The following is a 115,343-nucleotide window of genomic DNA, read 5'->3' as shown; positions in this document are numbered from 1 at the left end:
GAACTGTTGCCGTTGATTGATATCGGGCAGGCAGACATTGACAGACTGATCAGCCAGATACCGGATGGTGTCACCAATATTCAGGACATCTACGCATTATCGCCGTTGCAGGACGGCATTTTATTCCATCATTTGTTGGAAGACGAAGGTGACCCGTATTTGTTGACTCGTCAGATAGTCTTTGCTAATCGTTTTTTGCTGGATCGTTATTTGACGGCACTTCAACAAGTGGTTGATCGGCACGATATCCTGCGCACAGTCTTTATCTGGCAGGGGTTATCAGTTCCAGCTCAGGTAGTTTTACGTCAGGTGACGTTGTCGGTGATTGAGTTGACTTTGGATCCGGTTGATGGTCCGGTCCATGACCAGCTAGCTCAACATTTCAATCCGAGTCACTATCGCTTGGATTTGGGGCAGGCACCGTTACTGCACTTGGCGATAGCGCAGGAAACGGATGGTCGCTGGATAGCACTACAATTGCAGCACCACCTGATTGGCGATCATGTAACGATGGAGATGATGAACAGTGAAGTTCGGGCCTATCTCGCTGGACAGGGAGACAAACTGCCTGCTTCAGCACCTTTTCGTAATCTGGTAGCTCAAGCTCGGCTGGGCGCTAGTCAAACGGAGCATACCCATTTCTTTACCGGCATGTTGGCGGAAGTGGTCGAGCCAACACTGTCATTCGGTGTGGCGGAAGTACATCACGATGGCTCGCAGACCACAGAATCGCACCGACGGCTGGCTCCTGAGCTGAATGAACGCCTGCGCTGTCAGGCAAAACGTCTGGGGGTTAGTTTAGCGGCGTTGTGTCATTTAGCTTGGGCGCAAGTAGTATCTCGTACCAGTGGTCAGAGGCAAGTCGTGTTCGGTACCTTGCTGTTTGGGCGTATGCAGGTGGAGGAAGGTTCTGGCAGTGGGATGGGATTATTCATTAATACCTTGCCATTACGGTTAGATGTTGGTGAAACCTCAGTACGTGATAGCGTACAAGAGACGCATAAGCGATTAGCGGAATTGTTAGCGCATGAGCACGCGTCACTGGCGTTAGCTCAGCGTTGCAGTGGGGTTGCCAGTGGTACGCCACTGTTCAATACACTGTTGAACTATCGGTATAGCTTACTACCGGAGATTGCAGGTGACGTATTAAATGGCATCGAATTTTTTGATGAACAGGAGCGCACTAATTATCCATTCGCACTGTCGGTGGATGATTTTGGCAACGCATTAGGTCTGACGGCGCAGGTAGTACATCCATTTGACCCGGTACGGATATGCGGTTATATGCAGCAGGCTCTGGAAAGTCTGGTGGAAGCACTTGAACAGTCTCCGGAGACACCGATACAGGCATTGGAAATTTTACCGGAAACAGAACGCACTCTGTTGTTAACAACATGGAACGTGACGGAAACCGCCTATTATGAACAGTTATGCGTTCATCAGTTATTTGAACAACAAGTGGAGAAAACCCCAGATGCAACCGCATTAGTGTATGAAGCGCAGACCTTAAGCTATGCCGAATTAAATGCCCGTGCTAATCGGCTGGCGCATCAACTGATTGTGCTGGGTGTAGAACCGGATCAACGGGTGGCAATTTGTGTCACCCGTTCACTGGCGATGGTAGTAGGGTTATTGGCGGTGCTGAAAGCAGGGGGAGCTTATGTGCCGCTGGACCCAACTTATCCGGGAGAACGCCTGACACATATTTTGGCAGATGCCGCACCGGCTATTTTGTTGGCAGATAATGCCGGATGTATCGCATTGGGGGATGAAGCCCTTGCTGACCTGATTGTGCTTGACCCGAATTCACTACCGGTCCTGCCAGACAGTAATCCACAAATACCTGCACTGACTTCCCGGCATCTGGCGTATGTGATTTACACCTCCGGTTCGACTGGCAGGCCGAAAGGGGTGATGGTTGAGCATAGCTCTTTATTAAATTTGCATGGAACTTTGACACAGCGTGTTTTTGCAAATTCACCTGTGCCTTACCGGGTTAGCCTGAATGCCAGTATTTCATTTGATGCGGCATTGCAAAATTTACTTGGCCTCTTGAATGGCTATACGCTGGTCATTGTTCCACAAGCAGTGCGAGCCGACAGTGTGGCCTTCTTGCAATTTTTAACCACCGCTGATCTTGACGTGTTGGATTGTACGCCAATGCAATTGGAGATGTTGCTAACGGCAGGGTTGTATCAGCATAAAAAGGCTTTAATACTGCTGGTTGGAGGTGAAGCAATATCTCCCCAAACATGGCAGGCTGTAGCCAGTATACCGCAACTGACGGCCTATAATGTTTACGGCCCAACCGAATGTACTGTTGATGCAACACTGGCACGTATAGAGCCGGATCAGCTTTATCCGACAATGGGCCGCCCGCTGGACAATACACGCCTTTACTTACTGGATAATGCCGGTTATCCGGTACCGTTGGGGGCAGTGGGAGAGTTATATATTAGTGGTGCGGGTGTAGCACGGGGTTATCTAAACCAGCCAGAATTAACGGCTGAACGTTTTCTCTCTGATCCATTTAGCGATAAACCGGATGCACGCATGTACCGAACCGGGGATTTGGCCCGTTACCTGCCGGATGGCAACCTGGAATTCTTGGGACGTAACGACCAGCAGGTGAAAATCCGCGGTTTCCGGATAGAGCCGGGAGAAATTGAGGCCCGGCTGACAGAATATCCGACGGTAAGTGAGGCCGTTGTCATGACACAGGGGGAAGGGCAAGGCAGACGGCTGGTTGCCTATGTGGTGGCCCCTGTAGATGACAGACTGATTAATCATCTGCGTGTTCACCTAAGTAAGATGTTACCGGACTATATGGTGCCGGCAGCATTTGTCCGCTTGGATGCCCTGCCGTTGACACCGAATGGTAAACTGGATCGTCGGGCATTACCGGCTCCGGACGAAAAAGCGTTTGCCCGTCAGACATATGAAGCACCGCAAGGCGAGATGGAAATAACGCTGGCAGTAATCTGGCGGGAATTGTTGGGAATAGAACAGATAGGTCGGTATGACAACTTCTTTGCCTTGGGCGGTCATTCTCTGTTGGCAGTAAGGATGATGAACCGTATTGCAGCCTTAGATATTGAACTGCCGTTGTCTACATTATTTAAATCCCCGACTTTGGCAGGTTTTGCTGAGGTCATCGAAACCCGATTTGGTGAACAGGACAATAGGCGTCCTGCCATCCTGCCGATACCCCGTAATGGTCAGTTACCGTTGTCATTTTCGCAACAGCGTCTGTGGTTTCTGGCACAGTTTGAAGGGATCAGTCAGACTTACCATATTCCGATGGCCCTGCGTTTGCGAGGTCAGCTTAATATTGATATCTGGCAGCAAGCGCTTGATGCGCTATTTACCCGCCATGAAGCGCTGCGTTCTGTTTTCGTTTCCATTGACGGTCAGCCTCAGGTTGAACTGTTATCGACTGACTTGGGCCTGCCGATAAGAAAATACGATTTACGGAAAGCGCCTGATGTGGATGAACAGCTTGAGCGTTTATGTGCGCAGGAAACGGAAGCGCCGTTTAATCTCGTTTGTGGTCCATTAATCCGGGCCAGTCTGATACAACTGGCTGACGATGATTACATCTTTTTACTAACCCAGCATCATATTGTGTCAGACGGCTGGTCTGTTGATGTGTTGATGCGGGAGCTAAATACATGCTATGTGGCCTTTCTGGCAGGGCAACCGAACCCATTGCCGCCGCTGACAGTGCAATACCCCGATTATGCTGCCTGGCAACGCCAGTGGTTTTCAGTTGAACGCTTACAATCCCAGTCTGACTATTGGCGTACAGCGTTAGCCGGTGTGCCGGTTTTATTGGATTTGCCCACTGACCGGCCACGGCCGCCTGAACAGTCCTTTGCCGGGGATCTTGTGCCTGTCGTGCTGGAACCGGCATTAACCGCCTCTCTCAAGCGACTGAGCGAACAACAGGGAACCACCCTGTTTATGACGCTGTTGTCTGCCTGGGCCATCGTCCTGGCGCGTTTGTCCGGCCAAGCGGAGGTGGTGATTGGCACCCCGAGTGCAGGCCGGAATCATCAGACGGTGGAGTCTTTGATTGGCTTTTTTGTCAACACACTGGCGTTACGTGTCGATTTATCCGGCGAACCCAATACGGCTGAGCTGCTCGCCCGGGTGAAACAAACCGCGCTGGCGGCACAGGAGCATCAGGACCTGCCATTTGAACAGGTAGTAGAAATCGTACAGCCATCACGCCAATTGGCCCATACCCCGCTGTTTCAGGTGATGTTTGCCTGGCAGAACAATGGGCACACCGGGTGGGAATTGCCGGGGCTGGCGGTTTCACCGGCGGATGTCCTGTTGAACACCGTCAAATTTGATCTCGAACTGAACTTGTTTGAGGAAGAGGGCCGAATTGTGGGGGCGCTGCATTATGCCACGGCGCTGTTTGATAAACCGACCCTCGAACGGCATGTGGGGTATTTGCACGCAGTCTTGCAGGCGATGGTCGCTGACCTGCAACAGCCGGTGGGGAAAATAGCTATTCTGGCCCCGGCAGAGCGCAGATTATTGCTGGAAAAATGGAACTCGACTGAAATCCCGTATCTTGACTTGTGTATTCATCAGATGTTTGAACAACAGGCAGGGAAAACGCCGGAGGCAACCGCCCTGGTGTATGAAGAACAGACTTTCAGCTACGCAGCGTTGAATGCCCGTGCCAATCGGTTGGCCCATCAGTTGATTGCGGCAGGCGTCACGCCGGATCAGCGGGTAGCCATTTGTGTGACGCGCTCCCCGGCCATGATCATCGGGATGCTGGCGGTACTGAAAGCCGGCGGGGCCTATGTGCCGCTGGATCCGGATTACCCGGAGGAGCGTCTGGCGCATATTCTGGCCGATGCCGCCCCGGTTATCTTGCTGGCGGACCCGGTTGGGCGTGCCGCATTGGGAGCAAATGCCATTGCAGCCAGGATGGTACTCGACCCCAATATATTGCCAGACCAGCCGGATACCAACCCACAGGTACCGGCGTTGACTTCCTGGCATCTGGCGTATGTGATTTACACCTCCGGCTCGACCGGCACACCGAAAGGGGTAATGGTTGAGCACAGACAACTGGTGCACCAAATCACTGCACTGAGTGAAAAATGGACATTTACCACTTCGGACCGGGTATTACAGTTCTGCAACCCCTGTTTTGATGTCAGTGTATCAGAAATATTCAGCGCCCTCGCCAATGGTTCAGCCCTGGTCCTGCGGACAGATCAATGGACAAGCAGTGCGCAGGAGTTCTGGCGTCTGAGTGAGTCTTATAAAATTACCTATATGACCACGCCGGTTCAATTCTGGCGGGTTATTGCAGATATCGGTGAAAGCAGCGTTTATAAGGAGTTAAAGGTTATTTGTATCGGTGGGGAAACGATACCTCATCATGAACTGGAACGCTGGTTATCTGTCCGCCGTCAGCATCCCGTACTGGCAAACTGCTATGGACCCACTGAAACCACCATTATTACGACGATATTTTGTATAAATGATACGGGCGGACAGGGCAATACCATTGGCCGCCCGCTGCCGAATATGCGTGCTTACCTGCTGGATGCTTATGGTCAGCCTGTGCCGTTGGGCGCTGTAGGTGAGCTATACATTGGCGGTGCAGGCGTGGCACGGGGTTACCTGAACCGCCCTGAATTGACGGCTGCACGTTTCCTGACGGATCCGTTCAGCGATGATCCGGATGCACGGATGTACCGGTCTGGGGATTTGGCCCGTTACCTGCCGGACGGTAATCTGGTGTTTGTCGGCCGTAATGACCAGCAGGTGAAAATCCGCGGGTTCCGGGTTGAACCGGGGGAAATTGAAGCCCGGTTAGAAGAGCACCCTCTTGTAAGCGAAGCGCTGGTCGTGGCTTTCGATGATGGTCAGGACAAACGTCTGGTGTCTTATGTCGTGGCGCAGGCGGATGAAGAATTATCTTATCGCCTGTATACCTACTTAAGTGCCATTTTGCCGGATTATATGGTGCCGACTGCGTTTGTGTGTCTGCCCGCATTTCCTCTGACACCAAACGGTAAGCTAGATCGTCAGGCATTACCTATGCCCGATGAAAAGGCGTTCGTCCGTCAGATTTATGAAGCACCACAAGGGGAAATGGAAATAGCACTGGCCTCTATCTGGCGTAATTTGTTGGGAATTGAACAGGTAAGTCGGCACGATAATTTCTTTGCCCTGGGGGGACATTCGTTACTGGCCATCCGAATGATTGAACGGCTGCATAACCTTGGCCTCACGTTGGCCGTGCGCGATCTGTTCCAGTCGCCGGTATTGTCCGGGCTGGCACAAACTCTGAAACCGCATCAAACCGTGGAAGTTCCCCCCAATGTCATAACAGCAGCCACTACGGCGCTGACCCCCGCAATGTTGCCCTTAATTGACCTCACCCAGACAGAGATTGACCATATCATCCGGCAAGTACCGGGCGGGCTTGCCAATATTCAGGATATTTATGCACTATCGCCGTTGCAGGACGGGATTTTATTCCATCATTTGTTGGAAGACGAAGGTGATCCCTACTTGTTGGTCAATCAGATGATCTTTTCTGACCGAATCTTGTTGAACCGTTATCTGGAGGCTGTTCAATGGGTAGTTAACCGGCATGATATCCTGCGCACCGCTTTTCTCTGGCAAGGTTTATCCGTACCGGTTCAGGTGGTTTGGCGTCAGGCTTCTTTGTCTGTCACAGAACTGACTCTGGATCCGGCCGATGGCCCGGTCAGTGAGCAACTGGCTCAACGTTTTGATTCATATCATTACCGTCTTGATCTGAATCAAGCACCATTATTGCGTTTTGTGGTGACCCAAGAAACGGACGGTCGCTGGCGTGTATTAGAATTATTACATCACCTGATTGGCGACCATACGACACTGGAGGTAATGAACCGGGAAGTTCAGGACTATCTGGCCGGACAAGGGGACAGTCTGCCTGCCCCGGCACCTTTCCGTAATCTGGTAGCACAAGCCCGGTTGGGTATCAGCCAGATGGAACATACTCGCTTTTTTACCGATATGTTGGTTGGGGTGAGTGAACCCACGCTTTTGTTTGGGATAAAAAAGTTTGGGGTAAAACATCAGGATGCTTCTCAGATAACACAATCACACCGGATGTTGCCTTCCACGCTGAATGATCGCCTGCGCAATCAGGCCAGACTCTTGGGAGGCAGCCTGGCGACGCTATGTCATGTCGCTTTGGGGCAAATATTGTCTCGTATCAGTGGTCAGTCGAAAGTGGTATTCGGTACGGTGCTGTTTGGGCGTATGCAGGCAGGGGAAGGTGTTGATAGTGGAATGGGATTATTTATCAATACATTACCGCTGAAATTGGATATAGACGAAACCTCAGTACGTAGCAGTGTACAGGCAGCGCATAGCCGGTTGGCCGAATTGTTGGAGCATGAACATGCTTCACTGGCACTGGCTCAACGTTGCAGTGAAGTTGCCAGTGGTACACCGTTGTTCAATATGCTGCTGAACTACCGACATAATACGCCGGTAGCGTCTACCGATAACATAATGAAAGGTGTTGAATTCCTTGATGGACAGGAGCGCACTAATTATCCGTTTGTCCTGTCGATAGAAGATTTTGGGGATGCTCTGGGGCTGACGGCGCAGGCAATACAACCGTTTAATCCCGGATGGATATGCGGTTATATGCAGCAGGCTCTGGAAAGTCTGGTGGAGGCGCTGGAACAGGCACCGGACAGGCCAATAAGGGCATTGGAAATTCTGCCGGAAACTGAGCGGACACTGCTGTTAAAAACGTGGAATGCGACAGAAATCGCCTATTCTGAGCAGTTATGTATCCATCAGTTGTTTGAACAACAAGTAGAGAAAACCCCGGATGCTCCGGCTTTAATATACGAAGAGCAAACTTTCAGCTATGCGGAATTGAATGCGAATGCTAATCGACTGGCTCATGAACTCATTGCATTGGGTGTCGGGCCAGACCAACAGGTAGTAATTTGTATGACCCGCTCTCCGGCAATGATAATGAGTGTATTGGCCGTATTGAAAGCTGGTGGGGCTTACGTACCACTGGATCTGGCCTATCCCGGAGCACGATTGAGGCATATTCTGCATGAGGTGGCACCATCAGTAGTTCTGGCTGATAAGGCCGGGCATACCGCTTTGGGTGAAACCGCATTAGGCGGAATGGTTGTCCTCGATCCAAATACGTTAGTGGATCGGCCGGACAACAACCCAACAGTGCCAACATTAACATCCCGACATCTGGCATATGTGATTTACACCTCCGGTTCGACGGGGATGCCGAAGGGTGTGATGGTAGAACACCGCGGGCTGGTTAACCTGATTCAGGAGAAGATCATCCAGTTCGGTATCAGCATTGAAAGTCGGGTATTACAGTTTGCCGCCTTGGGTTTTGATGCAAGTATCTGGGAAATGATGATGGCATTGGGAAGTGGAGCCAGTCTGGTTATCGCGACTGATACCATCCGTCAAGATCCGCGTCGTCTCTGGCATTATCTAGAGCAACAGGCAATAACACATACCTATCTGCCGCCGGCATTACTTCAGGATGGGGCCGATTTACCGGAATTAACGATAAAACCGACAGTGATACTGGGCGGTGAAGCACCGAGTGCGTTATTGCTTCAGGCTCTGTGTGATCGGGTAACGCTATTTAATGTTTATGGCCCGACAGAAATCACGGTGTGTGCCACAACTTGGCATTGTCCGTCAGATTATACGGGAACAGAAGTGCCTATCGGGCGCCCGATAGCCAACACTCAGATTTATTTATTGGATGTTCACGGTCAGCCCGTACCGTTGGGAGCCGTGGGAGAGTTATACATTGGTGGAGCGGGTGTGGCACGGGGTTACCTGAATCGCCCTGAATTGACGGCTGAACGTTTCCTCTCTGACCCATTTAGCGATAAACCGGATGCGCGCATGTACCGGACTGGGGATTTGGCCCGTTACCTGCCGGACGGTAATCTGGTGTTTGTTGGTCGTAATGACCAGCAGGTAAAAATTCGCAGTTTCCGGATTGAACCGGGAGAAATTGCAGCCCGGTTGCTTGAGTACCCGGCGGTACGTGACGCCGTGGTATTGGCGCAGGGAGACGGGTATGACAAGCGGCTGGTTGCCTATGTGGTGGCGGAGCCGGATGATGGATTAGTGAATAACCTGCGAGCTCATCTGAGTGCCATTTTGCCGGATTACATGGTGCCGGCGGCGTTTGTCCGTTTAGATGCCTTTCCGTTAACACCGAACGGTAAACTGGATCGTCAGGCACTGTCGGTTCCGGACGAAAAAGCGTTTGCCCGTCAGGTGTATGAAGCACCGCAGGGAGAGATGGAAATTGCTCTGGCGGCTGTCTGGCGCGAGTTATTGGGAATTGAACAGGTTAGCCGACATGACAATTTCTTTGCACTCGGTGGTCATTCGTTGTTAGCGGTGCGGATGATGAATCGTATAACAGCTTTAAGTGTTGAATTGCCGCTGAGTATGTTATTTGAATCACCTTCCTTGATTGCTTTTGCTGAAGCGATAAATACCCGGCTTGATAAAAAAGAAAGTATACAACCTGTTATCGTGCCGATATCCCGTGAGAATGAGTTGCCACTGTCATTTGCTCAACAACGTTTATGGTTTCTGGCTCAGATTGAGAATATCGGTGATACCTATCATATTCCGATGGCTCTGCGTTTGCGGGGGCAGATTAATATCGCAGCCTGGCAACAAGCACTTAATAGCCTGTTTGCCCGCCATGAAGCGTTACGTTCTATATTCGTCTCTGTTAAGGGCCAACCACAGGTGAAACTATTGGCATCTGATAGTGGAATGCCTTTGGTTCAACATGATCTGCGAGCGATACCTGATGTTGGTACGATACTTGAACGTTTGAGTACAGAGGAGATCTACACACCATTTGATCTTAGCAGAGGGCCACTTATCCGCGCTTGCCTTATCCGGCTTGCAGATAATGAATATCAGTTTCTGCTTACTCAACATCATATTGTTTCAGATGGCTGGTCCGTCAGTGTGTTAATGCGCGAACTGAGTACTCTGTATGCTGCTTTTCTGGCAGGGCAACCGAACCCATTGCCGCCGCTGACAGTGCAATACCCCGATTACGCTGCCTGGCAACGCCGGTGGTTTTCGGTTGAACGTTTACAATCCCAATCTGACTATTGGCGTACAGCGTTGGCTGGCGTACCGGTTTTATTGAATTTGCCCACTGACCGGCCACGGCCGCCTGAACAGTCCTTTGCCGGGGATCTTGTGCCTGTCGTGCTGGAACCGGCACTAACCACCGCCCTCAAACAACTGAGCGAACAACAGGGAACCACCCTGTTTATGACGCTGTTGTCTGCCTGGGCCATCGTCCTGGCGCGTTTGTCCGGCCAAGCGGAGGTGGTGATTGGCACCCCGAGTGCAGGCCGGAATCATCAGGCGGTGGAGTCTTTGATTGGCTTTTTTGTCAACACACTGGCGTTACGTGTCGATTTATCCGGCGAACCCAATACGGCTGAGCTGCTCGCCCGGGTGAAGCAAACCGCACTGGCAGCACAGGAGCATCAGGACTTGCCGTTTGAACAGGTGGTAGAAATCGTACAGCCATCACGCCAATTGGCCCATACCCCGCTGTTTCAGGTGATGTTTGCCTGGCAGAACAATGAGCGCACCGGATGGGAATTACCGGGGCTGGCCGTCTCACCGGCGGATGTCCTGTTAAACACCGCCAAATTTGATCTCGAACTGAACCTGTTTGAGGAAGAGGGCCAAATTGTGGGGGCGCTGCATTATGCCACGGCGCTGTTTGATAAACCGACCCTTGAACGGCATGTGGGGTATCTGCACACAGCCTTGCAGGCGATGGTCGCTGACCTGCAACAGCCGGTGGGGAAAATGGCTATTCTGGCCCCCGCAGAGCGCAGATTATTGCTGGATACGTGGAATGGGACAGAAACATCGTATCCTGACCCACTGTGTATTCATCAGGTGTTTGAACAACAGGCAGGGAAAACGCCGGAGGCAACCGCCCTGGTGTATGAAGAACAGACTTTCAGCTATGCAGTGTTGAATGCCCGTGCCAACCGGTTAGCCCATCAGTTGATTGCGGCAGGCGTCACGCCGGATCAGCGGGTAGCCATTTGTGTGACGCGCTCCCCGGCCATGATCATCGGGCTGCTGGCGGTACTGAAAGCCGGCGGGGCCTATGTGCCGCTGGATCCGGATTACCCGGAGGAGCGTCTGGCGCATATTCTGGCCGATGCCGCCCCGGTTATCTTGCTGGCGGACCAAGCTGGACGTGCCGCATTGGGAGAGAATGCCATTGCAGCCAGGATGGTACTCGACCCCAATATATTGCCAGACCGGCCGGATACCAACCCACAGGTACCGGCGTTGACTTCCCGGCATCTGGCGTATGTGATTTACACCTCCGGTTCGACCGGCACACCGAAAGGGGTGATGGTTGAGCACAGACAACTGGTGCACCAAATTACTGCATTGAATATGAAATGGGTGTTTACTGCTTTGGACCGGGTATTGCAGTTCTGCAACCCTTGTTTTGATGTCAGTGTATCAGAAATATTCAGCGCCCTCGCCAATGGTTCAGCCCTGGTCCTGCGGACAGATCAATGGACATTCAGTGCGCAGGAGTTCTGGCGCCTGTGTGAATCTTATAAAATTACCTATATGGCCATACCGGTTCAATTCTGGCGGGTTATTGCAGATATCGGTGAAAGCCACATCTACCAAGGGCTAAGGGTTATTTGTATCGGTGGGGAAATGATGCCCCATCATGAACTGGAGCGCTGGTTATCTGTCCGCCGTCAGCATCCTGTGCTGGCAAACTGTTATGGACCCACTGAAACCACCATTATTACGACGATATTTTGTATGAATGATATAGGCGGGCAGGCCAATACCATTGGCCGCCCGCTGCCGAATATGCGTGTTTACCTGCTGGATGCTTATGGTCAGCCTGTGCCGTTGGGCGCTGTAGGTGAGCTATACATTGGTGGTACAGGCGTGGCGCGGGGTTACCTGAACCGCCCTGAATTGACGGCTGCACGTTTCCTGACGGATCCATTCAGCGATGAACCGGATGCACGGATGTACCGGTCCGGCGATTTGGCCCGTTACCTGCCGGACGGTAATCTGGTGTTTGTCGGCCGTAATGACCAGCAGGTGAAAATCCGCGGGTTCCGGGTTGAACCGGAAGAGATTGAGGCCCGGTTAGAAGAGCACCCTCTTGTACGTGAAGCGCTGGTCGTGGCTTTCGATAGCGGTCAGGATAAACGTCTGGTGGCTTATGTCGTGGCACCAGCGGATGAAGAATTATCTCATCGTCTGTATACCTACTTAAGTGCCATTTTGCCGGATTATATGGTGCCGACCGCGTTTGTCCGTTTAGATGCCTTTCCGTTAACGCCAAACGGTAAGCGGGATCGCCAGGTATTACCTGTACCGGACAATAAAGCCCTTGTTCATCAGGTTTACGAAGCGCCGAAAGGGGAACGGGAAACAGCTTTAGCCGTGATCTGGAGAGAATTGCTAGGAATTGAACAGATAAGTCGGCACGATAATTTCTTTGCCCTGGGGGGACATTCGTTACTGGCTATCCGAATGATTGAACGGCTGCATAACCTTGGCCTCACGTTAGCCGTGCGCGATCTGTTCCAGTCGCCGGTATTGTCCGGGTTGGCACAAACTCTGAAGCTGTACCAATCCGTGGTGGTTCCTCCCAATGTCATAACAGCAGCCACTACGACGCTGACCCCCGCAATGTTGCCCTTAATTGATCTTACCCAGCCAGAGATTGACCATATCATCCGGCAAGTGCCGGGCGGGCTTGCCAATATTCAGGATATCTATGCGCTATCGCCGTTGCAGGACGGCATTTTATTCCATCATTTGTTGGCAGATGAGGGGGATGCTTATCTTTTGATGACCCAACAGGCTTTTGCTAACCGGACTTTGTTAGACCGCTATCTGGCAGCCGTTCAATGGGTGGTCGATAGGCACGATATCCTGCGCACCGCTTTTCTCTGGCAAGGTTTATCCGTGCCGGTTCAGGTGGTTTGGCGTCAGGCTTCTTTGTCTGTCACAGAATTGACTCTGGATCCGGCCGATGGCCCGGTTAGTGAGCAACTGGCTCAACGTTTTAACCCGCGTCACTATCGCCTTGATTTGAGGCAGGCACCGTTGTTGAGCTTTATAATAGCGCGGGAAAATATAGTAACGCAGGAAGAAACAGATGGTCGTTGGATCTTATTAGGGCTTCAGCACCATCTGATTGGCGACCATACAACACTGGACGTGATGAACCGGGAAGTTCAGGCCTATCTGGCTGGTCAGAAGGATGGCTTACCTGCTCCAGTTCCTTTTCGGCGCTTAATTGCTCAGGCACGGATGGGAGTGAATCAGGAAGAACATACGCGTTTCTTTACCAATATGCTGGCTGAGGTAAAAGAGCCGACATTACCGTTTGGGCTGATGGAAGTCTATCGCAATGATTTTCAGGTTAAAGAATGCCATCAAATGCTGGTATCGACGCTGAATGAACGCCTGCGCAATCAGGCCAAAGATTTGAATGTCAGTTTGGCGGCGTTGTGTCATGTAGCTTGGGCTCAGGTATTATCGCGTACCAGCGGACAGCAGAACGTGGTGTTCGGCACGGTGTTGTTCGGACGTATGGCGGTAGGTGAAGGCACTGACAGTGGTATGGGAATGTTTATCAACACCTTACCATTGCGGTTGGATATGGATGCAACCTCAGTACAGGAAAGTGTACAGGCAGCGCATAGACGACTGGCTGAATTGTTAGAGCATGAACATGCGTCATTGGCATTGGCTCAGCGTTGCAGTGGTGTGCAAGGTGAAACTCCACTCTTTAGTGCATTACTGAACTACCGACATAATGTATTACCAACCATGCCAGATGGTATTGTAAACGATATTGAGTTTCTTGGTGCTCAGGAAAGTACTAACTATCCATTAGTGCTGTCGGTAGAGGATTTTGGTCATGCTTTAGGTTTGACGGTTGAAGTGGTGCAGCCTTATTCGCCAGAACAAATAGGCGATTATATGCAGCAGGCTCTGGAAAGTCTGGTAGAGGCACTTGAGCAGCATCCAGAAACCTCCGTACAAACACTGGAAATCCTGCCGGAAGTAGAGCGAAAACAACTACTGGAAACGTGGAATCCGACAGCAATAGAATATCCGGATGCGTTGTGTATCCATCAGTTATTCGAACAGCAAGTGGAGAAAACTCCGGATGCAACCGCATTAGTGTATGAAGCCCAGGCCCTAAGCTATGCCGAATTAAATGCCCGCGCTAATCGGCTGGCGCATCAACTGATTGCGTTGGGTGTAGAACCGGATCAACGGGTGACAATTTGTGTCACCCGTTCACCGGCGATGGTGATAGGGATATTGGCGGTGCTGAAAGCGGGGGGAGCTTATGTGCCGCTGGACCCAACTTATCCGGGGGAACGTTTGGCTCATATGCTGAAGGATGCCGCTCCATCAGTAGTACTGGTTGATAAGATTGGACGGACCGTGTTGGGTGATAACGCGCTTACGGGGTTAATTACCCTTGACCCGAATGTCTTGCCAGACCAGCCAGACACCAATCCCTTGATTCCGGCATTGACCCCACATCATCTGGCTTATGTGATTTATACTTCGGGTTCTACCGGCATACCGAAAGGAGTGATGGTAGAACATCAAGCTGTATATCAACGCATTCTGGGCTTCAATGAGACTTATGCGGTTACGGCACAAGACCGGGTGCTGCAATTTTCATCATTTGCGTTTGATGCGTCAATCGAAGAGTTTTTCTTGTCATTATGCAATGGCGCAATACTGGTGATGCGTGATGATAGTTGGTTGGCTTCTATTCAGGCGTTTATTTCTCTGGCCCGACAATACCATATTACAGTGATGTCTTTGCCAACCTTGTTTTGGTCTGAACTGGCAACCAGAGACAAGACATTACCGTTGCCGGATTGTCTCAGACTGATCATCATTGGTGGTGAGGCGGTGAAAAAGCGGGCTATTCAGGATTGGTTTGTGCATAAAACGCATCGGCCCCAGTTATTGAACACGTATGGCCCGACTGAAAATACTGTGATTGCAACTTATCACGAAATAATATCCCCTGAGAATGATTGCTTAATTGGCCGACCGATAAGCAATACTTGTATCTATTTGCTGGACAAATTTAGGCAACCCGTGCCATTAGGTTGTACTGGAGAAATTTATATTGGTGGGGTGGGGGTAGCCCGGGGTTATCTGAACCAGCCAGAATTAACGGCTGAACGTTTCTTGTCTGACCCATTTAGCCATAAACCGGATGCACGAATGTACCGCCCCGGGGATTTGGCTCGTTATCTGCCGGATGGCAATCTGGAATTCCTGGGGCGTAATGACCATCAGGTGAAAATCCGGGGCTTCCGGATAGAGCCGGGAGAAATTGAAGCCCGGCTGACAGAGTATCCAGCAGTGAGTGAAGCCGTTGTGTTGGCATTGGGAGAAGGGCAGGAGCAGCGTCTGGTGGCTTATGTGGTGACAGAGCCAGATGATGGATTGATTAATCGTCTGCGTACTCACGTGAGTGCCATCTTGCCGGACTATATGATGCCGGCAGCGTTTGTCCGTTTGGAAGCCCTGCCATTGACGCCGACGGGTAAACTGGATCGTCGGGCATTGCCAGTACCGGGTGAAGAGGCTTTTGTCCGTCAGGTTTATGAAACACCGCAAGGGGAGATAGAAATTGCATTAGCGGCCATCTGGTGTGAATTACTGGGAATTGAGAAAGTGGGACAGCACGACAATTTCTTCGCGTTGGGGGGGCATTCACTACTTGCCATGCGAATGATGAATCTGACAGCAAAACGTGGCTTGTTTTGTACCCTGAATGCGCTGTTCCAATTTCCCGTGCTATCCGAATTGGCGGCAAAAATTATGTCAGATTGGTTATCTCAACCACAACGCAATGCGATTTCTGTGCGATCTGACGGAACGCAGTTGCCTTTGTTCTTTGTTCCCAGTGGGATAGGTGATTATTCCTATGCTTTTGGGTTGGCTGAACTTATGCAGTCAGGTTATCCGATTTATGCGCTGCCCTGGCCATCCGTCAATGAAGGATGGGTATCGACTATGGAAATGCTGGCAACCAGACTCATTGCCTTTATAAAAGCAGTTCAACCAGAAGGCCCATACCGGATATGTGGTTACTCTTCTGGTGGAGTACTGGCCTATGCCATCGCTCAGCAATTGCTGAATAGCGGCGATAAGGTTGATTTCCTTGGGCTGATTGATACATTTTCCCCTCATTGTTTCAGGAAGTTAACGACTCAACTCAAACATGAGTTTCTGACTGAATTAGCAGGGCAATCAGGGAACGAACACTCTACTGCAATTTCAGCATTATATCCGCGAACTGATGAGCTGAATTGGGTGCAATTGATTGAGTTTGCACAGCAATTAGGGTTATATCCCGCAAATCTGTGTTCTGACTTAGTCGCAAGGCATATGGAGCAGAGAGAAAACTATGCGCGAATAGTCAAGGATTATGTGCCGGAAACACTGACGGTCACATTGCATCAATTCTATGCGACAGAACCTTATCCACTTATGCCTATTGTTACCGACTCCGAACAGGAATCTTTAACCATAGACCGTTCATTAGGGTGGAGTGAGGTAATGCCAGCTTCTTTACTGCGGTTGATTGCTGTTCCTGGTGATCATTCCAGTTTGTTTGAAGATAAAGAGAATAGAATTGTTTTAGCTCAAGTGCTCAATATGGCATTAGCAAGCAATGATTACACTTAGTCATTTAGTATGGCAGTGATAATCATCCAGTCCGGCATACATTAATGTATGCCGGATTTTTTTAAACGTAACAACGTATCTAGCAGACTCCTTATTTTTCCTTTATTGATTCAAGCAATTGAGAGATTGGGACAGAAACTCTTCTGTCTTCTTTTGTTTTCAGCCAAGTATCTATATCCAGTAGCCACCAGTCGTTGATAAGAAGTGCGTAAAAACGGCGTGAACCTTCCCCATAAAATTCATGTAGTGGCAACTCCCAGCGTGCACGTTCCAGTTCATCGGGAAAATTGAGATGGTAATAGCTCTGATGAATATGTTCACATTCGTATTCTGGTATTTCCCTGACAATGCCAGTAAATTGCGCACCATCCAGGCCTATGGGGGAAGTTTTCTGCATGTCATAGCGAAACAGTGAACCACTAACTGCTGCACAATGGTGAATATTTCTGGAATGTTTGGCAGTTCTCATTGAGTACCACACCAATCTTAAGGGATTGAACAGTGGAACATAATTGACGGTGGAAGCCCAAGGAAGGTTGTCAGCACCCTGAGTGGCAAGAGTGAAAAAGCGAGCGCTGTTGACCAATTCCAGACTACGTTGTTCCAGTGTCATGTTATTTCCTTACATTATGGATAAAAGGTGCATCACTCAATAATCTTGAATTCAAAATTTCCCACCACAGATCTTGTTCGATGCGGATCTTTTCCCATTCGGGATCTTTACAAAGTTTTGACACGGCCTGGCGATACTGCCCCCAAGCGGCTTCGTCGGCGAATGTGACATAATGCTCAAGGCAATGGACATTATTGCCAATCGTACGAATATACCAACGCCGTTCTTCCGCCATCGTCAACGAACGGTAGAACCATTCATCACGTTGTTCTACCCATCGCCAAAATGCGTCCATATCCTGATGAGCCTTGTGTGTTGGTTTCAGTAAATACATCAGATGCAACATAGGGTTCTCCTTTAAGCAAGTAGCGTCCAATCGGGGGTCAGGTAGGTACTGTATTGCTTTTGATAATATTGATAAAAACGATGGTTGTAATCTTCACATTCGTCTATAGACAAAGGTGCGTTCTCGAACAGTAACAGTGCTGCTAGCGGCTCTATTTTCGCTCCACGTCGTGTCTTGGCTCTAAGGGCAGAAATTGATAACCGACATTCGCGCAGACCATTTTTTGCGGCATAATCGAGAGAATGGTAGTAAGTCAGAACAAAATAACGAAAGTCGTTATCATTGATCTGATAGTTCGAACCGTAATAGCGAGCATGAAGGGTTGAACCAAAACGATAGAAAATAGTGATCCCGACTATTTGCTGGCCACGCCAGGCAACAGCAGCGATGGCAGTGTCTATGATTGAAGATTTTTTTTGGCCGTCAAATATGCGAAGCATCCAGTCAATTCCCTGATAGCTACCATATTTTTCCCTGTTGCTAGCAATAAGCTCCGCTGCTGATTCCAGTAGGTGGTCATCCAGTTGACGCCATTCCACCCGATTCCCTAAGCGTGAAAAAGCAGCCAGTTCTGCGTTGGTTCTTATCCGGTGGTGGGAGCGCAGTAGTTGTAATTGTGAATCCAGGCCACCGGTCGGTACAGGTATAGTCGCTTCCGCCGAGTGCATCAGTACCCGGGCATAAGGACAATAGCGAGCCATCTCCAGCGCCAGATGTAATGGCATAAAAGGTACAATGCTTGCGTAATACCTTTGGCTTGCGGAGTACTGAATCAGCATTTCGGCTATGGTTGACAATGCTTCACCACGCCGATCTCCCCGCACACAGGGGAGCTCATTATGCGTTGAGCGACGAGCGCCTCCCCACAAGAATGGTCGTTGCCAGGGGCCTTTCAGCCCGGGGAAATAGTCCGGCAGATAGAACAGCCCTGGATGATCTTCACCTTTCCATAAAGCGCAACCGCCCAACACCCCGGTATTTCCGTTCAGGGCCAAAACATCCGTCTGACCCAAAGCGTAATCTAACCCGGCTAACCAGCCGTGACTGTGGAAAAAATCACTGTCGGTGACCAGCGCATCCCACTCATGCCTGTCAATATGTTCAATGCTGGAGACAGAATATTGACCAAAATAACTTAGCATGCTTCCCCCTTGATACCTTCAATGATGGCTGCATGAGGGCATTTAACATAGGGAAAAAGGTCCTGTAAGTCCGGATTGGCGGGTATATTCAACGGCTTCCAGTTTATCTCATGGAAACCAGACTGTTGCAGTGTATTTTCTAATGTTGAATGCGACCAATAGTAGGCTTGAATATTGATATCGTACGGTGTCTGACAGATATGAAGGCGAATAGGGCTCCCATCCGCACGAGGTTGCTCTTCAATCAAGCGAAAACCAAAGGGGCGATAATATTCCGGATCTGCACTAAACTGTGGATGGATAGGTAGTGTAATTAATCGGCCACCTGGCTTTAATACCCTGGCCATGGTTTGGCTCATTTTTAGTAATTCTTCGTGGTTAGCTGCATAGGGCATTACATAAACAGCAAGAACGACATCGAAATATTCGTTATAATCTTCACTAACTTTTGAAATATATTTAATATCATCCTTTTCTTTTTCTTCGCGGCGACGTGCGTAATTAAGCATGCCTTCGGAAATATCCTGACCAACAATACATTTGGCTTTTCGACCTTTCAACCAGCGTGTAATTGCACCCGGGCCACATCCGAAATCCAGCACACTCAGGCCGGATAAGTCTCCCAACAAATTTCCTAGCGTTGGAAGCTCTAATTCTTTACGGTAGGGCCAGGAGCTCATCTTTTCATAGAGTCCTGCATACTCATCAAATGTTGAGGGGTTAAATTTTGGTGTGTGTGTGTTTTCTTTAGTCGATGAAAATTCATAATATTCTTTAAAAAACATATGTATATCCTACCCATTAATTAATTAAAGTAAGTGTAAGAATTAAATCTTCCTGAAAATGAACACTCCGTATTCTAAGTTGTTACATTTAAAGTTGGTTAGTATATAGAGTTTGGATGAGGTTTCGACTATCATTAAATGTTATTTAATTAACATGTTGTGCTTTAATAACTTCGGACACTTCGGGGCTTTAACATCCGATGAGTGACGCACATTAACTGGCACATTTTGACAGATGTCGTTGATTTTAATATGAAAAAGACTTTTCTGTATAAATTAAAGAAACAAAAAATTAGCATGTAAATTTAAGAATAAATTAGTTGCCTTTTCGTTCCCCCAAGATAGGAAAATATTTTTGTTGTACTTTTATGACGTTATTATATTTATATCAATATATAAAAGTGTTTCATTTCTGTATTTTTATATGATTTTTATCGTTTAAATACACTTAAGACCAATAAAATGCAGACAATTAAAAAACCTATAACAATAGAATCATTAAATAATGAGTTTTATATCTGCTGGATGTCAGAGACATTAACTCTAATTCAAATACTTTACATACAGCAACGTGTTTGTTTTGTAATTAATTGCCGATATTGAAAATATTACTCGTGATCAAATCGTTTAATAATGAACGATGCAAAAATTATAATGATACCTATGGTCAATACCCACCTTTTTGCATGGTTTTTTCACGAGGCAACTTAAAATCTCGCTAATAACAATTAACAGTGCTCAAGTTGGCTGAGGGCCTGTGCCGCCTGCAGCATAGGAGTAGCAAACTGCAATAAAGATCCTAATGAAATACGGATAGAAGGGGCATGAACATAATCACAAGCGATCAACCGATTTTTTTGATCTTTAACGGGAACAGAACACGCGATCATGCCATCGATAACCTCTTCATTATCAATACTGAGCTGCGTTTGTGCTATTTTGTCCAATTCATCATTTAAATCGAAAAGATCAGTGATCGTGTTGCGGGTCATTTTATGGATGGGCAGCGTTTTCAGCAGGTTTTCACGTTTCGCCATAGGCATACTCCACGTTTTCGATACCACGTTGAAGTTCACCTGCTGCATCGTGCATGATTTTGCCATGTTCCTGACCAATCAAACAGCAAATTTCATCAGCGTGCCCTTCAAGCAACTGCTTATAACGGAACATAATACGTGCCCGCTTTACTGGCGGGGTATCACGCCATTCAGGAAAAGCCGCTTGTGCTGCCGCAATCGATGCTTCAGTAATGGACTTGGGGGCAATGGCTACCTGACGAATGACGCCGCCAGTTGCAGGATTATAAATATCCTGTAAACGTGAATGGATATCAACCACTTTGTCGTTAATAAAATGTCCTACGATACTCATAGCCTTTTCTCCAGTAACTCAGTCATTAATTCCACAATTGTTTATATATGGTTACCATTTCCGCAATAGTTGGAATTCGTGGGTTATTACCCGGTGATCCAGAGGCTTCCGCTTGTTTCGCCATTGTTTCCACCACCTCAAAAAAGTGCGTTTTGTCAATACCAAATTGCTCTGGTGTCGGCACGGAAAGCTCTTCATTTAAATCAATTAACGTCGTTAGTAGTTTTTCACAGGCGACCTTGTCACTGTCTGTTGGTTTTGCAAAGGTGAGTGTACGTGCACATTCGGCATAACGTTCTTTGGCTGTATTTAAAGAAAAATGGGTGACGGCAGGAAGCAGCATGGCGTTGGATAACCCATGTGGAACACGGAAGAAAGCACCGATAGGACGGCTCATCCCATGCACCAGTGCAACAGATGAGTTAGAGAATGCAATACCGGCAAGGGTTGAACCCAACATCATAGATTCACGGGCAACTTTATCATTGCCATCCCAAAAAACCTTGCGTAAGTTGGGGCCGATAAGCTTCATGGCCGCAAGAGCCTGACTGTCTGAATAGGCGTTCGCTTTACGACTAACAAACGCTTCAATAGGAAGTAAAGAACCCATCGTACCGTTGTTCAGATCAGCGGTTTTTGATGAACAGAAGATAACTACATCAATAGGTTGTACATAAGCTGATTCCTTGTAGGCAAACTTTGTTGTTACTAAACAACAAGTTAATCAAAGAACAGAAATCGATATTTATTCTACTTATTAAAACATATATTTGAAAAAGTAAGGTTTTTTAAATAAAATGGTGTGAGTAATCAGCCGTAATTTTTACGTAGCATAACCGCTAAGATGCACTTAAATTGAGTGAAAAATAAACTATCAGGGATAGGGAAATTGGAAATGTCTGTTCCGTTCAAACTCTCTCAATAGATTATGTTTTGGCGAACTGTAGACATTGAAGTCAGGAGATAGCTTTGAACAGTCATAATCAAAACAATCAAAATAAAGATAACCACGAAAATAGTGGTGATAAAAAATCACTTATCGTGCTAACCGACTCTCAACAAAATCAGGGTAAGTTGAAGTCGTTATCAGCATCGGGAAAGCAGATATATGAAAACCCCGCAATTGCATATCTTGTCAGTCTTGGATCAAAACGCAGTCGCCAAACGATGAAATCATTTTTGGATATCGTGGCAAAAATGTTGGGATACCAAAATGTGCGGGACTGTGCTTGGCACGCACTCCGTCGTCACCATGTTCAAGCAATTATGGAAATGCTTTCAGATTCAGGTAAAGCGCCGGCAACAATTAATACTTATCTTTCTGCTTTGAAAGGGGTTGCATTGGAAGCCTGGACCATGAAACAACTCGACACCGATAATTTTCAACATATAAGACAAGTACGGTCTGTCAGGGGAAATCGGTTGCCAAAAGGCAGGGCGCTTGAGCGTTATGAAATAAAAGATCTATTTTTTACCTGTGAAAACGATATCAGCACAAAAGGATTACGTGACGCGGCGATTATTGGAGTGCTTTTAGGCTGTGGTCTGAGACGATCAGAAATTGTTTCGTTAGATATGAAACACATTATTCGTCGCGAACAAGCATTAAGGGTGATGGGAAAAGGGAATAAAGAACGCTTATCTTATATGCCGGAAGGAACATGGGAACGTTTAAATCGTTGGATAGATGAAGTACGCGGGGATCATGCCGGCCCGCTTTTTACCCGAATTCGTCGCCATGATGATGTAACTGATAACCGTTTATCAGATCAAGCTATTTATCACATCCTTGAGATACGCAGAGTAGAAAGTGGACTGGAAAAATTTGCTCCGCATGATCTGCGCAGAACATTTGCATCAGCCATGTTGGATAATGGCGAAGATATCGTAACTGTCAAAGATGCTATGGGACATTCAAGTATTACCACAACCCAGAAATATGATCGACGTGGAGATGAACGCTTAAAGAATGCCGCCAGAAACTTAAATTTCTGACAGGAAGAATAGCTACTAAACAGTTTGTCAATTGTTTTATTCAGTATTAATTTCCGGTTATTAATAAATATTATGATAGGTGTACTTGTATGACCTCAAAAACACTATGGTTTAGTCATCTCTGTCGTTGCTCAATTATTACTTTATCGACTTATCAGAGCGGGTAATTTAGTCAATGTCACTAGCTTGTTTTATCTTGTGCCAGGGGTAACAGCAATAATGGATTATTTATTTTTAGGCAATACGTTATCTGCTCTAAGTATTCTTGGAATGATCTCTATAATAATTGGTTTAGCTCTGGTTTTTCGTAAAAAAGAAACAAAAGAGATTAAAAGCATTAAATGAATTCAAATGTGAAATTGCCCGAAATAAAGTTCGGGCAATCTATCTATCTATCTATCTATGAGTTTCTATCATTTATTGAACTCGTTATTCTTCATCTACCTTGATAGGGCAAACAAACCCATCAGGCTTTATAGCTAACAAGTCACATTTAAGCCGATCGATAACATGTTCGGCGGTATTGCCAAGAAATGCGGCTGATAATCCAGTCCGGCCAAGGATGCCCAAAACAACCACACCTGCATTTAATTCATCGCATATTTCAGGAATCACTTTTTCCGGCACACCTTCATGAACGTGAGTTTGTTGTTCGCTGATATAGAATTTCTGTCGCAACTCTTTCATTGCAATCAAATGTTGACCACGCAACGCCTGATTGTACACATTAGGGTCAAAATCAGGCAATTCAGTTGCAATATTTAAAGGGGCGGTTGGATAAGCATTAACGAGATGAATCAAGGGATCTTTTACAATGCGATTGGCGAGATCTTGTGTTTCACGCACTAATTTTAGATTCAATTCATTATGATAAGGTTCTTCATTGGATAAATTGACTGCAACCACAGCAGAACCATTTTCTGGCCATACTTGATCTTTTACCATCCAGACAGGGCAAGGACTTTTACGTAGCAGATGCCAGTCCAGTGGAGTAAAAATCATCGACTCCAACCGGGAATGTTGGTGAGCCATTTTCAATAGTAAATCATGATTTCCAGTGATAACTTCTTGAATAATGGCTTCATAAGAACGATTATGCCAAACCACTTTAATCTCAATATCAATTCCCGATTCAAGATAATAATGGGCTTGTTGCTTTATCCAAGCGACTCGTTGACCAATCACACCTTTCCGCATTGCGTTTCTTTCTTCAGGAGAAAGCAGGGTAGTCATTTCATATGAAAGGTCATAAATAGGTAAAAATGCTTTAATGCGGCCGCCATTGCGTTGCACGATATAAACTGCACGCCTTAATGCGGGTTGATCATCCTGATTGGGATCAATTGCGACCAAGAGGTTTTGGTAGTTTGCCATACTGAATTCCTCGCAGAGTCTGGATGCCTCTTTAATACAGAAGATAAACCAATATGGACAACTATAACAGGGTAAAAGAATGCCAGATCAGCAAAATATAGTGATCTGGCTTAAAATTTAGATAATGTCAGGAAACATTGGCGGGAGCTTTACCAGCCAATTCGGTCAATTTATCCATATCTTCGACAGCGATATACTTACCTTTGACAGCCAGGATACCACTCTTCTGGAAACGACCAAGCAGGCGACTAATGGTTTCAACGGTCAGGCCTAAGTAATTACCGATGTCGCCACGAGTCATTGTCAGGCGGAATTCACGAGGTGAGAAACCACGTTGCGCAAAACGACGTGACAAGTTATAGATAAATGCGGCCAGCCTTTCTTCTGCGTTCTTTTTGGATAGCAACAGGATCATTTCTTGATCACCTTTAATTTCTCCACTCATCAAACGCATCATCTGCTGGCGGAGATTAGGCATTTTTCCTGAAAGGTCATCCAGCGTTTCAAATGGGATCTCACATACCATTGATGTTTCAAGCGCTTGAGCGAAACTGGGGTGTTCAGTGTTAATGATGGCATCAAATCCAACTAGATCACCAGCAAGATGAAAACCCGTAATTTGTTCGTCGCCTTCTTCAGTAATTGTATAGCTTTTGATGGTTCCTGAACGGATGGCATAGAGTGATTTCAATGAATCACCAGCTTTGAACAAGGTTTGCCCTTTCTGGATGGGTTTCTTGCGCTCGATGATATTATCAAGCTGATCAAGCTCATGTTCATTTAAGGTGAAAGGAATACAAAGCTGGCTAATGCTACAATCCTGACAGTGGATTGCGCAACCACCAGATTGAATCCGACGAATAATACGTTTTTCCGGGATCATGGGGGAGTGCTCATTAGAAGTGATTGATATGCGTAAATTTAACATATTTAGGTAGCTCTGGTAAGAGCCAGATACTCGCATTAATCACGGCATATATCATCACTAGCGAAAAAAGATGAAATTTTTTTGGATTAACGTCGAACTTGCGTAAAACTTTAGCCATTCAATATAATATCTTGATTAAACTGAAATTTAATTAATAATATATGGATGCAATACGCGTCGATGATGTTGTTTGGTTACAGATAAATGGAATAGGATTGACATGAGTGAGTGGTTGTTAATTGCATTTACAATGATAGTGCAAGGTTCTGTGGGGCTTGTACTGATGAGTGTACTTTATGTTTACTGGATTAAGCACGAACTAAACATATGGCAACATTCAGTAACTACTCTTGTGCAAAAAACATTATTAAAAACATACTTAATAAGTAGTGTACTGGCAGGTATCGGGTTTATCTCCTCTTTGAACATTTGGGAATATCCACTTAGTGTTTACCAATCTCTACACAATGTTAAGCAGGAGTGGATAAACATAGAAACGATTTTTGCCGCCGTCTATTTTAGCTTACTCGTACTACATACACTTTTTGTTGCGCTTAGAAAGCAGATTTATGTTTATATCATGTTGGCAATTGGCATCATTGGAGTTATTGACGTCCACTATATGGCGATTATTTACGTCAACAGTGACATGGTGACATGGACGAACATCAATACCTATTTTCTGTTCTATGGTGCAGTATTTACTTTAGGCCCTGCATTGGCTTTATCATTTATCGCCTGTCCGTTAAGAAAATCCATTCGAGGAAAATTACCTATTAAGTTAGTGATGGCAGCGCTCTTTGTTGTTTTTATCAGCGTTACTGTACGGTTAATTGAGCATCCGGCCTATATGGAATGGTTAGCAGAAGTCACAATGGTTAATGATAATATGATCTTCCCACACCAAGCTGAACTTAATATCAAAAGTGCCTTTGGACTAAAAATTCTTTCATGGTGCTTATATATTATTGCAATGACAACCTGGACTTATGCCTTATGGAAGGGAAGGGATAACCTATTAATTAATAATACTTATTCTATTCTTGTCGGTTCGATGCTCATATTTATCGCTGAATTGATTAATCAATATACATTTTTTATTATGTGCAACTTATGATAGATAATTCATACTACTTCCACTGATTATCCTGCGCCTTACGTTCCACATAACAGGATCGGTGACAATGTCACGGATTCTGTTATGTGTGAACAGTGTCATATGTTTATGGTTTCTATACGCGATATTTTCATCTTGATGATATGAGATATTCTTCTCGTTTCTTTGTGGTAGCGCACAAATTTAAAGATAATTATTAACTTATTATTAATATTCTAAGAACTATGTTTTATATCTATAAAAATAGATTGATTTGGCCTATGTTGCAGAAAATTTTTGCGCATTGATTGAAAAACAAACAATTTATTTCAATGAGTTATTGTAGGTGTTTTATAACCGCCACATGAGTTTGCCATTAACCATAGAAAACAAAAACAAATTATTAATAAGTTTATAAATCAACTTTACTACAAAACACAAAGAATCAGTTAAAAGGCTGCGTAATTATGACTAAACCACTTCATCCTAATTTAAATGTAGATGCGTTATTTTTAGGACCAAAATCAGAGAATGCGGTTTTTTTTAGAGAGATGATGGACTATACGGTTAACGAACATATGTACTGGCGTTCAGGTTTTCATCCTGGGGATTCTGAGTTAACCACATCAGTTGATCGCTATGAACATAATTATAGAGAGACACTTTATCGGACAGAAGGAATTTTAAATCAACTGTCAGCAAAACTAAAAAACACTTCAATTCCTTTCTTTTCTCCCCGTTATCTTGGCCACATTAACAGCGACACATTAATGGTTTCTAATCTTGCTTACGTCATGGCCATGATGTACAACCCGAATAACTGTAGTTATGAAGCATCCCCGACAACAACAGAACTAGAACTTGAATCGGGATTAGATCTTTGCCGTATGTTTGGTTATGACCCGCATCAATCTTGGGGGCATATTACTTCTGGCGGTACGGTCGCGAATTATGAAGGCTTGTGGGTAGCCAGGAATTTAAAAACATTACCTTTTGCAATATCTCAACATCCCAAGGCAAAAGATCTGGTCAGCCATAAGTCACCAAAGCAATTGAAAAATATGCCAACGGCTGAAATTCTGGATTTAATCAGTACCCTACAAGAACGCGAAATTTTTGAAGAAGTACGTGATATGACATGTCGTGGTACAGGAACTAAACCAGAAATATTAGGCAAGCTGTTAGTTCCACAATCTAGACATTACTCTTGGATGAAAGCGGCAGATATCTTTGGTATTGGTCAGGAAAATATTATTTCATTACCTGTTAATGAAAATTATCAAACTGACGTTGCTCAAATGCGGAAAATCACCTTAGAGTTAATCGAGCAAGGCGAGTCAATTTTGGCGATGATTGCTGTGGTTGGCACGACAGAAGTTGGTGCAATTGATCGGATTGATGAAGTCATTGCTTTGAGGCAAGAGTGTGAAGAGCGTTATGGTGGATCTTTCTATATTCATGTTGATGCGGCTTACGCGGGATACGCTTGCGCCATGTTGCTGAATGAGCAGGGCGAATTTATTGAATATGACGAGCTTGCTAATTGTCATCGTTCGATAGGCATTATGCCGGAAAACATCAATTGGCCGAAGCCAGAAGTTTATAAGAGCTTTAAGGCATTAAAAGAAGTGGATTCGATTACAGTTGATCCTCATAAAGTTGGTTTCATTCAATATGCTGCGGGTGCAATTTGTATGAAAGACAAACGCATTCTTGATTTGATCGCTTCTCGTGCAGCTTATGTTTTTGAAGAAAACAATGACAAAACAAATCCTGTTGTCAACAATAGAGGTATTCTTGGTTCATCTATTATGGAAGGTTCAAAAGCGGGAGCAACCGCAGCAGCGCTTTGGGCCGCTCATCGCTTATTACCTTTGAATATCAACGGATATGGGAAAGTCATTGCTGCTGGCATCGTGACAGCACAAAGATTAATAGATAAATTGGCAAATATGTTACCCATAGAAGCAGGTAAGCATCGGTTTGAAGTACATGTTATGCCATCCCCAGATTTTCATATGATCAATTTTACATTCAAAGAAATGGGGAACGAAAGTCTGGAAAGTCACAATGCCCTCAACAAGCGGCTTTATGAGCTGTGCTCCTATTCTACAGGACGAGCTTATACCAACGACTTCCTCACATCATCAACCATACTGGATTATAAAGAGTATGGTGATACACCAAGACACTACGCAGAGCGGTGTGGTTTTAGCCGCAGTGAATGGGATAAAATTCGCCGTATCTTTGTATTGCGTGCAGCAGTAATGACTTATTGCTTACGTGATGAAGAGCACTTTGAAGAGTTCTGGAATCAGCTTCAAGCTATCTTTGTTAAGAAACTGAATCAGTTGGTTGATGAAGAAGAGAAAAAAGCACGATTGAAATCAAGTTTAGATGCGCCATTACTTGGTCAATAGATAAACGTCCAAACGTTACTCAATTAAGATTTGAATATTAAAAAGGGTTGAATGTAAAAGAGTCTATTTTTATAGACTCTTTTTTAAGAAATTAATGATTCCTGTTTTGCTTACCCCTTGGCAAAAGGGCGGGGTGTAGCTTTCACAGAATTCTCTCCAAATAAATAAGGTCAATTCTGCTCCCTCCGCACTCTTGTTGCCAAATAACCGGGCAAATTAGCATTAATGCGATGGTTTATCATCCAGTGATTTGTCGTTTTTATCACCATAGACTCTGGTATATTCATTTGATATTTCTTATTTTATGCTTACCCAAACTGTCCAAAAGTCTTTCTCAACAATATCAGTCTTGTTACCCAACGATTTTTCCATGTGGTTGATAAGGTGAGTGATTTCTTCATCGCTCAATTCATGCAAAATAGAGCGGCCTTTGCGTAGTTGAAAATCTGCTGCCAATTGTGAAAAATTTTTATAAGTGTTACGTTTTTCTAAAAAAGGTACCGCCTTAACTTGTTTAAATCCTACTGTTTTTAGACCATTAATGACTTCAATATTGTCTGGCCTACGTTGGGTTTCAAAATGATATAGGTGAGGGTAAACATCAAAAATATAGCCCCGAATATGTTCAGATGAACCCGGAAGTTGGATATCCTGAAAAGTTCTGTCCTGTAAAATGTACATTCCACCAGCATGTAATAAACGATGAGCTTCAGCAAAACATGTTGTTCTGTTTTCATGGGTTATATGGTGGATAAGCGCTCTTTCAAAAACAATATCCTGACTGTTATCAGGCAAACCAGTGCAAAGAGCATCACCTTGTTTGATCATGACATTCGAAAGACCGTGAGTATTTTCTGCCGTATCAGCTAGCATCTGCTGTGAAAAATCAACACAAGTGACTTTCTTCGCCCCCATTTTTACCCATGCCAGTGAATAAATACCACCACCGCAGCCAATATCTGCAATTTCTTTATCGCGCGGTTCCACCAGTTTTTGGATTAAATCGTACCATTCCTGTTGAGCATCACGGCCAACATAAGTATGTCTGTTTTCTTTAGCATTAAAGTTAATTGGCATAATAGAGATCCCTTATAGCAGCGATTAGTTCATTGCTAAGTTTTATCAGCTAACAATAGGAATTGCACTTAAAGAAACACCTAATCCGATCAAAATAACGCCAATAATTCGATTAAGCACTGTTTGTTTTTCTAACATTGCAGACCTAATTTTTTGGTGGGAAAAGAGAATAGCAACACCAACAAACCAGAAAAGGTGCATTAGAGAAATAAAAATTCCATAGCCCATTTGCAAGCCAATACCGGTCGATGGGGAAACAATTTGAGTAAATATGCTGACAACAAAAAGTGTTGTTTTAGGATTTAATACATTTGTCAAAAACCCTGTTCTAAACGCGGCAATTGAGACAATCTTTGTTGAGTTAATATCAATATCAACTTTCGTTTTTGATGTGAGTGTCTTATAACCAATATAGATAAGGTAAATAGCCCCTATAACCTTTATAGCAAGTAACATATTAGGAGAGTGAGCAATCAAAATACCAATCCCAAGTATGGTATAAGTAACATGCACCAAGATACCTACCGCAATCCCAAATGCCGCCAATATGCCTGCTTGCCGACCATAAAGGTAGCTGTTACGGGTGATCATCGCAAAGTCAGCTCCCGGGCTGATAACAGCAAGAATGGTAATAATGGCTACAGCAATTAACTCTGTCATTATGTCTCCTGATGATTGGTTTTCATATTTTGGTAACTTATTCTCTTGATTTTTTTGACTAAAAAATAACGATTAATTTGCGCTAGAATGATTGAGAAAAAATCAACGATAAAGGAGTGCAATGAAAAACCTTCCTCCACTGAACTCATTACGGGCGTTCGAAACAGCAGCTCGTTACCAAAATTTAACCAAAGCGGCTGAAGAGTTGTTTGTGACACAGGGTGCGGTAAGTCGCCAGATCCGGCAATTAGAAGCGGCTTTGGGGGTTGTATTATTCGAGCGTAGGAATAGGGGGCTTTTTTTAACACCAGCAGGTGAAAAACTTAAGCAAGCCTGCCAACAAGCTTTCGGGCTTTTAACATTAACAATTAATGAACTTCAACAAACATTGCAAACAACGCGGCTGGTTGTTTCTTGTGAGCCCACTATTATGATGAAGTGGCTTATTCCCAACCTGATGAAATTTAAGAAAAATTATCCTGACATTGAAATTCATTTAGTCGCTGGTGGGGGTAATATCGATTTTTCACGAAACTCAGTTAACTTAGCTATTCGTCGAAATGATTTTATTTGGGATAAGCGTTATTTTGCTGAAATCTTGGGAAAAGAATGGATAGCCCCGATTTGTTTACCTGATGCAGAAAACGGTGTTATTGCAAATCAGCCAATGACTTTACTGCATACACATACCCGTCCTGACGCGTGGAATGATTGGATATCAGGCACCCGGTACGTTATCCAAAAATGTCACGAACACTGGTTTGAACACTTTTATATTCTATTGGAAGCGGTGATGGCCGGACATGGCGTTGGAATAAGCTCGATATACATGATTGAACAAGAGTTGAGTGATAAACGGGTAAGCGCTCCTTACGGTTTCATTCCAGATGGTTCTGCTTATTACCTGATATCACCCGATATTTTTGCTGCCAATACACCGCAGACTATCTTTCTTGAATGGTTAAAAAAAGAGTTTAGTGCAACTTATTCACGATCCTCTACGTTTTGCCACTCTCATCGTGATAGGTAAGTGACAGTGTCACTATAAGATCCCGTAGTGACAGCCCAATTCCCACTATAAAGCAGCTTCCTAGCACTATCATGGTTATCGTAACACCATGCTGTATCAGTAAGTTGGTGGCAATAGGGAGTAAAAATAAGATTGTCAGATTATTCATACTTTCTGAAGCTGCCAATATCTGGCCTTTATTCTGTGCTGCCCGATTTGCCAAAATAGAAGTGCTTATCGGAGCTGCAAGGCCAAGCGAACATCCCCATAACATCAAACAACCAAGGCTGAAAAACAGGGATAGAGGCATTAGCATAAATGCAGAAATAGTGATGAACAGTAATACTGTTGCCAGTAAAAGAATCCATTCGTCCCTGACATGCAGTTTCTTCACAATACTTACGGACAGATTCCCTAAACCAAGTCCAATACCGAATGCAGAAACGGATAGGCCAATTGCTCCTGTTCCCAATCCATAATGCTGCCTTAGAACCTCTCCAGCCAGAATAAAAGTAGATACTGCCGTTCCATTCCAAAGCCCTTTTGCAATGAGAGGGAGTATTAAATTGCCTTGATGTACCCATTGAAATGCGACTTTCTGAAGCTCCGCTTTTCGAATATTAATCAGGTCTGGAATATATTTTTTGCTTAAAATGCAGAGTAAAAGACATCCGCTTGCACTTATCAGAAATGGTATCCGCCAGCCAGATAACTCCGTTAAAATACCGGCAAAAATAGGGCCGCCTGCTATACCACCAGTCATACCGAGCATGACGATCCCCATAACTGACGCTTGTTTGTGGAGCGGAAAAATTTCCGCAATTAACGCAAAGATAGTTGGAATCAAAGCGGCTGAAGCAATGCCACCAAAGATACGCAATCCAATTGCGATCTCCAGATTGGGGGCCACTGTTAATGCCAAACCATCAAGGGCAAGAAATAACAGGGATGCTAATAATAATTTGCGTCGATTTATTCGATCAGATAACCAACCAAAAATCGGTGCAGCAAGCGCATAAGCAAAAACATACCCAGATACCAACCAAACCGATTTATCTGTTGTCGTTTTAAATGCTTCAGCCAAAGGCTTGAGCATAGGAGATAACATAAATTCTGTCGCACCAATGAAAAATACAGTAAATGAAAATATAGGCAAAATAACCGGAGAAATGGCAGGTGGAATAGTACGCGATGGCATATTCAAGCCTCCTTTAATAGACCGAATGGGAGTAAAGCTACAATATGACGACATTTACGGCAGATGACAGTAAAATAACCTGTATCTTCTGATGGTTACAGATACCGATATAGACATGACTGGCAGGATAAAACTGAATGGAAAGACCTATAGTTATTGACACCAGAGCAAATCGGTTCCCGATAGGCAGACCTTGAATTGATCGACATACTAAAAGGAAGTTGACCTACGGGAAAAGTTTTCATCATTATTCAGGACGTCTAGTGGTCTGTGGCAGAGTTTGAGCGTTGAGTCCGGGAAACGCCTTGGGCGTCCGCCAGTGCTGAAAGAAGGAACCAATATCAGTGTCGTAGCACGTGAATTTAACACCACACGCCAAACAAATCCACAAATCAGGAGACAACATTATGAAAATATACACTTACCCTAAAAGTAGATCGTTGAGAGTTCTCTGGACTCTGGAAGAGATCGGGGCAACTTATGAATCGGTCAAGGTTGATCTGTTTAATCCGGCTCCTTGCATAAAATCCCCCCATTCACGAGGAAAAGTCCCTTTTCTGAGTGATGGAGATGTGTCCATTGAAGAGACACTGGCAATATGTATCTATATTTGTGAAAAATATCCTTCTACAACATTCTATCCTGCTGAGCCGAAACAGAGGTCCACTATCAACTCATGGTTGAGCTATGCTCTTACTGACCTCGAGTCTCCAGTGTGGAATTTATTGAAGCAGCAAGTTTTCATTCCCGAAAATCAGCGAAACCTAGGGCTCATAGATTACTCCAAAAACGAAGCAAACAGAGCAGTTAACCAAATCAGGCTAAATAAAGGTTACGAATGGATAACAGGCCCTAACTTTACGTTAGCTGATATCTTCGTGACACACACTCTGCTGTGGGCAAAGCTATGTGGTATAGCTATAAATTCAGACATAAAGGATTACATGGACAGGGCTATGAGTCGACCTACATATCTGAAGGCCCAGGAAAGAAATAATCGTTAAAAATGATAAACTGGGCCTAATAGACATAGGATTCAAGTTGTTGATTGATGAAAATTTGGCTGAAAGAGATTTCAGCAGGGATATTCAGGATTGATATCGTCAGGAAAAATAAGTGATAGGCTAAAGAAAAATGGGACAATGGTGTTTTATTGTCCCACATCTCCAATTTGCTAGATAGCTATCTACTCAACAATAGTAGAATCAAAATCAAGTACGTTAATTGGGCCGGCATTTTTTGCTGTATCTTCACCATATGCACAGACGCGCCATGGAGCTTTAGATTTATCCAGATTTACTGGTCTCCAGAAGAAACTGTAATCTGCTTTATCGTCACAATGGGTTGTCGCTTTAGGGCCATATTTGACAAATATACTTCCGAGTTCATATGGACGAGGTTCGGCTGTTACAGTCCAAGCACCATTACCATAATCATTTACATGCAAAGTGGGTTTAATTGATGGTGGAGTATTATCAATTTCCCGCAACATGATTGATGCATCTTTAGTTTTTTGCCATTGACCATCGTTATTCTGGTTAATCACACAAAGCTTGTAGATCCCATCTTTTTCTGGAAGTAACAAGTTTTGCAGCGGATTCTGGCTAGCAAGAGCGGGGGCACCATATCCGGCTTCATCTGCACAATTTACTTCACTGATTAAGCCTGTTTTGTATCGAATATTCTTGACGTTGGCATTTTCCTTGATAACAACATCCCATTTTGCTTTCTCTCCGCTAGTCGGATCAACACTCTGAGATATCCACGGTGACCAGAAATTCGTTTTTTCCAGAATATTGCCACTGCCATTTTGGAGCTTAGACAGGTCAAGTTTACTATCTTTTGTGAGTGCATTCGCAATGTTATCTACAGGAATGAAATAGCTAATACCTTCCTGTGGAACCCCCTTATTGTTCTCAATAATACAAGGTCTGTTACCCCCACAACCCGTTATCCCAGGTTCTGTCGTTGTATTAAGCACCCCAATTACATTTGTTTGACCTTTCTCAAAAACAGGAGAACCGGAGCTTCCACCGGCTATACCAGCGCAGTTAACTGAGAAAACCGGAGACCAAAACCATGGTGAGCCACCTTCATACAATTCTGGAGACTTTCCAGTAATATCACACTCAGATTTTCTGAGATAGGCGTAATTGTAATCAACGTCATTGACAGGAATATGAGTTGACACAATAGGTTGCTGTTTCATCTCAAGATTTTTCTTCAATTTCATCGGATGATAGCCTTTTTGGGCTAATTCACCATAAGTTGTTTTCAGCTCTAATACCGCGATATCTTCGTTCTTCATCGTTGAATACAAGATACGGTTGACTTTAACCGGAGAAAGGTTGTTCTTTTTATCAATGAAGTAATCCGGAGTATATTTCCAATAATCAGGAGCCGGTTGATCAACGGTCACGTCATTTGTGCCTACATTACTGTCTACACAATGACCAGCAGTCAATATCAATGCGGGGGTATTTTTATCAGGTGCATTTTCACCAGCAATTAAAGTTGCAGTACAGTGTGAGTAGCCATTGAATTTACCAACGGTTCTGTATTTTTCAGCGCCGGGATCAGTTGATTTCATTAATGGAGCACCATTATTATTTGGTGCCTCAAAAGGTACAGAGCCATTCAAAGCCAAAGCATTTGAAATTGCTGACAGAGAAAACAAACCGATTAATAGAGTCTTACGATAAGCCATATTTTTCCTCCTTTAGATGTTCTAATGACTTGAATCCATTATCAGATTTAATCATTATCCGATGCTACCGAAGTGATTTGTGCTAAAGCAGATACAAATGGCCTAAAAAGTAAAACTCACTGCCAATCTTTGTCAGCAGTGAGTTTTTGCTATTAAAAAGACATCTATTTTTACCGATCAGAAGCGCCATTTGGTATTCAGGAATACGCCGTTATCCTTATGATTGCCTGACAGAACGCCGTTATATCCCAGTGACAATTTAGTGTTTTCATTAATGCCTAATTCCGTACCTGCTTTGATTACAGCGGAATCACGTGCTGCTGACACACTGTTGACAGTAAACGTTGAGTTACTATTGCTAAAACTTAATTTAGTGTCACGATCTACGTTGCCAAACTGATGTTGCCAACCCAGTTCACCGTATACGCCCACAGTCAGTTCATTCTCAGTCTGCCATTTTTGATCTACACGTAAACCTAATGTAGAGAAGGTCGCGTTTTTCGATTGCTTATGACCATTCAGTGCAGCGGCACCGCCACGTTCATTAATGCTGTCGTTACGGAAGTTAACGTAAGACAGGTTAACGAATGGCTCCAGATTCAACCAAGATGTATTCATCCCATAAGCTGCTTCAGTAAACAATTGACTAGTTTGACCGTTATACTTGGCTTTCAGATTATCGGATTGTTGACCAAAGGCAATTGAACGTTCTGTATCAAAGCGATGCCAACTGTAAGCAGCACCGGCACGCAACGCTAAAGCCTCAATCTGCTTGCTACCGTATAGAGCTAGATGGAAATTGTCACTGCGCGCTGAGGTACTGTAGCCACCTTTCAGTGAAGAACGGGTATAACCAGTAGCTACTCCGAGACGCCAATCATTACCCAGTTCTCTATCTGCACCCAGTAACACACCATAGTTGGATACACGATATCCATTGACTTCACTGTTACCATTCGCGCGTTGCCAGTTGCCCATGATTTGCACCCAAGCGCCGTTTTTATCCGCTTTGATATCCTGTCCAATAGTTCCACCATCAGCCTGACGCAAACGGATATTCAGGGTATCACGCAGATAGCGGCTACTATTGATTTGTGCTGCTGCGATATCAGCATGAATCTGTCCGGTAGCAAATTGTTGGAATGCCTGGCGAGCTTGAGCTGCCGTATCGGACATCAATATGCTCTCATAAACCGGATGACCGAGTTCCAGTTTATCAGCCGCTTCAGCCACGGCGCGTTCGTTCGCGGTCATTCCAAAACTGGCAAATTTGGTGGCATTACGTTTTATATCCAACATCACCCGGGCAGTTTGGTAATTCTGATCAGTCTGGTAACTCAGTTCAGTACCAACAAACAAATAGTTTGGTAGTACGGAAGCAAATTTCCCGTTGATGCCACTGTTTGCTTGCAAGATATTGTATTGCTGACCAAGAAGGCTACGAACTTCTTGTTTTGATAATAAGTTACTGCTGTTTTCCAGTGTAACTTGTACTTCACCACCTTTCAGCGTTGCCAAGCCATTGCTGATAATGCGATCGCCATTACTCTGGTTATTTGGTGCCACTTTTACCAGATAACGTGAACCATTTTGGAAGGTAATATTGCGATCAACGTTCAGCGTACCACTTGATCCTAACCCGCCAGGTGCAATATTGGCTCCGGTATTAGCCATAAGAGAACCGACAGTACCCGTTCCTCCAAGCGTTGCGCCATCATGCACGGTTACATCAGAAGTTATGGCGCCACTGACTTGCAAATGGCCTTGTTCTACCAAAGTCGGCCCTTTGTAAGTACTATTTTTACCCGCAAGTTCGAGTGTTCCTTTGCCAATTTTCGTCAATCCACCGTGACCGGAGATATCATTGCTCCAATTGTCATAGATACATTCAATACTGTTACATGTTCTTTCTACAGTCGTACCTTTTTCAACCAATTCACCGATACCCGGAATATTGGCAATAAACTGGGTTTCAGTATAAGAGCCCGGAATATAGTATTTTTTAGGAATATCATTTTCAGTAATGAACATTTTAGGGCCATCAATGGCATCTTTCAGGTTCAACATTCCCCAGCCATACATGTCATCCAAACCGGGGGCACCCAAGTCGGTAGCCGTGGTTTTGAGGACATCAGAAATTTGCCCGGCGGTCATATAAGGGAAACGTTGCATTAAGACGGCTGCGGCCCCTGCTACATGAGGTGATGCCATTGATGTACCGGTATAAGCATCATAAGTAGGATCGATCGTCAACTCACCATTTTTGAGAGCATCTTCATCGAGTTCCCCATCAACTTTAGAAATAAAATCGCCTGTACTGCTGTAAATTTTTGTCCCTGGTGCGGACAAACAATAGCTGGCAGTATATCCGCAACTCGTTGATGAGACATTAATCTCATTTTCTCTGGTCAGGTTGGCAACGCTGAGGTAGTTTTTCAACGCGTCAGGGAAGAAATACGGCATACCTGCATGAAACCAGGTGACGTTATAGTTATTTGCATTTCCTGCCGCAAAAACAACCAATTTCCCATGGCGCGCCGCACGCAACAAACCCGCGCTTCTGGTTGTATAATCATCGAGTTCTGGAATTGGAGAACGACTTAACCGATCCAGATCATCTTTAATGGGTGTTATATAATTAATGACATCTTGCAGAGTGACTTTATAGTAATCGATCGTACCATCTGGTCTCCGTTTAGGCCGACCGTTCTCATCAGTATAATAGCGAGGGCGAACACCCCAACTGTTATTAATTACACGTACATCGCTTTGGATCATGGCTTCTGTGCGGTTATAATCATTTTGCAAATATTTCCCTGTAATTAAACCCGCATCAAATGCCACACCGTGCATTTCCTTACCATCCCGGTTTGCTGCAATGATCCCTGAAACATGGTTACCATGGGCCCCGAACTCGATATTCCCAAAGATATCTTTGTCATAGCTCCATGGATCTTCCGGGCTCAGAATCTTCAACTTACCTGCAAACTCAGGGTGATTAGTAACAGCTTCATCGAGTACACCAACATTAATGCCTTTACCCGTGTAACCACGAGCATAAGCATAATGAGCACCAATAGCAGCCAATCCCCATTGATGATGAAACTCTTCAGATAGCCAACTGCTTGGTGAGTCCTTTTTACCCTGTTCCTGATATTCAGCCGCAGCCATTGAAGCACTAACAGGTAATGTCCCAAATAATAACGTCATCCACAAAAAGATCGGTCGTGCCGGATTATTTTTTTTCATAAGAGATGATCCATTTTTCAAAAAGTGGCAACTTTCAATTCGCTGTTTGGCACATCGCTCCTTGAAAAGTCCTTATTAATAAAACCGATGATTAAATTACAATAAGCAGGCAGTAGTAGTCCGACCCTATATTTTTCGACTGTCTATAGGGCAATGCTGACCATAATGTTCTTTACCTGCAAGTTGCTATAGCATAATAATTAAAGCTAAATTGCAATAAAAACATTAACTTATTTATAACTAATTCATAACAAAAAACAAAAGTCATCAAATAGAGAGTAGATTTATTGTGCTGAAAAATAATGAATTATTTTTTGATATAGTGAAAAATGTTTAATTTGTTTCCATAATGTAATTTTTATGTGATTTTTTTTGTGTCTTTTTTGAGGCTGTGAGAGCAGTGTTTTATTCTATTGAGTCACTTAATAACCCCGTTTGAAATCAGTAGATGATTTATGGATATTAAGGAGAATGGGGAATCCTCTTTTTAAAATGATTACTCTACATACTAGAGTGTTATACTTTCTGTATAAAACACTATTTTTACAAAGAGGTTATTTCAAAATTTAATATTATTTTGTATGCGCACTAATAAATAATTTAATACCTTATTCAAATATTGATTGTATATTCATATCCACACTTGTTTTATTCGGGCAGATCCGAACAATCTTTAGCATAAACAATCAAGCGCAAACTCATTTTTACATTTTGATAAGGGGCTGATTTTCGCGCCTGCCAGCATAGGCTTTGTTTTATCTTCACTCAATGCACCCTACTATTTGTGATTGTGCCGATTTTGATGCTGCTTGGTTATGGTCAAGGTTTTGTTATGACACCATTGCTCAATGTTGTTCTGGCTTTTGTCAATGTACGATTTGCTGGTATGGCATTAGGAATAATTGCTACTACCAAAATGCCTTTGTTCATAGTATGTTTTACAATATTGTCGCCGCTTTTATTACATTTTACTTGTTGAAAATATTACATCGAAAATAGATGTGCATTATGGAGATATTGAAACGTGATCAGATCATTTACGGAAGCAGATATGGATGCAGTTTTGTCCATTTGGTTAGAAGCTTCAATGAAAGCTCACGATTTTGTAGCGGCTGATTTTTGGCAATCTCAAGTAAAAAACATGAGAAATATTTATATTCCAGCATCAGAAGTACACGTCTATGTACAGGATTCTAACGTCATTGCTTTTTATGCACTTCACGGTAATGAATTGGCGGCTATTTTTGTATCGCCAGATAAGCAAGGGCAAGGAATTGGCAAAACGTTAATTGATGATGCTAAAAAACGAAGAAACGAACTTACGTTATCGGTCTATCAGCAGAACCAAGCCAGCTATAATTTCTATTTGTCGCAAGGATTTTATGTTGTCAGCGAAGAAATAGATGCAAATACAGGGTGTCAAGAATATTTTATGTGTTTAAAGAGGTAAATAAAAAACACATACCATTAACAAATTACGCGTTAAATTTTGTAATTTGAAAGACAACGAATATAGAGGGAATAACAATCAATGAACAAAATTGTTACTGATATCGCCACACTAGAACAAATTTACAGAAAACCTGCGGCTGCTTCTGTTTTTAAAGAAGTGAACTATATTCACCCTGTATATCGTCCTTTTATTGAAGCCTCGCCTTTTGTCACATTAGCAACTGTTGGCCCAGAGGGAATGGATGTATCTCCCCGTGGCGATCAGGCCGGATTTATTCACATTGAAGATGAAAAAACGTTGCTATTACCCGATAGAAGAGGCAATAACCGTATTGATAGTTTACGTAATATTTTGCACGATAATCATGTCGCATTATTGTTCCTTATTCCGGGAATCGGTGAAACATTACGAGTCAATGGCAGGGCGGAAATTGTTATTAATCCGGAGATGTTAGAACGTTTTTCCTATCGTAACATGCTGCCTTGTTCTGTATTACGTATTACTGTAGATGCCGTCTTTTTCCAGTGTGCCAGAGCAATTTTACGCTCTGGTTTATGGGATGTTTCTACCCAACTTGAACGTAGCACTTTACCCAGTGCCGGTAATATTCTCAAAGAAATCAGCAAAGGTGACTTTGTGGCGCTGATTATGATGAGAAATTACCACAGAGGCTTAAAGATACTTTGTACTAACTAGAATGCCCAACTTGCTTATCGCGCATTTCTGAAATGCTGGCACTTTAATCTAATTGAATTTTATTTAACCAACTTATGCTTTGTTATTAAACAAAAATGCCAAAAATACGGTATACTGTATTTTTATACAGGAATTATTATGAATAGAAGGGGGATTGCTGGTGGGGTTGTTTGAGATCAATATAAAATTGTTGCTTAATGCCTCTATTCCCGGCTCAAAAATCTGAGCCGAGGTTTATCTACCTATCAAGAAAGGATATCGTTTATCTACATACCATACTGATAATTTTTACTTTCTTTGCCTATATCTTCACGCACTTGCTTAAGCGCCTTAGCATAAGATTTAAGCAACTTCAGAGTATAGTTAGCACGACTTTCAAAGGCTACATCGCTGCAAGTCAGATCGTTTGAAATCAAATTTTCACCCTGACGGAAAATCAAATGATCAGGCAGGAAACACACATGGTTATTTTTAAAACCGGTCATACGTAATTCACAGAGGGGATAAACGCCATTAACTCCACCTGATACACTGGCCAATAATGCTGGCTTATGACCCAATTCGGCCAGCGAACAATGTAATAAAAAGTTTTTCAATGCCGGAGTGGCCATTCCATGCCATTCTGGAGTAACAAAGATGAATACCTCGCTATCTCTTAAATGCCGTGCAATTGCTTGCCAGGGGTGAGATTCAGCCGATATATCCGTCGTAAAACCATCGTGTAATGGTAATTCTACATTGGAGAGATCAAGGTTCTGTATCTCAGTAAAACCATGTTCACTACTTAATTTCTGCAAATAACGAGCCACACGTTGGCTACGGGAATCTGGGCGTTGACTGCCTGAAATGATAGTCAGTTTCATTTATTTTCCTGTTATTTTTTGTTTATTTCTTAAGTAATAGGGTATTGGTTTTTTCTATCTGACTCCGGGGGATCGAAAGCCAGACAGAAATAATGATGGTGTATGCTCCAAGCATTTGTGGCAAGGAAAATGTTTGTTTTAGAAACAAATAGCCCAAAGAACAGGCGGACAATGCACTGAGGAACCCTAGGAAAGAGATGGTTACGACAGGTAATTTTTCAATTCCTCGAAACCAAACGATATAAGAGAAAACAGCACCAATCAGGCACAAATAACTGTAGCCGAGCAGGTTTGTTATAGTGAGATTGTGTGGCAAGCCTTCTATAAAGACAGCGATGGGTAATAATATTACCCCCCCAAACGTTAATTGCCAGCCAGTGAAACTGAGTAACGATAAGTTGGTGGGGCGATTCCAATATTTAGTCAATACAACTCCTAACGCCATGCAGCTACATCCTGCAAAGCCCGCAGTCACTCCTTGCCAATTTAGGCTAATGGTGGAGTTCAATACTAATAAGCTGATCCCAATCACGCCTAATATTGCAGAAATAATGTGTTTTATTGTCAGAGAAGTTTTTAACAAATAAGCACTTAATAGGATCACAATAACGGGTTGGCAAGCCATGATTAGTGCCGCCGTTCCGCCGGGGAGATATTCAGCCGCAACAAAGAGAAAATAGAAAAAAGCACCGATATTGAGTAACCCCAGTACTGCGATACGTAACCACCAGATTCCTTTAGGGAAGGTACGGCAAATCAGCAGCAATAAGATACCAGCCGGTAACGCCCTGACGGTAGAAGCCAACAAAGGCATATTGGGTGGTAGTACTTCCGTTGTGATGATGTAGGTACTTCCCCAAACAATTGGCGCCAATGCAGTCAGCAAAATGTTCCGAACGACTCTAATGTCTAACATAGGAATTTCCTTCTGATTTATTCATATTTTCATCCTGTGTAACACTCTTTCTCTGTTTACCAACACGAATTTATCATCAATAAAAGTATCTTTAAATAAAGATAAATTAAAATAATAGCCTAAACGATTTTTATCAAGTATCTTTTTGTTGAAAAAAATAAACAGGATAAAAAGCATGAAATATGATCACGTTGACCGATTACTGATACAGTGGGAGCAGCAGCGTCCAGACCTTGATTCATCATCAATGGGCGTCATTGGAAGATTATGTCGCGTAAACAAAATCATTGAGCAACGCTTGCAACATGCTTTCAAAGAACACGGCCTTAGTGCTATTGAGTTTGATATCCTTGCGACTCTCCGTCGTAATAACATGCCAATGACACCGACAGAAATGTATCAATCCGTTATGCTCACTTCTGGAGCAATGAGTACCCGCATTGAACATATGGTGCAAAGAGGGTTGATTGTGCGTATTGCCAATGAAGAAGATCGGCGTAGTTGCAAGATTTCCCTGACACCGGAAGGAAAGGCATTGATAGATAAAGCGGTAGAAAGTCATTTAGAGAATCAAAAAAACATTCTTGAATCATTGACAGAAACTCAACAAGAGCAGCTTGCGACGTTATTACGCGATTGGTTGCTGGCTAATGAATCTGCTAATTGATGCTTTCTGACAGGCTGAAAAAGTAGCTTTATTGAAAGATATAATTTTTTTCACAAAAAGAAATATCTTTCGTTAAAGCCATTCTGGAAGGAGTTCGCCCTGACTGATTTCAGGGCGGAATAAGGTTAATTAAGAGAAGATATTAGAATTTAACGTTAACTCTTGCCCAATAAGTCCGTCCCGGATCGTTGACTTGCGTATTACTTGAATAACCAAAACCGCTATTTCCCGCTAAGTTAAGATGTTCGCTATAAGTTTTATTGAAAATGTTGTCAACGCCAGCGCTGACCTGAATATTTTTAGTCACTTTATAGGCAGCATTGGCAGACAAAATAGCAAACCCTTTACTGCTATTAAAATCTTTGCCTACAACGTTACCTTCATTGATGGCGACCCTGTGCTGGCTGTTAACCAAACGCAGCAAACTACTGCTAGTCCAATCCCCATGTTCCCAAGTCAGACCGAATCGCGCTTCCAAAGGTGGAGTTTGTGGCAGAGGACGATTATTTGTCGTATTTTGTGCCCAGGAATACGCTAAGCTTGCATCCGTTTTCCAATGGTCGTTCAACTGATAAGCAACTCCCATTTCTCCACCCATAATAGTGGCATCGATATTATGGGCTTGGTTATTACGATTCTTCTCGCCATAACGGAACAAGATAAAGTCATTCACTTTACCCACATAAGCCGATACCCAACCTTTCAGGTATTGATCATTATATTGCGCACCGATATCCAATTGGGTTGTTTTTTCGGCCTTGATATTAGTGAAAGCATCTTCTCCGGCTTTGCCAGAAAACAACTCCCAGTAATCAGGGAAACGTTCGGTATAACCAACGCCAGCATAAAACATGACGGGAACATCTTTCAGGTTATGCTCAAACCGAATAAATCCAGCGGGAAGGGTATCTTTGCGTTCTTGTTGAGCCTTATAATTATATGCCGCAACACGATCTAAACGTGCTCCGCCAATAACCTTACTTTGCTCAGTCGCATCCCACGTTAATTCACTGAAAATGCCATAATCGCTGAAACGCGCGTTTTTACGCCAGCCGATTCTTTCCTCTTCTTTCATAGCGCGATCGGTATTAGTCCGATGCGTGTTCGTTTGCATATCTACGCCGCTTTGCAATTTGAAATCTTCCCAAATCCAGGTTCCTATCATGCGGCCGCCCATCGTAAGGCGATCTGGCTCTGAAGCCATTTTATGTTCTGAATGGCGTAGGGAATAAGTATCCATCACATGGTCGGTGTAGTTGTAATAAAAATTAGTTTCGAATTTGTCAAATACTTCACCAATATTGGATTTCTCAAAACGTACCCCAAAACTTTTACGCTTAAATTGGGAGCCATCCATCATACGAGTGGCATAGCGCGCTTCGCCATCACCTTGTCCAGCATTTAATTCCAGCAAGGTATTTTCATCTGGCGTCCAACCTAATGCGACATCGGCATTCCATTTATCCCAACGTGAAGGTACGCGATGACCATCACCGTCTTTGTAGTCATTAGAGCGGGATTTATTACCAATCATACGGATATAACCCCGTTCATTCCCTAAACTGAGGTCGGCATTACCATCCCAACGCCCATTGGAACCGACAACGGTACTGATATTACCTTGGGTACCAAATTGTTCAAATTGAGGGCGGGTACGTTCAAAACGAATAGTGCCCGCAGAGTTACCCGGTCCCCAAAGTACAGTTTGTGGACCTTTCACTAAACTGAGAACATCATAGTTTTCCGGTGAAATATAAGAACTGGGTGCATCCATACGTCCGCCACAGGAGCCGAGAATTTCGCCGTCATCAATCAGCATTCGCAAACGAGAACCAAACATGCCACGGAATACAGGATCGCCGTTAGTGCCGCCATTACGGATCTGAGAAAAACCGGGAATGGTTTTCAGATAATCAGAACCATCACTGGCAGGGACTGGCTGACGCGGTGTTTTGAGTGAAGTCGCCACTTCAAGCGGGGAAATAGCCGGAGCCGTTACGATGATGACAGACTCTCTATCATTAACATCATGCGTTTCTTTTATCTCTTTGGCGTAATTTTCGCTGGCAGCCATGCCACTGATTGGTAGGGCGAGGGCAATAGCCAAAGCGGTTGTCAGAGGTGATATACGGAACAATTGTGTAGTAGACATAAAAAAATATTCCTTAATTAGTCACAAATTCTGTTTTTGGAATTTGTTTAAAACAATACCGAATTGCCTTACAAACAAAACAAAGCAAGAAAAATAAAATTTTTTATTTCAATTAAGTGGACTAATTAAGGGGTGGAGCGCGGGGTTGTGATTCTCCGTAGAATAACCGGATGATTGGTCCAGTGAAGCGTGGTGCTGGTGGCGCACGGGATACGGTTAGCATCAGCAGGATGAAAGGAATAAAACCCCCTGCCAATAATGGCAGGTTAATCAGAAGCTGACAGTAACCACAAGCGATATCATCCATCAATCCCATATGGATATGATCAGCACCATGATGATTCATGGAGTGTGATGTTTGATGATAACTGCTGTTGTGGCTGTTTTGCATGTCAGGCATAGACATGCTGTGGTTCATTTCGCTTTTTATATCATCACGATGGTGCTCCAGCGTTTTTGATACCACTGGCGCGATGAACAGCATCAAAATCGCCAATAAGGCGATAAAGGCAGGTGTTCGGCGTTGTGATAGATGAAAAAGCGATAACAAGCTAATGATCCAGAGCAATATCCATGATTGGGCGCCAATATTACTGCATTTTTGATTGAGTTGTTAAAATATTTTTTGGATTAGTATGTTAGTGTGAGTTGGTTGTATTAAATAATTAATTATAACCCCAGAGTAATAATTACTTAATCTGGGGTTATAGGATCAATGTCTTATAGAATCAACATCATGGTAAACCATACGGCAGAGTTCCACCGGCACCTTCCCCAAGCCATATTCCATTAATCCAAGTTCCATTGCACCACATGTCTAATTTTTGTCCTGTTAGCATAGCTGTTTGTGCTATAGAGAAGAAAGCAGGGCCGGCAGGTTCAGAATACCTTACATCGGTCAGTACAATTCTTCCTGGCTTTTCTTGTTCTTTTTCAGATCGAAATACCAATGCAATGTGGTCATCTTTGTCACTATCATGATAATAGCCTATGGCTACTCCAGTGATATATCCTGTATAAGTGCCTACGGTTTTGCACTTAAGATCATCCCAAGACCACGCATGTACTGTTGGTGAAACAAATAAAAACAATAATGAAATTAAGTAACCTATTTTTATTATGCGTGAATTTATTTTCATTTCATAACTCCTTTGAATTTATTATCTTTCATTATTAGATGGAAGCTAATTAACAGGTTTTATAAAATTCATGTTTTAATACTTTATTTTTTTAATTATTCCATTGGTTTTTTAGTTAAAAATAGCCATTATTCTTGCAACTAATGGATAAGTTATTTTTGGTGAATTACACATCTGATATAGTTCTTTAATTACTTCAGGTTGCTCTGCAATTTCTTCACTACTCAGGCACATTCTGGCTACTATTTCTTCTTGAGGTGAAATTTGTATGTCATGTATACTAAAAGCATCTTCTTCATCATTAAATTGCACTAAATCTTCAATATAGTCAAATGTATTGTTTCTATACATAAGTCTGGGGGTTAAGCTATCATTCAATGATATGTAATAAATCTCTGGAGAATACCAAGGTATATTATTACCAAATAACCTAATCTCTGAGTTATCAGGAACAAAGCCAAGGGCATATCCAAAATGTCTAATTAGTAATATATACATATATCTTCTTACCGCTTCTCCACGGTTATGAGTATCTCTAAATGTTCTCATTATAAGTTCCATCCTGTCTTCATTCATTTCAACGAGGTAATTATCAATATATATACCGTATTGGTTAACAAGACCATAATTATCGAAAACAATGGAATTTATATTTTCAGTCTGTGGAATATAGGATATTGCAGGTTCAGTACCGGCTCTTCCGGCTATCATATTTAGTGATGAAGAATGCCCGATAAAAAAGTTTGCTTGTTCTCCTGGACGGACACGCCTAATATCTAACTGAGGATACACGTTACGGATAAATGTTCTCCAAAAATCCACAGCTAAATCAATTTGATCTGAATAATCAATCAGATGAGTGGCTTCATCAAATTCAACACGAACCACAGCACTTCCAGAGGGTACACTATAAATAATCCTCCCATTATAGGCTTCTACAGGATTATACATACGCTCACCACCAAATTGGGTTGTAATAGCTCTGTACTTAACTATTTCATTAGCATAGACATAAGAACCTTTGGAGATAAAAAACAAGCCAACTAATAATATGAAAAACAAATATCTTAAGTGAATTTTCTTATTCATAACATTCACCCTGTTTAATTTTGACTATTTAATTCCTATGAATTTTATGTAAAGAATTATCCTATCATACTTGCAAGTAACATTGATATATATATTTGGATTAATCTGGTTCATTTAATGATGTTCTTGATTTAATTACCAGGTTAAATAAAATAATTATTTTTGATTACTGTGTAACTTTGTGAAATTAAATTCATTCAACTATAAATAGAGGATGATAATATTTAATACCTGAAAAATATTATTAACTTAACTAAATTATTAATTCTTTAATTCATTCAAAAACAAACCAAGAATTGCATTATTTCGTTTGCCCTTACGTGTCACTATTGAAATTTTAGAGTCATAATAAATTTGCTCTGGCGCTAATGCTTTCATTAAATTTTTTTCCACCCAAAAATGGGCGTAATGATCTGGAAGAAAACCAACAAACTTACCAGTTAAGATTAAAAACGCGATACCTTCACGATCAGACGCCGTCGCCGCGCTGTTCAGCAACTTATGATGACTCATCGCTTCTGTACTTATTCGATAGCTGGGAATAACTGCATCCAGTTGATTTAACTTGCTATAATCAAAACTATCTATGTTTGAAAACATAATATTTTCCCGCGTAACTGTTTATGCATTTGATTCACATGCTGGCGGAATTCTTCAATGGATGCCATCATCGTTTCACTGGCCCGCAGAGTTTCTTGGCCCTCATCCGTTAAAGAGAATCCGGCACGACCTCGCTAACATAATCGCATGCCTAAACGTTTTTCCAAGTCCCCTATATGTAAGCTAATTGCTGATCGTGTAATTCCGAGCAAACTTTCGGCTGCGGAAAAACTGCCACATTCTGCGGCAATCTTAAAAACACGCAATAATTTCAAATCAAAATCAGATACTTGCCTAAGCGTTATTAGTTTCATTTACGTAAGTAAACTCATAACGAATGATTCGATAAATGAGATTTAACTTGAATGTAGTTTCATTGCAAACTCTTTGTTACAACTTTGCGCGAGGAGTTAAAAAATGTCAGATAGCAATTATTTTCAAACACTGAACTTTAAAGCTCATTGGATGCCATTCAGTGCTAATCGTCATTTTCAACAAGATCCACGTTTAATTGTCTCAGCAGAGGGAAACTGGTTGGTCGATGATCAAGGCAGACGTATCTATGACAGCTTATCAGGATTATGGACATGTGGGGCAGGTCATTCACGCACTGAAATCCGTCAGGCTGTTTCTGAACAATTAGGTACGTTGGATTACTCTCCCGGATTCCAATATGGTCACCCTTTGTCATTTAAGCTGGCAGATAAAATTGCCGGTCTTATGCCCGGTGATTTAAATCATGTCTTTTTTACCAGTTCAGGCTCAGAAGCTGCCGATACCGCAGTAAAAATAGCGCGTGCTTACTGGCGCATCAAAGGGCAATCTTCCAAAACTAAACTGATTGGAAGGGCACGAGGCTATCATGGTGTAAATATCGCGGGTACCAGCCTTGGTGGTATTGGTGGCAACCGCAAGATGTTTGGTCAGTTTATGGATGTAGACCATCTACCACATACATTACAGCCCAATATGGCCTTTACCAAAGGAATGCCATCGACTGGTGGCCCTGAACTGGCCGATGAATTGCTAAAACTGATTGAATTACATGATGCCAGTAATATTGCCGCCGTTATCGTCGAACCGATTGCCGGATCTGCCGGAGCGATTATTCCGCCACAAGGTTATTTACAACGTCTGCGGGAAATCTGTACTCAACACGATATCCTGTTAATTTTTGATGAAGTGATTACCGGCTTCGGGCGTTTGGGAAGTTGGAGTGGCTCCGAATATTTCGGTGTAACGCCGGATATTCTCAATTTCGCGAAACAAGTTTCCAACGGCGCCATTCCCTTGGGTGGTGTTGTGGCATCCAGCGAGATCTACGATACCTTTATGTCACAGTCTCTACCCAGTTATATGATTGAGTTCAGCCACGGTTATACCTATTCGGCCCATCCCGTTGCTTGTGCAGCAAGTTTGGCATCATTAGAACTGTTGGAAAAAGAGAACTTATTGCAACAAGCTGCCGAATTGGCCCCACATTTCGGACAAGCATTACATGAGCTTAAACACTGCCCAAATATCGTAGACATTCGTAACTGTGGGCTGGTGGGCGCAATTCAAATTGCTCCACGGGAGGGTGATGCGGTTATCCGGCCTTTTGAGGCAGGTATTGCATTATGGAAAGCAGGCTTTTATGTTCGCTTTGGTGGTGACACATTACAGTTTGGCCCAATGTTCAATGCCAAAATGGACGATATTCATCGTTTATTCGATGTTGTGGGTGATGTTTTGCACCAAATTAAATAAAGGAAGTACCCAAAAGCCGGGCGTTGGGTATTTGGTGATTCTTCCGCTATGCACGATGAACTGGTTGAATTAGTTGCCAAAGGTATAAAAACAGCAACAACTTGTTATATTTTCGATAGAGCAGAAATCAAAGCCGCATTATCGCGGCTTTAATTCCATTGAGAAAAAATCATTGAAGAAGTTATGTCTACAGACAATAGACGAAAGTATCCTTCTGTTTTTATAGAGGATTTGCCATCATTTTGCCTACCTGTTAAAAACAAATTCTCAATATATTCTCATTATGGAAAATAAAAACTCTCTGCTATTGTTGACATTATCCATCGCGGTCTTTGGTGTTATTACGACAGAAGTAGCTGTTATTGGATTATTACCACAACTGGAAGCACAATTACATGTGACACCGACTCAAGTCGGTTTTCTTGTATACCGTTTTTGTATACCGTTTACGGGCCGTAAGTAATCAATAGAATGCAAATGTCATATTCATATTGCGATGCGCCTGTTAGGGCGCGGCTGGCAAGAGAGCCTTATAGGCGCATATGAAAAACCTCCCGGCTATGCCGGGGGATACTTACTATGGCTTTAGCCAGTTTAAGATGCGTTAGCGTCTTAAACATAAAACCACCCGCATAGCGGGTGGTTGAAAATAAAATTTCATTGACGCAATATAACATAATAGAAACACGATCACGTTTTTTCAAAAAATGATCAATATCATTGACAAATAAAATGCTTTTTTGTATTTTTGCATCAAATAAAAAAATATAGTTAAGGGAAATACAATGGCTAACATTATTTATTTAACAATAAAAGGTAATAAACAAGGGTTAATATCATCTGGGTGTTCATCAGAGGATTCCATAGGAAATATTTATCAGATCGGTCATGAAAACGAAATTTATATTTACGAATTAAATTCATCTTTATCTAGAGAGCAGAATGTAAACCATTTCCCTATTAACATAAAAAAACCAATAGATAAATCAACCCCATTACTAGGAGTGGCAATATCAAACAATGAAGAATTGGAATGTATATTTAACATGTACAGGACAGATAACAGTGGCGGGTTATCTCTTTATTTTTCAATCAAGGTTATAGGTGCGACAATTTGCAATATTGACATTCTTTGTCCGAACTCATCAACTCACAACGATGCACAACCATTAGAGAGTGTATCATTTAAATATAAAAGTATAACATGGCAACATCACTTGGCTGGCACTAGTGGTTATAGCTTCTGGGAAGATAGGGTTTATTAATCATGTTCATAAATAGAAATAATGACTATTTCTCTTCAATGGGAGCATTAACTGCTCGAAGTGTAACTGAAACTGCCTTATCAGTATCAACATTTCTAGAAAATTTTTCAGTTAAAAGAAAATTTCAAAATGAAATTAAAAAACTCACTGATTACAATTTAGGTATAATATTAAGCCAGTCATCCCCTGAATCCGATAAATCACAAGCGATACAAAATTTAAAGCAAGAACGGTTATATTTATCTCAACAAGAGAATATTATAAGAAATAATATAGTCCAAAAATATGCAGCCATTGAAATAAAAAAAGAAAATGACGCGTACACTTATGTTCTAAGAGGCATTGGTTTAGTCGCCGGAGCAGTACAGTTTATCACAGGTCTTGGTATTGTAACCACAACAAGTCAAACGGTGGTTGGCTATGTAGCAGGTTCGGCGCTCATTATTCATGGTGCAGGGAATTTTGAAGAAAACTTAACATCATTGCTTAATAATGATGCCGATTATAAAGGTTATTTGAAATTAGGCTATGAACATGCTTTTAATTTTATCGGGTTAGATAAAAGAACGGCAAATTTAGTTTATGGTGGTGTAGACATAGCTCTTTCTGGATACGGCGTATTTAGAAATGTATTAAAGCCTGAGGCATGGAGATTATTTCGTTATATAAATGACGATTATGTAACCAGCTATAAAGCTATGGGGGGTTATGCTTTATCATTTGAAATATCAGCAGATGGAGTAACATTAAAATCACTCTATGACGCATATAACACCCCGATTGAATAATGAGAGTAATATTTACAGTCGTTTGTATTTTCGCATAAATATAAACGACTTATAAGCTAATCTGAAAGAAGTTATAAATATAGCAAGAGGCATTAAAATAACAATAGCTATAAAGAATCCTTTAAAATTAGCTTCCCCTGCCATTAAAAAAAAGAACGCCAACACCATAAACGCCAAAGGAAGAATAAACATGAGTCTATAAAATCTATTTTCCAGATTCATTATTTCATCTAATAGTGTAGTGCCACTTCTCTTGTTTATGGTTTTTAATAACTTTATGTCATTTAAAGTAAAGCCACTTTTTTTCATTAATTCTTCTATATTTTTAGAAACCATTTTAAATACTCCATTTTTGTTTATTTTCTGTTTTTCAATTTTTCATAATCAGTTTTAATTAAATTTAATTTTCCTTCTAATTGTTCAACTTTTTTATAAGTAGCAAAGACAGTATTATAATTGTTATCAATAGCTGAACCAAAGAATAATTTTACACTTAATGCGATTACTACAAGTACTGCCAGTATGTTTCCTGCGAAAATCCACCAAAAATAATTTGTAAGTTTATAATATTTTTCCTCTAAATCATTTTTTGCCGACTGATAGTCATTTTTTGCAGTCTGAATATCTCCTATAAAGCCTTTAACCGTAATTGATAAGTTATCAACGTGTATAGCAATAGCTTCCATTTGCGCGTCCATTCTCTGCCGGACAGCACCCACAATATCCGTTTGTTGGATAGTGGTCAGAATATTTTGCTCTATTTCAGCAGGGACGGTTCTGGCCAGTTCCCTGAACTGGGCGGCGCTCGCATCTATCGAATGGGCAATTCGGCACTCAATCTCTTTCAGCTCTGATAGAACCTGCTTCATATGCACTTTTTGTTCCTCGATATGATCCAGTTCAGCCAGCTTCTGTTTTAATTCACCTATCGCCAGACTGATGGCGCTTTCAAATCTCATGATGATATCAGCGACAGTGCCTTGATTCTTGCCTGCCGCAGTCAGCAAGCCAGTGACAACCTCTTGCTGTTCTTCCAGCACTAAGAGATAACCGGAAATCTTTTCAAACTCTGTTAATTCTTTTTTCATATCTGCCTCTGTGGTTACCGACTAAAACCCCGTTCTGGCTTAAACAGTGTAAGTCTGATTCGGGATAAAACTCAACACCCTATGTTGATACCAAGACGGTTCTCTTATCCTTAACACATAACCTAATTTTTCAAGCTCAGGGATATAATTTTTTTCTTGCGCAGGATCTGCAACGATGAGATCGATATCAATGACAGGTTTTGCGGGTAAGCCGGGCACTGCGGTAGAACCAATATGTGCAATATTGATGACCTTATCTTTCAATTGTCGCTGGATTTTGTTTCTTTCTTCATTGTAAATGTTCTCCCATTCAGTAGAGTAGGGAACGATAACAATGGGTTCTGGTGTCTGCTTATTACCACTAACCCAAGGATTTTCATTTGGATCACCTTCACAAAAAGTCATAATAAGTGGCTTTAGAGACATGAGTTGTTCTGACATATGCGGCCCCGGTTATAAATCGAACAAGCTATAGTGCAATATCTTAGTTAGATTAGAATATACGTAATTTAACATAACTCAAATGTTGAGTTATTAAATATAAAATGACAACTATTTCCAAGTTAAATAATTTCCACTAGAGAAATTATTTAAAGTCGAATTTTTTATAAACGATGTTGATTCCTAAAAAAGGAAATTTTATGACTGACAATAGTATTCGCACAGATCTTTTTTCCCCAATCAAATTGGGAGCAATTGAACTTGCTAACCGTATTATTATGGCGCCTTTAACACGTGGTCGCACAAATGAAGAGGGCATCCCAACCGATCTTAATGTCACATATTATGTTCAGCGCACAAGCGCTGGTTTAATTATTTCAGAAGCAACCAATATCTCAGCGCAAGGGCGGGGTTATGCCATGACCCCCGGTATTTGGACAGAAGATCAGATAGCAGGGTGGAAAAAAATCACAGATGCCATTCACGTTGTCGGCGGTAAGATTGTAGTTCAATTATGGCACGTTGGCCGTTGTTCACACGTTGATCTTCAACCAAACAAAGATGCGCCGGTAGCACCATCCGCCATTAAAGCAGATGGTAATGTTTACACTAACAATGGCATTGCGGAAGCCTCTATGCCGCGTGCCCTGAGAACCGAAGAAATTCCTGATATCGTCGAACAATATAGACATGCTGCTGAATGCGCTAAACGTGCAGGGTTCGATGGTATAGAAATCCATTCTGCTAACAATTACCTGCTGGAACAATTCTTACGTGATTCAACTAACCATCGCACCGATCAATATGGTGGCTCAATCGAAAATCGAGCCAGACTGATTTTGGAAGTTGTCGAAGCTGTAACTGGTGTTTGGGATGGTGGTCGAGTGGGCATTAGATTGTCTCCTGTCACAACAGAAGTAGGCAACACTCCACTTGATAGCGATGTGATGGCAACTTATGGCTATCTGATTCAGCAACTAAATAAGTTCAAACTGGCTTATCTCCATTTTGTTGAGGGTACAACCCAAAAAAACCGCGACGTTCCTAAAGATGTTGATCTTGATGCACTACGGTCTTTGTTCGACGGCGCTTATATTGGCAATAATAACTATGATCTTGAACTGGCGATTTCCCGTCGTGAGGAAGGTAAAGTTGACGCAGTGGCATTCGGACGCCCATTTATTGCCAATCCTGATTTGGTGGAGCGTTTACGCTTCGGCCTTGAATTAGCGGAGGCAACTTATGATACCCATTATGGTAATGGGGCAAAGGGGTATACTGACTGGCCGAAAGCGAATGCTTAATCGATTGTCATAGCGGTTTAACTGGCCCAACCCAGTAAAGCCGCTATTTGCTGGTGGAATGAAGAATAATGCCAATCCACAAAGCAGATTGGCATACATTTTACTGTTTAAATAACTTATAGATTTCTTTTCAGAAATTGTTGTAGAGCTTTGTCAAATGCTTCAGGTTGTTCCAGCATTGGAGTATGACCACTGTTATTGATCAAAACATGTTCCACGTTTTCAAACATTGGATGAATATCAAGCCATGCGGCTGGTGGAGCAATACTAAAATCATGTGAGCCTGAAATAATTAACACAGGAGAGGCAATTTTGGTTGTGTAATCCAAGATATTAATTTCGGCAAATACATTTCCCCACAATTTATCAAATATAGCTGTGTGAGTGGGAACATCATTCCATAGAAACCTTTCATTGAAGTTTGCATCAAACCAGCGCATTGCGCTTAATCGACAGCAAAGATGAACAAATTTGCGTTCAGGATCATGCTGAATATCAGATTCCAGGTGAATAATATTGTTGTTGAAAATTTGTTTCCTATTTTCATCCGCGTCAGCTTCCCATCTGGCGAACTGTAACGCTTGCATGGTCTTGGATAAACAGGGCGGAGCACCCACCAGTATGGTTCCTCTGATACGATCACTGTTGTTCGCCGTAAAATCCAGTGCCATATAAGCATGGCCGGAATGGCCTAATATCCAACACGGCCCGATATTAAGTTCACAACAAACCCGCTCAATATCTTGGGTAATTTGTGCCAGAGAAACATCAGACTCATCAACTCTTCGGTGACAGACTGCAAACCCGCGATGATCGACAAACACACAATGATAATGACCAAAAAAAGATTCAGGCATGACCCGTTGATAGTAATCAGCACTGCCAATGATAAGAAGGGTTTCTCCCACACCTTGTTCAATGACCTTTAGTGAAAAGTCCCCGGATTGAATAGTATGTATTTTATTCATTTATATAATTACCTTTTTACAATTGCAAAAAATCACTTCACATCAACTCAGTGAAGTTAAGATTTAGTTGTTATAAAAGGTGAACGACGTCAACGAATCAGAATCATTATTTGTCTTTCCATCAATAACTACGGCGAGATACTTATTTGTGAATGCGAGTAGTATAGATAACGGGAAGCCAGCGATAACCATTATTTTCTTTTATTACATGCCAGAATCCCGGGAAAGATATATGGGCTGCGGCTACAATGTCATGATCCTTTGCTACCTGAGATAACACCTTTTCCCGCGTAGAGGTTCCCGTATGCCTGAATGACTAATGTAACCCGAACGCCTGACAGCACCATAAGGATCATTAACCTACACGTTTCACATCACCGACCAAAAAAATATAAGAAAATGCGCTGATAAGTGCAATAACCGAGATATAAACCAACGCCGGAGCAAAACCATAGTTCTGAGCCAGATAGCCAACTACCAATGGTACGGTAATACCACCTAATCCGCCGACAAAGTTGAACACCCCTCCGGTTAAGCCGATTAAGCGCATAGGAGCCAATGATGAAACCAGTGACCAAGTTATTGAAGCAAAGCCATTACCGAAAAATGCCAATGCCATCAATGCCATAATTAATATAGGTTCATTGGTGTAATTGGCTCCCATAATACAGGTAGAAATCAGTAATCCACAGATAATGGGCGTCTTACGTGCAACGCCGAGTGAGTAGCCTTTTTTCACGAGTTTGTCAGCAACCCAACCCGATAAAAGCACGCCGGCGAAAGCAGCTAAGAAAGGAACAGTTGTCATAAATCCGGCTGTCAGTGCGGTGATTCCCTTTTCTTGCGTCAGGTAATTGGGAAACCAGGTTAAAAAGAACCACAAGGTTGATGCTACAGCGAATTGGCCGAGATAAACTCCCACTAATTTACGATGAAAAATCAATTTCCAATCTTTTTTAGTCAGAGATATTCGGTCTTTTTTCTCAGCAGGCGCATCACCATCCACCAGCCCGCCACCATTACGGATATAGTCGAGTTCAAGTTTGTTAGTGCCTTTGCTCTTACGCGGTGGCTGATAAACTTTGATCCAGACAAATGACCAGATGACCCCAATACACCCGGTAATGAAAAACACCCAGTGCCAACTTAATATTTCCTGAATCCAAATCAGTATCGGTGTTAGAAAAGCCAGACCAATAAACTGACCGGAGGTATAAAAACCAACAGCAGAAGCACGTTCATGTTCCGGAAACCAGCTCGTGACGATGCGGTTATTAGTGGGGAATGAGGGGGCTTCGAAAATACCGGTCAATACCCGCAGACCAATTAAGGATAGTAGCCCTGTCGCGAATCCTTGCAATAAAGTCGCTACTGACCAACCTAAAATAGCAATGAAGTAGGTAATTCGTGAACCTATGCGGTCTAAAAACCATCCCCCCAGAATCTGACAAAAGGTATACGACCAGGCAAATGCGGAGAAAATATACCCCATCTGTGTTTTGCTGATACCAAATTCCTCCTGAATATGTGCGGAGGCTACAGCAAGGTTGGCTCTGTCAACATAACAAATGACCACGGTGACAAAAATCATCAATAAAGTTAAGTAACGACGGCGTGTAGGTTTTGCCGTCTTAATAGAAATGTCCATACAGTCATCTCCAAATTTAGGCATGTATATTCAGGCACTACCACTCAGCAACGGAACCATCGGCATAACGCCACAACGGATTACGCCAGTCAATGGCGCTTTGGCTACGGTGGATAACCTGTTCTTCGTCGATTTCAACTCCCAGTCCCGGTTTCATCAACGGGTAGAAATAACCTCCGGTCATATCGAAATCGTCTTTATTTTTAATAAAGTCTAAGAGTTCAGCACCTTGATTGTAGTGAATACCCATACTCTGTTCCTGAAAAACCGTATTATGGGAGACAAAATCAATATGGAGACACGCAGCCAGAGCAATCGGGCCAAGCGGACAATGCGGTGCCAGACCCACATCATAAGTTTCTGCCATGGAGGCAATTTTATAACATTCTGTGATACCGCCGGCATGAGAGAGATCAGGTTGCAGAATAGATACACCACCCGCTTCCAGAATACGTTTAAACTCAAAGCGTGAGAACATACGTTCTCCGGCAGCAATCGGAATATGTGTCTGAGCGGCTAAACGCGGATAGTATTCAGCCTGTTCAGTGAGCACAGGTTCTTCAATAAAGAGCGGACGGTAAGGTTCCAGTTCATGGATCATGACTTTAGCCATTGGTGCGCTGACGCGGCCATGGAAATCCAGCCCAAATTCAATTTCATTACCGAAAGCTTCACGGATCTGCGCAACGGTGTTGACTGCTGCGTCTACTTTGCGTGAATCATCTATAATTCCCAGTTCTTCACAACCATTTAGTTTAAATGTGTCAAAACCAATTTTGCGTAGACTTTCAATTCCCGCGATAACATCGGCAGGGCGATCTCCGCCAACCCAGCTATAAATCTTGATTCTGTCCCGCACTAATCCCCCCAGTAGCTGCCAGACTGGGGCATTTAATACTTTTCCTTTGATATCCCAGAGAGCTTGGTCAATCCCGGCGATGGCACTCATCAGTATCGGGCCTCCCCGGTAGAAACCACCACGATACATCACCTGCCATAAGTCGTTGATTCTGGATGGATCCCGACCAATAAGATATTCACCTAACTCATGAACTGCGGCTTCGACAGTACGGGCACGTCCTTCAATCACCGGTTCACCCCAACCGATAATTTCCTCATCGGTCTCAATTTTCAGGAACACCCAGCGCGGCGGTAAACGATAGGTTGTCAATTTTGTTATTTTCATTGCAATGCCTCTTGGTATGCTTTAACAAACGCAACCGCTTTCTCTTTTGTCCGGCTGACAGGTTGACCGGCCCGATATAAATCACTACCCAACCCGGCTCCCACGCAACCTGCTGTTAACCAACTCCCCAGATTCTCTGGTGTGATACCGCCGACTGCAAACACCGGAACATCGGTGGGCAACACTGCTTTCAGCGCTTTGACATAGTCAGGACCTAATGCTGAGGAAGGGAAAATTTTTAATGATTGTGCTCCTGCATCAAGTGCGTTGAAGGCTTCTGTCGCCGTAGTACAACCTGCACACACCGTCATGCCGAAATCCAACGCCCGATGAATAACAGCAGGTTGTGTATTCGGGGTAACAATGAGTTTGCTGCCCATATCAGCAAGTTGTTCTACCTGTTCAGGTTTCAGTACTGTACCCGCTCCAATCAGGGCATGGTCACCATAAGCCTTTACCGCTGTGGTAATACTGCTTTCCCAATCAGGTGAATTAAGTGGAATTTCAATCGAATCAAACCCGGATTCAAGCAATTCATCAATATGAGAAGCTATTTCCGACGGTGTGATACCACGCAAAATTGCAATAAGAGGGAGATTAGTTTGCCAGTGCATGTGTAATTCTCCTTATACCTGCGAGAAATGCAGCATCACCTTCAATGCACTGAGTCGGTAGCTGAAGATAATGAAATGCTGCCTGATAACGTGCGGCTAATTTAGGGGTAGCGACAAGAGTAATAGGGCGTTTTGTATCACGGACAATCTGTTTCGTCAGATTGATAACTTCATTGCCTATAAGCAATCCAGATAGAAACTCACTAATAAATTTGGCAGGCCGGATCTTTAAAACATGGGCCGCACGTACCTCAAAGAGTTGCGGTAACAACGCAGGATTTTCGATACCATGCTGTAAACCAGCTTCAAACGTGGCGGTATCTGCTTGTTGCTCAGGCAAGCCAAGGCCGATCAGAGAATGTGCTAACAGAATGTGATGTAATTCGCCAGTTATCGCTGTTCTGAAATCCAGAATACAGTCTTGGTCTGCCATCACCCATTTGCAATGGGTTCCCGGCATCACATACAAAGAGGAAGGCGCAAGACAGGAAGCTCCGATAAGTTGAGTCTCTTCCCCGCGTATTACATTGACGTTATTGATATTTTCAATACACAGACCGGGAATAATCCAGACATTCTCAGCAACTGGCATTAATTTCTGGCCAATTGCTGAGAATGCAACAGGGCAGGGAAGGTAAGGCGCAACTTTCCAGCCTGCATTACTGCCTATCATTCCAGCCATAATTATGGGTGTATTGGTATCAAACCAACCGCTGGTTATTTCTGCTAACACCGCCTTAGGGGACTTTACTTGCAGTTTTGTAACTCCCATCTCGGACTGGCGCTCATCCAGACAAACGTCATTCTCGAAGAGCCAGGCGCGAAGATTGGTGGAACCCCAGTCTATAGCGATGTAGCGGTGCGTCATGTGATTGCCTTAAGTCTTAACCTCATCATCCAACCAAGTTCATTCAAATACAGCATGTTGTATGTATGGAATTTGATATTTTCGCAATATCATTCAGGAACTTGTCTGTATATTGATGGCTAACCGGTTAATTGAAATCAGTGGAATTATCTGGATGTTGATGTACTGCAATGAGTATCAGAACTAGACTGATCCCTTGTTTGATTACTGCAATGAGTGAAGTTTGTATAGTAACGCCAGAAAAAATAACCGTACTACAATATAGATCACAAAAAATACAAAATGTGTTCAGGGCTGTACTTTGGTGATCATCTTCACATAATCATCAGGGTTCCTGATTTTTTTAATAAAAATGAATTCTTATGGAAGATGATGTTTCTGCACAAAATAACGGATAAGGTAGCAATCTTATGAAAACATTTCAAAATCACGAAGTTCGCTCGGTATTAGAAAGTTAAATATCTACTTTTTTCACTGATGGAAAAGGGCACGGAATTCATCCATAGCTTGCCAGTTAACCGTGATGAAAGCCGCGCCAATTCTTTAGGTGAGTTGATAGCCAGAATAAACGGGCTATAGACCATATTTAACTTATGTTGATGTGAGTTAGGTGCATACGATATTCTTCGATATAACGTGGAACGTCGGGTATTTTAATCACATCGTCGGCGATAAACGTTGGCAAAGCTTCCATACCCAGAAATTGATTTGCTTTATGGAATGGTAAATAGACACCATCTACCCCCACACCATGAAAGAATTGATTTTCATCAGTGAATGCTACCAGCGGCGCGTTCCATGTTAGTGATAGCATATATTTCTTGCCTTGAAGCAGGCCGCCGGAGCCATATTTTTTACTGGCGTCAGAACGGGTTCGCCCGTCATTGGCGTACAAGAAACCGTGACCTTCAGTGAAAATGTCGTCCATATACTTTTTTACCGTCCACGGAGCTCCCATCCACCAACCCGGCATTTGCCAGATAACGACGTCAGCCCACAGAATTTTCTGTACTTCTGTTTTTCCGTCATATTGGCTGTCTGCGCGCACTATTTTGACATCATGTCCGGTGTCGCGCAGGAAATTATCTGCGACCTCGGTCAGGGTGTCATTCAACTGACCATTAGAATGAGCGAATTTTTTCGCACCATTGATAATCAAAATGTTGCTCATAATTTTCCCTAGATTAATTTATCGCGTAATCATGATAAGTTGAGCGATGGAGCAGTAAAATATTCAAAATCTCAATAGACTTTTGCAGGAATAGCAATAATGAAGGCAAGTTCAGAAGAGTTGACGATCTTTGTAACAGTAGTGGAATGTGGGAATTTCAGTCGTGCAGCGGAACATCTGCAATTGGCAAATTCCGCCGTGAGCCGCTCGATAAAAAAACTTGAAAATAAATTGGGTGTGAGTCTGCTCAATCGTACAACACGTCAACTCAGCCTGACCGAGGAAGGCGAACGCTATTTCCGCCGAGTCCAACATGTATTACAAGAAATGGCGGCCGCTGAAACCGAACTCATGGAATCTAAACATACACCGCAGGGTTTATTGCGCATAGATGCTGCAACACCTGTCGTATTACATTTACTGGTACCGCTGATTAAACCTTTTCACGAACGTTACCCAGAAATGACGCTATCGCTGATTTCGTCAGAAACTTATATCAATCTAATTGAGCGCAAAGTGGATATTGCCATTCGAGTGGGTACCTTAACCGACTCCAGTCTGAGAGCCCGTCCGCTCTTTACCAGCTACCGGAAAATCGTCGCCTCTCCTGAATATCTGAAAAAATATGGTATACCGCAATGCGTTGAGGATCTGGAAGACCATATTTGTCTTGGTTTTACCGAACCGCCATCACTCAATACATGGCCGATAGCCAGTCAGGACGGACAGCCATATGAAATAACAATGGGGCATTCTTCCAACAGTGGTGAAACTCTTAAACAACTATGTGTGACGGGTAATGGTATCGCGTGTTTGTCTGATTATATGATTGATAAGGAGATTGCCAGCGGTGTACTTGTTGAACTACTGGCTGAAAAACGTTTACCTGTCGCGATGCCACTTAATGCTGTTTACTACAGCGACCAGGCTGTAAGTCCCCGAATCAGGGCATTTATCGACTTTTTGAGTGAATATGTAAACAGCTCCCGAAGGAGCTGAAATAATTTGGGTAGAATTTTTCTATGATTTTCTACCTTCATATTTAGCAACATAAACATTCATTCCACAGCCGTATAATTTTTTAAAGCCTTTTAAATACCATCTAATTCCATTTTCATTACGCACATCAAGAAAAACAATACCCTCTTTAACAAGATATTTAGTATATAGGCCATTGTTATATTCTTCAGGAGAAGAAGAGCAATTGTGCCAAGGGATAGTTACGCTTTCCGATGTAGCCCCAACTCCTCCGGTTAATGTAATACCTGCTAATAATGTTCCAACTGTTAATAATTTCTTAAACATAGAAAATGTCCATTCAATAGTTTTATAACTTTCGGATTAAATGTATTACTTATAAAATATATGTAGTTGTAGTGGCACAAGTTAAATCTAAATCATTACCAGATAATGTTACAATTTTAAAATTGATTATATCTTTATTTTAGATTGGAAACTTAGCTAGTGTTATAACAGGCCGTTAAAACAGGTTAATAAGAAAAAATAAGGGATATTATTACACAAAAACCCCGTTATTTTCAACGAGGTTTATCAGTATCCCGAAAGCTTCTAATTAGAGGATTTTTGGTAGAACTTTAACTTTCTCTACCTTCATAATAAGCTTGAAAAGCGTTACGTCCGGTATGAAATTCACATTTTCCAATACGCTCTTTAAAATACCATGTAATCGTTTTTCCAATAGTAGGCTCATATATAGTAAATACATTAGCAAAATTATCATAAGGATTAATGACATATCTATAATATTTACCCTCATTCATATAAGAGGGTTTGTCAGAATTACAAATTCCAGCCGATGCAGTCCCAATCCCTCCGATTAATGCTGCTGCTAATGCCCCAGCTTTTAATAATTTCTTGAACATAAACACTCTCCTGTAATATTATCTTGAATTTTAAATTTAAAAAGATTACTTATAAAGTTGCATTTAATATTGCACACTAAATCTAAATCATCATCTGACGATATTACAATTTTAAAATTTAGAAACTGACTATGTTTTTATATTCTGGTTTATAAATATAATCTTTACTATCATAATTTATGACCAATGACAACCCTGCTATTATTTACACAAAGAAAATAATTTATTTATAATTGAAACGTAATGAACCATAACAACATTGATTTTAGGTGATTTAATTATTAATTCCTTAATGGTGTCAAAAACCAGATATTTTAATAAAGATGAATGTAGATATTAAAGTGGGGATATTATAAAAAACAATGGAACCTATAAATTCTACTCAGCCTGCAATACCGATATCGCCCGTTATCAATATGCAACGGCTAACCCGTGTTTATCAACACGGAGAAGAGAGCCCAATACCGGTTCTGAAAAATATCACAGCACAAATTTTTGCTGGTCAAAGTTGTGCGATTGTCGGAACATCGGGCTCGGGTAAAAGCACTTTACTGAATATTCTCGGCTTGTTGGATAAACCCACCTCTGGAAAATATTTTCTTTGCGGCGTTGATATGTCAACAGCCAATGCTGATCTTCGTGCCAGAATGCGCAATAAAGAAATTGGTTTTGTTTTTCAAAGTTTTCATTTATTGGCCAGAATGACAGCCACAGAGAACGTCGCTCTGCCACTTCTTTACCGCGGTATTCCTACCTCACTGGCCTATAAAATAGCCAGAGAAAAACTGAACTTGGTGGGCCTTTCACATCGTGCCGTGCATTATCCGGCTGACTTATCCGGCGGGCAGCGACAAAGAGTAGCGCTCGCCAGAGCATTGGTTGGGGAACCCTCGTTACTGCTGGCTGATGAACCTACTGGTAATTTAGATCAACAAACCGCAGAAGAGATTTTACTGTTACTTGCTTCTCTTCACACAGACAACGCGATGACGCTGGTCGTAATAACCCATGACTCTATGGTTGCGAACCATATGCAGCGTGAATTACGGATGATTGATGGTCAGTTGCATGAAACCAGAGGTATGGCAATTCATGCCTGATAATCATAATCGTCAGTCCGGTAACTATGGCATGTCGGTGTTAATGATATGGAGAGAGGCCTGGCGTAACCTAATGGCAACAGGAAGAAGTACTCTGCTTGCTTTATCGGGTATTGCTATTGGTTGCGCATCTGTTGTGGCATTTGTTAATACCGGGCATAACGCCACACTGGCTGCATTGAAAATGTTCAGCGGGCTTGATATCAACGTTATTACAGTAAATCTGAACTCTTATAATCATGGAGTTGATAGTGCATCAATTAAAATGGTCGACCTGACAACGGCTATTCCTGGTTTATTTTCAGCAGCACCCTGGATCTATTCTTCTTCTCCTGGGCGCTATAACGGGAAAACAGAAACACTTACCATAATAGGCTCCTCTGCGGAACTTGAAGAAGTTATGCAATTGCGACTTCGTTATGGCCGATTTATCTCTGATTATGATCAGCATTCTCCTTATCTGGTTATTGGCAATGAAGTCGCTGTTAACATTGGTGAAGGGGATGCCTCCCGTGTACTTGGCAAGCAGATTCAGCTTGGCAATTATTTATACACAGTAATTGGCATCTTTGATGTAAAAGGGCAAAACCCCATTTTTCCTTTTTCTCTCGATTCGGTGGTGATTGCCCCTATAAATGCCATGCGTAAAATAACACCCAATACAGACCTGAATGGCATCATCGCTCGCACCATAACGACCACAACGACAGAAACCGATGCGAAGGATTTATTAACATTACTTAAGCGCAAGTTTCCAGAGGTTGACATTGATGTCCGGGTTGCTCAACAGCTATTGAAAGGGCAGACAGAACAAAACAAAACCTTTTCTTTTATGTTGATCGGGTTGGCAGGCATTTCGCTACTCACCGGCGGCATTGCGATTTCAAATGTTATGCTGATGAATGTTTCAGCCCGACGAAAAGAGATCGGCTTACGGATGGCTTTAGGCGCAAGAACGCAGGATATCCGACGTCTTTTTTTGTATGAAGCTGCGGCACTGACTTTTGCCGGCGCAATCCTTGGTACATTAGTCGGTGTCATCGTCGCCTTTCTTTTTGTACTTTATTCTGGCTGGTCATTTTCTTTAGCCCCCTTATCTATTCCTTTAGGAATAGGTAGCTCAATTGTAGCGGGACTTATCTCCGGCTTTTATCCCGCACATAAAGCCTCTCAAATGGAACCCGTACAGGCATTACGTGATGATTAAAAAATATTTCCTTTATGGCTCTCTGACCTTATTTTTCCTGTTTCCCCGAACAGGGATCCCTGCATCTGAACAGGAACGGTTAACTTTATCAGGATCTGATTACAGTCTGCGAAAGGACGCCGTAGGGGAGGTTATAGGCCTGTCATTGAGCGATGCGATATGGCTTGGTTTAAGGAATAACTATGCAATCCGCAGTGTTTATCTGGACCGTATCGCTCAGAAATTTGATTTACGGGTAGCAGAAGATCGATTCACACCAAAGCTACAGCTAAGTGGGCGTTACATTGCTGGTAAAAATCAGGATGCAAATTTTAGGAAAACCAACCTGTCTCCTAAAGCCACATTACTCACTCCTCTGGGAACTCGCTTCACGCTTTCTTGGACTCGTGATAACACTAAATCGGGGATAAACAACGTTCACAATGATGGCGCCAGCATTACTGTGATACAGCCTCTTTTGCGAGGAGCAGGAACAGATGTTAACCATGCTCCGGTCTTACTGGCCAGACTTCAGGAACAAACCAACCGTTTGAATTTAAAAGCGACTATTTCCGATTCAATTACGCAGATTATCCTGTCATACCATGCGTTACTTCATGCTCAGGAGCAACAAGCATTATCTGTCGCTTCTCTTAAGCGTATGCGGAAATTAGTTGAAACTAACAAAGAGTTGATTGATGCCGGCAGAATGGCTCAGACAGATATCATACAAACGCAGGCTGATCTGGCCATGCAGGAGCTTTCGGCCAAAGAGGCTGAAAACAGTGTACATGCCGCGAAGCTGGCATTACTTAAATTACTCGCTCTGAACCTCAAAACGCCCATCTATGCTACCGATAAGTTAAAAGGAACCCACGTCAGTCTGAATGTTGAACAATCAATTCAAAAGGCACAGGCTCAGCAGCCGGGTTATCTTATTCAGTTGCTTTCTGCAAAAGTGGCAGATATTCAATTATTGCAGGCCAGAAATAATCGGCTCTGGGATTTATCACTGGTTGGCGGTACGTCCCAGTATCGCTCATCCTCTTCTGAAACCCGAAACTGGGAAAATTATGTGGGTATACAACTGGATATTCCAATAGGTGATATGACACAGAAACAAACCGAAGTTCAGGCCAAAGTTAATGTCCAGAAGCAGGTGTTACATTTGGAGGAGGCAAGAATAAATCTGGAACAAAGAGTCATCAATGCCATCCGCGATACAGAATCACGCTGGCAGGAATATCAATTAGCAATAAAAGCCAGCTCACTTTCTCAAAAGAAACTCGAAATTGAACAAGAAAAATTACAGGCAGGGCGATCCAGCAACTTTCAGGTCCTGAGTTTTGAAACCGACCTGAGAAATGCCGAAAATGCACGCCTGAATACGCTTATCCGGTACCTTAATTCTCAGGCTGAACTGGATCAAATTCTTGGCACTACACTGGAAAGCTGGGAGATAACGATCAATGAATAAACAATCAATCCTTAAACGTTATCGACGGGCCATAGTTGGCACACTTGTAGTGGTGGCTTGTTTTTTTGCCTTTTTGTTTTCAGGGCATTTGTTCTCAGAAAAATCGCCAGCTCAGGGATCAGTGCAGTGGATTGAGGTAAAACACGGTCTTATCGAAAAACGACTAGGCTTGGTAGGTAAGCTGCAATCCGGGCGTCTTGAAACCATACCCGCCCCATTTGATGCAATTATCAAACAAGTCTTGGTTAAAGAAGGACAGCGCGTCGACACTGGTCAGACATTAGTTACGCTTGATACCCGAAAACTTGATATTGAGCTTCGGCAAGCGCAAGTTGAGATGATAAAGGCTTCATCTGCCGTTGATCAATTGCATGACTGGGAAAACAGCCAGGAAGTCATCCGGGCCAGAAGAAACGTCGAAAATGCGAACCATATGGTTATGGAACTGAAAAATAATCTCGCAAAAACACAGGCTCTTTTTTCACGTGGCATCGTTCCACGAATGGAAGTGGAAAATCTTGAGCAGCAACTTCGCCGACAACTAACGGAGTTTGCTTCAGTACAGGATGATCTTGCTTCCACTCGACAAAAAGGCAGCGCTAGTAATGTACGTGTTGCAGAGATGGAGCTTCAAAATGCAACAAGCCGCTATCAGGCACTACAGGAACAATACTCTCATAAAGAAATTAAAGCGCCATTTTCGGGCGTCGTGCTTAGGGCTTCACAAGGAGAAAAGGGGAAACTCTTAACGATTCAGACAGGCGTTCGGGTTACCGAAGGGATGCCCTTACTGGAGGTGATGGACACAACACAATATCAGGTACTGGCACAGGTTGAAGAAACCGATCTCGCCAAACTTAAAGAAGGGCAGGCAGTAAAAATCAGCGGGGAGGGATTTTCTGATCACTCTCTGGATGGAGAAATTGAAGCTATTGCTATGCAAAGTGTAAGCACGGATAAACCAGGATCAGCGATTTATTATGATGTTGTGATTAAAGTCATTTCATCCATGAAACAGGATTACCCCATCAGGCCCGGTATGAGTGCTAAAGTCAATATTGTTGTTTATCGCAATGAACAGGGTATTGTTGTACCAGAAGCAGCGCTAACTCACGATAGCAACGGAAAATTAACAGTAAATTGGCGGCCGGATTTAAAACGTCAGGCTGTGTCTCGTCAGGTAACTGTTGGGGAGGCGATGCCGGAAGGTATGGAAGTCCACGGGCTAGAAGAGGGGTTTATCGCATTGCCTCATAATTATAAAAATACTTTTGAATAGCATTTATCGAACTTCCTAAATTAGAGGCACCCTCAATTAGGATTGAGATCAAACAACGCAGGCAGGGTAGTAACATTATCTACAAACACAATAATATGTTGTTTACCGGGCTGAATATGATAATTTTCTATCGCTGACTTTAACATTTGTTTCAGGATTTTTCATAATGCCATGGACATTTTCACATCCAGCAGCCGTCTTTCCTTTGAAGAGTCTTCCGGGGGGAAGGTTATTGAATTTACCTGCGCTGATTATTGGCAGTTTGTCTCCTGATTTCTTTTACTCGGTTGGGTTATATGATGTTGCAACGACTGCGCATCATTTACCCGGATGGTTTTATACCGCATTTCCTTTATGTCTATTGATCTTTTTGATTGTACGCTTATTGTCATGTCCTTTATCCGTCCTTTTCCCAATATCTTTTACTTGTTATGAAAAACAGGATAATAAGGACAGGGTTGTTTTTGTGCTGTCGCTATTTATAGGCGCTGTAACCCATATTGTCTGGGATGCGTTTACACACAATAAAGGTTTTTTTGTCGAGCTAATTCCTTTGCTACAGTTTCACGTTTTCCATCCCATTACCAACGGGCAGGGGATAAGTATATATAAAATTCTACAGCATCTCAGTTCATTGTTCGGATTGTTGTACCTCGCCATGAAGTACTGGCAATATCAGAAAAAATTGGATCCTATTATTCAAAAAACGAATAAAAGAAAACTTTACCATCTGATTGTTATTGGGTTTATCTCAGGTATTTTGACATGCCCTGTAGCATTGTTTTTATCTTGGGAAGCATCGGGGATAAATCTATTGGTATTCAAATAGACAACACAAATACATGGTAATTGCTTATGTACATTCCTTCCGAAGCAGATAAAGCGTTGTTGATTATCCAGAAGCGATTAGCGGAATCGCTGGTAGCTATCTACCTTCATGGTTCGGCTGTGGTTGGTGGTCTTCGTCCTCTCAGTGACGTAGATTTGCTTGTGGTCATTGACCAGCCGATGACGTCAGAGGTTAGGGAATGTCTTACTGCTGATTTAATGAGGATATCAGGCCGATATCCTTCACGACAGGAAGCGATATCACTGGTCGGCCCGAACGCAAGCAGTCTTCTGCCAACTATTTCAAGATCGGATATTCGCCGGGCTATTAAAGATGTCCTGCCGGATTTAATTGGAACATTACAGGGAGATGAACGCAATGTTTTGCTAACGCTGGCGCGTATGTGGCGAACATTAGTTACTGGAGAATTTGTTTCTAAGGATGCTGCTGCCGATTGGGCGGCTGCTCGCCTTCCAGCCATACAGGCCACAGTTTTAGCCGATGCGCGGGAGACCTATTTGAGAGGATGTGAAGAAGATTGGCGAAATCGCCAGCAAGAACTTCAGATCACGGTAAGTTCACTGCACGATTGTGTGTTAATGAATCTGTGATACTCCCATCATGTTTGATGTTTTGTTTGAATTAGGCGCCCCATGTCAGACTCAGAATGCCATAACAGTTTAATTATTTTAAAAATCGTGGGAATATCCTTGATATAGCTAAGAATATGAAATTGAGAGGGGCTGTTATGTCTATATGGGTAGATGCTGATGCATGTCCTAAGGTTATAAAAGAAATATTATATCGTGCCGCTGAACGTGAAAAAGTACGAGTTACATTCGTGGCAAATCAACGATTAAGTGTACCTGCATCCGCTTTTTTACGTACGTTACAAGTCCCGGCTGGATTTGATGTTGCTGACAATCAAATTGTTCGTTGCTCAGAAATCGGGGACTTAGTGATTACAGCAGATATTCCTCTTGCTGCTGAAGTGATCGAAAAAGGTGCAATAGCACTCAATCCACGCGGTGAACGTTATAGTGAAGCGACAATACGTGAACGCCTAGTTATGCGTGATTTTATGGATACGATGCGAGCGAGTGGGATCCAAACGGGAGGGCCTGCTACTTTAAACCAACGTGATCGCCAGCGGTTCGCAAATGAACTAGATAAGTGGTTATTGCAACAAAAAAAGCATCTTGAAAAGAAGCCAAGGTGAAAAAACGGCGACTAGCTGCATATTTTTTTGATATTTTCATGACTGAAACTTCTGAGAGGTTTCAGTCTCCAACAATATGATAACGATTCATTATGCGAAATACGAAGTTATTAAATTCCCAACACGTAAAAAAGCCAAGCAGGGTACAAGAAGCTAATTGACTGAAAAAATCTATCTTATGATAGTTATTGTAAATTACATGTTATTTAACATAATATAGATTATGCGAACCCATGAGGCTTTTAAAAAAAGTATTAAGGTTTGTTACCCTGAGCGCGTTCTCTATCAAATTTAATTCCGCCTTCTATAGAAGGCGGATTTTTACTATCAAAATATTACTTGATCTGAAATTAACCAAAACTACACTGAATAATCGCAGAAATAGATGCATATGAATCAATATGGACCGTGCTACCACGTATATTGCTCCACTGCGCTTTTATGACAGAAATGTTAGATGCAAGAGAACAACTGGCAACTAGTGTGAATGGTGTACGTCCATAAGATTCTGGACTCTTATTACTGTAAGTAAACCCACCGAAAGCTAGCTGTTCACCTTGATCGGTTATAATAACAAAATTCCCTCCAGGGAAATTGTTACCTGAAGCATAGGGAGTTGGTACATTTAAGGTGATTAATGCTGTTAAACCTGGTGAGTTAGAATATCTTGAGACATCGATTTCCAAACCAGGTATATCAACATAATTGGTGCTTGATGTTTGTATAGGATTGTTATGTGGATTTATTGACGCAAATACAATTGCCATGATCAATACTCCTAGGTTAGTTATTTTTGTTTTTTATTTAAGTCCCTCAATAATGCTTATCCTAATTTTTAATTTATACAAATCATTACTACAATAGTAAATACATCACATAATTCAGTTCAAATTATCATAAATGTCTATTAGTTACCCATTTAAAAATTAAAAAACATTGCTATTTAATGATGTTTACATGGCATCCATTTTTTATTATATACATACATCGAGACATTTTATCCCGTGCCAGCCGAACATTTCTTTTGTCTGCGACCGTCCAACTTTCGTGTCGCGGACAGCCCGCTAAAAGACGGCTTTGCAGGGCGTGGAGGTGTTCCGTGCCCCCTGATGGAGTCCCCCCGTTTTATCGGCGGATTGACAACGGTGTTCCCAGAAACTACCGCGTGCCGCCTTCCATGCCCTAACGGGCATCCAAAACCGAACAAAATATCTAGTAGCAATAAAAATAATTAAATCCTATATATTAACCACCACTCAGTAACAAGGTGAAACGTTAAGATTCCACCTCCTCGCACCGCTGCGGGGGTGAATCTTAACGTTTCACCTTTTTAGCTTGCAGAATTATTACTATATCGGTTTTTGTATTTTCTTTACTGCTACTAGAGAACCAAGACGGTAAGAATGATAATCCAGTATTCGCATCCGTATCTTTATTATCAGCCAATCCGCCAATCAAAATAATGTCGCCATCATTCACAGAAACAGACGTTTGAATATTACGTTTAATCAACGTTGGTGAGTTATCAACCCCTGTATGCGTTTTTGCAAAATTAGACAATTCCTGACTGATAGACAAATCAATTACATTCTGTCTTACTTCCGGCATCACGTTAAAAATCACACCCGAAGAACGATATTCAACTGACTGAATTGGCCTGTCGCCGGAAAAGCTGACATTCCCCAGTACCGGAACATCTTCACCCACAGAAAAAGAAGCCGATGTACCCGAACGCGCCCGAAGAGACGGCGAACTTACCACGGTAAAGCGAGAATCAGTATTAAACATCTCAACTAACGCATTTATATTGCCAGAAGAAAACTTGATAAAGTTGTCCATACCGATCCCTGAACCATTGCCGCCAATCTGAATAGAAAAACGCTGACTCAGTAGTTTAGCCGCCAATGCCAAACCTGAACCGTTACGCTCCGTTGTCTGAACCTGATAGACATAGCCACCTACATAAACCTCGTCGGACACCGTATCAACAGACGGTAAAACCTGCTCTATCCGTGAAATATCCGCTTTAGTGCCATAAAAAACCAACATATCACCCGAAGAACTAAAGGCATTCGTGCCAGAGGAATGATTAGGGGCTTTAGAGCCGCCCACATAGGTAGACATCGAACCACCATGACCAAACCTACCCTGAACGACACTGGACAAAACAGACGTTAAGTAACCCACAGAACGATATTGAGGCTTATAGACAAAGGTATACTGAGGGATCACCGGTTCGACAACTTTCAACTTATAAATATAATCCACTCCATTTTTTTTCATTACCCCAATTCCCATATTATTAAGGTAACGAACAAAAAATTCTTTTTCATCAAGGTCAGGCGTAATATGAAATGACACTAATCTTTCATCAATAATGACTTCCGGTGAAATCATAAAGGGTTTTTTAAATACTTGACCGTAAATAAAATTAACAGATTTAGGAATAGAAACGCCATCCAGAGAAAAATTAACACCTTTCGCAAAAGAAAAATAAGGAATAGCAGATAATAAAATAACAGAAAGTATTTTTTTCATTTTGATACACCACTAAAATAAGTCACTTTTTCCCCATCAACAAAGCCGAACATCATGATACCTTTACCATGAAATTCAGTTTTATTAACCAGTCTGATATCACCGGAAGCATTCACCAAAGTGACGTAATTATAATTATCCATACTTAAAAAACCGGAAATACGCCACTTTGAAGAAATAGGAGGATCTGCTATTTTTTCTCTTGCTGCTCCTTGAGTTCCTTGATTTCCGCTTCCCTCTCGCAAATTGTTATCACCATTGTTGCTCCTAAACTGGTCAACTTGTCTATCCAAACCAGAGTCAGTAACAGAACCAACCACGACAGGATTATCGTTAGCGTTACCAGTAAAGAACTCGTAGATAAAATAACTACTACAGCTAAGTAAGAGTAAAAACCCAAATATACATACCCATAATTTAGTTTGGCTAAAAACGTTTTGCCGAGAATCAACAGTTGCTTCACTACCCTTGCCTCCATTGTAGGAATGGTAAAGTTTAAAAACATTCTTATCGTACTTATTTTGATAATACGTAGTACGATTAGACTTATTCAACTTTACTCCGTTATAAACATCAACACGATAACGACTCTTAGCGCCAATCATCACTAATTTTGTCATCTTGAAAGAGGTTTCAATACGCGTCTTTATAAATCTCGCTATCGTATCAGGATGCTGATTCATCAACGCTAAATCACAACACAACCCGCTATCAGGATCAGTAAAATGACGATGTTCGGCAATAAAAGAACGATGCTCCGGTGTCAAATCCTTATCAGAACCCCAAAAACGCCAAACTTCATCAAGACAAATCAAATCACCAGCTTTACAAAAAGAATCATTACAAGAATATCCCTCTTGATCATTGCGTTTATAAGGAAAAAAACCCGCCTGCATAACCTTTTCATCAGTAACTGAAATTATCTCACCTAAAGCTATATCTTTACCCTTAGATAGTTTCTTAGCGTAATCACGAATCGCATCAGGGTTAATGCCATCAATATTAGTTACAATCCGACGACCTTTCATATAAGCCGGAAGAATGACACTTTTCACACACTCATGACTCTTACCAGAACCAGGAACGCCAAAATAAGCTGTAATAGACATAATAGTTACCCGATAATTGGAATTCTGCGAATGATGAAACGCGTAAACCAAGCGGTAACTACCAAGCTCACGCCAAAAGTACCCTGAAACAAATTGATAAAGTACCAAGCCGCATCAGGAAGCAAATCAAACAAAGATTGAATATTCGTACTTTTAGGCAACAACTCGACGACAACAGACATCAATTCTTTAACGACAAGATACAACGCACCAAAGACCACAAATTTAATAACAACAGTACGTAATATATAACCAAGAATCGCATTCAACGCAGAAAGTAAAATACCGTACATAACCCCCCCCTTAAGAGCTTAAAATCACACGTAACGCGACTAAAGCCCAAATCAAAGACGCAATAAGCTCGATGAAATTCCTATTTTGTTCAATAAGCGGGCAATGACTTTCAATCACTAAATTAAAGTCATATCCCATCAATGAAAAATGGTTGTTAACTGTAGGGCAAGTTGCATTTCTACCCAACAATTTAAAATCAGAAAGAAAAGGCATGCTATTTTTAATCGGTTCGATTATATCTCTTCCTGTAGGCGGTTCTTCCAAATCCGGTGATTTAATATTAGGGTTTTCGCCTAAATCAACTTTAGCTTCAACATTAACATCGGTTTTACCTCCAATATTATTAATATTTGTTTCATTGGTTGATTGGTCTATCTCAATGTTTTGATATGGTGAAAATAAATCACGGGCTGTTAACCTATCCTTGCCTAATGCTCTTAAAGCCTCAGCTATCTCTGATTCTGAAATATAATCATCATCAGAAACAGGAATACCTTGATAACCATCTTGTAAAGCTGCATCATGCAATAAATCAGTAATTAAATCAGCAATAATATAATTATCTAATGGTTTATCACTGAGAATATCAGCCAATTCATTGGCGGAAACAGTTTTAATTAAATTTGATTTATTTTTTTTATTAAAATAATCCCCTTTATAATCTACATTTAACGATAAATGAATAGTAGAGCTAATGCGCGAATCATCAATAACATAATCATTTTCATTTGGTGGCGTACACATATATTTAAGTGAATCAGTTTTATTGCCATCAACAACATCGGAAACAGTAATATATTCACAAGGGTCATATGAACTTTTCAACGTTTTCTTATGTAAAATAGCCGGAACAATTGAATCGTAAGACGTAACCGCATCAGCAATATAGTTTTTAACGCCGTGATAAGAAGGGAATTTACTGCTCTCTCTAGGAATAAAATCTAAAATATCTATACTATAAGAAGTAGATATATATTCAAAAGTTACATTGTCACCATTAGCCTCATATATTACAGGTTCATATTTTCTTTCAAATTCTCTCATAGCCTCAAAGATAGTAGCATTCTGAACAGATTCTATGCTGTCATCTTCTATAAAATAGTAATCACCTGTATTATCATCAATATCAACTTCATAAATTGCGCGACTATTATCAAAAAAAGCTGATTTAACAATACCCGAAGGAATCGGGAAAAGCCCTATTTTAATATCATTAAGAGGAAAATTATTAACCACAACCGGACGAGGTGGAGTTACCGTTATGCCGATATCACCACCAATAGAATCACCATAAAGAATAACGGGTTGATCGTCTGATGGTTCAAAGTCCACAATCTGAGTGCGCCCCCCTACCCTAACCTCATATTTACCATTTCCCAATGAAACACCATCAGTAGAAACCGCCAAATCACCAGAACGGAAAGCACCGATAAGCTCCGATGTTGTCATAACACCGCCCGCAACCGTAACACCCGCCCAAGTAGCCTGTCCTGCTTTGCGTAAATAAGAATTCGCAGGAACACTAGCAGCTCTCCTTGCGGCCTCACGAGACATTCCATTTACTGTTGCTTTAATGGATTGATCAAGAGCGTAACGACCCGCAGCAGCCTCTGTCAGTGGGTATCGTGCAGCTGCCTGAGTCGCAGCCCTTTTTGCTACAGTTTGTGCAATAACCCGACCTAATATTCCCACCCCCGCCACTACAGCCGGATTAGCTTTAACTGGACTAGGACAACTAATAAATAAAAATAAAAAACAAAATGAATAAACTATTAACCTTTGAAACCCTGAATGACAGCCCATGCGCATAAAAGCCCCCAAATAAAAACAACCAGCGTTAATAAGTCAGCATTCATAAATAAAAAAAGGGGCTTTCACCCCTTAACCTATTAAAGTAAATTGGATTAAGCACCCTTAACCATTCTCAAGACCCATCTAATTCCTGCAAAACCTGCATACAAAGTAATAATAGATCCAGCAACTGCCATTAATGCAATAAGTACACCGCCGAAACCAATATTATTAGTCAATGCAGACAAATCCACATCCCCGGCTTTACCCGCAGCATCATCAGCAAAAGCAAAGACAGAAGAAACAGCCAAAGTTGCACCTAAAGCTACTTTTTTACAAAAAGATTTTATAGACATCCTTAAAATTCCTTTATTAAGCATGTTTAACCATGCGTATTATTTGACCTAAACCAAAAGAAAATAAATATAATGTAATTACAGAACTAAATGCCAATCCCCATATTTTACCCAAATAAGGGTAATCGTAAGAAATTGGAATTTGATTGGATATGTCCAATAATATTTTTTGACAATTATTAGACATGTCGCAAATAGAACCCGTCAAAGAGGACATTGCCACCCCTTATTAAATAGAATTCTCCTATAGCTTTATTAAGTGCTTAACTGTTTCCATCGGAACATAAGAAACATTCCACTGGTTAAACTCAAGGCGAGGTGGATTATCGCCAAATGGCTTACCTGGATATAAACTAGAACCAGAAATTAAATACTTCCCCTCTGGTAACGGATTTGGCTCTGACAATGTGATAACTGTCTCTGACATTGAGCGTGGCCCCATATGCGCAATAACACGCTGTGTATAATAGGGAGTAATTTCGCCCGTATTTTTATTAGTACGTGTCTTTTGTTCTATTTTCACATCAGCGGCAGTGACTTCTATATAAAATGGAATTTTTTCTAAAACGGACATTGTGATACTCCTAATTTCTCATTTATGAGTGTTTGATATATTGGGGGCAAATCTAATTTCAGGTTTAAATCAGAAATGTGATCATCACGCACTATCATTGATAGAACGGCTTGAGTGTCCCCTTCAAAAAAATGAATAAGTTTTGCGATAGAGGAAGAAGCCTGTTTTCTAAGCCATTTAACTTTAGACTCAATAGCATCAACAGCCTTACGACCTAAAAGAACAGGAATGGCAGCAGGCTTCGTCGGATTGATGGAAGCTGCATAAGGGCACAACCCTGTATAAGTTCCTTGTGTATTTAAAAGTACCTCAATTGGTACGCCTTTTAATTCAGTCTCAGAGCGATACCAAGTGCCGGAAACTTTTTGCTCAAGGGCTTTATTGTAAACTCGCCAATAAACACGTGATTGCCTAGAGCCCACAGTTACGATTTCTTTGGTATAGTTCCCTGTTGCATCTATTTCATGAGCATTGCCTAATTTAGATTTTGGACCCATACCACCATAAAACGCATCATCTTTATAGGCTGATAACGCATGATGGCAAGTGAATACACCATCATAATCATCAGTAGCGAGATCCAAACGTTTTAATGACGTAATATCTAAATGTTTAAGCCACTTATAGATTTTTTCCGGTGTTGTGCCACTCATAACATGTGTACAGCCCTTTCCGCCGATCTGAACGTAAAAAGTGCCATTGTTCCCACCCCAGTAGATCATGCCGAAATGCTCATATCCACCATCTTCAGAATAAAGAATGGCTGAATCTTGATAAGCAAAACCACCTGCACCGCGAGCAGGACCAACAAATAATCCAAATACAGCAGCGATAAAACGTCTCAGGCGTGAATGTAAACAGGACAATAATTCTCTGTTATAACGTTCAGCCTTACGGTTGATATCTTCAATCGAAGAAGAAAACACCTCACCTGAATCAGGTAACGCTTCGTAATCTCTGCCTAATACTGATTCAGTGAATTGACTGTGTTGATAATGCCGATAAGATGGCAAAAATTCATATTTACGCCATTCATGCCCTTTTTCCTGAAAAGTATGAACATCTTTCATACATGAAAGCGGCGCAGAAAAGGCCAGATAATCAATAATAACGCTTCTATCAGTCATCATTTTAAAGATTCCTGATAGCCAGTGAAATTACCAGAAGTAGCGGCCGTAGAGACGAACACTATTTGATTGCCGTAAAGGGAGGTGCATTCATACATCAATTCATCAACAGACGGGTAAAAATCCCATTCATCGGCAACAAGAGCATTGATGCCAAAACCTGCGATGTAATCGAAATAGATGATCTTCATAGCCCCTCTCTTGTAACCAAGAGAGAGCGAAAGTTAGGGGTTATAACTGTATGATCGGCGTGGGATTCGCACAATCCACGTTATGCTAAATTGCTAGGCTGCCACCGTTATTCTAGCAGCCTAGCAATTAAACATAACGCTTATAGATTATGCGAATCCATAAGGCTTTTAAAAAAGTACTGAGGTTTGACCCTGAGTACCCGATCTACCATTCCACTAGCCGACTAAAAAACTCACATTCCAATGGCTCCAGTTAGCAAAATATGCACATATACAATCATGCACTGAAAAAAATCTACCACATGGTAAACACTTATACAAGTACAAAGATACAATTACATGAATGTTTACCTATAATAAGTCAATATAAGATTTTGACTAATAAAAAGGCGAACACTGTTATGTCTACACCTAAGCGAACAACTATGGCTATTGTCGCCGAAAGAAAATTGAAGCTTGAACGACTAGCAATAGATGCCAGTCATGTGGCGGGAAAATCTATCTCATGGACAGACCTTGTTAACCATTTGATTGATAATTATGCAAAAGATGCAGCAAAGGACTTGATTCATGCTGTTAAGCAACAGACTCAAAACTAACTGCAAAAATACAAAGATCTCCTCTACTGAGGAGATTTTACTCTTTTATAGATTAATAAGGGAATGATATGAAAGACACTAAAAATAATAATAATCAACTACTTATTAATAATAAAGAAGTTATACTCGATCAGCACCACTTATTCGTTAGCGACGAAAAATATCATGCATTCATGCAAATACTGGAGCAACCGCTTTCTAATAATGTAGGTTTTAAAAAACTCATGGGGTATAAAGCGCCGTGGAAATCTCAGCTAAAAACTTAAGCCATTCTGTAAAACATCAGGTGCAAGGCTGAAAACCCGAAGAGAACCTTAGGCCACTACAGCATGGCACACTCACTAAGAGGAAAATGTAATGCATATTCCAACAAACCCTAAAAATTTTTTAATATTCATAGTGATAGCATTAGCTATATGGGCTGTTTTTAGTAAATAATACATTTGTTTTGATATACATCCCCCACTAAATTTCTTTAAGGAAAATAACTTGAAAAAATGGAAAGTAGTTGGTTATTGCATAACAAGAGGATTTGATCGTGTATATATTTACAATGAAGAAACAAAAAAATGGCATGAAAACATAAAAAAAATAAAAATATACAATTTAATAGAAGATGCTTCTTATGCATTATCAAAGATTGAAAAATACAAAAACACAGCCAAACTCCAAGAAGTTATAGATCATAATGATGGAACATTAGGTTTTATGATACCAGGTGGATTAGAAGGACTACGAAATATAAAAAAATTATTAGCTCCGAGACTGTAAAAAACATTTAAAATTAATAAGTTATTATAACTTTAACATCTTAAACATGAGTGCTTAGTTCGTTAAAAATAAGCACTCACTCTGTTAAACATGAGCATTTAGTTCGCCGTATCCGCTGAATAGCCTTTTGTCTATCGACCGTTCTGCTTTCGTGAGTCTGATAATTCCGTGGTTCGCTTCGCTCACGGGCTTAGCAGGGTGAAGGGAGGGTTTCGTATTCCCTGATTCAGCCCCCCCTTTGTATCGGCGGATTAGCCCTGTTCTCCCATAACCTTTCGAATGCCGCCTTACATGCCCTAACGGGCATCCAATCCATTGAACGAGCAACATTACGATCATCAGAGCTATTACAATAGAATAAACTCAAACTTCCCGAAGTTTATCAAACCTTGAATCAAAAACGATTTTTTCTCTTTAATTTTTATTATGTTGGATTATATGAAATTCCACTTCTTCATCGGAGGATTCTTCATATTCTACTTTATATTCAGGATTTTTCATCCACTCGGTATGTAGTTCTGCATGTGTTTTAAGTTTTTCATATCCCCCTCTCCCTTTTTTCTAAACATGAGCGCTTAGTTCGCTAAACATGAGTGGTTAGTTCGTTAGATATGAACGTCTGATTCCTAAAGTCCACTATCTTACGGTAATTACCATAATTACCGTCATCACTAAAATAAGTATTCTTACATTGTAACGATGATATAAAGATAGGCAAAATTGACGCTATTCAATAAAACCATGCAAAGGGTTTATTGTGTATCGGAAACGCCATCCCATCAGGATCGCTACCGTTTAATACCTTAGACAGAAGTTGTTTTACTTCTCGCCGTTCTGGTCTGGTCATCATTAAGTTACGATACCAAGACGGAGATTTATCAAACCATTTTTTACAACTGGCAAACTGTCTCCCTACCCGACGATAAGATTTCAATCTTCCATTTGGAAGACGGTCACGACTCTGGTTTTTCACAGACATAAAAATATCCTCTAAGTAATTAATTACCTAGAAAATATCAAGTTGCTCATATCCGATAATATTTCTCATATCTATCTACCCCCAAATACCCGATACTCTATTTTTATCCAGATTATAGCCAATATAAAAACACAATGACGCTATCTGCGCCGAAAAATCCTGCCTCCTCGCACCGCTGCGGGGGCGGTTTTTCCGTGCTCGATAACGTCAAATAACTTTTACCTGCAATAATACGATAATATCGGTCTTCGTATTCGCTTTTGACTTGCCTGTTAAAAAGCCTTTTGGCAGAAAACTGAATCCTGCTTCGCCCTCTTCTACCTTGTTTTCAGCCAGACCACCTAACACTATAATTTCACCGCTTTTGACCGAAACATCAGTAACAATGTCACGTTTAATCAAGGTGGGTGACTGATTCACGCCCGTGTCTGTTTTGACAAAGTTGGATAACTGCTGCTGTATTTTTAAATCAATCGCCTGACTTTTAATTGTTGGCTGAATATCGAAAATTACCCCGCTGGAACGATATTCAATCGACTGTACAGGCCGTCCATCCTGATAAGTCACATTAGACAACACGGGCACATCAGAACCGACGCTAAAATTACCTTTTGAGCCGGATTTAACCCGCAAAGTCGGACTACTCACCACATGAAAACGTTCATCACGTCGGAACAGCTCAACCATTGCATCAAGGCCACCTGTATTAATCGTAATGAAATTCTCATAATTCTGTTTTATGCCAATATTAATTCCTAATTTACCTGACAACAATTTAGCCATGAGGTTAATCCCACTACCTTCTTTTTCAATATCCTGGACTTCAAAGACATAACCGGTTACCACCACTTCACGCGATGGCGCATCAACCGAACTTAATACACTCTGAACCCGTACAATTTCGTTTTTAGTGCCATAAAAAACCAGCTTATCACCGCTGGCCGCCACTTCACCCTCTGATTTTAAAAAGCCCTGTAAGTACTCAACATCCCGATGGACTGGGCTATAAACAAAACTCTGTTTAATTACTTTGGGTTCAGGCGGTTTTACTTTAACAAGATAAACAACGCCTTGTTTTTCATGAACATTAATATTCATATTCTGGAAATAACGGACAATAAACTGGTTAAAATCCTGCTTATCGGTAGCATGAAAACTTATCAGACTGGTATCACTGGCAAGATTCGGATCAAGCATATAAGGTCTTTGCAAGACTTCATCATAGATAAGCCCAATCGCTTTGGGTAACGGCACAGCTTCCAGCTTGAAATCTATATTCTTGGCCTGCGCTGATAAGGCCAACAAAGAAAAAATAATAAATAGCCCTTTTCTCATTATTGTATTCCTCCAGAATAATAGTTCACTACCTGCCCCTCAATATCCCCCTGTAAAAGCCGCCCGCTATACTGAAACTGGCTTCGGGGTTCGAGACGCAACCGACCTTGCTTGTCAGCCAGAATCACATATGCCCTACCATCTTTAACTAACTCACCTGTAATGCGCCATTTATCCGATAGCGACACAGTTGATCTCACAGGACTGATATCCAAGCGTTTACGGACACGAGTAAACGTGTCCAATAACCATTGGTGAGAATCACGAACAGTCGGCATTCCATTCTCAACCCATTGTGGATTTTCAAGATGAAAAGCTTTACCCGTTTTACTGTTCTTCACTGTTCTGACTGAATGAAAGCGAGAAGGACAAGTCAACACGATAAAATAACCCTGCAAGCCCATATTCTCGGCTAATGAACAAACACCTTTCGCACGAACTATCAGTTCGACAACCCGATTTTTACGATTAGAAACAGAGGAATCAAACGCCTCTTTCAAGCTACAAACTAATTTTTCATCAGCATCAAAAATTCCCATTGCCTCAAGAAAACGCAATGTTTTGGCATCCTTATGTTTATAGTGTGAAAGTAACCAATCAGAGGAATACGGCTTTAACGGTGAAAGCATCATCAAAATACGGGAGATCTCAAGCACTCTGGAAAGGCGTTGCCTGTCTAAGTAACGACGAACAAAGTAAGGATTCATAAAGCGTAAAATAACGCCGAATTTCCTATGTAGGAGTGAACTACCAGACCGAGTTCGAATCAAATTCGACACAGTATCAGCAGAAAAATTGAAATCCTGCTCAACGCGATTCTTAATAGTTTCAATAAAAGCATCACAAAAAGCATCCCGATCATCAGATGAATCAAACCAAGACCATAAAGATGAATCAGATAGCGATTGAACAAAATCACCCGCAATTAATTGCAGATCTTCATCTGAACAGAAAAGATTAATGCCTTTTCCTTTACCGTCTGGAGTTGCAAACGCCAAAGAATAAGCCATTTCTAATCTTGTTACCGCTTTATCGACACCTAATCCCTTAACTAAACTACAAACAGCTTGCGCTACAGAGATAGAAAAAGAACCAAATCCAGATGCCAAATAAGCAACATACATACGCCAATCAAGGGAAAACTCAGGTAACGAATCGACTTCAAATAAAAAAATGATTTGATGAACGCGAGAATCAAGAGACGGTAAAAAAACTCCCTCCTGCTCCCCAAATACTTGAATATAACGCTGCCGAGAGAACAAATAATCCCGTTTTGACTGAGCGAAACGAGCAATGTTTTTGTGATATTCAGGTTGGGATTGTAAGGGCTGATGCTGACGGTGAAATGAATCAAAATAACCGTTATAGGAATTCAAAAATTGAACACCTAATGCAGTGCGATCAGAATGTGAATAAATAACGCCCATATCCCCTCATGTACTAGTTTAGGGAGTCAAGGGGTGTGGGCTTTTGGGCGGGGGGGCAGGAAAGATCGGAGCGGGGATTCGCACAATCCACGTTATGCTAAATTGCTATGCTGCCACCACTATTTTAGCAGCCTAGCAATTAAACATAACGCGGTTCGAGATTATGCGAACCTATGGTGTAGTAGTAAAAGTTGTAATGTCCGCTCTGGGCTAAGTTAAGATGTTCGTCAGCGTGCCATGCGCGAATTAAACATTCAAACAATATGTGCTGAGACGAGTTCAGCTATCTACGATAGGCTCTCTGAAATTGATCAGAGAGCAATTGTTGATAATAACCGTTCACAAAGCATTCCTGCTGGTGATGGTTCATCACGTAAGCGCAAAAAGCCGACAGAAAAGAAATCCCAACGTTCTTTAAATAATGACGATATGCTTGAAGCATTAGTCACTCTTCAATCTCGCTCAGAAGAAATATTTGGAAGAAAGATTCAAGAGCCCTGTCACGGCTCCTGAAGGATATTGTTTTTTACCGCGGTAGAAAATATTTCTGGTATATTATTGGGATAAACAATCTCCAAGGTATTGATAAGTTGGTCGATTTCCCACCAATGATGGTGTTTAATAACTGATTTTTCATTTTCAGTCCATTCAGTGGTGTTGATATCTTCTTTATCAAACTTTACGATATAAAAATGTTCTTTTGCTAAAACAGCCTCTCCACTAGGGAGAATCATTTCAAATGTTCTTTGAGCAACACATTGTCCAACATTATCTTTTCGGATACCTGTTTCTTCACGAAGTTCTCTAATAGCGGCTTGTTCAAAAGACTCTCCTTTTTTAACGCCTCCTCCAGGCGTAGCCCAATATGACTGACCGGCTAACGCATCGTCATTATGTACAAAATTAAACAATAATACTCGATTAGATGGGCTAATGATCAGCAAACGCGCTGAACAGCGAATACGCATATCTTATTTCCTTTTAGCTATAAATGGGGGGTTGCACTGTACATGCTTTGTGTCGTTACTCGATGCACATGCAGCCTCAATATCTTGTTCTTCAAATGGTCGAATGTTTCTGATTTTAACGATCGCAACGGCTTTCCCTATTTCTTCGTCTCCGTCTTTTAACAGGTAATGCTGATTTTCGATGATCAACAAATCTTCATTATCTGGGAGATTTGGATACCATTTTCTGATTTCTAATGTTTTCTTGCCAGCAGCAATGTTCTGTCCTGCTGGTGCAACTATTGAAATCGCTTTCATAAATTTAATTTATCCATATTCGGTTTAAACATGTCACTTCTTTACATCGGGCCTGTATTGTACAGATTATATGCTAACCTACTTTGAAAAAGTGACATTTCTATTCAAATCACAGGATATTACTCTTAATGTTGAAGCGGACCAAAATTTGACCTGATAAACCCTGTTTAATTAAATTTTTTATTACATTTGTGATAAATGTCACTGACATATATATATAATAAACTACCTTACTCCACATCGTTCATACCATCGATAAATTTATATTTAGTCAGTTTAAGTTTATATTTATTCATTTATATATTTATCGATTCAGGTTACTTAGGTGAAATTATGTTTAATGACAAACAAAAAATAAATATACCCCCAAATAAAATAAAATTGAATCATTAATAATAGGCTGTACCATATCTCGCGGTAAATGTTTGCATCATGTTGTTTTTTCTCTGTTTCATGTTCCAGTTGATGAGCATTTTTTAGAGGTAATAATGAAGAACACAATGAATGAAGCCATTAAATCAATATTTAATGGACTGCCTGATCTACCGCCTGAAACTTATTTTCAGGAAGGTTTTTTCAGGGATCCCGCGAGAACTATCAATACGGATGATAGGTATTTTCTATCTCCTGCTGATGGATTTGTTATCTATAGTGGAATAATAAATCCAGATGAGGCGATTACTGAAGTAAAAGGAAAAAAATACAGCATTCAGGACATTATCAGAGATAAGCATTATGACAAGCGCTCACTTGTCATTGGTATCTTTATGACATGTTATGATGTGCATGTTAATAGAGTTCCCTATGATGGCATCCTGAGTTACGCGGAACATGAACCTCTGGAAACCAACAATCTACCGATGATTGATGTAGAGAGTAACATTTTTTATAAAGAGAATATTGAATTAATTTATGACGACTATTTATACCTGAATCAGCGTGTCGTTAATAAAGTCTATTCTCCTGGCATTAGCAGAGAATACTATATGGTTCAGGTTGGTGATTATGATGTTAATACGATAACACCATTCCATATTCAGCAGAATACCCCTGTATTTCAAGGGAATAGATTCTCTATGATTCGATATGGTTCACAAGTCGATTTAGTCATTCCTGTCGCTGATGACGATGAATTAACTTCATTGGTATCTGTAAAAGAACACGTGACTGGTGGTATGACTAAGTTAGTTAGAATCAACGATAACTCTCTATAACATATAGCGTATAATATAAACTAGAATTGAGGTTCCAAGATGTTAAATAAATCGCCTAATATCATTTCTGATCTGAAAATGCCAGTTTTTTTATTAGCTCCTCCATTTTCATTAAATACCAATGTAAGAAATAACATTTGGATGGAAGAACTCGATGAGTCCGATATTAATGTTAACAGTAACGTGGCATTGAGACAGTTTTATAAGCTTTACAGCTTCATGTCATCACAATCATTAGTCTATTTGTTGCCATCTGATACTCATCAAGCACTGCAAGATCAAGTATATGTTGCTAACTTGGGAATTATTATTGGTGATGAAGATCCAACAGCAATAGTTGCCAATTTTGCATCAGAAATCAGAAGATCAGAAACCCCAATTGGGGTGAATTTCTTTGAATCATTAGGCTATAAAACTGAAGTTGCCCCTTACTATTTCGAAGGTGAAGCTGAGTTAAAACATCTGCATAGTAATGTACTGGTTGGCGGTTATGGAATAAGAAGTGATATTAGAACCTATGACTGGATGGAAGAAAAATTCGATCTCAAAATCGTAAAAGTAGAAGAAAGAGACCCTTATCTGTATCACTTAGATTGCAGTATCTTCCCTCTGGATAAAGAAAATACTCTGGTTTATACCGGTGGATTCAACAGTGATGAGTTGAAAGAATTGGAGAAAGTGACTAACGTCATCAGTATCAACAAAGATGTTGCATATAGTGGTATTTGTAACTCTGTCAGAGTCAATCAGCATATTCTCTGCTCATCCAATATCAACGACCTGAAAGCAGGTACGGAGGAATATATCTATGAAATGAACAAAAGCCATGAGCTGGAAAAAATTTGCTCTAAATTGGCATTAACGCCAAAATTATTCAATTTATCTGAATATATGAAGAGCGGCGCCCTGCTTTCCTGTATGGTTATGCATTTGAATAGATATTCTTATAAAATACAGGTAATCTAAAATTTGCGAACAATGATGCCATAATATTGGTCACATCTTTTTAGCTACAATTAAATTGGTTGCAATATAAATAGCATCTCCTGTTTTATATTATGATGCTTTTTATTTCTCTTGTTATTAAGTGAGATAGAACCATCATGATTTTAATGCGGAACTGTATTTTATTGATATAGGATGAATGTTTTCCAAGGATGGAATAAGCTGCCCTTTTTATATCATGGTAAGTCCTAACATGTTGTCTATACTAGTTAAATTGATAACTTAACAGTGATCTGTATATGAAATACATTACATTTCTTTATTCATTTATACGTAAGCAAAGAACAGCACTGGTGCTGGCTATTGTTTTTACGATAGTGGCAGCTTTAGCGGAAGTCATATTTCCATTTCTTGTACAAGAATTAGTTAATACTTTATTGAGGGATAAGTTAATACTTTCCTTCTCTTTTAACCAATTAATTGCTTCCCTGATAGCTATATCATTATTGATCGTCATAAGCCACGCCATTATTATCTGGATGCAGACGATTAACGCTTCAGAACTGAGTTATAACATGAGGAAATCGCTCATCGATTCTTTCCTCTCCTTTCCCTATCATATAACCAGAAAATTCCATTCTGCCAATCTGGCTTTTAGAATAAAAAACGATACATACCTTGTATCTGATAGGATTAGAGGTTTATATAGCGAATTTCTTTACGATACGTTATCCATCATTGGCCCATTTATAGCCATGGCTTTGATTGATCTTAAACTGGCAATTCTGGCATTTATGATGGTTTGTCTGACCACGGTGATCAGCAAACCACTCACTAATCGCGTGGCTGTTTATGAAAGGATTTTGCAGATATATAACTCACGATTAACCGGGGCGATACAGGAATCGCTTTCTTGGATTAAATCCGTCAAGATTTTTAACTCTGAAGAGTCAGAGAAAAAGAGAATTGATGATGCCAACATCAAGGTGAAGAACGTTGAGAGAATTACAGGCCTGTTCATGTCCCTTTCCGTTCCTCTTGGTTATTCCGCACAGTTAGCTTCAACAATTGCGGTACTTTGGTATGGTGGTTTGTTATTAATGGATGGAACGATTAATCCCGGTAACTTTGTCGCTGCATTTACCTATGAACAGTTAATGTCTGATTCCATCAAGAGATACAGTAATCATTTAAATAAATTTGCTTCGCTCAAATCACTGTTGGACAGAATTCTCGAATTGTTGGGTGCTCACAAACCAAATACCCACAAACAAAACCAGTCAGTAGTCAATGGCAATGCCGATGCTATTGATATCAACATCAAGAAATTCTCCTATAACGATAGAGATACACTGTTCAGTGATATGAATATCTCTATCCAAAAAGGCGAACGAGTTCTGATTGTTGGCGATAATGGCCAGGGTAAGAGTACGATATTTGATATCGTGACAGGATTAACACCGTTAAGTGAAGGCCATATTTCAATTTTTGGTGAGGTGATGGGAGATCCCGATGCTCAACATTGGCTGAAAAAGTTTGGGGTGATGTCTCAACAAACACAGATCATAAAAGGAACTTTATACGATAATCTGCATATTGCTAATACTGAGTCCACCAGCGAAGAGATGATTTCTGCATTGATTAAAGCCGGTGGCAGTGAGTTATTGGGTAAACTGAAGGATGGCCTGGATTCATACATTGATGAAAAAGGCTCTTCCTTGTCAGGTGGTGAAAGGCAGGTTATTGGTTTGGCTCGCTTATACCTCAAGACGCCAGAGATACTACTGTTCGATGAACCGACAACTTATCTGGACAACAGTAAAATAAACAGTTTTGCAGAGTCTCTGAATAATATCGTTCATGGTAAAACTGTGCTTATGATAAGCCATGATCCACGTGTATTCAGGCTCGCTGATCGGGTTATTAAAGTCGACAAGGGTAAAATTGCATTTGATGGCTCCCTCCAAGAGTATATGAACCAAGCAACAACACACTAATCTTTAATGGCCCAATTTAATGGGCCATTTTACCTTTCCTACATGCCTAAGGCAGTTTCAGCAAATTCCCCGAGTTCTATTTCAGAATTTTCAAATTTCGGATGGTAATTTTGCCATAAAGAGACATCTTTACCTTCTATCCATGGAGGTGCCACGGGTACACCTTTTCTCCAAAACTGAATACAAGATCTAACCTTCGGGTCACGCCTATTTCGGTAAATCCACCTTAGTTCACTCGCTGTATATAAACTCTTTTTCTTTCTCTTATTTTTTACAGGCAGCTTATAGACAACGCATTCCATATCGATTTCATCTAAAATAAAATGAATACATGATCGTGTCAAAGACTGAGAGAACCAAGATAATCCTGCTTTACATTTTCGACTAGTTACCTGCTCGGGATAGTGAACTTTTCTGTTATCTAAATCAATTTTCAACTCATCTTCACAATGACGTATCGAGTTGTATTTACAATGGTTTTCTATTGCTTTATCAAAAGATTCTTGATTGGATGGAATTAGTTGCTCAAATTTCTCACGGATGTCGCGTTCTCTCTGGGTTATTGAATATCTGTCAATTGTTGATATATTATTAGTATCAAGAAAACGGTCAAATCCAAGTTGTGGATATTCTTGAGCATATTTAGGTCTTTCTTCAAAAAGTCCAAATATAAGATCTCCTTGCTCAAAACGCGTCTTGAATGGTCGATAAAATGGCATATTTACCTCCCAGTACATCTACTTATATAAAACCATATCTATAATACTATAAAAACCATAAGATTCTTAACAACCATATAGATTCAATACAAGTAATTTATAATTGTTATTAGTTTTTTTCAAGGTTTTTATCCTACCAAACTTGTCTTTTTTGTTAGTATAAAAAGACTTTAAAAACAAGGCATTAATTTTCACCAAAGTTATTTGGCCTTGACTAATGCAAAATAAATTTTTTTACTAACGTGAAGATTAACGATAAAAACTCGCAAACAGAGGACAATATGATTGTTTTTGTGACAGGGGCAACTTCCGGTTTTGGTGAAGCAATTACAAGAAAATTTATCGAACATGGTTCCACAGTGATTGCGACAGGGCGCCGTAAGGATAGATTGGAAAAGTTGAAAAAAGAGTTAGGTGAACAATTCCACCCCATTCAACTTGATGTGAGAGATCGCGCTGCAATTGAGCAAGCAGTCCAGCAATTACCAGATACGTTACGCAATATTGATGTTCTTGTGAATAATGCGGGGCTTGCTTTAGGGCTGGAACTCGCTCATCAAGCTAATATTGATGATTGGGAAACTATGATTGACACCAATACCAAAGGATTAGTAAATATGACACGCGCTCTGCTGCCTCATATGGTAGAAACCAATAGTGGGCATATTATTAATATTGGCTCTACCGCAGCAAATTGGCCTTATGCGGGTGGTAACGTATATGGTGCTACGAAAGCTTTCGTAAAACAATTTAGTTTAGGATTACGAGCTGATTTACAAGGCAAAAATATTCGAGTCACTGATATCGAACCTGGCCTTGTCGGTGGAACCGAATTTTCTCATGTACGTTTTAAAGGCAATGAGGAAAAAGTGGATAAAACTTATGAAGGCGCAGATGCACTGACTGCTGATGATGTTGCAGAAGCGGTATTTTGGGTTGCTAACCTCCCTTCTCGTGTCAATATTAATACATTAGAGATGATGCCCGTTTGTCAATCATTCGCAGGTTTAAGTGTACATAGAAACCAATAATCCTATTTTGGTGAACTGTTAACTCTATTATTCAATTAATGTGGTGCTACCAATAAAACTCCTGTTTGACGCTTTTTTGGTAGCTTCAGTAAATGACCTAGTCTTGCTAAATGGCACAATGAAAGAGGTCCAAATATGAAATTTGTGAAATATGTTTCCGCTATCACTCTGTTATTGTCATTATTTTGGCAAACGCCTGCATTCTCTGCGCCCTGCTCATCAGATAGCACATGTGTAACCATTAATGGTGGCGGTGAGAATTCAATAAGCAGAGAAACGGCTCGTCAGAGCAAAGAAGAATGGAATGATCAGAGAAGCTTACGTAAGAAAGTGGAGCAGCGCAGAGAGAAAGAATTTGATAAGTACGAAGTAGAAGTTGATAATCGAAAGGCCTGTTTAGAAAGCGCTAATATTGATGCTTATTGGGAACCAAATACGAAACGTTGTTTGGATATTAACACAGGCCGTCCGATCAAACCTTGATAGACTCAACACCGACATCAAAGTAAGGAGATGATGGTGAAAAAAATCCTACTGGCTACAGCGTTGCTCTTTATGCTTTCTCCCTTTGCAGTACAAGCTTCACAAAAGGTTACATGTGAAAGCCTGAAAGCGGAAATTGCACAGAAAATCATTAACAATGGTGTTTCTGAAACGGATTTTAAGCTTGAAGTCATTCCTAATGACCAAGCTGTTAAGGACAACGCCGTTAATGGGAAAATTGTTGGTCATTGTGATTCCGGCAAGCAGAAAATAGTTTATATCCGCCTTACTCACACTAATACGGATAAAACTACTTCTGGCGATAAGAAAAGCCAAGAGTAACACTCTTTCAGATTTAACAGTAAAAAGGGGCAAAAGATGCCCCTTTTGTTATTAAATATCGATAGCTGATATTGCATTAGTATCCAAATAGCACGACAAATCGCGTTCTTCCGGCCTTAAGAGATAAGGGATTTCACCAATTTGTGGCGCCGGTATGTGACACCGTAACCTTTCTAGTATCTTAGCGTAGTGTGCTAATCCAGGGTTAATTCGGTTAGCAATCCAACCTACTAGGGGAACGCCATCGTTAATAATGGATTGAGCTGTGAGAATAGCATGATTAACACAACCAGCCTGAATCCCAACGACCAAAATGACGGGCAACTTTTCTTGTACAACCCAATCAGAATAAGACACCTCATCTTCCAGTAACATACGCCAGCCACCATTACCTTCAATAATCACACGATCTGCTTTATTCCCCAGGTTTTTCAGCCCCTTTGTCATTTGAGTAAAATCAGCTCGATTTCCTTCTTCGTAGTTACTTTCCCAAATAACAGGGTTAACCTCTTCATAGTCCACTTTAACAGGTGAGGATTGATATATGATTAAGGCATCACGATTGCGTATCCCCTCCGATGTTTGTCGTTTTTCTGTTGCAATGGGTTTATATCCTACCGCGGTTGTGCCTTCACGATTAAAAACTTGCAGTAATGCGCGGGTAACAACTGTTTTACCAATGTTGGTATCCGTGCCTGTAACAAATAAGCGCGTTATCATAAATTCATTTTCCGTTTTCCATAGTAACAAGTACAGATAGGCCGATTACTCTTTTTAGCGAGCAGGCTTAGAGTGTAGGAGATGTATTTGCGGTAGGGATTGCGTTAGCTCAATGTTTTGCCTGATGCGAGCTATCCTTATCCTTGCATGAGTGCTATTAGTAACTCGCCGCTATACAAGGATTGTTTAATTAACGCTGCCGCAGGAAATGTATCTGTATTATTAAATTGAGTAGCAACTATATCAACCTGTTGACTATAGCCGGGAAGAGAACGCTGAGATATCTGCTGTTGAATGGCGGGATAAAGGAGATGTTTTACATCGTTCAGCGGCGAACCAATCAGGATCATTTCGGGGTTAAAGATATTGACCATAATCGCCATGATACGCCCGATTCGTTCTCCGGCATCATGGATAATGTCTGTTACCAACGGATCGCCTTCTATGGCCGCCTGACAAAGTAAATCAATTGTCAATGGCACATTATTAGTTGTCATCGTATTAACTAAAGAGCAAGGATATTGCGTTGCCAGACAGCGGGCTTTCTGCAAAATATTTTTAATACTGATAACTGTTTCAAGACAGCCACGGTTACCACAGTAACAAAGCTCTCCATCAGGTTCGATTTGAGTATGCCCAATCTCTACGACACTTTGATTCCCGGCATGGAGCATTTGCCCTGCGGTTATAATGCCTGCCCCTACATTATCATCAATGACTAATTGAATAAGATTCTGGCAGTTTTTCCCTGTGCCGCACAGAGACTCTGCTATTGTCCATGCGGTTATACTGTGCTGTAAAAAGATCGGTAATCCTGTGCGTTGATGTAAGAATGCCCCTATGGGGATATCCTGGATATCGTAGTACGGTGAACTATGAATTATCCCATTAACCGGATCAACTATTGCATTAATGATAACGCTAATCGCTGTTAGACGCTCAAGAGCAGATTGATGTCGAAAGAAGAAGTTATCAATTTCATCAACGATACGGTCCAGAAAAGACTGATTTTGAAGTACAGGGAATGGTAATTCCTCTTCTACCAGAAGATTACTGCTCAAATCACGAAGCCCGACGACAATACTTCCTTTGTTAATGCGGATACACAAGAATTGCCACCCTTCACTATCTACTTTTAATCCGATAGCAGGACGCCCCCGAAAACCGGGTTCGTGAAACTCAGCTTCCTTCACTAAATGGGCATCAATGAGTTCCCGCGTAATTTTAGTAATGCTGGCGGGTGCCAATTGGGCTTTTTTAGAAAGTGCAATTCGCGAGATAGGCCCGTATTGATCAATTAACCGATAGACCAAACCAATATTTGCCTGTTTAATCTGGTCAATATGACTTGGTTGAATATCGACACTCACCTCGCCTCCCGCTATTTAATTCGCGCCGCTAAAAAATTAATAACGATTATGTCGTTGTTTAAACGATAAGATATCCGCTTGAAGTAGAAATGTGATCTTTCACACGAACTTCTCGTGATTATTGCTTTTTATTAACATTATTGCCTTTTGTTTAACAACGTCATCTATAAGTTTTCGTCTACAATATTTGAGATTAAAAGATTGGTTAGCCGGGCTGCCGCAGCACTGTTATTGTAATTTTTATGCTTAACCAACCAAACTTCAGAGTAAGCTGGATTATTTGCTAATGGAATATATTGAACACCATCTAGTTTCATGCGGGTAAATGATTCAGTAATAATGCTTATACCTAACCCTGCTGCAACCAATCCAAGTATTGTCATCGCCTCACCAGCTTCTTGCGAAATCATCGGCGTCACTCCTGCATTTGCCAATAAAGCGATAATTTCATCGTACAAAGCTGTCCCTACATCACGCTCAAAGAACACCAGTGGATAATCAGATAACATTTCCAGATTAACGCCTTCATTGGCATATTTAAGCAAAGGGTGACCATCATATACCGCCAGCATAAAACGCTCACGGAAAAGTAACTGATACTCTAAGTTATCTGGTAATAACGTATTACGCATAACCCCTATATCGATTCTACCCGTTTGCAAAGGCGCTATTTGCTGTTTAGTATTCATTTGATGCATATGTATAGCCACGTCAGGATAGCATTCGCGGAACTGGCGCAGGCTAAGAGCGACTCTGGGCATAAAGGGCGCGGTGGACGTGAAGCCAATGGATATTTCCCCTAATTCTCCTTGATACATTCTGGCTGCTTTAGTTGCTGCTGCCTCAATTTGAGCAATTATCTGATATGCCTCCTGAAGAAACATATGCCCTGCGGGAGTTAAGCTAACATTTCGATTATTACGCATAAGTAGTTTGGCGTTTACATTAGCTTCAAGAGCTTGAATTTGCTGGCTTAATGGTGGTTGAGAGATATTTAATCGTTCTGCTGCGCGTCCAAAATGCAACTCTTCTGCCACTGCAATAAAATAGCGTAAATGTCTAAGTTCAACATTAATGGTCATACTCTATCACCTCTAACTTTATTACCTCAATTGATATGTTTAACATATCATTCTATTGAATTAATATATTAGACAAAATATTCACGAATTTCTATTCTTGATCTGAATCAAGTACTTAACGTTTTTTTACTTAGATAAGGAAGTAGCGTGAATACAATCCAAAGCGTCAGTGAAAAATCAGCAGTCTCTGACGTTGAAAGTGATGTTGGGAACACGATCAAGCAAAGGCGCGGGAATAAGCAGCATTATATTCAGCGTGAGGATGCGGCATACCTACGTGTAACGCTATCATTCTTTACTGTTGGGCTGGCAACTTTCGCATTGCTTTACTTCGTTCAGCCAATATTGCCAATTTTGTCAAAAGAATTTAACGTCTCACCGGCGAACAGCAGCTTATCTCTATCACTTTCCACCGGAATGTTATCCCTTGGATTACTAATTACAGGGCCTCTATCTGATGCACTTGGCCGTAAAAATGTGATGGTTATTTCATTGATTGCGGCAGCTATTTTCACCCTTTTGAGCTCTGTCATGACAAGCTGGCACGGAATCTTGCTTATGCGTGCACTTGTCGGTTTATCAGTCAGTGGCGTTGCCGCTGTAGCCATGACTTATTTAAGTGAAGAGATCCATCCGAGCTATGCTGCCTTATCTATAGGGCTATATATCAGTGGTAATTCAGTAGGAGGAATGAGTGGCCGTTTGATTACGGGCGTGGTTGCAGATTACTTCTCCTGGCGATTTGCTGTTATTTTATTGGGTACTTTTGCTTTGATCTCCGCCATCGCATTTTGGAAAATGTTGCCAGAATCCAAGCACTTCAAATCCAGCTCACTAAAACCTAAGACATTGCTCACCAACTTAAAATTACACTTCCGAGATGAAGGGCTTCCTCTTCTATTTGCTGAAGCATTTTTGCTGATGGGTAGTTTTGTCACAATGTTTAACTACATTGGTTATCGGTTATTAGATACGCCCTATCATTTTAGCCAGGCTATTGTTGGATTATTATCCGTTGTCTACTTAACCGGAACTTACAGTGCAACAAAAGCAGGCTCCCTGACCAGTAAACATGGACGTGGCAAGGTATTGTTAGTAGCAGTCAGTACCATGTTGATTGGTTGTATAATCACAATGTTCTCCTCCATCTTGGCGGTCATGCTTGGAATGATGATATTGACAACCGGTTTCTTTGCCGCTCATGCTGTTGCTAGTGGATGGGTTGGAAAACGAGCTAAACGAGCCAAAGCGCAGGCTTCATCCCTGTATTTATTCGGTTATTACGTGGGTTCAAGTATTGCTGGCACGTTAGGTGGTGTATTTTGGATATATTTTGCATGGAATGGTGTAGCAATATTTATTGCACTCTTAACCACAGCAGCTCTTTATTTAGGCGTTAAGCTCAATAAGTTGTCAAATTAAAAGAACATAATTGCCGACAATCTATTATGAATGTCGGCAACTTTCCAAAAAACTCATTTAAAAACCTCAATTATTCGCTTTTTATTTGTTTATTCTTTGATTATCAGTAATAAGATTGATTAGGTAACACAATAACTTTCGTTAAATAACCATCAATGATCTCAATACACCCTTCTTTCTTCAATGAAAATAATATGCGTTGTATACAACTGCGAGAAAGTGTGCACCTCTGCTCTATGTATCTGATAGCAGAAATATTTTCTCGAAATTCATCAGGTAACGTTATTAGGCGAGATAATAGACTGCATACAACCTCTTTGGCACCATGACGGAAGATACTAATATCCCTCGCATACAAGAAAGACATTTTATACGAAATTATTCTCATCCATTCCCGGTAAAGATCATGCTTTTTTATGGCATTTAAGGCATTAATTCTAGGAATTTGATAGAGTTCGCAATTTGGTCCCAATTCAATAGAATAATAGATTTCTGAGCCGGAATAGAAAGATATTCCTATGATATAAGGTGAGAAAGACGTCGCGATGATTAGAGCATCATTTATTCTGCGCATATTGACATAACCTTTCTCCAACAAAAAAAATTTAGCAAACTCATCTTCAATTTTAATAAATGTTCCTTGTGACGATAAATCTGATGTGATTAATTCAGAATATGGTAATAAAACATCTATAACCTTTCTAAAGGAATTCACTGGCTTGACTAATTTTTTCATATTTAACAACCTTGGAGCGTTACTCGCTCCATGGAAAATAATGTGGAATGAAAAATAAGTAAAAAATTTTTCTTATGTATAACTGTGTGAATATCTTCCTAACTCTTAAATAGTCCATTCATATTTTAATGCTTATAACTAATTTAAATTTTTATCACAATGTTGAAATGTATCGCAATAGGCGTTTTTTGTTCTTTTATATTATTGAATTTTTGTTTGGTTTTTTTGTGGAGGTTTGCACGTTTTGGGGGTATAGTTAAAAGTATGTTGTAACTAAATAAAAAATTTAAGGGTACAATTGTTGAGGATGGCAATATGAATAAATACCTTTCAATTAAGTCACTTACAAGCTGCTTCAAAAAGCAAGAAAAAAAATTATCTGAACTGATTACCTTGTTGATGAACTATCCGCTTATTGATGCCCGGGTATTCGAATTGCCTCAGATAGAAAAAGGCGAAGAACATGAACAATTAACTAAAATTAAAGTTAATCCTCTACAAGGAAATGAAGCTCTCAATTTAGGTTTACGCTTTTATCAGAAGTTATTCATACACCATAATAACCCCAATATCAGTAGCAAAGCTGCCAGTCGGCTTCCAGGAGCATTATGTTTTGCAGTCAGCCACCAGCAATATAAGGAAGCAATGAATGTAGTTAATGAAGTAAATCAATTAAAAGTCGAGCTGGAAAATATCGTCACCAAAGAATCCGGTGTCAGCAAAGAACAACGCTTTGAGTTTGTTCATAATCATTTGCGAGGGCTTATTACATTGAATGCCTACCGCACCATCACTCCCCTATTAGATCCTGATTCCATTAACTTTGGCTGGGCCAACAAAAACATCATTAAAAAAGTCACCAAACAACAAATTCTGGAACAACTGGAGAAAAGCTACAATGCAGGGCGAGCAGTTCCTCCTTACACTAGCGATCAATGGGCGTCTCTGGTAGCTTTGGAAATTACAGATATCAAGAAACTACCCGATAACGTGATATTGAAGATCAAAAGACCAGTGAAAGTACAACCCATTACTCGCGTATGGTACTCAGAGCTGCAAAAGCAAGTTCAATACGCGTGTCCACTTCCCGTTATTGTATTCTATACAAAGGACAGTGAAGCCAAACCGAAAATTGGCGCATTAACTGACTATAATGCCAATGCGATAAAACATAGATATAAACCCAAAGCCAAGCCATTGGAGCTCGTCATTCCTCGTCTTCATCTCTATAAAGAAATTTAAGCGATAAAAAAACCGGAGTGAATATTCTCCGGTTTTTAAATTTAATGGCGTAAACAGAAGTACATCATAGCAAGAACATTACTTCATGCTGCCAACCATCTCTTCTGGACGAACCCAATCATCAAACTCAGCTTCAGTCAAATAGCCCAATTGCATCGCGGATTGTTTTAACGTCAGACCTTCTTTGTGGGCTTTTTTAGCAATCTCAGCGGCTTTATCGTAGCCAATATGAGTATTCAGAGCCGTTACCAGCATCAGTGATTCATTCAGTAATTGAGTAATGCGATCATGGTTAGGTTCAATACCAATCGCACAGTGCTCATTGAAGCTACGCATGCCATCCGCCAGTAAACGAACAGATTGCAGGAAGTTATCGATAACCATTGGACGGAATACATTCAGCTCGAAATTACCCGACGCGCCACCAATATTGATAGCCACATCGTTACCCATAACCTGAGCACATAGCATAGTCATTGCTTCACACTGAGTCGGGTTAACTTTACCCGGCATAATTGAGCTGCCTGGTTCATTTTCAGGGATGGATATTTCACCGATGCCACAACGTGGGCCGGAAGCCAACCAGCGAACATCATTAGCAATCTTCATTAACGAAGCAGCCAAACCTTTCAGCGCACCATGAGAATGAACCAGTGCATCACAAGTTGCCAAAGCTTCAAATTTATTTGGGGAAGTCACAAAAGGATGGCCGGACAATTCAGCGATTTTCTTCGCAACGCGAACAGCATATTCTGGATGAGTATTCAGACCAGTTCCTACCGCTGTACCACCCAAAGCCAATTCGCACACATGAGGAATGCTGTTTTCAATATGTTTCAGGTTATGTGTCAGCATAGCTGCCCAACCAGAAACCTCCTGACCTAAAGTCAGAGGAGTCGCATCTTGTAGGTGGGTACGGCCAATTTTTACGATATTTTTAAATGCTTCCGCTTTGTCTGCCAGTGTTTTTTGTAATGCTTCTAACTCTGGTAACAAATGCTCACGTACTGCGGTAACTGCTGCAACATGTATAGCAGTTGGGAAAACATCATTAGAACTTTGACTTTTATTGACATCATCATTAGGGTGAATCAAACGTTCATTGCCCCGTTGACCGCCAAGGATCTCACTACCACGGTTCGCCAACACTTCATTCATGTTCATGTTGCTTTGAGTTCCCGAACCGGTCTGCCAGATAGCAAGAGGGAATTCTGTCGGGTGTTTACCTTCCAACACCTCTTTCGCCGCAGCGATAATTGCGTCACCACGTTCTTTAGGCAGAAGGCCTAAATCCATATTGACGCTGGCTGCTGCTTGTTTAGTCAATGCAAGAGCATGAATCAACGCAACAGGCATTTTCTCCTGAGAAATGCGGAAATGCTCCAGTGAGCGCTGAGTTTGCGCCCCCCATAATTGGTCAGCAGGTACTTCGATAGGTCCCATTGAGTCTTTTTCAATGCGAGTGGCTGCCATTACTATCTCCTTAGCACACAGAATAATTGAATACGCCGGAATAAATTTTGCAGATAAATTAGCCGGCATTTTTTTATAATGCCATAAATTTATGATCGATAATGCGACCTAACCGTGTTTATTGTATCGTTGTTATATAAATAAATTTATTTTTTATTATAGGAAATTCCGCCATGCTGAAAATGACTAATAACATCCAACATTATGACTGGGGAAGCAAAACGGCCCTGACGGATATTTATGGCATCGAAAACCCTGCTAATCAGCCAATGGCAGAATTATGGATGGGAGCACATCCGAAATGCAGTTCACTGGTGACCGATCCGGAAACCGGCGAAACCATCGCTTTGGATACGCTGATCGCCAGGGAACCAGAAAAATATCTCGGAGAAAGGGTAGCCCGTCAATTCCAGCGCTTACCTTTTTTGTTCAAAGTGTTGTGCGCGGCTCAGCCGCTTTCAATTCAGGTACATCCTGATAAAACATCTGCCGAGATAGGATTTGCTAAAGAAAATGCACAGGGAATACCTTTAGATTCAGCACAACGTAATTATAAAGACGATAATCACAAACCTGAGTTGGTCTATGCGCTGACACCATTTAAGGCCATGAATGCTTTTAGGCCACTATCAGAAATCGCACAACTATTGGGAAATGTTTCTGCTGCACATCCTGATATTCAGGCATTCATCCAGCATCCGACAGAACAAAACCTGTCGTTTCTCTTTGCCCAATTATTGAATATGCAAGGTGAATCGAAACGTTTAGCCATTGCTGTCTTAAAGTCTGCGCTGAATAGCCATCAGGGAGAACCATGGGATACTATCAGAAAGATGACCTCCTTCTATCCTGATGATAACGGTTTGTTTTCACCCCTCTTGCTTAACGTGGTCGAGCTGAAACCCGGCCAGGCAATGTTTCTGTACGCACGCACCCCTCATGCTTATCTTGAAGGTGTGGCTCTGGAAGTTATGGCCAACTCAGACAATGTGCTGCGTGCTGGTTTAACCAGTAAACATATTGATGTACCAGAATTGATGGCTAATTTAGATTTTATTCCGAAATATGCAGATACTTTGCTGACCACTCCAAAACAGGAAAAAGATGCGTTGAATTACCCTGTTCCCGTCAATGATTTCCATTTTTCTGTTTATGCTGTTTCAGAACAACCAATCACATTGGAGAATAATTCAGCATCAGTTTTATTTTGTTCTGAAGGTCAAGTGGTTATTAACTCTGATGAGCAGCAATTGAGATTATTCTCAGGTGAATCAATCTTCTTATCTGCTATAGAAAAAACCATAATTGTTCATGGTGATGGGAAAATTGCCAAAGTATCTAATTAATTATTCTATATTCATATAGTTACATCTATTACATCGGTTGTTAATCACATTTTCAGTGAAAAATGATTAAAATATCTTAGTTAGGCTATACACTTAACAACCATTATTGACATAAATAAAAGTGCACATATCAACCATGTTATGTGCGTTAACGGATGGGATTTCCACATGAAAAAATCGTTAGTTGCTGTAAGCGTTATTATTGCTCTGGGAGCGGTATGGACAGGTGCATCATGGTACACAGGTAAAAAGCTTGAAGGAAGTTTGGATGGTTTCATCACCAAGGCAAACACTGAACTCAAAAAAGAATTTCCTGAAAGCGGTATCGAATTGCAGGCAAAAGACTTCAAACGCGGTGTTTTCAGTTCCGATGTCCGTTTAATCCTGAACATAAAAAATACTCAGTCAAACGATAAAGGTGTTCCGTTAAGTAACGAAGAAATTATTTTTAAATCAACCATCGATCATGGTCCGTTTCCTATTGCCAACCTGAAAGCATTCAATTTAGCACCGCAAATGGCATCCATCCATTCTGAACTGGAACAAAGCAATACGCTGAAAGAGCTATTTAAGCTTACTGAAGGAAAATCGCCAATCAGTTCAGATACCAGCATTAGCTATGGAAGAAACCTCTCTTCCATTATGAACTTGAGTCCCATTAACCATACAGAAGACCAGGAAAATGGTGAGAAACGCGTTCTGTCTTTCTCAGGGGCAAAAATCAGTATTGATACCAACCGTGATTTAAGTGCATTATCATTTTCCGCCAAAAGTGATGAATTATCTTTCAGTGATCCCACCAAAAATGAATCAATTTCCCTAAAAAATATTGATTTTTCAGGGGAGAACAAAAAAGGTAATTTCGATTTCTATATTGGTCATCAGAGTTATAGCATTGGCGAAATTTCCCTGCATGAGATTGCCGGAAAATCCAATGCACCGAGTGAGACATCTCTCAAAGGGTTTAAAATCACGTCCGATTTGACAGAAGATAAAGACAACCTCAACATCAATATCGCTTACGGCGTTGATGGAATAAAAGTCAAAGATATAGATTTCGGCTCAGGTAAGCTTGCTCTGGGCATGGAAAAGTTAGATGGCCAGTCTGTACGTAAGTTTACTCAGGCTTATCACGATAGTTTAGTGGCATCAGATGCGTTATCTTATGATGCGAATTCCTATGCTATTCTCAGTAACTTACACTTACTTCTGAATAAAAATCCACAATTCAGCATTTCTCCTTTCAGTTGGAAAAACAGTAAAGGTGAAAGCGCAGTCGATTTCAAACTTTCCTTACAAAACATTCCTGAAGAGAAGAACGCGTTGTTCCTGATGGGGCCGGAAGAGATGATCCGCACTCTGGTCCAAGATCTGTCATTACGCGTTAGCGTACCTAAAGCTATGTTGATAGAATCTATCACACAAGCAGATATTTTAGACGGTGCAGACAAAGCGGCAGCAGAAGCTAAAGCAAAACAACAAGTTCAGATGCTTGCTCAAAAAGGCATTAAGCAAAAGATCCTCACTGATGAAAACGGCGTTATTGGTCTTAATTTCCAGTATGCCGATGACAAAGTTAAATTAAATAACAAAGAATCCAGCCTGCATCAATTCTTGCTTGATAATGATCTTGTCAGCTCCTATGATGATGACAATGGTGAACAAGCCCCGCATGGTGATACAGATAGTGAGTAAAATCAGCATGATAAGGCTGCATTGCTGAGACATCGCTAAAACATCGATAGTGCTTTCATTTTCTTGCCAGTCAACGCATTGACTGGCTTTTTTGTATATCTGAAATTTAATAAGAAGGATAAAAGATGATTGATACACGGCTTCCATTGACCGATTTACACCGTCACCTTGACGGCAATATTCGCCCTGAAACCATTTTGTCCCTTGCACGTCAACATAATATCCCCCTTCCTGCTTATGAACTGGAAGCCCTGCGCCCTCATGTCCAGATCATTGAAAATGAACCAAACCTTGTTAGTTTCCTTCAGAAACTGGACTGGGGAGTCGCCGTTCTGGCAGATTTAGATGCCTGCCGCAGAGTTGCCGTTGAGAATGTTGAAGATGCCGTCAACGCGGGCCTTGATTATGCTGAACTGCGCTTCTCTCCTTATTACATGGCGATGAAGCACCAACTGCCTGTTGAAGGTGTTGTTGAGGCAATCATTGATGGCATCCATTCTGCAAGCCAGCAACATGATATTCAGATCCGTTTGATCGGCATATTGAGCAGAACATTTGGAGAAAAAGCGTGTTCTCAAGAATTAGCCGGCCTGCTTGCTCATAAACGACATATTACAGCATTAGATCTGGCGGGTGATGAACTCGGCTTCCCTGGCTATCTGTTTGAACAACATTTTATCCAAGCGCGTGATGCAGGCTGGAATATCAGTGTACATGCCGGAGAGGCGGCTGGTGCAGAAAGTATCTGGCATGCTATTCGTGAATTGGGAGCAACCCGTATTGGACACGGTGTTAAAGCTATCACTGATCCGGCTTTGATGGACTATCTGGCTGAACACGGAATCGGTATTGAATCCTGTTTGACATCAAACCTGCAAACCAGCACAGTCAGCTCATCAGCGACTCACCCACTGAAAAAATTCCTTGAACACGGTATCTTGGCATCAATCAATACCGATGACCCGGCAGTCGAAGGCATTGAAATTCGCCACGAGTATGAGATTGCTGCACCGGCAGCAGGATTGTCTCCAGAACAAATCCGACAGGCACAAGTTAATGGATTAACAACCGCGTTCCTCAGCGAAGCGGAAAAGCAAGCCCTAAAAGAGAAAGTGGCAAGTCGCTAAGAAATATCACTATTTATTCTCAAAAACCGCTATTTTCAAAACTCGTTATTTAAAATGAGTTAACACTAAAGGCAGAAATTAATCTGCCTTTTTAGGTTTTGAACGTCGAGCATAACGCTGAGCCAGAACCGCGCAAACCATCAGTTGGATCTGGTGAAAAATCATCAATGGCAATAACATGACCCCTACCATTGAGGCAGGAAATAATACATTAGCCATCGGTACACCATTCGCCAGACTCTTCTTCGAACCACAAAAAACAATGGTAATTTCATCTTCTTTGCTGAATCCAAGCAAACGCGAACTGTACACATTAATCATTAACACGAGTGCTAATAAAACACAGCACACAATGCCAATCATTATGAGTGAATAAGCATCAATTTTATGCCAAATACCTTCCACCACCGCTTCACTGAATGCCACATATACCACCAGCAAAATGGAGGAACGGTCGGTCATATTAACCAGCTTTTTATGTTTTTCTACCCAACCGGCAATCAGAGGACGTGACAGGTGACCAACAATAAAAGGGACCATTAGCTGCAATATAATATCTTTTATCGCCTGCCAGGTATCAGTATGAGCGCCCCCTTCATGCGTTTGAATTAAAAAACCAACCAATAACGGGGATAAGAACACACCTAATAAACTTGAAGCGGAAGCACTACATATTGCAGCAGCGACATTTCCTCCAGCAACGGAAGTAAAGGCAATAGCCGACTGCACAGTAGCAGGTAAAGCACAAAGATAAAGAAATCCCATATAAACCGTAGGAGACATCCATTCCGGCACAATGAAATGCAGCCCCATCCCCAATATTGGGAATAAGACAAAGGTGCTAATAAAAATCACCAAATGCAGTTTCCAGTGCCCGATACCTGCCAAAATTGCACTACGGGATAATTTCGCGCCATGCATAAAAAACAACAATGCAATAGCGGCCGTTGTTAGGTGTTGAAACCATTTTTTAGCTTCGCCTTCACAGGGGAAAAACGATGCAATGATAACCACTGTAATCAGTATCACTAAAAAAGGATCAATTTTTAATTTCTGCAACAAGTTCATTAAAATAGCTCCCTTTGCCTTACCGTCCACGGCTTGATCAATCAATCAGAATTGTGCGTTGCTCTTGTGCTGATTTTTCACCTGCTTCAATAAGCTTCATGATCAAAATGGCTTCACTGGCAGTCACTGGGTTAGGCTTACCAAACAAAATAGCATCACGAATAGCGGCATAATAAGCACCATAATGGCCGGGTAAAGTGGGTATCACTTGTGTAATCAAGTCCTCACCTTGTGACAACGTCACCGAACCATCGCGTGCATCATAACCCCAATCAGCGCGAGGAGGCCTTTCACCTGCTTTCAAGCGTTCTTCTTGTGGATCCAAACCATACTTGGTGTAACTTCCGGCCATACCGTGCAATGTAAAAATAGGCGATTCTGTTGCTGCAAGCATGGTTGCATGTAGCACGACTTTTAAATCAGGATAAGTGAGCTGTGCATGAAAATAATCCGCTGTCTCTGCATTCGGACGTATCATGCCTAAATCCACAGTCATCGCTTTTGGTTTGCCAAATAGTTGAACGGCCTGATCCAATAAATGCGGGGCTAAATCATACCAAATCCCACTTCCCGCACCGGCAGCTTCACGCCAGCGTTGGCGAACAGCGGGACGGTAACGGTCAAAATGGGCTTCATAATATTTCAGAGCCCCTAATTTATTTTCTTTAATCAGTGATTTCACTGTCAAAAAACCTGAATCCCAACGACGATTATGAAATACAGATAACAATAAATTAGCTTCTTCTGCTTGTTTTTTCAGAGATTCTGCCTGTTCCACTGTAATAGTAAAAGGCTTATCAACGACAACATGCTTACCTGCCGCCAGAGCCTTTTGTGCTAGTGGATAGTGAGTATCATTGGGTGTTGGGATAACAATAAGATCAATATTCGGATCACTGAACAGGGTTTCAGGAGAGGAAGTCACTGACACCGTTGGCCAGTCTTTTTTGACTTTCTCTGCATCGCTACTTGAGATAGCCACCAGTTGGACATTAGGTGTTCCCGCAATCAATGGTGCATGGAAGGTCTTGCTTGCATAGCCATAACCTACCAAACCAACTTTTAAAAAATCACTCATAACTGCCTCTAAAAATGGTAATACTACGCTCAATACTACAAACCAGTAACAAGACATCAGAAAATAGCACCACCTATCATACGTTAGCAAATAATCCTGATATCTGTGTTACCATCTTTTCTCTATATCAAAATACTCATTATGGAGCGAAGATTTCTTTATGTATCAATCCAATGATTATTACCGCATTAGCGGCTGGTTATTAGCACCTGCTGCTTACTTAATCATGACATTAATCGCCGCCAGCTTTATTCTATTGTTATATGCCATGATGTTTATCCATAAAAATGAAGCCATCCATCAACTTGATAGTAGCTTTACCACTATGTGGTATATCTCCGTATTAACCTCAGCAATAATGTGGTGTTTTACTGTTTGGGTTTTGAGGTTGCTTTTTATTCGCTCAAAACGCTTCCCACGTATTTTTATTATTTGGCTTATGGTCTCTGTTTTGATCGCCATAAAAACCTTCGCCTTTTCCCCCATTACTGATGAGATGGCAGTACGATCCTTATTATGGACATTACTGGCTGCTGCTGTTTTTGTTCCTTATATTAAACGCTCTTATCGCGTAAAAATGACTTTCACACAAGATCGATAACATACCCCACAATTGATTGTTATTATTGCCCCTATTTACCTCACCGTCAGGTGAGGAATTTCTATTCAAACTGTATATTTTCCAGCATATTATTTTCAGGTATAGCAATGACTGAATACCTCTTGTTATTCATTGGCACAGTTTTGGTCAATAACTTTGTTTTAGTAAAATTCCTGGGGCTATGTCCTTTTATGGGCGTATCCAAAAAACTCGAAACCGCTATTGGTATGGGGTTAGCAACAACATTTGTGCTGACGTTGGCCTCTATCTGCTCATGGCTGATAAATACCCTGATTCTTGTACCACTTGATTTGGTTTATTTACGTACTTTAAGTTTTATTCTTGTCATTGCGGTTGTTGTTCAATTTACGGAATTGGTCGTCCGTAAAACCAGCCCGACACTGTACCGGCTCTTAGGGATCTTCCTGCCACTGATTACAACTAACTGTGCTGTACTCGGTGTCGCCCTGCTGAACGTCAATCAATCCCACGGGTTTCTTCAGTCTGCCGTATATGGTTTTAGTGCCGCTGCGGGTTTTTCCCTTGTCATGGTACTGTTTGCCGCCATTCGTGAACGGTTAGCTGTTGCCAATATTCCTGCCCCTTTTCGTGGTTCATCGATAGGGCTTATTACTGCGGGATTAATGTCCCTCGCATTTATGGGCTTTAGTGGTTTGGTGAAATTCTGATGATGTCATTATGGCTTGCTATCGGCGTATTAAGTATGCTCGGATTAAGCTTTGGCTTAATTCTCGGCTTTGCTGCCCGTCGTTTTAAAGTAGAAGAAGATCCGATTGTTGAAAAAATCGATAATCTGTTACCACAGAGTCAATGCGGACAATGTAGCTATCCCGGCTGCCGTCCTTATGCAGAAGCCGTTGCCAATAATGGTGAGATGATCAACAAATGCGCGCCCGGTGGAGAGCAAGTGATGCTCAAAATATCCGAATTACTGGGTGTCGATCCTCAACCGCTAGATGGCGATGAAAGCGTACAAAACCCGGCCAGAAAAGTGGCTTTTATTGATGAAGAGAACTGCATAGGCTGCACCAAATGTATTCAGGCATGTCCGGTTGATGCCATTATTGGTGCAAACCGCGCCATGCACACTGTTGTTGAAGATCTCTGCACGGGCTGCGACCTGTGTGTCGCACCTTGTCCAACTGATTGCATTACGATGATCCCTGTAGCGACTACCACCTCAAATTGGAAATGGGATTTAAACACCATTCCGGTAAAAAACATTCCTGTGACACCTGAACTTACTGTGTTCTCTCCTGTTAAACCTGTTGAGGTTAAAAGCAATGTTTAATCTACTCAACTGGCTTAACAAGAACAAAATATGGGATTTTGACGGGGGCATTCATCCACCGGAAATGAAACTGCAATCCAGCCGCACGCCATTGCGCTATGCCCCCCTGCCGGATGAATTCATTATTCCCCTGCAACAACATTTAGGGCCGGAAGGTGAATTACTGGTTAAGGTGGGTGATAAGGTTCTGAAAGGCCAACCCTTGACTATCGGTACAGGCCGAACCGTTCCTGTCCATGCTTCTACTTCAGGGACGATTACAGCCATCGAACCTTGCGTTACGGCACACCCTTCCGGGCTGAAAGAATTATGTGTCCGGTTGCGTCCTGACGGTGAAGACCAATGGTGCGAGCGAATCCAATCTCCTGATTATACAAAACTTGATGCCGATGAATTATTACAACGCATCCAGCAAGCTGGCATTGCGGGTTTAGGTGGTGCCGGTTTCCCGACGGCGATAAAACTTAAGGGCGGGAAATACAATCTCAACACGTTGATTATCAATGCCGCAGAGTGTGAACCCTATATTACTGCTGATGACCGCTTAATGCAGGAGCATGCGCAAGAAGTTATCGAAGGTATTCGTGTCTTGATGCACTTGCTCAACCCAAAACAGGTGTTGATCGGTATTGAAGATAATAAACCCGAAGCGATTGACGCCCTGTACAAAGCGCTCAATGGTGATAAATCTATTATTGTACGGGTGATCCCAACGAAATATCCTTCGGGTGGAGCCAAACAACTGACCAAGATCCTGACAGGTAAAGAAGTTCCATCCGGCGGGCGTTCTTCTGATATCGGTGTTCTCATGCAAAACGTCGGTACAGTGATGGCGATTAAGCGCGCTATCATTGACGGAGAACCTCTTATTGAACGCATCGTAACCCTGACAGGAGAAGCCGTCACCTCCCCGGGTAACGTCTGGGCACGCCTTGGCACGCCGGTTCGGTTCTTGCTACAACAAGTTGGATTCAAACCTAAAACAGAACAAATGGTCATTATGGGTGGGCCATTGATGGGCTTTACCCTACCTGACCTGAATGTACCCATTGTCAAAATCAGTAACTGCATTCTTGCTCCTTCAGCGCAAGAAATGGAACCCAAAGAGATTGAAGAAGCCTGCATTCGCTGTGGCTTATGTGTTGAAGCATGTCCGGCCGGATTACTGCCTCAACAACTTTATTGGTTCAGTCGTGGGCAAGAACATGAAAAAGCGAAAAATCACCATTTATTCGACTGTATCGAATGTGGTGCTTGTGCTTATGTGTGTCCAAGCAATATTCCCCTCGTCCAATATTACCGGCAGGAAAAAGCGGAAATACGGGCTATAGACGCAGAAACACGCCGTTCTGCTGAAGCTAAAATTCGTTTCGAAGCCAAACAAGTGCGTATGGAGCGAGAGAAATTGGCGCGTGAAGAACGCCATAAGAAAGCAGCTGTACAAATAACCAGTGGTGATAAAAACGCTATCGAAACCGCGCTTGCTCGCGTGAAAGAAAAGCAGAACAATGCAGGCGAAGCGATCACGATACAAGCAGGACAATTACCGGACAATGCAGCGGTCATTGCCGCACGTAAAGCCAGAAAAGAGCAATTACGTGCTCGTCAGGCAGAAAAACAGGCTGTTTCAAACACAGTTACAGATACAAAAGCACCCGTATCAACTGAGGGTGATGATCCTCGTAAAGCTGCCCTCGCCGCTGCAATAGCCAGAGCAAAAGCGAAAAAAGCAGCCCAAAGTGAAGAAGTGACAACATCACCCGCTGATTCACAAAATAGTGTGGCAGAAGCTGATCCGCGTAAAGCCGCTGTGGCTGCCGCAATTGCCCGCGCCAAGGCCAAGAAAGCCGCGCAAAATCAGCCTGAACCTGCTGCCCAACCAGCCGTTGCCGCCGAATCGGAAGAAACTGATCCACGCAAAGCCGCCGTTGCGGCTGCAATTGCCCGTGCTAAAGCCAAGAAAGCAGCTCAAAATCAGCATAACCCTGATATAAAACCAGTGGTTGCCGCTGAACCGGAAGAAACCGATCCACGTAAAGCCGCTGTTGCGGCTGCGATTGCTCGTGTTAAAGCCAAGAAAGCAGCCCAAGAAAAACAAGAAGTTCCAACAGAATAGTGACATTTATCAATGAAATTCAGGCCAGTAAACACTGACAATAACCAGCTAAAAGTCGCAAGTTCGCCTTTTACGCACAATCAAAAAAGAACCAGCCAAATTATGCTTTGGGTGGTTTTAGCTGCCATTCCCGGTATTGCTGTACAAACCTACTTCTTTGGCTATGGCACCTTGTTCCAAATCTTCTTAGCCATCATTACCGCATTATTAGCAGAGTCCGCTGCCATTGCACTAAAAAAACAGTTGGTCATGCCTTATCTCAAAGATAACTCGGCGTTAGTGACAGGATTACTTCTGGGAATGAGTTTGCCACCTTTAGCGCCTTGGTGGCTGATCGTTCTCGGCACATTTTTTGCCATCATCATTGCCAAACATTTGTATGGTGGGCTTGGGCAAAATCCATTTAACCCTGCCATGGTGGGCTATGTCGTTCTGCTTATTTCATTTCCTGTGCAAATGACCAGTTGGATGCCACCAGCATCGTTACAGGCATTCACCTTAACTCCTTGGGATAGCCTGATGGTCATCTTCACCGGGCATACACCGGATGGCTCTACCCTGCTACAGCTACAACAAGGTATTGATGGGCTAAGTCAGGCAACACCTCTGGATAGTTTTAAAACCGGCAGATTGACCCACGATCTTAATGAAGTATTACAGCAGCCGATATTGCAGGGTACTTTGGCGGGTATTGGCTGGCAATGGGTTAATATTGCTTATCTGGTCGGTGGGTTGATTATGCTTAACCGAAAAGTCATCAATTGGCAGATCCCGACTGCATTTATTTTGTCATTAGGTGTTTGTGCATTACTGAGCTGGCTTATTGATCCGACTCGTTATTCACCACCGTTATTGCAACTTCTTTCCGGCGCAACCATGTTAGGTGCCTTTTTTATTGCAACCGATCCGGTCAGTGCATCAACAACGCCAAAAGGCCGCTTGATTTATGGTGCCATGATTGGGGTGCTAATTTGGGTGATTCGCGTTTATGGCGGTTATCCGGATGCCGTGGCATTTGCCGTATTATTGGCAAATATCTGCGTGCCGCTGATAGACCATTACACACAACCTCGTGCTTACGGTCATAAATAAGGAGATTGCTATGTTAGAAACGATGCGGCGTCACGGTATTATCCTTGCCATTTTTGCCGCCTGCACGACCGGCTTAACCGCGATTGTTTATTCATTAACAAAAGACCGGATTGCAGAACAAGCAGCGTTACAACACAAGGTATTGCTGGATCAGATTGTTCCCCCTGCTTTATATGACAATAAAATGCAGGAGGAATGCTATTTGGTGGTAGACAAGGCACTGGGTAATACCCAGCCTCATCACCTCTATCTCGCCCGTAAAAATGGCGCTCCGGTTGCAGCAGCACTGGAAAGTACCGCACCGGATGGCTATTCAGGCGCCATTCAGTTACTGGTCGGCGCTGATTTTTCCGGCAAAGTGTTAGGCGTTCGGGTGACTGAACACCATGAAACACCGGGATTGGGCGATAAAATTGAAACCCGAATTTCCGATTGGATTGATACATTCTCTGGCAAAAAAGTGATGTCAAAAGACGATCACAATTGGGCAGTCAAAAAAGATGGTGGGGAATTTGATCAATTTACCGGCGCAACCATTACCCCACGTGCTGTCGTCAACGCGGTTAAACGGACTGCCCTTTATCTGGAGACGGTTCCTGCACAACTTTCTTCGCTTCCAACCTGTGGAGAGGAATAATTATGAGTGAAACCAAAAACCTATTTATTCAGGGGCTATGGAAAAACAACTCCGCATTAGTGCAACTTTTAGGGCTTTGCCCTCTATTGGCGGTTTCCTCTACTGCAACCAATGCCTTGGGACTAGGTTTAGCCACTACACTGGTTTTATTGAGCACCAACATTGCTGTATCCGCTTTGCGTCGTTGGGTTCCCCATGAAATTCGTATCCCAATTTACGTGATGATTATTGCCTCTGTCGTCAGTGCCGTTCAGATGCTCATCAATGCCTTTGCCTTCGGGTTATATGAATCATTGGGAATTTTTATCCCTTTGATTGTGACAAACTGCATTGTCATTGGCCGTGCAGAAGCCTACGCATCAAAAAATTCAATCTACCATTCCATGATCGATGGCCTTGCGATGGGGTTCGGTGCAACCTTTGCCCTGTTCGTGCTAGGTGCGATACGTGAAATTCTGGGTAATGGCACATTGTTTGATGGCGCGGATTTGCTGCTAGGCAGTTGGGCGAAATCACTGCGAATTGAAATTCTCCATATGGATTCCCCTTTTCTGCTTGCCATCCTGCCACCCGGTGCATTTATTGGGCTAGGCTTAATGCTGGCCGGAAAATATCTCATTGATGAACGCATGAAGAGCCGGACAGAAAACAAAGAACGCCAATGCTATATAGAAAAAAACAATATAGAAAAAGGCTGTGGAAGCCATATCACAAGAAGCTGAAGGTGCAATCAGATATGAATCAACAAAAAAGGGTTGAGATACTCACCCGCTTACGGTATCACAATCCACACCCCACTACTGAGTTGGTTTTCAATTCCCCTTTTGAATTGCTGATCTCCGTTTTACTGTCTGCACAGGCTACGGATGTCAGCGTCAATAAGGCAACGGCAAAATTATACCCTGTTGCCAATACGCCACAAGCAATCCTTGATTTGGGGGTTGATGGCTTAAAGGAGTATATAAAAACCATCGGGTTATATAACACCAAAGCGGAAAATGTGATTAAAACCTGCCGGATTTTGCTGGAAAAACATAAAGGTGAAGTACCGGAAGATCGCGCAGCGCTGGAAGCGCTGCCGGGGGTTGGGCGAAAAACGGCTAATGTTGTGCTGAACACCGCTTTTGGCTGGCCGACCATTGCCGTTGATACCCATATTTTTCGCGTCAGCAATCGAACGAAATTTGCGCCCGGCAAAAATGTGGATGAAGTGGAAAAGAATTTATTAAAAGTGGTGCCCGATGAATTCAAAGTTGATTGCCATCATTGGCTGATTTTACATGGCCGTTATACTTGTATTGCCCGTAAGCCTCGTTGTGGATCTTGTATTATTGAAGATCTTTGTGAGTTTGGGGATAAGACAGAGTAACTTTTGATATCTTGCAACAAGAAGAAGCATAAATAATGTAAGCAGGGTCAAAAAATTTCCCTGCTTTGCATTAAATAACCTGATATTAGTTCTCTAAGTTATTTTTAATTCCAATTAACCAAGTTATACAATCATTTTTATCTTCAAAATAAATATTTGTAATTTCTCTGATCTCATCTAATGGAAAATTTGATCCTTTTATCAAGAAAGAGATGTCATTTAAACAGCCCTCAATAGTTTCTTTACTAGAAACCCCTTTGTAAGAAAGTACTATCTCCTTATCAGTTAGATCTTCAAAATCTGCATCGGGAAACCATGCGCCAATAAAATTGTATAAATTTTTGTATTTCTCTCGAAAAATCATATAACTCTATTACCTCGGAAACGCAGTTAATATGTAATACTTGCCATAACCTTTACTTACCAGAACAACCCTCACATTTGTAACATCTATAACTTGCGCAAGAGTAGTGCTTCCTTTAGCTGCATATCGACCAATATTGATAGGACCATTATAATCTACAACACGTCTGTCACCCGCAATTGCAGTATTTGCCCAAGATCTAATCTGATACCGATCACTTTTTAATGCTTGTGATATTACGCTTTCAGCATCCTGAATGCTATTAAAGCGACTTGCACCAGTAATCTTTGTATTCGCTGCTAAACGACTTAATAAATCTCTATCAGTCAGTCCAGTCTGTGAAGTAATATTTTGGTAAACATGTCTAGATAGAACATGTCCTCCTGCCTTTTCATGATTGTCAAGCCAACAGGGAGCCAATCCTAGTGGATCGAGCCAATTTGTCGGATTATGAACGTATCCGTACGGATTAAATCCCCCCAGCAGCCCGATGGGGTCTTAGGGACGATTCCGGCACGGTCATACGGTTTTAAGCGATTTTTTCCTTGATTATCAGCTTATTAAAGAACCGCTTTTACCCGTTCCGCCCATTCCCGCGAACCTAAAATGCCGATGTGCACTTTTGGGCTATTTAACCCGTTTGCCCCGGTGCGTTTTTGCCCTGTTACCATCGCAGGCCGTTGTGCAGTATAGCGCCCCTTTTTCTTTGTGATGGGCTGGACAGCCTGATTTTGTGAGGTTTTTCACGGCAACGGGCGAACGCTGCCCGGCTTGCCGGGCGGCGGGCGGCCGTTCTGCGGGTGCGGGCGGCACAGAGCCTGCAAGCGGCGCCCTGCGACGCTCGGGAGCACCGATGTTTCAGACCGGGCACGGTTTTGCATGACCGCACCCTGTTTACAAGGGAAGCCCCCTGCGGGGGCTGCACGGGGGCGGAGATGGCGAGCACGGCAACGAGCGAGGAGCGCAGCGACTGCGAGCCGCGCGCAGACAATGCAGCAGGGTTGGGGCGGGGGAGGTAAACGCGGAGGCCGCAGGCCGACCTGCCTACAGCGTTGTTAGCCTGGGCCAGGTCAGGCAGCTAATGAAGGCGCAGGTGAGATGCCGGATGTGGCACGGTGTTCCGGTTCGGCGCGGTTTTGGGCAGGCATAGGCGCCGGTGCTGACAGCAGAAGGCGCAGCCTTGTGCGCCACACCCCGCGAGGCCGAACCGCGGGGGCGCCAGACATAATGCAGATTAGGCGATGTGAGCCGCTCTTTGGGGCTGGGCGGGACGGCAGGGCCGCCCGGCGAATTTCGCATAATCTCCCTGCATTATGTTAAATGGGCTTTGGGCAGCCGGCACACAGTGATTGGGGACACCGTGGCCGCCGCGGCCCATTGCCCATTTACCCCCGCCGGCACCGCTGCTTCCGGGCAGTCCGGCCACGGTCTGCCCCTGCCCCGCACCCCCGCGAACTCAACGGGGATTATCGGGCTGTCCGGTACGCTGTGGTTTCGGGTCTGTGTCAGGTTCTCCGCTGGCACCGCCTGAGCTGCTCTTTAGCGGTTCGGTATGGTTGTCTGCGTCCGGTTGGGTCTGGGGCACCCGCTCGGCAGGATGGGTCTGGCTGTGCACCTGCCTGAGCTGTTTGATGGCGACCCGCGTATACACCTGGGTGGTGTTGAGTTTCTCATGCCCCAGCATGGCCTGGATATGGCGGATATCCGCCCCGTTGTCCAGCATCTGCGTCGCCATTGAATGCCGGAACAGGTGACAGGCGCCCGGCTTGTCAAGCTGCGCCTGATGGCGGATGGCCTTGCCGGCGATTTGGGTCAGGTGCCCCAGACTGAGCGGCCTGCCCTTTTGCGAGATAAACAGGTAACCGCTGTCATAGTGCGCCGCTAACTGTGGCCGGACCTGCACCAGATAGCGTGTCAGCCAGCCCAGCGCCCGCTCGCCGATGGGCACCACCC

The 115,343-nt window shown here is 42.1% G+C and carries 103 protein-coding genes and 3 pseudogenes (1 of these 106 running past the window's edge); 46 read left to right on the top strand and 60 right to left on the bottom strand.

Annotation, left to right across the window (positions count from 1 at the left end):
* Positions 1 to 16,845 carry the 3' portion of a non-ribosomal peptide synthase/polyketide synthase gene (locus Xenpb_RS11770; protein WP_187654494.1) on the top strand. Its footprint begins 3,138 nt before the window's first position, so 16,845 of the gene's 19,983 nt are visible here — the last part of the coding sequence; its start codon lies off the left edge, out of view; its stop codon occupies positions 16,843 to 16,845.
* Positions 16,846 to 16,936: 91 nt separating this feature from the next.
* On the opposite strand, the gene Xenpb_RS11765 is transcribed toward Xenpb_RS11770, so the two are convergent.
* From Xenpb_RS11765 to Xenpb_RS11735, 7 genes are all read right to left on the bottom strand, one after another.
* Positions 16,937 to 17,458: a pyridoxamine 5'-phosphate oxidase family protein gene (locus tag Xenpb_RS11765; protein WP_187654493.1), complete on the bottom strand. Its 522-nt coding sequence runs from the start codon at positions 17,456 to 17,458 to the stop codon at positions 16,937 to 16,939.
* A gap of 1 nt (position 17,459) precedes the next feature.
* Positions 17,460 to 17,804 (bottom strand): hypothetical protein, encoded by a 345-nt coding sequence (locus tag Xenpb_RS11760; RefSeq protein ID WP_187654492.1) that lies wholly within the window; start codon positions 17,802 to 17,804, stop codon positions 17,460 to 17,462.
* Between the two features lie 11 nt (positions 17,805 to 17,815).
* Positions 17,816 to 18,946 carry a peptidogalycan biosysnthesis protein gene (locus tag Xenpb_RS11755; RefSeq protein ID WP_187654491.1) on the bottom strand — a complete coding sequence of 377 codons (1,131 nt, stop codon included), beginning with the start codon at positions 18,944 to 18,946 and terminating at the stop codon, positions 17,816 to 17,818.
* Positions 18,940 to 19,731: a class I SAM-dependent methyltransferase gene (locus tag Xenpb_RS11750; protein WP_187654490.1), complete on the bottom strand. Its 792-nt coding sequence runs from the start codon at positions 19,729 to 19,731 to the stop codon at positions 18,940 to 18,942. Before Xenpb_RS11750 ends, Xenpb_RS11755 begins: the two co-directional genes overlap by 7 nt.
* Before the next feature lie 728 nt (positions 19,732 to 20,459).
* Positions 20,460 to 20,768 (bottom strand): IclR family transcriptional regulator C-terminal domain-containing protein, encoded by a 309-nt coding sequence (locus Xenpb_RS11745; RefSeq protein ID WP_187654489.1) that lies wholly within the window; start codon positions 20,766 to 20,768, stop codon positions 20,460 to 20,462.
* Positions 20,755 to 21,102: an aldehyde dehydrogenase family protein gene (locus tag Xenpb_RS11740; RefSeq protein WP_187654488.1), complete on the bottom strand. Its 348-nt coding sequence runs from the start codon at positions 21,100 to 21,102 to the stop codon at positions 20,755 to 20,757. Before Xenpb_RS11740 ends, Xenpb_RS11745 begins: the two co-directional genes overlap by 14 nt.
* 25 nt (positions 21,103 to 21,127) lie before the next feature.
* On the bottom strand, positions 21,128 to 21,712 hold the full coding sequence (locus Xenpb_RS11735; protein WP_187654487.1) for an iron-containing alcohol dehydrogenase: 585 nt from the start codon (positions 21,710 to 21,712) through the stop codon (positions 21,128 to 21,130).
* A 464-nt stretch (positions 21,713 to 22,176) separates the two neighbouring features.
* On the opposite strand from Xenpb_RS11735, the gene Xenpb_RS11730 reads away from it, so the two are divergent.
* Positions 22,177 to 23,097 carry a tyrosine-type recombinase/integrase gene (locus Xenpb_RS11730; protein WP_255523124.1) on the top strand — a complete coding sequence of 307 codons (921 nt, stop codon included), beginning with the start codon at positions 22,177 to 22,179 and terminating at the stop codon, positions 23,095 to 23,097.
* 108 nt (positions 23,098 to 23,205) lie between these two features.
* Positions 23,206 to 23,442, top strand: a pseudogene (locus tag Xenpb_RS11725) (EamA family transporter); the annotation flags it as partial.
* Positions 23,443 to 23,526: 84 nt separating this feature from the next.
* Here Xenpb_RS11725 and uspE read toward each other — a convergent pair.
* Positions 23,527 to 24,471 (bottom strand): universal stress protein UspE, encoded by a 945-nt coding sequence (uspE, locus tag Xenpb_RS11720; protein ID WP_187654486.1) that lies wholly within the window; start codon positions 24,469 to 24,471, stop codon positions 23,527 to 23,529.
* Between the two features lie 127 nt (positions 24,472 to 24,598).
* On the bottom strand, positions 24,599 to 25,354 hold the full coding sequence (locus Xenpb_RS11715; protein WP_187654485.1) for an FNR family transcription factor: 756 nt from the start codon (positions 25,352 to 25,354) through the stop codon (positions 24,599 to 24,601).
* Between the two features lie 265 nt (positions 25,355 to 25,619).
* On the opposite strand from Xenpb_RS11715, the gene Xenpb_RS11710 reads away from it, so the two are divergent.
* Together Xenpb_RS11710 and Xenpb_RS11705 are read left to right on the top strand one after the other, a co-directional pair.
* Complete coding sequence (locus Xenpb_RS11710; RefSeq protein ID WP_187654484.1) at positions 25,620 to 26,516, top strand: DmsC/YnfH family molybdoenzyme membrane anchor subunit; 897 nt, start codon at positions 25,620 to 25,622, stop codon at positions 26,514 to 26,516.
* Between the two features lie 446 nt (positions 26,517 to 26,962).
* On the top strand, positions 26,963 to 28,915 hold the full coding sequence (locus tag Xenpb_RS11705) for a pyridoxal-dependent decarboxylase (protein WP_187654483.1): 1,953 nt from the start codon (positions 26,963 to 26,965) through the stop codon (positions 28,913 to 28,915).
* Between the two features lie 297 nt (positions 28,916 to 29,212).
* On the opposite strand, the gene Xenpb_RS11700 is transcribed toward Xenpb_RS11705, so the two are convergent.
* Both Xenpb_RS11700 and Xenpb_RS11695 read right to left on the bottom strand, forming a co-directional pair.
* Positions 29,213 to 29,992, bottom strand: a complete 780-nt coding sequence (locus Xenpb_RS11700) for a class I SAM-dependent methyltransferase (RefSeq protein ID WP_187654482.1) — start codon at positions 29,990 to 29,992, stop codon at positions 29,213 to 29,215.
* A gap of 45 nt (positions 29,993 to 30,037) precedes the next feature.
* Positions 30,038 to 30,652: a LysE family translocator gene (locus Xenpb_RS11695; RefSeq protein WP_187654481.1), complete on the bottom strand. Its 615-nt coding sequence runs from the start codon at positions 30,650 to 30,652 to the stop codon at positions 30,038 to 30,040.
* A 121-nt stretch (positions 30,653 to 30,773) separates the two neighbouring features.
* On the opposite strand from Xenpb_RS11695, the gene Xenpb_RS11690 reads away from it, so the two are divergent.
* Positions 30,774 to 31,682 carry a LysR family transcriptional regulator gene (locus Xenpb_RS11690; RefSeq protein WP_187654480.1) on the top strand — a complete coding sequence of 303 codons (909 nt, stop codon included), beginning with the start codon at positions 30,774 to 30,776 and terminating at the stop codon, positions 31,680 to 31,682.
* Here the strand turns inward: Xenpb_RS11690 and Xenpb_RS11685 are convergent.
* Positions 31,651 to 32,859: an MFS transporter gene (locus tag Xenpb_RS11685; RefSeq protein ID WP_187654479.1), complete on the bottom strand. Its 1,209-nt coding sequence runs from the start codon at positions 32,857 to 32,859 to the stop codon at positions 31,651 to 31,653. The two genes, Xenpb_RS11690 and Xenpb_RS11685, sit on opposite strands and share 32 nt — an antisense overlap.
* Positions 32,860 to 33,266: 407 nt before the next feature.
* Here Xenpb_RS11685 and Xenpb_RS11680 point away from each other — a divergent pair, with 407 nt between their 5' ends.
* Positions 33,267 to 33,863, top strand: a complete 597-nt coding sequence (locus Xenpb_RS11680) for a glutathione S-transferase family protein (protein WP_187654478.1) — start codon at positions 33,267 to 33,269, stop codon at positions 33,861 to 33,863.
* A 16-nt stretch (positions 33,864 to 33,879) separates the two neighbouring features.
* Here the strand turns inward: Xenpb_RS11680 and Xenpb_RS11675 are convergent, their stop codons facing one another.
* From Xenpb_RS11675 to Xenpb_RS11665, 3 genes are all read right to left on the bottom strand, one after another.
* A complete protein-coding gene (locus Xenpb_RS11675) occupies positions 33,880 to 34,023 on the bottom strand; it encodes a hypothetical protein (protein WP_187654477.1) in 144 nt (47 codons plus the stop codon).
* A gap of 22 nt (positions 34,024 to 34,045) precedes the next feature.
* Complete coding sequence (locus Xenpb_RS11670; RefSeq protein ID WP_187654476.1) at positions 34,046 to 35,566, bottom strand: serine protease; 1,521 nt, start codon at positions 35,564 to 35,566, stop codon at positions 34,046 to 34,048.
* A gap of 177 nt (positions 35,567 to 35,743) precedes the next feature.
* The gene (locus Xenpb_RS11665; protein WP_187654475.1) at positions 35,744 to 38,815 is read right to left on the bottom strand and encodes an autotransporter domain-containing protein; all 3,072 of its coding nucleotides are present in this window, start codon (positions 38,813 to 38,815) and stop codon (positions 35,744 to 35,746) included.
* A 1,051-nt stretch (positions 38,816 to 39,866) separates the two neighbouring features.
* On the opposite strand from Xenpb_RS11665, the gene Xenpb_RS11660 reads away from it, so the two are divergent.
* Positions 39,867 to 40,265: a GNAT family N-acetyltransferase gene (locus Xenpb_RS11660; RefSeq protein ID WP_222942956.1), complete on the top strand. Its 399-nt coding sequence runs from the start codon at positions 39,867 to 39,869 to the stop codon at positions 40,263 to 40,265.
* Between the two features lie 81 nt (positions 40,266 to 40,346).
* A pseudogene (locus Xenpb_RS11655) lies at positions 40,347 to 40,960 on the top strand (pyridoxamine 5'-phosphate oxidase family protein).
* A 270-nt stretch (positions 40,961 to 41,230) separates the two neighbouring features.
* Here the strand turns inward: Xenpb_RS11655 and Xenpb_RS11650 are convergent.
* A complete protein-coding gene (locus tag Xenpb_RS11650) occupies positions 41,231 to 41,827 on the bottom strand; it encodes an NADPH-dependent FMN reductase (RefSeq protein WP_187654473.1) in 597 nt (198 codons plus the stop codon).
* Between the two features lie 22 nt (positions 41,828 to 41,849).
* Complete coding sequence (locus tag Xenpb_RS11645) at positions 41,850 to 42,743, bottom strand: EamA family transporter (RefSeq protein ID WP_187654472.1); 894 nt, start codon at positions 42,741 to 42,743, stop codon at positions 41,850 to 41,852.
* A gap of 175 nt (positions 42,744 to 42,918) precedes the next feature.
* Here Xenpb_RS11645 and Xenpb_RS11640 point away from each other — a divergent pair, with 175 nt between their 5' ends.
* Positions 42,919 to 43,410 (top strand): MarR family winged helix-turn-helix transcriptional regulator, encoded by a 492-nt coding sequence (locus Xenpb_RS11640; RefSeq protein ID WP_187654471.1) that lies wholly within the window; start codon positions 42,919 to 42,921, stop codon positions 43,408 to 43,410.
* A gap of 142 nt (positions 43,411 to 43,552) precedes the next feature.
* Here the strand turns inward: Xenpb_RS11640 and Xenpb_RS11635 are convergent, their stop codons facing one another.
* The 6 genes from Xenpb_RS11635 to Xenpb_RS20310 all read right to left on the bottom strand — a co-directional run bounded on the left by Xenpb_RS11635 (position 43,553) and on the right by Xenpb_RS20310 (position 48,704).
* A complete protein-coding gene (locus tag Xenpb_RS11635; protein ID WP_187654470.1) occupies positions 43,553 to 45,562 on the bottom strand; it encodes a TonB-dependent copper receptor in 2,010 nt (669 codons plus the stop codon).
* Positions 45,563 to 45,683: 121 nt separating this feature from the next.
* Complete coding sequence (locus Xenpb_RS11630) at positions 45,684 to 46,112, bottom strand: DUF2946 domain-containing protein (RefSeq protein WP_255523123.1); 429 nt, start codon at positions 46,110 to 46,112, stop codon at positions 45,684 to 45,686.
* A 184-nt stretch (positions 46,113 to 46,296) separates the two neighbouring features.
* Positions 46,297 to 46,701, bottom strand: coding sequence for a hypothetical protein (locus tag Xenpb_RS11625; RefSeq protein WP_187654469.1), 405 nt, complete (start codon positions 46,699 to 46,701; stop codon positions 46,297 to 46,299).
* A 111-nt stretch (positions 46,702 to 46,812) separates the two neighbouring features.
* Positions 46,813 to 47,790: a hypothetical protein gene (locus Xenpb_RS11620; protein ID WP_187654468.1), complete on the bottom strand. Its 978-nt coding sequence runs from the start codon at positions 47,788 to 47,790 to the stop codon at positions 46,813 to 46,815.
* Positions 47,791 to 48,051: 261 nt separating this feature from the next.
* On the bottom strand, positions 48,052 to 48,390 hold the full coding sequence (locus Xenpb_RS20315) for a hypothetical protein (protein WP_304952552.1): 339 nt from the start codon (positions 48,388 to 48,390) through the stop codon (positions 48,052 to 48,054).
* A 134-nt stretch (positions 48,391 to 48,524) separates the two neighbouring features.
* Positions 48,525 to 48,704, bottom strand: coding sequence for a LysR family transcriptional regulator (locus Xenpb_RS20310; protein ID WP_304952551.1), 180 nt, complete (start codon positions 48,702 to 48,704; stop codon positions 48,525 to 48,527).
* A 103-nt stretch (positions 48,705 to 48,807) separates the two neighbouring features.
* Between Xenpb_RS20310 and Xenpb_RS11610 the strand changes: the two genes are divergently transcribed.
* The 4 genes from Xenpb_RS11610 (at position 48,808) to Xenpb_RS11595 (ending at position 52,192) form a co-directional block, all read left to right on the top strand.
* Positions 48,808 to 50,139: an aspartate aminotransferase family protein gene (locus Xenpb_RS11610; protein ID WP_187654467.1), complete on the top strand. Its 1,332-nt coding sequence runs from the start codon at positions 48,808 to 48,810 to the stop codon at positions 50,137 to 50,139.
* Between the two features lie 283 nt (positions 50,140 to 50,422).
* A complete protein-coding gene (locus Xenpb_RS11605; RefSeq protein WP_255523122.1) occupies positions 50,423 to 50,602 on the top strand; it encodes a hypothetical protein in 180 nt (59 codons plus the stop codon).
* Positions 50,603 to 50,924: 322 nt separating this feature from the next.
* The gene (locus Xenpb_RS11600) at positions 50,925 to 51,404 is read left to right on the top strand and encodes an Hcp family type VI secretion system effector (RefSeq protein ID WP_187654466.1); all 480 of its coding nucleotides are present in this window, start codon (positions 50,925 to 50,927) and stop codon (positions 51,402 to 51,404) included.
* Between the two features lie 2 nt (positions 51,405 to 51,406).
* Positions 51,407 to 52,192, top strand: coding sequence for a DUF4225 domain-containing protein (locus tag Xenpb_RS11595; RefSeq protein ID WP_255523121.1), 786 nt, complete (start codon positions 51,407 to 51,409; stop codon positions 52,190 to 52,192).
* Positions 52,193 to 52,204: 12 nt separating this feature from the next.
* Here the strand turns inward: Xenpb_RS11595 and Xenpb_RS11590 are convergent, their stop codons facing one another.
* Genes Xenpb_RS11590 through Xenpb_RS11580 form a run of 3 tightly spaced genes read right to left on the bottom strand, consistent with a single transcriptional unit; the run spans position 52,205 to position 53,721 of the window.
* On the bottom strand, positions 52,205 to 52,528 hold the full coding sequence (locus tag Xenpb_RS11590) for a hypothetical protein (protein WP_187654465.1): 324 nt from the start codon (positions 52,526 to 52,528) through the stop codon (positions 52,205 to 52,207).
* 20 nt (positions 52,529 to 52,548) lie between these two features.
* Positions 52,549 to 53,280, bottom strand: a complete 732-nt coding sequence (locus Xenpb_RS11585) for a hypothetical protein (protein WP_187654464.1) — start codon at positions 53,278 to 53,280, stop codon at positions 52,549 to 52,551.
* Positions 53,281 to 53,319: 39 nt separating this feature from the next.
* The gene (locus Xenpb_RS11580; RefSeq protein ID WP_255523120.1) at positions 53,320 to 53,721 is read right to left on the bottom strand and encodes a GrpB family protein; all 402 of its coding nucleotides are present in this window, start codon (positions 53,719 to 53,721) and stop codon (positions 53,320 to 53,322) included.
* A 200-nt stretch (positions 53,722 to 53,921) separates the two neighbouring features.
* On the opposite strand from Xenpb_RS11580, the gene Xenpb_RS11575 reads away from it, so the two are divergent.
* Positions 53,922 to 55,025 (top strand): alkene reductase, encoded by a 1,104-nt coding sequence (locus Xenpb_RS11575; protein WP_187654463.1) that lies wholly within the window; start codon positions 53,922 to 53,924, stop codon positions 55,023 to 55,025.
* A 116-nt stretch (positions 55,026 to 55,141) separates the two neighbouring features.
* Here Xenpb_RS11575 and Xenpb_RS11570 read toward each other — a convergent pair whose 3' ends face one another.
* From Xenpb_RS11570 to Xenpb_RS11545, 6 genes are all read right to left on the bottom strand, one after another.
* The gene (locus Xenpb_RS11570; RefSeq protein ID WP_187654462.1) at positions 55,142 to 55,993 is read right to left on the bottom strand and encodes an alpha/beta fold hydrolase; all 852 of its coding nucleotides are present in this window, start codon (positions 55,991 to 55,993) and stop codon (positions 55,142 to 55,144) included.
* A gap of 355 nt (positions 55,994 to 56,348) precedes the next feature.
* A complete protein-coding gene (locus Xenpb_RS11565; protein WP_368666819.1) occupies positions 56,349 to 57,665 on the bottom strand; it encodes an MFS transporter in 1,317 nt (438 codons plus the stop codon).
* Between the two features lie 13 nt (positions 57,666 to 57,678).
* The gene (gene dgoD, locus Xenpb_RS11560) at positions 57,679 to 58,827 is read right to left on the bottom strand and encodes a galactonate dehydratase (RefSeq protein ID WP_187654460.1); all 1,149 of its coding nucleotides are present in this window, start codon (positions 58,825 to 58,827) and stop codon (positions 57,679 to 57,681) included.
* The gene (locus tag Xenpb_RS11555; protein WP_187654459.1) at positions 58,824 to 59,441 is read right to left on the bottom strand and encodes a 2-dehydro-3-deoxy-6-phosphogalactonate aldolase; all 618 of its coding nucleotides are present in this window, start codon (positions 59,439 to 59,441) and stop codon (positions 58,824 to 58,826) included. The genes dgoD and Xenpb_RS11555 overlap by 4 nt, the downstream gene beginning before the upstream one ends.
* Entirely contained in the window at positions 59,425 to 60,309 is an 885-nt protein-coding gene (locus Xenpb_RS11550) for a 2-dehydro-3-deoxygalactonokinase (protein ID WP_187654458.1), read from the bottom strand. Before Xenpb_RS11550 ends, Xenpb_RS11555 begins: the two co-directional genes overlap by 17 nt.
* A 586-nt stretch (positions 60,310 to 60,895) precedes the next feature.
* Positions 60,896 to 61,480 carry an NAD(P)H-dependent oxidoreductase gene (locus Xenpb_RS11545; protein ID WP_187654457.1) on the bottom strand — a complete coding sequence of 195 codons (585 nt, stop codon included), beginning with the start codon at positions 61,478 to 61,480 and terminating at the stop codon, positions 60,896 to 60,898.
* A gap of 99 nt (positions 61,481 to 61,579) precedes the next feature.
* On the opposite strand from Xenpb_RS11545, the gene yafC reads away from it, so the two are divergent.
* Positions 61,580 to 62,479: a DNA-binding transcriptional regulator YafC gene (gene yafC, locus Xenpb_RS11540; protein ID WP_187654456.1), complete on the top strand. Its 900-nt coding sequence runs from the start codon at positions 61,580 to 61,582 to the stop codon at positions 62,477 to 62,479.
* A 21-nt stretch (positions 62,480 to 62,500) separates the two neighbouring features.
* Here the strand turns inward: yafC and Xenpb_RS11535 are convergent, their stop codons facing one another.
* Both Xenpb_RS11535 and Xenpb_RS11530 read right to left on the bottom strand, forming a co-directional pair.
* Positions 62,501 to 62,785 carry a hypothetical protein gene (locus Xenpb_RS11535; protein WP_187654455.1) on the bottom strand — a complete coding sequence of 95 codons (285 nt, stop codon included), beginning with the start codon at positions 62,783 to 62,785 and terminating at the stop codon, positions 62,501 to 62,503.
* A 290-nt stretch (positions 62,786 to 63,075) separates the two neighbouring features.
* The gene (locus Xenpb_RS11530) at positions 63,076 to 63,363 is read right to left on the bottom strand and encodes a hypothetical protein (RefSeq protein WP_187654454.1); all 288 of its coding nucleotides are present in this window, start codon (positions 63,361 to 63,363) and stop codon (positions 63,076 to 63,078) included.
* Between the two features lie 362 nt (positions 63,364 to 63,725).
* Here Xenpb_RS11530 and Xenpb_RS11525 point away from each other — a divergent pair, with 362 nt between their 5' ends.
* The 7 genes from Xenpb_RS11525 to Xenpb_RS11495 all read left to right on the top strand — a co-directional run bounded on the left by Xenpb_RS11525 (position 63,726) and on the right by Xenpb_RS11495 (position 70,453).
* Positions 63,726 to 64,463 (top strand): ABC transporter ATP-binding protein, encoded by a 738-nt coding sequence (locus Xenpb_RS11525; RefSeq protein WP_187654453.1) that lies wholly within the window; start codon positions 63,726 to 63,728, stop codon positions 64,461 to 64,463.
* Positions 64,456 to 65,670: an ABC transporter permease gene (locus Xenpb_RS11520; RefSeq protein ID WP_187654452.1), complete on the top strand. Its 1,215-nt coding sequence runs from the start codon at positions 64,456 to 64,458 to the stop codon at positions 65,668 to 65,670. Before Xenpb_RS11525 ends, Xenpb_RS11520 begins: the two co-directional genes overlap by 8 nt.
* Positions 65,663 to 67,126 (top strand): TolC family protein, encoded by a 1,464-nt coding sequence (locus Xenpb_RS11515; protein ID WP_187654451.1) that lies wholly within the window; start codon positions 65,663 to 65,665, stop codon positions 67,124 to 67,126. The genes Xenpb_RS11520 and Xenpb_RS11515 overlap by 8 nt, the downstream gene beginning before the upstream one ends.
* The gene (locus Xenpb_RS11510; RefSeq protein ID WP_187654450.1) at positions 67,119 to 68,405 is read left to right on the top strand and encodes an HlyD family secretion protein; all 1,287 of its coding nucleotides are present in this window, start codon (positions 67,119 to 67,121) and stop codon (positions 68,403 to 68,405) included. Before Xenpb_RS11515 ends, Xenpb_RS11510 begins: the two co-directional genes overlap by 8 nt.
* Before the next feature lie 166 nt (positions 68,406 to 68,571).
* The gene (locus tag Xenpb_RS11505) at positions 68,572 to 69,234 is read left to right on the top strand and encodes a DUF4184 family protein (protein WP_187654449.1); all 663 of its coding nucleotides are present in this window, start codon (positions 68,572 to 68,574) and stop codon (positions 69,232 to 69,234) included.
* 26 nt (positions 69,235 to 69,260) lie between these two features.
* Positions 69,261 to 69,845 carry an aminoglycoside adenylyltransferase domain-containing protein gene (locus Xenpb_RS11500; protein ID WP_187654448.1) on the top strand — a complete coding sequence of 195 codons (585 nt, stop codon included), beginning with the start codon at positions 69,261 to 69,263 and terminating at the stop codon, positions 69,843 to 69,845.
* 137 nt (positions 69,846 to 69,982) lie between these two features.
* Complete coding sequence (locus Xenpb_RS11495; protein WP_187654447.1) at positions 69,983 to 70,453, top strand: YaiI/YqxD family protein; 471 nt, start codon at positions 69,983 to 69,985, stop codon at positions 70,451 to 70,453.
* 350 nt (positions 70,454 to 70,803) lie between these two features.
* Here Xenpb_RS11495 and Xenpb_RS11490 read toward each other — a convergent pair whose 3' ends face one another.
* From Xenpb_RS11490 to Xenpb_RS11450, 9 genes are all read right to left on the bottom strand, one after another.
* Positions 70,804 to 71,220 (bottom strand): hypothetical protein, encoded by a 417-nt coding sequence (locus Xenpb_RS11490; RefSeq protein ID WP_187654446.1) that lies wholly within the window; start codon positions 71,218 to 71,220, stop codon positions 70,804 to 70,806.
* Between the two features lie 547 nt (positions 71,221 to 71,767).
* Positions 71,768 to 72,991, bottom strand: coding sequence for a type II secretion system protein GspD (locus Xenpb_RS11485; RefSeq protein WP_187654445.1), 1,224 nt, complete (start codon positions 72,989 to 72,991; stop codon positions 71,768 to 71,770).
* Positions 72,988 to 74,100 (bottom strand): zonular occludens toxin domain-containing protein, encoded by a 1,113-nt coding sequence (locus Xenpb_RS11480; RefSeq protein WP_187654444.1) that lies wholly within the window; start codon positions 74,098 to 74,100, stop codon positions 72,988 to 72,990. Before Xenpb_RS11480 ends, Xenpb_RS11485 begins: the two co-directional genes overlap by 4 nt.
* 5 nt (positions 74,101 to 74,105) lie before the next feature.
* The gene (locus Xenpb_RS11475; RefSeq protein WP_187654443.1) at positions 74,106 to 74,393 is read right to left on the bottom strand and encodes a DUF2523 family protein; all 288 of its coding nucleotides are present in this window, start codon (positions 74,391 to 74,393) and stop codon (positions 74,106 to 74,108) included.
* A gap of 10 nt (positions 74,394 to 74,403) precedes the next feature.
* Complete coding sequence (locus tag Xenpb_RS11470) at positions 74,404 to 76,203, bottom strand: hypothetical protein (protein ID WP_187654442.1); 1,800 nt, start codon at positions 76,201 to 76,203, stop codon at positions 74,404 to 74,406.
* 95 nt (positions 76,204 to 76,298) lie between these two features.
* On the bottom strand, positions 76,299 to 76,541 hold the full coding sequence (locus Xenpb_RS11465; protein WP_187654441.1) for a hypothetical protein: 243 nt from the start codon (positions 76,539 to 76,541) through the stop codon (positions 76,299 to 76,301).
* Between the two features lie 244 nt (positions 76,542 to 76,785).
* Positions 76,786 to 77,115, bottom strand: coding sequence for a hypothetical protein (locus Xenpb_RS11460; RefSeq protein ID WP_099110238.1), 330 nt, complete (start codon positions 77,113 to 77,115; stop codon positions 76,786 to 76,788).
* Positions 77,103 to 78,245: a replication initiation factor domain-containing protein gene (locus tag Xenpb_RS11455; protein ID WP_187654440.1), complete on the bottom strand. Its 1,143-nt coding sequence runs from the start codon at positions 78,243 to 78,245 to the stop codon at positions 77,103 to 77,105. The genes Xenpb_RS11460 and Xenpb_RS11455 overlap by 13 nt, the downstream gene beginning before the upstream one ends.
* Positions 78,242 to 78,433 (bottom strand): hypothetical protein, encoded by a 192-nt coding sequence (locus Xenpb_RS11450; protein WP_099110240.1) that lies wholly within the window; start codon positions 78,431 to 78,433, stop codon positions 78,242 to 78,244. The genes Xenpb_RS11455 and Xenpb_RS11450 overlap by 4 nt, the downstream gene beginning before the upstream one ends.
* A 401-nt stretch (positions 78,434 to 78,834) precedes the next feature.
* On the opposite strand from Xenpb_RS11450, the gene Xenpb_RS11445 reads away from it, so the two are divergent.
* The 3 genes from Xenpb_RS11445 to Xenpb_RS11435 all read left to right on the top strand — a co-directional run bounded on the left by Xenpb_RS11445 (position 78,835) and on the right by Xenpb_RS11435 (position 79,803).
* Positions 78,835 to 79,032, top strand: a complete 198-nt coding sequence (locus tag Xenpb_RS11445) for a hypothetical protein (RefSeq protein ID WP_069315805.1) — start codon at positions 78,835 to 78,837, stop codon at positions 79,030 to 79,032.
* 68 nt (positions 79,033 to 79,100) lie between these two features.
* Entirely contained in the window at positions 79,101 to 79,298 is a 198-nt protein-coding gene (locus Xenpb_RS11440) for a DUF1778 domain-containing protein (RefSeq protein WP_187654439.1), read from the top strand.
* Between the two features lie 223 nt (positions 79,299 to 79,521).
* The gene (locus Xenpb_RS11435; RefSeq protein WP_069315807.1) at positions 79,522 to 79,803 is read left to right on the top strand and encodes a hypothetical protein; all 282 of its coding nucleotides are present in this window, start codon (positions 79,522 to 79,524) and stop codon (positions 79,801 to 79,803) included.
* A 730-nt stretch (positions 79,804 to 80,533) separates the two neighbouring features.
* On the opposite strand, the gene Xenpb_RS11430 is transcribed toward Xenpb_RS11435, so the two are convergent.
* From Xenpb_RS11430 to Xenpb_RS11420, 3 genes are all read right to left on the bottom strand, one after another.
* On the bottom strand, positions 80,534 to 80,782 hold the full coding sequence (locus Xenpb_RS11430; protein ID WP_069315808.1) for a hypothetical protein: 249 nt from the start codon (positions 80,780 to 80,782) through the stop codon (positions 80,534 to 80,536).
* Between the two features lie 207 nt (positions 80,783 to 80,989).
* On the bottom strand, positions 80,990 to 82,117 hold the full coding sequence (locus tag Xenpb_RS11425) for a type II secretion system protein GspD (protein WP_187654438.1): 1,128 nt from the start codon (positions 82,115 to 82,117) through the stop codon (positions 80,990 to 80,992).
* Entirely contained in the window at positions 82,117 to 83,544 is a 1,428-nt protein-coding gene (locus tag Xenpb_RS11420; protein WP_187654437.1) for a replication endonuclease, read from the bottom strand. Before Xenpb_RS11420 ends, Xenpb_RS11425 begins: the two co-directional genes overlap by 1 nt.
* A 276-nt stretch (positions 83,545 to 83,820) precedes the next feature.
* Here Xenpb_RS11420 and Xenpb_RS11415 point away from each other — a divergent pair.
* Positions 83,821 to 84,057: pseudogene (locus tag Xenpb_RS11415) on the top strand (hypothetical protein); the annotation flags it as partial.
* On the opposite strand, the gene Xenpb_RS11410 reads toward Xenpb_RS11415, so the two are convergent.
* Both Xenpb_RS11410 and Xenpb_RS11405 read right to left on the bottom strand, forming a co-directional pair.
* On the bottom strand, positions 84,045 to 84,512 hold the full coding sequence (locus tag Xenpb_RS11410; RefSeq protein ID WP_187654436.1) for an NUDIX hydrolase: 468 nt from the start codon (positions 84,510 to 84,512) through the stop codon (positions 84,045 to 84,047). The pseudogene Xenpb_RS11415 and the gene Xenpb_RS11410 sit on opposite strands and share 13 nt — an antisense overlap.
* Positions 84,513 to 84,515: 3 nt before the next feature.
* The gene (locus Xenpb_RS11405; protein WP_187654435.1) at positions 84,516 to 84,809 is read right to left on the bottom strand and encodes an ASCH domain-containing protein; all 294 of its coding nucleotides are present in this window, start codon (positions 84,807 to 84,809) and stop codon (positions 84,516 to 84,518) included.
* A gap of 500 nt (positions 84,810 to 85,309) precedes the next feature.
* Between Xenpb_RS11405 and Xenpb_RS11400 the strand changes: the two genes are divergently transcribed.
* The 3 genes from Xenpb_RS11400 (at position 85,310) to Xenpb_RS11390 (ending at position 88,965) form a co-directional block, all read left to right on the top strand.
* The gene (locus Xenpb_RS11400; protein WP_187654434.1) at positions 85,310 to 86,023 is read left to right on the top strand and encodes a phosphatidylserine decarboxylase; all 714 of its coding nucleotides are present in this window, start codon (positions 85,310 to 85,312) and stop codon (positions 86,021 to 86,023) included.
* 39 nt (positions 86,024 to 86,062) lie between these two features.
* Complete coding sequence (locus Xenpb_RS11395; protein ID WP_187654433.1) at positions 86,063 to 86,989, top strand: dimethylarginine dimethylaminohydrolase family protein; 927 nt, start codon at positions 86,063 to 86,065, stop codon at positions 86,987 to 86,989.
* Between the two features lie 278 nt (positions 86,990 to 87,267).
* Entirely contained in the window at positions 87,268 to 88,965 is a 1,698-nt protein-coding gene (locus Xenpb_RS11390; protein ID WP_187654432.1) for an ABC transporter ATP-binding protein, read from the top strand.
* A gap of 38 nt (positions 88,966 to 89,003) precedes the next feature.
* Here the strand turns inward: Xenpb_RS11390 and Xenpb_RS11385 are convergent, their stop codons facing one another.
* Positions 89,004 to 89,684 carry a hypothetical protein gene (locus Xenpb_RS11385; RefSeq protein WP_187654431.1) on the bottom strand — a complete coding sequence of 227 codons (681 nt, stop codon included), beginning with the start codon at positions 89,682 to 89,684 and terminating at the stop codon, positions 89,004 to 89,006.
* 281 nt (positions 89,685 to 89,965) lie between these two features.
* On the opposite strand from Xenpb_RS11385, the gene ydfG reads away from it, so the two are divergent.
* From ydfG to Xenpb_RS11370, 3 genes are all read left to right on the top strand, one after another.
* A complete protein-coding gene (gene ydfG, locus Xenpb_RS11380) occupies positions 89,966 to 90,715 on the top strand; it encodes a bifunctional NADP-dependent 3-hydroxy acid dehydrogenase/3-hydroxypropionate dehydrogenase YdfG (RefSeq protein ID WP_187654430.1) in 750 nt (249 codons plus the stop codon).
* 135 nt (positions 90,716 to 90,850) lie between these two features.
* Entirely contained in the window at positions 90,851 to 91,198 is a 348-nt protein-coding gene (locus tag Xenpb_RS11375) for a DUF1283 family protein (protein WP_187654429.1), read from the top strand.
* Between the two features lie 33 nt (positions 91,199 to 91,231).
* Positions 91,232 to 91,540: a DUF1161 domain-containing protein gene (locus Xenpb_RS11370; protein ID WP_187654500.1), complete on the top strand. Its 309-nt coding sequence runs from the start codon at positions 91,232 to 91,234 to the stop codon at positions 91,538 to 91,540.
* A gap of 51 nt (positions 91,541 to 91,591) precedes the next feature.
* Here Xenpb_RS11370 and bioD read toward each other — a convergent pair whose 3' ends face one another.
* The 3 genes from bioD to Xenpb_RS11355 all read right to left on the bottom strand — a co-directional run bounded on the left by bioD (position 91,592) and on the right by Xenpb_RS11355 (position 94,706).
* The gene (gene bioD, locus Xenpb_RS11365) at positions 91,592 to 92,260 is read right to left on the bottom strand and encodes a dethiobiotin synthase (RefSeq protein ID WP_187654428.1); all 669 of its coding nucleotides are present in this window, start codon (positions 92,258 to 92,260) and stop codon (positions 91,592 to 91,594) included.
* A gap of 137 nt (positions 92,261 to 92,397) precedes the next feature.
* On the bottom strand, positions 92,398 to 93,630 hold the full coding sequence (locus tag Xenpb_RS11360; protein ID WP_187654427.1) for an ROK family protein: 1,233 nt from the start codon (positions 93,628 to 93,630) through the stop codon (positions 92,398 to 92,400).
* Positions 93,631 to 93,794: 164 nt separating this feature from the next.
* A complete protein-coding gene (locus tag Xenpb_RS11355; RefSeq protein WP_187654499.1) occupies positions 93,795 to 94,706 on the bottom strand; it encodes a LysR family transcriptional regulator in 912 nt (303 codons plus the stop codon).
* A gap of 222 nt (positions 94,707 to 94,928) precedes the next feature.
* On the opposite strand from Xenpb_RS11355, the gene Xenpb_RS11350 reads away from it, so the two are divergent.
* The gene (locus tag Xenpb_RS11350) at positions 94,929 to 96,134 is read left to right on the top strand and encodes an MFS transporter (protein ID WP_368666820.1); all 1,206 of its coding nucleotides are present in this window, start codon (positions 94,929 to 94,931) and stop codon (positions 96,132 to 96,134) included.
* 103 nt (positions 96,135 to 96,237) lie between these two features.
* Here the strand turns inward: Xenpb_RS11350 and Xenpb_RS11345 are convergent, their stop codons facing one another.
* On the bottom strand, positions 96,238 to 96,870 hold the full coding sequence (locus Xenpb_RS11345; protein ID WP_187654425.1) for a helix-turn-helix domain-containing protein: 633 nt from the start codon (positions 96,868 to 96,870) through the stop codon (positions 96,238 to 96,240).
* Between the two features lie 315 nt (positions 96,871 to 97,185).
* On the opposite strand from Xenpb_RS11345, the gene tus reads away from it, so the two are divergent.
* On the top strand, positions 97,186 to 98,112 hold the full coding sequence (tus, locus tag Xenpb_RS11340; RefSeq protein WP_187654424.1) for a DNA replication terminus site-binding protein: 927 nt from the start codon (positions 97,186 to 97,188) through the stop codon (positions 98,110 to 98,112).
* 78 nt (positions 98,113 to 98,190) lie between these two features.
* On the opposite strand, the gene fumC is transcribed toward tus, so the two are convergent.
* Entirely contained in the window at positions 98,191 to 99,585 is a 1,395-nt protein-coding gene (gene fumC, locus Xenpb_RS11335; RefSeq protein ID WP_187654423.1) for a class II fumarate hydratase, read from the bottom strand.
* Between the two features lie 173 nt (positions 99,586 to 99,758).
* On the opposite strand from fumC, the gene manA reads away from it, so the two are divergent.
* The 3 genes from manA (at position 99,759) to add (ending at position 103,753) form a co-directional block, all read left to right on the top strand.
* Positions 99,759 to 100,931 carry a mannose-6-phosphate isomerase gene (gene manA, locus Xenpb_RS11330; RefSeq protein ID WP_187654422.1) on the top strand — a complete coding sequence of 391 codons (1,173 nt, stop codon included), beginning with the start codon at positions 99,759 to 99,761 and terminating at the stop codon, positions 100,929 to 100,931.
* A gap of 168 nt (positions 100,932 to 101,099) precedes the next feature.
* Positions 101,100 to 102,626, top strand: a complete 1,527-nt coding sequence (locus Xenpb_RS11325) for a YdgA family protein (RefSeq protein WP_187654421.1) — start codon at positions 101,100 to 101,102, stop codon at positions 102,624 to 102,626.
* A 125-nt stretch (positions 102,627 to 102,751) separates the two neighbouring features.
* Entirely contained in the window at positions 102,752 to 103,753 is a 1,002-nt protein-coding gene (gene add, locus Xenpb_RS11320) for an adenosine deaminase (protein ID WP_187654420.1), read from the top strand.
* Between the two features lie 78 nt (positions 103,754 to 103,831).
* On the opposite strand, the gene Xenpb_RS11315 is transcribed toward add, so the two are convergent.
* The gene (locus Xenpb_RS11315) at positions 103,832 to 104,821 is read right to left on the bottom strand and encodes a bile acid:sodium symporter family protein (protein WP_187654419.1); all 990 of its coding nucleotides are present in this window, start codon (positions 104,819 to 104,821) and stop codon (positions 103,832 to 103,834) included.
* 37 nt (positions 104,822 to 104,858) lie between these two features.
* Positions 104,859 to 105,899, bottom strand: coding sequence for an oxidoreductase (locus Xenpb_RS11310; RefSeq protein ID WP_187654418.1), 1,041 nt, complete (start codon positions 105,897 to 105,899; stop codon positions 104,859 to 104,861).
* Between the two features lie 160 nt (positions 105,900 to 106,059).
* Here Xenpb_RS11310 and Xenpb_RS11305 point away from each other — a divergent pair, with 160 nt between their 5' ends.
* The 8 genes from Xenpb_RS11305 (at position 106,060) to nth (ending at position 113,026) form a co-directional block, all read left to right on the top strand.
* The gene (locus Xenpb_RS11305; protein WP_099114776.1) at positions 106,060 to 106,500 is read left to right on the top strand and encodes a DUF2569 domain-containing protein; all 441 of its coding nucleotides are present in this window, start codon (positions 106,060 to 106,062) and stop codon (positions 106,498 to 106,500) included.
* A 107-nt stretch (positions 106,501 to 106,607) separates the two neighbouring features.
* Positions 106,608 to 107,189, top strand: a complete 582-nt coding sequence (gene rsxA / locus Xenpb_RS11300; protein ID WP_047962684.1) for an electron transport complex subunit RsxA — start codon at positions 106,608 to 106,610, stop codon at positions 107,187 to 107,189.
* Positions 107,189 to 107,812, top strand: a complete 624-nt coding sequence (rsxB, locus tag Xenpb_RS11295) for an electron transport complex subunit RsxB (protein WP_099114777.1) — start codon at positions 107,189 to 107,191, stop codon at positions 107,810 to 107,812. Before rsxA ends, rsxB begins: the two co-directional genes overlap by 1 nt.
* Positions 107,805 to 109,928 (top strand): electron transport complex subunit RsxC, encoded by a 2,124-nt coding sequence (gene rsxC / locus Xenpb_RS11290; RefSeq protein WP_187654417.1) that lies wholly within the window; start codon positions 107,805 to 107,807, stop codon positions 109,926 to 109,928. Before rsxB ends, rsxC begins: the two co-directional genes overlap by 8 nt.
* Positions 109,929 to 109,940: 12 nt before the next feature.
* On the top strand, positions 109,941 to 111,020 hold the full coding sequence (gene rsxD, locus Xenpb_RS11285; RefSeq protein WP_187654416.1) for an electron transport complex subunit RsxD: 1,080 nt from the start codon (positions 109,941 to 109,943) through the stop codon (positions 111,018 to 111,020).
* Positions 111,021 to 111,030: 10 nt separating this feature from the next.
* A complete protein-coding gene (gene rsxG, locus Xenpb_RS11280; protein WP_187654415.1) occupies positions 111,031 to 111,657 on the top strand; it encodes an electron transport complex subunit RsxG in 627 nt (208 codons plus the stop codon).
* Between the two features lie 2 nt (positions 111,658 to 111,659).
* Complete coding sequence (locus tag Xenpb_RS11275) at positions 111,660 to 112,379, top strand: electron transport complex subunit E (RefSeq protein ID WP_187654414.1); 720 nt, start codon at positions 111,660 to 111,662, stop codon at positions 112,377 to 112,379.
* A gap of 14 nt (positions 112,380 to 112,393) precedes the next feature.
* Entirely contained in the window at positions 112,394 to 113,026 is a 633-nt protein-coding gene (gene nth / locus Xenpb_RS11270) for an endonuclease III (protein WP_187654413.1), read from the top strand.
* A gap of 85 nt (positions 113,027 to 113,111) precedes the next feature.
* On the opposite strand, the gene Xenpb_RS11265 is transcribed toward nth, so the two are convergent.
* The 4 genes from Xenpb_RS11265 to Xenpb_RS11250 form a co-directional block, all read right to left on the bottom strand.
* Positions 113,112 to 113,390, bottom strand: coding sequence for a hypothetical protein (locus Xenpb_RS11265; protein WP_187654412.1), 279 nt, complete (start codon positions 113,388 to 113,390; stop codon positions 113,112 to 113,114).
* Positions 113,391 to 113,399: 9 nt separating this feature from the next.
* Positions 113,400 to 113,810 carry an RNase A-like domain-containing protein gene (locus Xenpb_RS20475; RefSeq protein WP_187654411.1) on the bottom strand — a complete coding sequence of 137 codons (411 nt, stop codon included), beginning with the start codon at positions 113,808 to 113,810 and terminating at the stop codon, positions 113,400 to 113,402.
* 814 nt (positions 113,811 to 114,624) lie between these two features.
* The gene (locus Xenpb_RS11255; RefSeq protein WP_187654410.1) at positions 114,625 to 114,816 is read right to left on the bottom strand and encodes a hypothetical protein; all 192 of its coding nucleotides are present in this window, start codon (positions 114,814 to 114,816) and stop codon (positions 114,625 to 114,627) included.
* A gap of 30 nt (positions 114,817 to 114,846) precedes the next feature.
* A partial coding sequence (locus tag Xenpb_RS11250; RefSeq protein ID WP_187654409.1) for a tyrosine-type recombinase/integrase occupies positions 114,847 to 115,343 on the bottom strand: 497 nt, incomplete at its 5' end.

This window comes from Xenorhabdus sp. PB62.4 (assembly GCF_014467285.1).
GTDB lineage: Bacteria > Pseudomonadota > Gammaproteobacteria > Enterobacterales > Enterobacteriaceae > Xenorhabdus.
This window is presented reverse-complemented; position numbering and strand designations above follow the sequence as displayed.

Excerpts from the sequence above, each read along its gene's own strand:
- Xenpb_RS11765 (WP_187654493.1), bottom strand. The coding sequence starts at position 17,458 with ATGACACTGGAACAACGTAGTCTGGAATTGGTCAACAGCGCTCGCTTT.
- Xenpb_RS11760 (WP_187654492.1), bottom strand. The coding sequence starts at position 17,804 with ATGTTGCATCTGATGTATTTACTGAAACCAACACACAAGGCTCATCAG.
- Xenpb_RS11755 (WP_187654491.1), bottom strand. The coding sequence starts at position 18,946 with ATGCTAAGTTATTTTGGTCAATATTCTGTCTCCAGCATTGAACATATT.
- Xenpb_RS11750 (WP_187654490.1), bottom strand. The coding sequence starts at position 19,731 with ATGTTTTTTAAAGAATATTATGAATTTTCATCGACTAAAGAAAACACA.
- Xenpb_RS11745 (WP_187654489.1), bottom strand. The coding sequence starts at position 20,768 with ATGGCGAAACGTGAAAACCTGCTGAAAACGCTGCCCATCCATAAAATG.
- Xenpb_RS11740 (WP_187654488.1), bottom strand. The coding sequence starts at position 21,102 with ATGAGTATCGTAGGACATTTTATTAACGACAAAGTGGTTGATATCCAT.
- Xenpb_RS11735 (WP_187654487.1), bottom strand. The coding sequence starts at position 21,712 with ATGGGTTCTTTACTTCCTATTGAAGCGTTTGTTAGTCGTAAAGCGAAC.
- uspE (WP_187654486.1), bottom strand. The coding sequence starts at position 24,471 with ATGGCAAACTACCAAAACCTCTTGGTCGCAATTGATCCCAATCAGGAT.
- Xenpb_RS11715 (WP_187654485.1), bottom strand. The coding sequence starts at position 25,354 with ATGATCCCGGAAAAACGTATTATTCGTCGGATTCAATCTGGTGGTTGC.
- Xenpb_RS11710 (WP_187654484.1), top strand. The coding sequence starts at position 25,620 with ATGAGTGAGTGGTTGTTAATTGCATTTACAATGATAGTGCAAGGTTCT.
- Xenpb_RS11705 (WP_187654483.1), top strand. The coding sequence starts at position 26,963 with ATGACTAAACCACTTCATCCTAATTTAAATGTAGATGCGTTATTTTTA.
- Xenpb_RS11700 (WP_187654482.1), bottom strand. The coding sequence starts at position 29,992 with ATGCCAATTAACTTTAATGCTAAAGAAAACAGACATACTTATGTTGGC.
- Xenpb_RS11695 (WP_187654481.1), bottom strand. The coding sequence starts at position 30,652 with ATGACAGAGTTAATTGCTGTAGCCATTATTACCATTCTTGCTGTTATC.
- Xenpb_RS11690 (WP_187654480.1), top strand. The coding sequence starts at position 30,774 with ATGAAAAACCTTCCTCCACTGAACTCATTACGGGCGTTCGAAACAGCA.
- Xenpb_RS11685 (WP_187654479.1), bottom strand. The coding sequence starts at position 32,859 with ATGCCATCGCGTACTATTCCACCTGCCATTTCTCCGGTTATTTTGCCT.
- Xenpb_RS11680 (WP_187654478.1), top strand. The coding sequence starts at position 33,267 with ATGAAAATATACACTTACCCTAAAAGTAGATCGTTGAGAGTTCTCTGG.
- Xenpb_RS11675 (WP_187654477.1), bottom strand. The coding sequence starts at position 34,023 with ATGTGGGACAATAAAACACCATTGTCCCATTTTTCTTTAGCCTATCAC.
- Xenpb_RS11670 (WP_187654476.1), bottom strand. The coding sequence starts at position 35,566 with ATGGCTTATCGTAAGACTCTATTAATCGGTTTGTTTTCTCTGTCAGCA.
- Xenpb_RS11665 (WP_187654475.1), bottom strand. The coding sequence starts at position 38,815 with ATGAAAAAAAATAATCCGGCACGACCGATCTTTTTGTGGATGACGTTA.
- Xenpb_RS11660 (WP_222942956.1), top strand. The coding sequence starts at position 39,867 with ATGGATGCAGTTTTGTCCATTTGGTTAGAAGCTTCAATGAAAGCTCAC.
- Xenpb_RS11650 (WP_187654473.1), bottom strand. The coding sequence starts at position 41,827 with ATGAAACTGACTATCATTTCAGGCAGTCAACGCCCAGATTCCCGTAGC.
- Xenpb_RS11645 (WP_187654472.1), bottom strand. The coding sequence starts at position 42,743 with ATGTTAGACATTAGAGTCGTTCGGAACATTTTGCTGACTGCATTGGCG.
- Xenpb_RS11640 (WP_187654471.1), top strand. The coding sequence starts at position 42,919 with ATGAAATATGATCACGTTGACCGATTACTGATACAGTGGGAGCAGCAG.
- Xenpb_RS11635 (WP_187654470.1), bottom strand. The coding sequence starts at position 45,562 with ATGTCTACTACACAATTGTTCCGTATATCACCTCTGACAACCGCTTTG.
- Xenpb_RS11625 (WP_187654469.1), bottom strand. The coding sequence starts at position 46,701 with ATGAAAATAAATTCACGCATAATAAAAATAGGTTACTTAATTTCATTA.
- Xenpb_RS11620 (WP_187654468.1), bottom strand. The coding sequence starts at position 47,790 with ATGAATAAGAAAATTCACTTAAGATATTTGTTTTTCATATTATTAGTT.
- Xenpb_RS20315 (WP_304952552.1), bottom strand. The coding sequence starts at position 48,390 with ATGTTTTCAAACATAGATAGTTTTGATTATAGCAAGTTAAATCAACTG.
- Xenpb_RS20310 (WP_304952551.1), bottom strand. The coding sequence starts at position 48,704 with ATGAAACTAATAACGCTTAGGCAAGTATCTGATTTTGATTTGAAATTA.
- Xenpb_RS11610 (WP_187654467.1), top strand. The coding sequence starts at position 48,808 with ATGTCAGATAGCAATTATTTTCAAACACTGAACTTTAAAGCTCATTGG.
- Xenpb_RS11605 (WP_255523122.1), top strand. The coding sequence starts at position 50,423 with ATGGAAAATAAAAACTCTCTGCTATTGTTGACATTATCCATCGCGGTC.
- Xenpb_RS11600 (WP_187654466.1), top strand. The coding sequence starts at position 50,925 with ATGGCTAACATTATTTATTTAACAATAAAAGGTAATAAACAAGGGTTA.
- Xenpb_RS11595 (WP_255523121.1), top strand. The coding sequence starts at position 51,407 with ATGTTCATAAATAGAAATAATGACTATTTCTCTTCAATGGGAGCATTA.
- Xenpb_RS11590 (WP_187654465.1), bottom strand. The coding sequence starts at position 52,528 with ATGGTTTCTAAAAATATAGAAGAATTAATGAAAAAAAGTGGCTTTACT.
- Xenpb_RS11585 (WP_187654464.1), bottom strand. The coding sequence starts at position 53,280 with ATGAAAAAAGAATTAACAGAGTTTGAAAAGATTTCCGGTTATCTCTTA.
- Xenpb_RS11580 (WP_255523120.1), bottom strand. The coding sequence starts at position 53,721 with ATGTCAGAACAACTCATGTCTCTAAAGCCACTTATTATGACTTTTTGT.
- Xenpb_RS11575 (WP_187654463.1), top strand. The coding sequence starts at position 53,922 with ATGACTGACAATAGTATTCGCACAGATCTTTTTTCCCCAATCAAATTG.
- Xenpb_RS11570 (WP_187654462.1), bottom strand. The coding sequence starts at position 55,993 with ATGAATAAAATACATACTATTCAATCCGGGGACTTTTCACTAAAGGTC.
- Xenpb_RS11565 (WP_368666819.1), bottom strand. The coding sequence starts at position 57,665 with ATGCCTAAATTTGGAGATGACTGTATGGACATTTCTATTAAGACGGCA.
- dgoD (WP_187654460.1), bottom strand. The coding sequence starts at position 58,827 with ATGAAAATAACAAAATTGACAACCTATCGTTTACCGCCGCGCTGGGTG.
- Xenpb_RS11555 (WP_187654459.1), bottom strand. The coding sequence starts at position 59,441 with ATGCACTGGCAAACTAATCTCCCTCTTATTGCAATTTTGCGTGGTATC.
- Xenpb_RS11550 (WP_187654458.1), bottom strand. The coding sequence starts at position 60,309 with ATGACGCACCGCTACATCGCTATAGACTGGGGTTCCACCAATCTTCGC.
- Xenpb_RS11545 (WP_187654457.1), bottom strand. The coding sequence starts at position 61,480 with ATGAGCAACATTTTGATTATCAATGGTGCGAAAAAATTCGCTCATTCT.
- yafC (WP_187654456.1), top strand. The coding sequence starts at position 61,580 with ATGAAGGCAAGTTCAGAAGAGTTGACGATCTTTGTAACAGTAGTGGAA.
- Xenpb_RS11535 (WP_187654455.1), bottom strand. The coding sequence starts at position 62,785 with ATGTTTAAGAAATTATTAACAGTTGGAACATTATTAGCAGGTATTACA.
- Xenpb_RS11530 (WP_187654454.1), bottom strand. The coding sequence starts at position 63,363 with ATGTTCAAGAAATTATTAAAAGCTGGGGCATTAGCAGCAGCATTAATC.
- Xenpb_RS11525 (WP_187654453.1), top strand. The coding sequence starts at position 63,726 with ATGGAACCTATAAATTCTACTCAGCCTGCAATACCGATATCGCCCGTT.
- Xenpb_RS11520 (WP_187654452.1), top strand. The coding sequence starts at position 64,456 with ATGCCTGATAATCATAATCGTCAGTCCGGTAACTATGGCATGTCGGTG.
- Xenpb_RS11515 (WP_187654451.1), top strand. The coding sequence starts at position 65,663 with ATGATTAAAAAATATTTCCTTTATGGCTCTCTGACCTTATTTTTCCTG.
- Xenpb_RS11510 (WP_187654450.1), top strand. The coding sequence starts at position 67,119 with ATGAATAAACAATCAATCCTTAAACGTTATCGACGGGCCATAGTTGGC.
- Xenpb_RS11505 (WP_187654449.1), top strand. The coding sequence starts at position 68,572 with ATGCCATGGACATTTTCACATCCAGCAGCCGTCTTTCCTTTGAAGAGT.
- Xenpb_RS11500 (WP_187654448.1), top strand. The coding sequence starts at position 69,261 with ATGTACATTCCTTCCGAAGCAGATAAAGCGTTGTTGATTATCCAGAAG.
- Xenpb_RS11495 (WP_187654447.1), top strand. The coding sequence starts at position 69,983 with ATGTCTATATGGGTAGATGCTGATGCATGTCCTAAGGTTATAAAAGAA.
- Xenpb_RS11490 (WP_187654446.1), bottom strand. The coding sequence starts at position 71,220 with ATGGCAATTGTATTTGCGTCAATAAATCCACATAACAATCCTATACAA.
- Xenpb_RS11485 (WP_187654445.1), bottom strand. The coding sequence starts at position 72,991 with ATGAAAAAAATACTTTCTGTTATTTTATTATCTGCTATTCCTTATTTT.
- Xenpb_RS11480 (WP_187654444.1), bottom strand. The coding sequence starts at position 74,100 with ATGTCTATTACAGCTTATTTTGGCGTTCCTGGTTCTGGTAAGAGTCAT.
- Xenpb_RS11475 (WP_187654443.1), bottom strand. The coding sequence starts at position 74,393 with ATGTACGGTATTTTACTTTCTGCGTTGAATGCGATTCTTGGTTATATA.
- Xenpb_RS11470 (WP_187654442.1), bottom strand. The coding sequence starts at position 76,203 with ATGCGCATGGGCTGTCATTCAGGGTTTCAAAGGTTAATAGTTTATTCA.
- Xenpb_RS11465 (WP_187654441.1), bottom strand. The coding sequence starts at position 76,541 with ATGTCTATAAAATCTTTTTGTAAAAAAGTAGCTTTAGGTGCAACTTTG.
- Xenpb_RS11460 (WP_099110238.1), bottom strand. The coding sequence starts at position 77,115 with ATGTCCGTTTTAGAAAAAATTCCATTTTATATAGAAGTCACTGCCGCT.
- Xenpb_RS11455 (WP_187654440.1), bottom strand. The coding sequence starts at position 78,245 with ATGATGACTGATAGAAGCGTTATTATTGATTATCTGGCCTTTTCTGCG.
- Xenpb_RS11450 (WP_099110240.1), bottom strand. The coding sequence starts at position 78,433 with ATGAAGATCATCTATTTCGATTACATCGCAGGTTTTGGCATCAATGCT.
- Xenpb_RS11445 (WP_069315805.1), top strand. The coding sequence starts at position 78,835 with ATGTCTACACCTAAGCGAACAACTATGGCTATTGTCGCCGAAAGAAAA.
- Xenpb_RS11440 (WP_187654439.1), top strand. The coding sequence starts at position 79,101 with ATGAAAGACACTAAAAATAATAATAATCAACTACTTATTAATAATAAA.
- Xenpb_RS11430 (WP_069315808.1), bottom strand. The coding sequence starts at position 80,782 with ATGTCTGTGAAAAACCAGAGTCGTGACCGTCTTCCAAATGGAAGATTG.
- Xenpb_RS11425 (WP_187654438.1), bottom strand. The coding sequence starts at position 82,117 with ATGAGAAAAGGGCTATTTATTATTTTTTCTTTGTTGGCCTTATCAGCG.
- Xenpb_RS11420 (WP_187654437.1), bottom strand. The coding sequence starts at position 83,544 with ATGGGCGTTATTTATTCACATTCTGATCGCACTGCATTAGGTGTTCAA.
- Xenpb_RS11410 (WP_187654436.1), bottom strand. The coding sequence starts at position 84,512 with ATGCGTATTCGCTGTTCAGCGCGTTTGCTGATCATTAGCCCATCTAAT.
- Xenpb_RS11405 (WP_187654435.1), bottom strand. The coding sequence starts at position 84,809 with ATGAAAGCGATTTCAATAGTTGCACCAGCAGGACAGAACATTGCTGCT.
- Xenpb_RS11400 (WP_187654434.1), top strand. The coding sequence starts at position 85,310 with ATGAATGAAGCCATTAAATCAATATTTAATGGACTGCCTGATCTACCG.
- Xenpb_RS11395 (WP_187654433.1), top strand. The coding sequence starts at position 86,063 with ATGTTAAATAAATCGCCTAATATCATTTCTGATCTGAAAATGCCAGTT.
- Xenpb_RS11390 (WP_187654432.1), top strand. The coding sequence starts at position 87,268 with ATGAAATACATTACATTTCTTTATTCATTTATACGTAAGCAAAGAACA.
- Xenpb_RS11385 (WP_187654431.1), bottom strand. The coding sequence starts at position 89,684 with ATGCCATTTTATCGACCATTCAAGACGCGTTTTGAGCAAGGAGATCTT.
- ydfG (WP_187654430.1), top strand. The coding sequence starts at position 89,966 with ATGATTGTTTTTGTGACAGGGGCAACTTCCGGTTTTGGTGAAGCAATT.
- Xenpb_RS11375 (WP_187654429.1), top strand. The coding sequence starts at position 90,851 with ATGAAATTTGTGAAATATGTTTCCGCTATCACTCTGTTATTGTCATTA.
- Xenpb_RS11370 (WP_187654500.1), top strand. The coding sequence starts at position 91,232 with ATGGTGAAAAAAATCCTACTGGCTACAGCGTTGCTCTTTATGCTTTCT.
- bioD (WP_187654428.1), bottom strand. The coding sequence starts at position 92,260 with ATGATAACGCGCTTATTTGTTACAGGCACGGATACCAACATTGGTAAA.
- Xenpb_RS11345 (WP_187654425.1), bottom strand. The coding sequence starts at position 96,870 with ATGAAAAAATTAGTCAAGCCAGTGAATTCCTTTAGAAAGGTTATAGAT.
- tus (WP_187654424.1), top strand. The coding sequence starts at position 97,186 with ATGAATAAATACCTTTCAATTAAGTCACTTACAAGCTGCTTCAAAAAG.
- fumC (WP_187654423.1), bottom strand. The coding sequence starts at position 99,585 with ATGGCAGCCACTCGCATTGAAAAAGACTCAATGGGACCTATCGAAGTA.
- manA (WP_187654422.1), top strand. The coding sequence starts at position 99,759 with ATGCTGAAAATGACTAATAACATCCAACATTATGACTGGGGAAGCAAA.
- Xenpb_RS11325 (WP_187654421.1), top strand. The coding sequence starts at position 101,100 with ATGAAAAAATCGTTAGTTGCTGTAAGCGTTATTATTGCTCTGGGAGCG.
- add (WP_187654420.1), top strand. The coding sequence starts at position 102,752 with ATGATTGATACACGGCTTCCATTGACCGATTTACACCGTCACCTTGAC.
- Xenpb_RS11315 (WP_187654419.1), bottom strand. The coding sequence starts at position 104,821 with ATGAACTTGTTGCAGAAATTAAAAATTGATCCTTTTTTAGTGATACTG.
- Xenpb_RS11310 (WP_187654418.1), bottom strand. The coding sequence starts at position 105,899 with ATGAGTGATTTTTTAAAAGTTGGTTTGGTAGGTTATGGCTATGCAAGC.
- Xenpb_RS11305 (WP_099114776.1), top strand. The coding sequence starts at position 106,060 with ATGTATCAATCCAATGATTATTACCGCATTAGCGGCTGGTTATTAGCA.
- rsxA (WP_047962684.1), top strand. The coding sequence starts at position 106,608 with ATGACTGAATACCTCTTGTTATTCATTGGCACAGTTTTGGTCAATAAC.
- rsxB (WP_099114777.1), top strand. The coding sequence starts at position 107,189 with ATGATGTCATTATGGCTTGCTATCGGCGTATTAAGTATGCTCGGATTA.
- rsxC (WP_187654417.1), top strand. The coding sequence starts at position 107,805 with ATGTTTAATCTACTCAACTGGCTTAACAAGAACAAAATATGGGATTTT.
- rsxD (WP_187654416.1), top strand. The coding sequence starts at position 109,941 with ATGAAATTCAGGCCAGTAAACACTGACAATAACCAGCTAAAAGTCGCA.
- rsxG (WP_187654415.1), top strand. The coding sequence starts at position 111,031 with ATGTTAGAAACGATGCGGCGTCACGGTATTATCCTTGCCATTTTTGCC.
- Xenpb_RS11275 (WP_187654414.1), top strand. The coding sequence starts at position 111,660 with ATGAGTGAAACCAAAAACCTATTTATTCAGGGGCTATGGAAAAACAAC.
- nth (WP_187654413.1), top strand. The coding sequence starts at position 112,394 with ATGAATCAACAAAAAAGGGTTGAGATACTCACCCGCTTACGGTATCAC.
- Xenpb_RS11265 (WP_187654412.1), bottom strand. The coding sequence starts at position 113,390 with ATGATTTTTCGAGAGAAATACAAAAATTTATACAATTTTATTGGCGCA.